This is a genomic window from Cytobacillus sp. FSL R7-0696 (genome assembly GCF_038006865.1).
Lineage (GTDB): Bacteria > Bacillota > Bacilli > Bacillales > Cytobacillaceae > Cytobacillus > Cytobacillus kochii.
On record NZ_JBBOWA010000001.1, the window covers coordinates 1 to 115,343 of the forward strand.

A 115,343-nucleotide genomic window follows, 5' to 3' on the forward strand; every position below is an offset into this window, starting at 1 on the left:
GTAGCGCTCTCCCAGCTGAGCTACGGAATCGTTTATGTATATATTTAAGACATTTATAAATATACTATTTACGCGTATTTCTGTCAATGATTTCACTGGTATTTACTCAATTTCATGAAGTTTTATAATTATAGAGCTCTTTACATATAATAGAAGTGGAAAATAAACTTACATACTTAATTGAGTGAATCTTTCTTCATTAAGGAAATGAAGACTTACTATATGAAGTTTCATACACTGTGTGATAATATAACCCCATATAGGATTATTATTTTAACAAAGGAGTTCTACTTTATGAATACAGCAAAAGGGACAATCACGGACTTTACTTTTAAAAGTGAGGTACTAGGGGAAGATTTAGAAATACTTGTATACTTACCGGGCAATTATTCACCGCTATATAAATATAATATTTTAATTGCTCAAGATGGCAAAGACTATTTTCAATTAGGGCGAATCGGCAGAACAGCGGATGAGTTGCTTGATGCAAAAGAAATGGAAAATACAATTATCATTGGTATTCCTTATAAAAATGTACAAGACCGCCGTCGTAAATATCATCCAGATGGTGAACAAAATGCTGCTTATATCAGATTCTTGGCTCATGAGCTTGTACCTTACCTTGACGAAAAATATCCAACGTACCAAATGGGAATGGGACGAGCATTGATCGGCGATTCTTTAGGAGCGACTGTATCTCTTTTAACTGCTCTACAATACCCTAATACTTTTGGGACAGTCATTTTACAATCGCCATTAGCGAATGAAAAAGTAATGGAAGAAGTCAAATCCTTTAAAGATACGCATCTGTTAAATATATATCATGTCATTGGTACGGGAGAGACAACAGTCAAAACAACTGACGGTAAAGAACAGGATTTCCTTACACCTAATCGTGAACTTTCACAATTAATAAAGGATAAAGGCTTTCCTTATTTTTATGATGAATTTGATGGCGATCATACATGGACATATTGGCAACCAGATTTAAAACGTGCTCTAAAGCAAATGCTTTAATGAAACAGCAGTTTGGCTTCTTCTTAGTCAAACTGTCTTTTTCTTCTAATTCCATTCGTTAGTATATGATGATTTTTGAAAATTTGTTATAATAGTAAAATAAGACAAGTTCTTTAAAATATTTTATTTTGGAGGTAGAACTATGAAATATGGAATCGTTATTTTTCCGTCAAAAAAAATTCAAGACTTGGCAAACTCTTATCGGAAAAGATATGACCCTCACTACGCATTGATTCCTCCACATGTAACATTAAAATCATTTGAAGCTACAGAAGAAGAAGTAAAACAAACAACTGATGCTTTGAATGCAATTGCAAAAGTTCAACAACCTTTTCACATGAACGTTAAAAAGGTGAGTTCATTTCAACCTGTTAATAACGTTATTTACTTAAAGATTAACCCAACAGATGAACTCGAACGACTACATGAAAAAATCAATGAGCAAACAGTTGGAGAAAAATCAGAATATGCTTTTGTCCCTCATATTACAATTGGACAAAAACTTTCCGATGATGAACATTCTGATGTTTATGGTTCATTGAAAATGCTTGATGTAGAGCACGAAGAAACGGTTGATCGATTCCACTTATTATATCAATTAGAAAACGGATCTTGGAGTGTACATGAAACATTCCGCCTCGGAAAGGGTTAATGAACAACATGAACGTTAAAATAGTAGAAAACGAGCAAGAGCTGCAAGAAGCTTATCAAGTAAGAAAAGAAGTATTTGTAGACGAACAAAATGTTCCATTAGAAGAAGAAATCGATCAATTTGAAGACGAAGCTACACACTTTGTCCTTTATAAAGCTGATGAACCTAGTGGTGCTGGGCGTTTTAGAATTGTAGATGGCTATGGGAAAGTAGAACGCATTTGTGTAAAAGAAAATGCAAGAAAAACAGGAGCCGGCAAAGAAATAATGCATGCCATTGAATCTTTTGCTAAAGAAAAAGGTGTACCGGCTTTAAAACTTCACGCACAAACACATGCGATTCCCTTTTATGAACGAATTGGGTACGAAGTCATCTCTGAAGAATTCCTTGATGCAGGAATACCCCACCGAACAATGAAGAAACAAATTTAAATGCAAAAAAAGAGGTGCATTCCGCATCTCTTTTTTTGTCTCCATTAACAAAGTAAAAGCTAAAATTTAATAAAAATCCGATCGTCGTTTTAATCATAAAAAATGGGGAAGAGCACACAATAACAAGGTCACAGTAAATTTGTTTAAGAGGTGTGTTTCCCATGCATGAATATATACATATAACTTTCGTTCTCTTTGTTGGATTTATTGCCCTTTTCATCATGACCAAGATTCTTGGAAAGTCGCAAATATCCCAAATCACTCCTTTTGACTTTATTTCTGCCATCGTTTTAGGAGAACTAGTAGGAAATGCACTTTATGATGAGAATACAGGGATAAGTCAAATGCTCTTCTCTGTTCTTCTTTGGACCATTTTGATTCTTACTACAGAAAAAATCACACAGAAATTCAGAAGAACAAGAAAATTATTAGAAGGCGGCCCTTCCATTGTGATTCGTAAAGGAAAAATTGAATATGGGCAATTGAAAAAGAATCATTTGGACCTCAACCAGCTGCAAGAATTACTGAGGGCAAAAGATATATTCTCTTTAAGACAATGCGAATATGCCTTCTTAGAGACAAATGGTACGATTACCGCCTTGAAAAAGCCTGAATATACAACGCCAACGATTGAGGACTTGCAATTAAAGTATCCGAAGATTAAGGTGCCAATTAATATCATTTTAGATGGTGAGATTGTTCATGAAAACCTAAACATTCTCGGTTGGGATGTCAAATTTCTAGATGAAAAATTAAAAAAGAAAGGGTATACGAATGTGAAGGAAATTCTATATGCTGACTGGGAAAAAGAAGACGGGTTACATATTCAAACCTACTGAATTATTATGCGTAATAATCAATGTATTTGCCTTTTATTCCTTGTTTACCATTTGTTTCTCTATCTTTCATAGAAGAGGATAAATGGTTTTTTCTATTGTCCTTATATAAATAATTGGTTTCTGTTTGTCCAAGGGACGGATCCACCCTTTCAATATTTCTATAAGTCATTGAGCGATTTCGATTCATAAACATTCGCTCCACATATTGCTGGTATGCCGTTTGAACGGTTGAGATTGGATAAATCATTACACTGCCCCCTTTCCATTACTACTAACCCTTTTCAATTACTAACAAACATATTTATTCTTTTTTAGCGCTAAAATCTTTGTTATGATTAATTTTATGCAGTAAATTTTTTAAGTTATGAGGCTAAATGATGAAAAGTGCACGATTAATGCAAGAACGAATTCAATTACATACACTGAAACGATCAGACTATCCATTTATACATGAAGAAGGAAAACGCGGGAACCTTTATTGTACCCATTGTGGTGAAAACGTTTTATTTTATTTAGGTATTCAGGATGAACCAAAATTTTATCATAGCAATGAAAAAGAGTGCGAATATGTAGACGAAGTCATTCCGAAAGCAACAGAAAAAACGAAAGAAAAAGAAGTCAATGGCTTTCGTTTACCTCAAGGTCGATCAATTCTCGAAGAAGTGGAAAAGCCTTTTAAAACCCCTGTACGTATTGAAAACATTCCACCATTTGCAGAAAATACAGTTTTACAAGCTAGTCCTACTGAGGGGTATCTTCGTTCACTTGAAGAGCACGGTATTTCTTTTGATCATGATCAGAAAAGAGCTGTTACGTATTGTCATGGTCCGTTACTTGTTCTCGCAGGAGCGGGAAGTGGAAAAACACGCGTATTAACAGGGAAAACGGCTTATTTATTCCATGAATATCAAGTTGATCCCCGTTCTGTTCTACTCGTTACATTTACAGCTAAGGCAGCTAACGAAATGAAACAACGGATAAAAACCTATCCATACGTTACAGCAAAGCATATTAATCAAATGGTTTGCGGAACTTTCCATAGCATTTTCTATCGTATTCTTTCTTTTCATGATCATAATAATCAAAAATGGGACCACCGTTACCTTTTAAAGAACTGGCAGAAGGAACAAATGATCAAACAATCAGCAAGGGCTCTACATATTGATGAAAAGGATTTCCCTTTTGATATGGCCTTACAGTTAATTAGCTTTTGGAAAAACTCGTTGCAATCCCCTACTGATGTAAGGGCGACTGATTCATGGGAGGAAAAGGTACAACAAATGTATCAAGCCTATGAAGAAGAGAAACAGCGATTGAATACTTTTGATTTTGATGATATGCTCAGTAGCTGTTATGAGCTATTTAAAAAAAATCCGCAAATCTTAGCACAGTATCAAAAACGATTTAAATATATCTTAATTGATGAATTCCAAGATGTAAATAAAGTTCAATTTGAATTACTTAGAATGTTAGTACCTGAAAGTGAGCATATTTGTGCAGTAGGTGATGATGATCAATCTATATATGCTTTTAGAGGTAGTGATCCATCTTATTTAACCGAGTTTGAACAGATGTTTGATGACAGTTTTCAAATTACATTACAACAAAATTATCGCTCTAGTCACGAAATCACTGCATTTGCAAGTCAAGTTATCAAAAAAAACAAAAGAAGAAAAGCAAAAAACATGGTCGCACAATTTAAAAACGAGGCATACCCTACACTCTTCTACCCTTACGATGAAGAAGAAGAAGCCTTAATGATTTTGACAGATATTCAAGAGAGAATAAGACAAGGGCACCAACCTAATGATTTTGCTATCCTTTATCGAACCCATTCAACAAGTCGTGCACTATTTGAACGATTTACCAGGTCTAATATTCCATTTAAGATAGAGCAAGATGCCGAATCATTTTATGATCGCTTTATTATCCGGACACTGCTTAGTTTTTTAAGACTTGCGATTAATGAGGAAGATGCTCAGGCTCTTAAGGATATCTTACCGGCTCTTTTTTTAACACAATCACATTTGCAAGATATGAAAGCGAATAGTATCTTACATGATTGCAGCTTACTTGAATGTTTATCTATGGTACAGAGCAAATATGCGTTTCAACAAAGCAAAGCAAAGAAAACGGTAACTACGATTAAAGCAATTAAACAACTATCACCTTTATTAGCACTTGAAAAAATCGAAAAAGAGCTACAAATACAAGATTTTATTAAGAAGCGTGGTAATGAAGGGAACAAAATGGATAAAGGTTCAGAGGATTTAAAAGAACTAAAATTAATTGCTAAAAAGTTTACTACATTACTTGAGTTTATTGAGTATGCGGATCATATGCGTGCAAAAATCAAAGAAATGAAGCAAATAAGTAAAACGATTGAGAACGCTGTAACCTTTAGTACTATTCATAAAGCCAAAGGGTTAGAGTATCCCTTTGTCTATATCCTAAGTGTAGTCGATGGCAGCCTTCCCCACGATTATGCCCTTGAAGAATATCGCACAGGAACAGAGCAGAGTTTAGAAGAAGAACGAAGACTATTATATGTAGCAATGACTAGAGCCAAGGAACAGTTACATTTATCACTTTTGCAACATAGAAAAGGAAAAAAAGCCTATCCATCACGCTTTCTTCCCCATATCAAAAATACAATATATAGTAAATAAAAAACAAACCTGCGTGTGTATCAACTCACGCAGGCTATCAATCGTTCGATAAAAAATTCTTGTTAGACTCTCATTATTTTTTATTAATCATTTTGTTTATTGTATTAAAGTCTAAAGACTTACCTTCTTTTACAATAGAATCGACAATTTTGTCTTCCATTTCTTGAGATACTGGTTTGTTGGCGATTTGCGACACTCTGCGAATGACGCCACGAACCGTGTCTTCATCTTTAAAATTCGCATTTTGTAACGAGCCCGCTAATTCAAATACATCCTTCATATTCACGCCTGTTTTTTTCTCGATATTCTTAAAAAAATGATTATCCATCCGCTACCTCACGCTCCTTCTTGAACTCCATTTATCTTATGTCGCCCAATTAAAAACGTGATAAAAATATCTTTCAGAGAGTTTATAAAAAAGAAGAGATGCTATTATTACGCATCTCCCCAAGAATATAAGACAATTAGCAGAAACTAGCACCGACAATGACTAATAAAATGAAGAGGACAACGATTAAAACGAAAGTACCTCCAGCATAGCCGCCACCGCCACCGCCGTAACCGTAGCCGCCGCCATAACCGCCACAACCACAATTGCCGCCATAGCCTCCAAAGCCCATATAGATCACCTCACTAATGTATTTGTCCTTATACATTATGTATGGTTAGGTGAGAATGTTTGGGCATGTACCCGCTTGGCCCTTAATTCATTGAAATCAGGCTTATCCTTTTGGTTTGAAAATAAGGGCGCCAATAAAAGCAAACAAGATAGCGGATGAAATACCTGAGCTCGTAACTTCAAACATCCCTGTTAGAACGCCAATTAATCCATGTTGCTCTGCTTCTTGTAAAGCTCCGTGCACAAGTGAGTTACCGAAACTCGTTATGGGTACAGATGCACCAGCACCAGCAAAATCCAATAATGGCTCGTAAAGTCCTACCCCATCCAATATCGCTCCTAACACGACAAGCGCACTTAAAGTATGACCTGGTGTCAGTTTAAATACATCAAAACAAATTTGGCCAATCACACAAAATAAGCCTCCAACAACAAAAGCCCAAAAAAACATTGGCAGCATATATTTATCCTCCTAACTTTATGGCATTTCAATCGCCACTGCATGTGCAATACATGGAATTGATTCATTTTGTTGTACTGTAAGTGGCGATAATAAGGCTCCTGTAGCGACCATTAAAATCTTTTTTAGCTCTCCTCTTTTCATTCTATTTAAGAGGTGACCATATAAAACGGATGCAGAACAACCTGCACCGCTTCCGCCTGATTGCACGGGCTGATCTTCTTTATAAATGAGTATGCCACAATCTTGGAACTGTTCATCTGGAATAATAAGCCCCTTATTCTTTAATAATTCCAATGCAGTTACACGACCAATTTTTCCTAAATCACCAGTAACAATTAAGTCATAATAAGAGGGTTCTATTTGCATGTCTTGAAAATGACTATAAATGGTATCTGCTGCTGCAGGAGCCATTGCCCCACCCATATTAAATGGATCAGTCACCCCCATGTCAACAACCTTCCCGATTGTTGCAGCTGTCGTAACCGGATCATTTCCTCCGTTATTTTGAACGAGAAGTGCTGCACCAGCACCTGTTACTGTCCATTGAGCAGTTGGTGGCTTTTGCCCTCCATACTCTGTAGGGTAGCGAAATTGCTTTTCAACAGCAGCATTATGACTCGCTGCTCCTGTTATAACTGCATTTGCTCCACCATAATTAATCATAAATGAACCAAGCGCTAATCCCTCCATTGATGTGGAACATGCACCAAACAAACCGAAGTAAGGTATTTCCAATGATCTTGCGCTGAGACTAGTCGGGGTGATCTGATTAATTAAGTCACCACCTAGAAAGAATTGCACATCTTTTTTTTCCATTTCTGCTTTTCTTAATGCCGTTCGACTAGCACCTTCCATTAGCACACGATGTGCTTTTTCATATGAATCTTCTCCCATCCATAAATCTTCATGGAGAAGATCAAAGTCATCAGCTAAGTTACCATTTGCCTCAAACGGCCCTCCAGTCACACCGGTAGCAATAATAGCTGGGCGTTGACTAAAAACCCATGATTGCTTCCCCTTTAGCATTAAATTACCCCCATATAAATTAGAATAGTCTTGATTAACGCAACCACAAAAGCTGAGAATACTCCAAACAGGAGAACCGAACCTGCAAGTTTAAACATATTTGATCCGACACCAAGGACAAACCCTTCTGTCCGATGTTCAATTGCTGCTGAAATAACCGCATTTCCAAAACCGGTTACTGGCACAGCACTACCTGCTCCTGCGAATTGACCAAGTCTGTCATAAACACCAAATCCAGTTAAAAGCATCGCAATAAATATCATAGTAGCTACAGTAGGATTACTTGCTGTTTGCTCTGTGAAATTAAAGAAATAGATATAAAAATATGAAATCGCTTGTCCTACTAAGCAGAATAATCCTCCAACCCAAAATGCCCGAAGACAATTTTTCAAAACTGGTCGCTTCGTTTCATATTTTTTTTCTAATTGATCATATTGCTCTTGGTCAGGCGTTTTTTTTGGTTTAGCACACATCCTACTCACCTTCCTATGTTAATTCTTTTTTCAACTTAACTATTTTCTCAAACTTTTTTTCGGCTTTTTTTGCACTAAAATTGGGATTCTTCATTTGTTCATGTAATTCGACCACTTCAAGAAAAATCTTAAAATCACTTGAAACAATAAATTTAACATCAGGGTATTTGTCTTCTAGTTTTCCTTTAACATCTTTCTCAATTTTTTTCATGTGAAATCTTTGTAAATGTCTTACTTTGTAAGCAACTAAAACGGTATCATCATTTTTTACAATTGCTGCATCATATAATTCTTTCTGTTTTTCGATATCTTTTTCTATACTTTGCAGCATATCTTCATCGGTTGACCGTGATTCACTATGTATCAATGACGGAGTAGGGTTTGTTGCTTTAACAAGTGATAACGGTGCTTCATTAGAATCATGTTTACTACATCCAGCAATTAAAAATAAACTTATAAGTAGTAGCAAGTATTTTGGCATTCTTGTCCCTTCCTTACCTTTATCATTATTTTTTTATTTTCTCTAAAAGTTAATTTCTTATCCAAAAAAAACAAAAGACGAACCTTTTATTAATGGCTCGTCTTTTTATATTAATTGCTTTTCTTCTTTTTCTTGCCACAACCACAACCGGAGGATTTTTTACTTCCTCCTGATTCCGCAATTCTCTTTTTAAAAGCTTCTTTATTTGTATATATTTTTTTGTTCACCTTCAAATGCCCTCCTTCATCAATATGCCTTTTACCTTTAACATATTCAAGTGAGGGAGAGCTCGTATAATCCAATAGCCCAATTTTTATTGAATAATCATTTTTTGAATGATCCCTTCAATAATTGCCGCCAATGCGCTTATTGACAAAATCACCACTAACAACACACCTATTGTAGGGAAATATGCATACATTAAATATATAATCATCGCACTCCATATCCCAGTGCACCAATAACAACTAAGAAGCTTACCAAAAAAACCAGCTATTCCTTTATTTTTTGGAATGATATATGTCTCTATTTTCCCATGTTCATCCTCTTCATCAACTTCTAGCATAAATGGTCTTCTTATAAATTCAGTGATTTGATCATAAACAATTAGTCTTGTTAGACGGAAAGAAGCAAAAGAGAGTAAAAGAAATTCAAAAAAGGTAAGATCCATTCCTATCTCCACTCTTCCTTAAAAAAATATGCCTATTTTTTTAAAAAATAAGGCGTTTGTCCGTAACCCATAGCCTGTTTCATCAATATGTTATTAATGTAGATCAAAGAATGAAATAAGGAGGAAAAGAATATGGGTTGTAACAAAAAGGATAATAAATACGGCAGCTGTGTAGCTGAAGTCGTACGTGCGATAAGAGATATCCAAGATCAAATTCGTGAAGATGAAGATTGTAATTGTGGCTCTAATTGTTTTTTAGAACCAATCGGTGCGATCTCTCCAAAGAGAGGTAAAAAGAAGAGAGTGAGACGCCCTAACACGCGCGTATTTACGTTAAGCACAGCTGATGGTTCACCATTCCACGCATTTTTAACAAATGTTGATGATTGCTCTTGTACGTCAATTTTCTTTAGAGTAGAAGAGATATTCGATAATTCATGTGCGACGCTAAGAGTTTTAGAACCAGTTACTGAAACAAGTCCTGGTTGCTATGAAACAGCTGACATTACAGAAGGTTGCTGCATTGATTTATCTAAAATTTGTAAAGTAGATGGTTTCCGTTCTAGTGAAAACTGTATCTCTGTAGATTTGGATTGCTTCTGTGCAGTTCAATGTATTGAAGATATTTATTTACCAGTAGACAATTGTGTTGAATATTTCGAAGACTAATTGTATATAAGCCAGTCGTTTACTCGACTGGCTTTTTATATACAGCACAGTATACTCACCTAAAACCGACCATTTTTATCGATTTTATACTATGAATATGAATGGTTTGCATACTGCCACTTAATGTTTTAATCATTAACTCATTGCCTTGTTTTAACTCAATAAATCCCCTAATATGCTTATCATCACTTATAAATAAGCAAGGTACAGGAGGTAATTGCTTAGGGAAATGAAGGAGATAATCAATCCTTTCCTGTACATTCATATCCTTAAAACTTTTCACACGTTTAAAGCCTTGCTCACTTTCTGACTGACTTTCCTCGTATTCCTCTAAAACTTGCTGTACATCTTCTTCTTTTTTTTCCACCTCACCTTGTTCATCTATTGTAGAATTTGTGATAACCTCTTTTTCTTCTTCCTCAACTTCATTTTTACTGGAATAAGTTGACTGCATTGATGTCGAAGGAGAAGGAAGATTAGATTGTTGTACATATAATAAAGGCTTCTTTTTTTTATTTTGTGTATCCATGTCTTTCACCTGTCCCTCTTCAATAAATTCGAAGCTCCAACATATTATATGTGAAATAAAAATGGGCGTTCATTTTAACTAACTGAAAGGAAAGAATTCGCCAGAAGACACGAAATGCTTTAATTTAGATTCCTACTACACTAAATTTATATTCATATCCCTGATTGTCTTATTTCTACTTATTTGTAAAGATTCTTTATCGATCAAAAAAAATAATGAAAAAAAATCTTATGGAAAAGTAATCAAATATCAGTACATGTTACTACGGTTTAAGGTTTCCAAAAGATCAGTAGAAAATGGTGAAGAAGTGTGTCATAAGTTAGATTAAGAATAATAGAAATAAGAAACTAAGCGTGAAGCCTTTCATAATGTAAATGGCTAAATGAGAGCTGAGTTTTGTACGGCACTCAAATGCAAAATCTCACTTGAGTGCCTCGCTGATGAGATTTGCACGGCTCTCAAATGTGAAACCTCACACGAGTGCCCCGCTAATGGGATTTGCACGGCTCTCAAATACGAAACCTCACACGAGTGCCTCGCTAATGGGATTTGCACGGCTCTCAAATACGAAACCTCACACGAGTGCCCCGCTATTGGGATTTGCACAGCTTTCAAATACGGCACCTCACACGAGTGCCTCGCTAATGGGATTTGCACGGCTCTCAAATACGAAACCTCACACGAGTGCCTCGCTAATGGGATTTGCACAGCTCTCAAATACGACACCTCACACGAGTGCCTCGCTAATGGGATTTGCATGGCTTTCAAATGCAAAACCTCACACGAGTGCCTCGCTAATGGGATTTGCACAGCTCTCTAATGCGAAATCTCACTTGAGTGCCCCGCTATTGGGATTTGCACAGCTCTCAAATACGACACCTCACACGAGTGTCCCGCTATTGGGATTTGCACGGCTCTCAAAGACGACACCTCACACGAGTGCCCCGCTATTGGGATTTGCACGGCTCTCAAATACGACACCTCACACGAGTGCCTCGCTAATGGGATTTGCACAGCTCTCAAATGCGAAATCTCACATGAGAGCACCGCTAATGGGATTTGCACGGCTCTCAAATGCGAAACCTCACTTGAGTGCCTCGCTAATGGGATTTGCACGGCTCTCAAATGCGAAACCTCACACGAGTGCCCCGCTAATGAGATTTGCACGGCTCTCAAATACGACACCTCACACGAGTGCCCCGCTATTGGGATTTGCACGGCTCTCAAATACGACACCTCACACGAGTGCCTCGCTAATGGGATTTGCACAGCTCTCAAGTGCGAAATCTCACTTGAGTGCCTCGCTAATAGGATTTGCACAGCTCTCTAATGCGAAATCTCACATGAGAGCACCGCAAATAGGATTGGCATGTCACTGAAATACAAAATCAAAGAAGTAAGCCGAGCTAAGAGCGTTTGCAAAATATGTGCAAACCGAAGATATACACACATTACCATGATTCTTTTTATGTATATTATTAGCTTGACATTTCTCGTCTCGTTTCCAATCCAACACACCGTGCTATGAAAATAGAAAATGCGCACACAACTTGTCTTATAGTTAACGAGTTGTGTGCGCATGAAATAAATTGTCCAATTTTTAAATGAATGCTAGCCATTCATTTATTAACAATAGTACTAAATTAGCGAATGTGATAACCAGAATCAACGTGAATATTTTCTCCAGTGATACCTCTTGACATGTCGCTAAACAAGAACACAGCTGTATCTCCTACTTCCTCAGGCGTTGTTGTTCGTTGTAATGGCGCATTCTCTTCGATTTCTTTTAAGATGGAATTGAATTCTCCAATACCTTTTGCTGACAAAGTTCGAATAGGACCAGCAGAGATAGAATTTACGCGAATATTCTCTTTTCCTAAATCAACTGCTAAATATTTAACACTTGCATCAAGTGAAGCTTTTGCTACACCCATTACATTATAGTTTTTAATTGCTCTTTCACCACCAAGGTAAGTCATGGTAACAATGCTACCGCCTTCAGCCATTAATGGTCTTGCTGCTTTAGCAACAGCTGTTAAAGAATACGAACTAATATTATGCGCTAACAAGAAGCCATCCCTAGATGTATTCATATACTCTCCTTGAAGCTCTTCTTTATTGGCAAATGCGATACAGTGTGCAATCCCATTAATTTCTCCAACTGCCTCTTTCATTTGTCTAAAACAATTCTCTACATCTTCATCATTCGTCACATCACAAGGTAATACAAGTGAGTTCTCCGCACCATCAAGGGTACTTACTAAATCTCGGACACTTTTCTCTAATCTTTCACCAGCATATGTAAAAATGAGGTTTGCACCTGCTGTATGTAGTGACCTTGCTATTCCCCAGGCAATACTACGTTTATTCGCTACGCCCATCACAACGTAAGTTTTCCCTTTTAATGAGATCGTCATATCATAATCCCCCTATAATCTATACAAGTTATTAGTACCTAGTACTAATATTACATGAAAAACATTCAACTTTCAATAGGAATGTGATGCGTGAGGTTATATAAAAAAATACGAATAGACTCTGTCATAGAATCTATTCGTACCTCGAAATAACTAACCCTTTTAGTGAAGCTCTAATTCCCACTTCAATTCTTCCACATATTCCCGAGAACCGGTGACGATTAAGCGATCGTTTAATAAAAGCTCTGTATCACCATGGGGTATAATGGTTTCTTGCCCCCTTAAGATACGAACAAATATAACATCACCGGCAAATGGAAATCGTCTAATTGTCATCCCATCAAATTTAGAATTTCGTAATTTGACGTCATATAAGGTCGTTTCTTGATTTTCAAATATTTCCACAACACTCGGAGAAGCGATCAACGCTCGTAATAAAGTTTTCGTTGACAACATACTTGAAAATGATTCAATACCAGCAGCTAGTGCCTTTTCCTCAAGAATGGGGTTTTCTAATCGACAAATGACACGATCAATTCCTGATTCATTCAGTGCTTCTGCCAGTTCAAGATTAATATCCTCATCTCCAGTGGTAATCACAACAACATCAGCTTGCAAAATTTCTGTTTCTTTTATTGCTTCCATTGAAAAAGCAGGAAGTTCATTCAACTCGAAGGCTGGTGTAATAAATGGTTCCTCTTTTTGCTGAACTGTATGATAAACACTTGTTTCGTACATATCTGAAGCTAATTCATTTGATAACGGCATTGTAATCTGGTTCGCACCAATGAAGGAAACTTTAATCTTCTTCTCTTTGACCGTTTCTTTTGGAAATAATTTCTTAAAGACAATAGGTGTAAATATGCTACTGATAACAGCTACCAATATTAGCATCCCCCCCATTTCTTCAGAGATCATACCCATTCTTTGACCAATGGTCGCAGCTGCAATGACTAATGAAAGCGTCGAAGTTAAAATAAATCCTGACGCGACAACAGTTTTCATATCATACCATTTCTTCATATAAAAAACCGGGATTAATTTAGATATGAGCAATGCCAATAATAATAATGGGATAAACACTAATAACATTGGCTCAGCGAAAAGTGACCAAATATCTAAATCAACACCTACCATTACAAAGAAAATGGGTATTAAAAAGCCGTATCCAAACGAATCTAATTTATGAACAAGTTCTTGGTTTGGTGCCAATAATGAGACAAGTACACCGGCTAAAAATGCTCCTAAGATATTCTCTGCTCCAACAGATTCTGAAACAGCTACTAAGAAAATAATGAGTGCAAAAACAGCCCTCGTGCCAATTTGTATTGTTCCAGTTGATAGCGACTGTATGAAGTTATTATTTTTATATCTTCTTCCTACAAAGTATAAGATCACGCCAACGACAAATAGTAGTAATAATAACCATGTATTCCCTTCTCCGCCATCATTTACTGAAACAAATACGGCAAGTAGAATCATCGTTGCTAAATCGGCAATGACCGCTACAAGCAAGATGATTTGCCCGATATTAGTATTCATGATGTTCCCTTCTTTTAAGGTAGGAACAACAACGCCAAGTGAGATTGTTGATATAATTAATGTCATTAGAAACACATTATCGATAAAGCCTACTAAAACAAATACATATGATAAAACTAATGACACGATAAAAATACCGGCGAAAATGATGCTCGCAGTGAGAAATGCATTTGGTTCAGGTTTGCCATTTTCCAATCGGTGCTTTTTCTTTTTCGATGAAAATGCGGAAAAATCTATCTCAAGCCCACTTAGAAACATTAAGAAGATAAATCCTAATGTCGATAAAGTTTCAAGCCACATATCCTCTTGTACTATATTAAATCCACTTTTCCCAATAATTAATCCTGCTAGTATTTCTGCTACTACAACTGGGATAAAGTTGATTTTTAGACGATGTAGTATAATCGGTACTAAGAAAGCGATCACGATAACAATCACAAGTGAGGCGACTGAATTTCCATGTTCCATTCTATCACTCCTTTTTAATAAAATTAGTCGAAATAAAATCTAAACATATGAAAAATAAAAATGCAAACGATAAGAATTGTATAACTTTCATATCTAAACGATTCAAACTACCTTAAAAGTGAGGGACTGTAAATGAAACTAGATATTATTGGGGATATTCATGGTTGTTATAAAGAATTTAAGGATCTCACCGTTCAGCTAGGCTATGACTGGCATTCAGGCATTCCTTTAAGACACGATAGGCAGCTCGCATTTATCGGTGATTTAACTGATCGTGGTCCACAATCATTAAAAGTCATTCAAACCGTATACCAATTAATAAAAAAAAATCGAGCCTATTATGTTCCTGGCAATCACTGCAATAAATTATACCGCTATGCACTGGGGAATCCTGTAAAGACTACTCACGGCTTAGAAACGACAGTAGAGGAATTACAAAGCTTAAATAAACAAGAAAGAAAAGATATACTTCGTAAGTTTATCGAGTTATACGAACAATCTCCTCTTTATTATTTACTAGACGAAGGCAGACTATTATTAGTACATGCAGGAATGAAGGAAGAGTGGATTGGTAAAAAAGATAAAAAAGTAAAAACATTTGCTCTTTATGGTGATATTACAGGAGAGAAACATCCAGATGGGTCTCCTATTAGAAGAGATTGGGCACAAAATTATGCTGGACAAACATTAATTGTTTACGGCCATACACCTGTGAGAGAAGTGCGTAAAATCAATCAAACATATAATATTGATACTGGCGCCGTTTTTGGCAATAAATTAACTGCTCTTAAGTACCCTGAATTACAGACTGTATCTGTTTCCTCTTCCCTTCCCTTCCAGGAGGGTAAATTTGCTCGCTTTGATTAACTTAATAATGCTTGCATATCTTCTGGATAAGGAATGGAAAAGGTCAGGATTTCCTTCGAAATAGGATGAGTAAAAGATAGGGAAAAACAATGCAAGGCTTGACGTCGCAACCATTTAGTCGAACCGCCATATAAATTATCTCCTATTAAAGGGAAACCAATATGAGAAAGATGCACTCGTATTTGATGGGTTCTGCCCGTTTTTAAAGACAATTCTAATTCAGTGAATTGTCTTTCTTTTTGCTGAGATAGTTGTTTAAAGTAAGTCGCTGCATGTTTGCCATTTGGGCTAACCATTCTTTCGATAATGCTATCAGGTTTTCTGCCAATTGGCTCCTCAATCCACCCATCCTTTGTTGCCATTAACCCACAAACAAAAGCTTTATATTTCCTTTGAACACCATTATTTTGCTGCTGACGACTTAAAAGATGGTGAACATGTCGATGCTTGGCAATTAACACTAAACCTGACGTCTCTCTGTCTAGTCTTGTAACAATATGAATAGTGGACTCTATTCCTTGCTTGTCATAATAACCTAATAAAGCATTCGCTAAACTTCCCTCTGGATGTTCTCGCGATGGAATGGTGCTCATACCTGCTTGCTTCACAACGATTAATACTGCATCGTCTTCGTAAAGAATGGAGAGCGGAATATCTTCAGGCTGCAAACCTTGACTTCTTTTCTCAAGTGGAAAGCCAACCTCTAATACATCGCCGTTATTAAGCATATACCGCACATTTTGTTCTACTCCATTCACTTTTATAAAACCTCCAGCAAACTTTATATCTGTTAAAGCGGTTTTAGAAATATATTGCTGTGATAGGAATGATTTAATATTAACTGGTGTATCAAGTGAATCAATTTGCCATTGTAAAGTAAACATTCTTTTATCTCCTTATAAACGAAGTAAATGCAAACAAAGACAGTTCTTTAAAAAGCATTGGGATACGAGTGAAATGAAGCTTATTTTTCCAGCCTACCTTAGAAAAATTGCTGTGGACAGCAGATCAAAGCGTCTACATCATGCTCCTTTAGAAAATATCAGAGTTAAGTGTGCAAACAATATGAATGATATTGCCATTATCTTTAGTCAAAAGCTTGGATGCTTGGTAATAGTAACTTTTTTTATTTTTGCTTATGGATACCTGGACTTATATATTTTTGCATTTACAGGAAAGAAAAATCCGAACATATTCAAACCCTTTGACAGAATTAGAATAAATTGTTCGGATTTCCATTCAACTAGCATCCATTTTACCCAAAGTCACGCAGTTAATCAGCAACAAATGAATCATGTACTCTTTTCCAAAATGGAAATGGTCTGAATCTAGCAAAGCGAATTTTTTCATCGGCTACACGGTATTGAATTGATTTTACATCTTTATGCAAAAGTGATAAATGATCGATTGTAATCTTAAAATCCGGTTCATTCACAGGTTTTAAAAGGCAAGCATGGTGTGCTGGTAAAACTAAAGGTGAACCGACTGTTCTAAACACTTTATTATTAATCGATGCCATTTCAGCTAATTGAATAGCGGGCAATGACGGATGTAATATCGCACCACCTAATGCCTTATTATAAGCCGTACTCCCTGAAGGCGTGGATAAACATAAACCGTCTCCTCTAAATCTTTCAAAATGCTGACCTCGAATCTCTACATCCATCACAAATGTACCATTCACAGCTTTAACTGTAGACTCGTTCAAAGCCAAATACCTTGTTTCTTTGCCACCATTCAAATAGCGGACAATGACTTCAAGAAGAGGGTATTCAACCACTTGGAAGGGAGTTTTTGCTATTGCGATTACAAGCTTTTCAATTTCATCAGGTACCCAATCAGCATAAAATCCTAAGTGCCCCGTATGAACACCAACGAATGCTGTTTTATCAAGGCGGCTGCTATATCTGTGAAATGCGTACAACAAAGTTCCATCGCCACCAACAGAAATGACTATATCTGGTTGTTCTTCATCATATACAAGATCAAAATCAAGTAAGTACGATCTCATCTTATGCATCAATGTATTCGATTTCGTATCACCTTTAGACGTAATCGCAAATCTCATTGTTTAGTAGCTCCTCTTATTTTTCATTCTATGACTTATTCTTTTGCTGCTTTTCTTTATTTTGTGAAAAAAATGCTTGTGCATCTTGAATTTCTCCTCGAATCGATGACATTTCTTCATCCAATCTAAAGGCTGCTTCAGCTGCTCTTTGTAATCTCATTTGAATATCAGATGGAAATTGGCCTTTATACTTATAATTTAATGAATGCTCAACCGTGGCCCAAAAATTCATCGCTAACGTTCTAATTTGAATTTCCGCTAATATCTTTTTCTCCCCATGGATAGTTTGTACAGGGTAAGCAATAACTACATGATAAGAGCGGTACCCACTTGCTTTTTCATGAGAAATATAATCTCTTTCTTCCACCACTTCAAAATCATTTCTCATACGTAACAATTCTACTACCTTCATGATATCATCAACAAATTGACACATCATTCTCATACCTGCTATGTCTTGCATTTCTACATCCAACCTGTTAAGTGGAATTCCTTTTTGGTTGGCTTTATCTAATATACTAGCTATAGGTTTTACTCTGCCGGTCACAAATTCTATAGGAGAGTGCTCTGGAACGAAATCAAACTGACTTCTCATCCCTTTTAGTTTCACTTTTAACTCTTCTACAGCTTGTTTATATGGCCCTAAAAATTGATCCCAATGCTTCATACATGCACCACCCTTATGTAAGTTCATTTCTCTAACTTGATTTAGTTAGAAATTTTTGCAATAAAGCGACGAAAGAAACTTAGGTACATGATTTACTCTTCATTAGTAGAGAAGTTATTCAAACATAGCCTCGACTTTCTCAACCATTTCATCTCCATAATTACTGTTACCCCGTATATTTTCAATAAGATATTGTAATTCCTCTTGAAATAAAGGTAATTTAAGCTTTTCTTTTCCATCATGCAAATACACTTCACCATTAAAAACCAATGCTTGCTTTAATTGTTGCCATAATGATTCATGTAACATGATATATGTATAATCATCATTTTTTTCTGTTATGTATATAAATGATAAATGGTCGGAATCTACTAGCATCTGTTCTCTTGGCTCGAATTCATTCACAGATAAAGTGGAGTCAATTTCTAATAATAATTCCTTTCCTTCATCATTCCATAACGCACTTTGTACTTCTACTTTTTTATTCATTTCATCTACCTCCAAACTCTTACATTTTACCATAGAAGGGGAAAAAATCTCAAAGAACATTGCAGATTATGAGATACAGCGCCATAATAATGATAAGTATTAAGAAATCAAGTATCTCTTATTTGATTATACATGTAGTCGAGAGAATAGGAAGGATTAATCATGTCACAAAATATAGAAATTGAATTTAAAAATATGCTTACAGAACTGGAATTTGTTCAATTAAAAAAGCAGCTTCATATAGAAGACAAAGATTTCTTCACTCAAATCAATTATTATTTTGATACGCCAACTTTCTTTTTAAAAAACGAAGGGTGTGCGCTTCGAATTAGAGAAAAATATAATCAATTCGAACTTACATTAAAGCAGCCTCACCCTGATGGCTTATTAGAAACAAACCATGATCTTCAACCGGAAGAAGCAAGGCATATCATCAAACAAGGGTACATCAATAAGCAATATTTAGCTTCACTTAAAAGTGACCTCCATTTCCCTGAGGAGACGTTTAAATTATTTGGTTCTTTATTAACAAGCCGTGCAGAAAAAAATAATGAGGACGGTTTAATCGTCCTAGATTATAGTGAATATTTAAATAAGGTGGACTATGAATTAGAATATGAGGTTTCGAATAGGGAAAATGGCTTAAATTCCTTTAAAAAACTATTAAAAGAGATGAATATACCGATAAGAAAAACAGAGAACAAAGTGAAAAGATTATTTCGGGAAGTTCAGAAAAGAAGAATAGATGATTAACAAGGACATATGAGGAGAGTCATAATGAATATTGATCAGCTTAAACTATTAATGCAAATGCAAAGCATACAAACCTTTCTTCCAAATACAACGCAAAACAGCAATACAACTGATTTTTCACAATTATTATCAAATTCAATTACAGCAAGAATGAATGATTCTTCTGCTGATTTCTCACAGGAAATAGGAGCAGTTCAAACGATAGCCGAAACAATGCTCACCTCTTCTCCTGTTTCTCTTCCTCCTGTACAGCTTACGAAGTTTAAAGGAGAGAATAGTGATCAATCAATTCAAGATATCATTCATCAAGCTGCATCCGCCTATAACGTACCAACTGAATTAATTACTGCTGTTATTCAACAAGAGTCCAACTTTAATCCGAATGCAGTTAGTTCAGCAGGTGCAGGTGGTTTGATGCAATTAATGCCCGAAACAGCTAAGTGGCTTGGTGTGAATGATAGATTTGATGCCACCCAAAATGTTATGGCAGGAACAAAATATTTAAGACAAATGCTTGATCGTTATGGGAATAATACCGAGCTTGCTTTAGCAGCATATAATGCTGGTCCTGGTAATGTTGATAAGTATAATGGCATTCCACCCTTTAAAGAAACACAAAACTATGTTCAAAAGGTGACAGAGAATTTACTAAACCAAAAACAATTTGTCTAAGTATCGTAGTGACTTCATTTTTGAGTCACTACTTTTTTGTTTTAGAAATCCAACCTCGAGAATCATCCTCCGTACTTGTTTTCCAAGAGATCTGCCCCATATAATAGAACTGAAAATACCTGCATACTTAATATTAATTCGTGGCACAAAGCTATTTGTTTGAGATATAGCCGTTACATTGATAAAATAATATCAAAACATGAAGGAATTATGTCTAGCTGATGAAATAATCATCGCTTTTATTAACATACTTTTGTTTAAAGGGGTTCTATCACAATGGTCGAGAATATCAATACTCCGTTCGACGCGTTAGGTGAGGAAAAACTTCACCTACTTGTTGAAGCATTTTATAAACGGGTTGGACAACATCCTGAGCTCGTCCCAATCTTTCCTGACGATCTAACTGAAACAATTAGAAAACAAAAGCAGTTTCTGACACAATTTTTAGGCGGCCCGCCATTATATACCTCAGAACACGGTCACCCGATGCTGAGAGCACGGCACCTACCTTTTGCCATCACAATGACACGTGCGAAGGCATGGCTCTCTTGTATGGAGGATGCAATGAATGAAGTCGAATTGGATACACGCTTGAAAGAAGGATTTCTCGAGAGACTGACTCTCACAGCACAACATATGGTAAATACACCTGAAAAAGATGAATTAGAGGGTGATGACAAATGAATCATGAAGAATTTGAAAGTAAATCTGTCTCACCACATTGTCATGGTAGTGAAAATAAGCCGTTAGAAATCTATATGTTTATTGATCCGCTATGCCCAGAATGTTGGAGTTTAGAGCCGATAATTAAAAAACTGTCTGTAGAATATGGTCGGTATTTTTCTCTCAAGCATGTAATAAGTGGGAAGCTCACTGCTTTAAATAGAGGCAAAAGACAAAACTACGACCAATTAGTTGAACAATGGGAGAAAACCGCTAGTCGATCAGGGATGTCATGTGACGGCTCTGTTTGGTACGAAAATCCGGTATTATCCCCTCAGTTAGCCTCCATTGCCATTAAGGCAGCCGAACTACAGGGCAGAAAAGCCGGCATTCGTTTTTTGAGAAAACTTCAAGAGAAGTTGTTTCTCGAAAAGAAAAACGTATCAGACTTTGATGTATTAAAAGAATGCGCCAGCCAAATTGGCTTAGACGTAGTTGAATTTGTAACCGATATACATTCGGAAAGTGCTGCAAAAGCATTTCAATGTGATGTAAAGATTACAGCTGAGATGGATGTAGAAGAAATTCCAACGATGGTGTTCTTCAATGAAAACATTGAAGATGAAGGCATAAAAGTTACAGGGCAGTACAGCTTTGATGTGTATGAGCAAATACTAAAGGAAATGGTTCCATATAGACTCGAACCTTCTCCATTACCTGACATAGAGCTGTTTATTAAACATTATAAACTTGTCGCAACTTCAGAAATAGCAGTCGTCTATAATATGACGGAGCAAGAAGTAAATAAAGAAATGAAAAAACTTCAACTGAAGCAAGTGGTTGAGCAAGTACCCGCAAAGCACGGATCTTTTTGGAAATCACTAGACTGATGATACTTATCATCAGTCTTTTTTATGCCGTGGTTAAAGGGCGGACTAAAAGGAAAAACCTCACCATTACAGTATGAAGCGTCTCCCCTATTCATGCTCACACTCCCTGTCAATCGCCTAACACGACAAAATTAGTTCTCTCTTCTATTGTTCACACCAATTGCTTTTCTTGTAGTGCAACGAAACTTCTATCTAATGCTTACTTAGTCAAAATGGCTTGTAAAATCCAATCAAGTGGGAATCAGTTTATGGACAGTGTGTCAGTTATTTTTATTAAAAACATAAATCAATCAACCTTCAATCCACATAGTAAAAAACCCTACACTCTCTCATGAGGCGTAGGGTTTTTCATGTAAATATATTTAACAAAGGGGATGGGAGAAATTTTTCACGATCAAACAAAGGGGTAAATTGTTTGTTTGTGATTAACTTCACAATACAAATATACCATGGCTTTTTTAAGCTCGCAATAGTTTGTGTACCATTTCACATTATTGTCAAATTCTCTACTACTCATAGTGAACTGCCATTATAATTAGTTATCATCAAGAATGGTGCTGGTTTTTTAAAACATTTAAAGGAACCCCATATTGGTTTGAAGTTCCAAGTTCCATTAAAGCTCCATAAGTTAAAAGATACCGGGTTAGTAATAATTTTTTAAAAACTCTACAATATCATTGTTAATGTTTATCAGATGCTCTTCAGATGGGAAATGTCCCATATCGTAAGTCTTAAATGCAATTAAATTTGGAATGATTTCTCTAGCTACTTTATTTAATCTACTTTCAGGAAAAAAGATATCTTTTTTCCCTGCTATAATTAAAGTGGGAGAACTATAATGTGTTAATTCTTCCTTCGTAGTTAATTTCGGCATTTCTTGTTCAAGTCTAATATATTTAAATACATCTCCAATAATTTTTTTATCAATTTCCCTCATACTATTATCTGACATAATATCAGTGATTTTATTGAGATATTTTTGCGATGAAGTACCATTATATAAGACTAAAGGAAGTAAAATATCTTTAATCATTCTCATCTTAGATCCTAATCTTATTCCTGCTGGTGATACCAAAACAGAACAGTCAATTTTGTCTGGCATAAACGTGGCTAATCTCAAAATAATACCTGCACCGTAGGACGGACCAACAAATGCACTACTATCTATATTAAAGTAATCCATTAGTTCCTTTATCCATTGGGCAAAACTATTGTCCTTCGCTGAAATTCTACTTTCACCACTGTATCCTGGATGACCAATTGTATCAGGTGCATAAACTCTGTATGTATCTACGAGTGGTAAAAACCAAGATAAAGTCATTGGATTTATACAATTACCACCCTGAAATATAAAAATAGGCTTTCCTTCTGGTGGTCCTGCTATAAGAATATGTGTTTCACCATAACTTGTATCAACATATATCTGCTCAACATCAAAATCAAACGACTCTAGATAATTATCGTAATGTTGAGTAATAAGCTGTTTCCCTTCACTTTTATAAATGGTCCTTTCTCCCAAAGAACATCTCTCCCTTATACCTATACAAATAAAGGTTTATAAGTTTAATAATCAATTAAAAAATTCTGAAAACACAAGCTTATTATAGGTCGCATCCGTTGATAAAGACAGCTTTCAACAATCATCTGGTTAACCGTTCTTTCGTCATTGCGGTCTCTGGCCTGGTCTAAAAAAATTTAAACCAACTTAAATAATGTTTGTGGTATTTTGTTGCCCAAACCATTAAAACGATATATTCAGCCTTCAAACGATTGGGGTAACTATTCATATTTTTTTATATGTACAACCTCTGAACCGTTCTAGCCCACTGATTTAACATGGATTGAGTATACTCAATTCCTTAAGTTAGCAGCCTAAATCATTTGATAAAGGCTGCTAGATAATAATATTAAATCGTTTCTAACAATTGTTCCATCTCATTTAACTTTTCTTCAAACACTTTACATGCTGCCTTAATCGGTTCTGAACTTGTCATATCCACACCCGCTTTTTTAAGCACTTCTATCGGGTAATCAGAACTACCTGCTTTAAGGAAACCAATAAAGCGATCAACTGCCGGTTTTCCTTCTGTTAAAATTTGCTCACTTAAAGCCGTTGCAGCACTATAACCGGTAGCATATTGGTATACATAATAATCGTAATAGAAGTGAGGGATTCTTGACCATTCTAATCCAATTTCCTCATCAATAATGATATCCTCACCACCAAAGTATTTCTTGTTCAGTTCATAATACTTTTCAGTAAGTGCATCTGCTGTTAAAGCTTCATTATTTTGAGCCATTTGGTGAATCTCATGCTCAAATTCTGCAAACATCGTTTGACGGAATACCGTTCCTCTAAACCCTTCTAAGAAATGATTGAGTAAGAATAAACGTTTTTTATCATCATCAATCGTTTTTAATAAATGATCATTTAATAACGCCTCATTACAAGTTGATGCTACTTCAGCGACAAAAATGGAATAATCACCATAAGCATATGGTTGCGACTTACGTGTGTAATAACTATGAACAGAATGACCAAATTCATGTGTTAATGTGAAGAGGTTATTGATATTATCTTGCCAATTAAGGAGGATATAAGGATTCGTACCATAAGCACCAGAAGAATAGGCACCACTTCTCTTCCCTTTATTCTCCCAAACATCCACCCAGCGATTCTGTAGACCCTCTTCCAAAATACTGCGATATTCCTCACCTAAAGGAGCTAAGCCTTCAATCATTAGCTTTTTCGCTTCATTATAAGTAATCGCCATTTTTACATCCTTTACTAAAGGTGTGTAGAGATCATACATGTGCAATTCATCTAATTGCAAAACTTTTTTCCTTAGTTTCACATAACGATGAAGCAAATGAAGATGATCATTAATCGTGCTTACTAATTGATCATAAACAGATTCTGGTATATTGTTCGCCGATAAAGCGGCATGTCGAGCTGATTGATAGTTACGTACCTTTGCATTGAAATTATTTCTTTTCACATTTCCACTTAACGTACTAGCGAATGTATTACGAAACTGTCCATAGGTTGTATACATCGCACGAAAAGCATCTCGACGTACACGCTGATCATCACTCTCTAGGAAGTTGATAAATCGACCGTGTGTCACTTCAACCTCTTCTCCCTCTTCATTTTTAATCGATGGGAATGTTAAATCAGCATTATTTAACATTCCAAAAGTATTACTTGAGGCATCCATTACTTCTGATGCTTGTGCAAGTAAGGCTTCTTTTTCTGCTGTAAGTACATGAGGACGTTGAAGATTGATTTCTTCAAGTGCATGTTCATAGATTTTTAATTCTTCTTTCTCGGCTATATACTGTGCTAATTGATCTTCATCTATGGCAAGAATTTCTGGCACTATGAAAGCAAGTTCACTTGCAACCACTGAATACAACCCTTTGATTTTATCATCTAAACTTTGATACGTTGCATTTGTTGTATCTTGATCATATCTCATTCTTGCATATGTAAAGAGCTTCACAATACGAGAAAGTAAGTGATCTTGATATTGTAAAACATCATAAAGAACCTCTGCACCTTCATGCAACATCCCTTTAAACTTGCCTGCTTCTTTAGATAACTCTTTTACTTCATTAAATTCTTTATTCCATTCATCGTCACTTGAAAAAATATCTTCAAGACGCCAAGTTTCTTCAACTGGTACCTCGTTTCTTGTTGGTAGTTTCTTAACTGTAGAATCGTTAGCCATATTGTTTTCCTCCTACATTCATTATGTTAAAAATTACTATCTGTTACTATCTTACATCAAATGAAAGTAATTGTTCAGTATTATGTTTCACCAATTTATTTAAAATACTTCCATATTATCTTAATGCCATTTTCATAATCATTTCCCCTTCTTCCTTACTTATTTTCTTATTTTTCATATCAGAAGACCTGATTTGAAATGTGGTACCATCGATTTTCTCAATTACTTTTATAATGTTTAAAAGATATAAATAAGCATCGATTACTTCTTTAAGATCTATGGGTATCTCTACGCGTATACGAATATCTTTTCTCTCCAGGCGGAATTGCATGGAATCATACGCATCTTCTAGAGAAAATAACTCTTCATGTCGTAATATATCTATAAAAATATATGTTTGCCACTGAATTGGTGAAGTACTTAGCTTAGCACTCCCCCTTACAGGGAGACCACAAAAATCTGGTAGATTTCCCATATGAAACCCGCAACGGTAGATTTCATCTTTAAACCGTTTAGAAAATGAGCTATATTTAAAGCTTCCATACCTTTTTATATTCTCCCTTTCCTGCAACCAAGAAGAAAAGCTCATTCTCATTCTATTATTTCTTAGATTTAATAATTCGTACAAATTATGCGAGCGAAGTGGTTTCAGATCTAGATGGGCAAAAGACTTTTTCGTAGAAATTGGTAGGAGATGTGAGAGTAAATACAAATTTTCTGTATCAACGTTTAAAATAGGGATGATAAATTTATTAGCGGAAGTTTGCTGAAGAAAAGAATAATGAAAAGCAGTGAAAGAAAATAAATGATTTCCTATAGTATGGAGCTGTTGGTGGGATAATATCCATAGTGGTTTTATTCCTGACTTTATATAGCCATTTGTACGTTTATGAACTATATTTGTGGGAATTATTGAACATTGAAACTCAATGGCATAAACACCTCCGTTATGTTCAAAACTGAGATCCGCCCTTTGATGGATGTTAGCGAAATATTTTTCAATCTCAACATTTCTATAGTATTTTTTTAATAAATCGTATAACAATAATTTCCCTTTCAAGTGGATTTCTGACTCTTTTTCATATGATTCAAAGCATTGACTATGCGGTTTATGAGCAAAGTGAGACTTTTTAAAGATGCCATTCTTTAAAATGACAACATCCTTGCACTCTGGGCAGTAAAAAGACTTTTCCTTCAATTTACCGTATTGCACATCTTGAGCAGTAATAAGTTTGCCATCATTCGTTATTGCCTTTAACATAGGGTTCACATCCTTTCTATACATTCTAACTTCTCCCCTCTCGTTCTTTATTCCTGCATAAAAAGAAAAGACCGACTTCTTAACGAAATCGGCTTTTTTATTAAAAGTATTTTTTTAGTTCAATTAAAGCATTTTCAGCGATAATTACCTTTCCATATTCAGAAATGACGTGAATGGTTGTATCTGTTTCATGCCCATATTCAAGTAGTATACTAAGAATATTATCAATTTCATCCTCTTCAAATTGTTCCTCGGGAAATTCAACGATTAAATAATAGTTATTCTTGTATGAACGCAGTTGCGTATGAACATTTCCTAGTTCCACTCGCTTGGCTAATGAAATGATATCCTCAAAGTCTCGAAAGGCAATAACGAAATCTAATTTTTCTTCCGCTTCCTCTTCTTCATTTTCCTGTAATTGATCAAGCATTGCTTCTACTCTTTCATCTACAGCAAAATCCTTCATTTTTTCATCAGAAACAGGGAGCTCTAACTTTTGACCGTCTTTAGATAACTGCGCCTTCGTTACTAAGATTTCTAATCCTTTATCAAGTGCTTGAACTTGAATCCACAATGGACCTTCCATCACAAAATCTTCTTCTGTGTGAACCTCATCCATCATATCCCAAAAAAGTTCTTCACTTCTCTCTCGGTTGTACCATATTTCATCACGATCAAAGCCTCTTTCCTCAATATCAATATACGAGATATAAAACTTCACCGTGTTTTCATTAATTCTCTCGATTTCCACTTAGCAACTCTCCCTTCTTGCTTTTTGTGAAGGGATTATAACCCCTAATTTGTACTACTTTACTACCATTTACCCTATTTCAAGAAAATTATTCTTTTAGTGATCATTCTAGCAAGAATAATGAGAAAATAACGTGTAAAAACAGATATACCTATTATGTTTTACCTTTTGTTATATTTTATGATAAATATGCTGTAAAGGGAATGCCCAAAAATACAATTGGCAAAAAACGAATGAATGCCTATATTCGTTTATACAATATATATTTATTGTGTTTGTATTTTATCAAAAAAACCTGTCCCCTACAAGAAACAAGCTTAGGCTGATGAAAAGCTTTTTTTCATTACTGATTTGTGATAAAACGCTGTTATGGCTTTTAGAAATAATCGGGTATGAATAACAGTAAAATAATTAGTACGAATATCATGGGGGAAAATGTAGTTCTTCCTCTATTATGTATCAGAAATGTCTAGTGAATAGATTAAAGAATTTGGTTCGGCTATCGTTGCTGGTTTCTCTGCAGATGAACGCGCAAATCTCCTAACCTACGCTTTTCTTATATCAAAAGATGTACAAAACCTCTTTTTATAGAAACTAAAAAACGAACAAATCCGTATAAAAAGGACTTGTTCGTTTTCATTTAAGCACACTTAAGTGAAGTACGAATGGTTTTAGTTAACCAACTTTTGAGCCTCACGTAGATGATACGTACGAACCTTCCTAGGAAGGAAGCGTCGAATTTCATCTTCATTATAACCTACTTGTAATCTTTTCTCATCTAAAATAATCGGTCTTCTTAATAAACCAGGATTATCTCTTATCAATTCAAATAAATCCTGTAAAGGCATCGTTTCAAGATTAACATCCAACTTTTGGAATGTTTTAGAACGTGTGGAAATAATCTCATCTGTTCCATCTTCTGTCATACGAAGGATTTCTTTAATTTCATCAATTGCTAAAGGTTCTGAGAAAATATTTCTTTCTTTGTATGCAATATCGTTTGCCTCTAACCATGCTTTTGCTTTTCTACATGATGTACAACTTGGTGAAGTGTATAATGTGACCATTTTACAATTTCACACTCCTTAGAAATTTAAAGTATATTTTATTCGCCGTAATTGTTTAATTATGCTATTCTTACTGATTGTTACACTTGTTTCCATTTTCAATGAACAGGCTTACTTTCTCATTGAGAATAATCCACTAGGCTGTAACTAATGTTGTAATTTATAATTAATTTAAATAAGCTGTTCCACTTCATTATACACCATCTGTGGAACAGATGATATATATTTTTCTATTCTTCATACACTTTAATGCCAATTAAACAATTAACTTCTGCCTTAGTGAATCTATAATATAAGACGTTTTCATTTAAAAAAGGTTTCATGAAATATTGATTTTTTTATTTGTTCACAAACTGTTCAATTATAGAATAATGAAATCTGTTACTATTTAACTTTATATAACTATGATAGACATTTACCCTTTTTTTTTAAGAATAAACATTTACTTTCTCAATAATCGACTTTAAATGAAAAAAACTTTATAAGAAAATGATGTTGAGCCATTCTTTCTATAAAGAAATCCCGAACATCGAGATTGTTCGGGATTTCTAGGGATTAAATATCTTTTAAAAGATCATTATTATTGTCATTCTCAGAAAAAGTAAGGACTTCATCTACTGGTTGATAAGATGCACCATAGAATTGAGTATCTTTGTAAGTATGAATCAATTCATATGTTTTAATCATTGCATCAAAAATCATTTCTTCCGTTTCGTTATTAGGTGCCCAGAATAAAATTTCCATTGCATTCACTTCATTTGTTGCAAGAGATCGACGACGGTAACCTATAGATTGAGCGTGCTCAAAGCCTTCTCTTTTATAAAATTTCAAGCGTTTCTCTGTATCAGTATCTTCATAATCAACAGGTTCAACTTCTAGTATAATCGGTTTGCCTTTTTCCTTTAATTGATCAATTAACTTATGTCCTAAACCTTGTCCTCTTGAATCTTTGGACACAAATAAGTAGTCGATAAAGACAAAAGTTTCAAGTTCAACATACATTAACACATGCATTGGACCCTCATCTTTATGATAAATATCAGGTCTCTCTTTCAAAAGTGTTTCCATATGCTCTTTTGACTTCATCTCTTCTACAGGAAAATACTGATTCAATTTTTCATACCAATGCATGGACCAAACCCCTTTGTTATTTAAATATTTCCAGTCGTGATAAACTTCCAGCTTTCTCTTCTTGTATAAGAAAATCGTATAAATAAGTCATCATTCACGTATAAATAAACTAAGTTGTTACGCTCTATCAAAGTATTTGTGATTTTCATTCTTTTCATTCTTTAATAAATGCTTTATTATTAGAAATAGAACATCATCAGAATAACTTGAATTTTCCGAAAAGAAAATTGGAGGTTTATCAATGATTGGTTACTTTTCAGACTTGATTATCGTTTCATTGCTCATACTCAGTTTAACTTCCCTTTTAGGTGTACTAATAAACAGCTTGGGAATAAAATTTTTTGGCGGCAAGAAAAAATCCGAATTCGTAGACCAATCTGCATTTATGCAAACCGGATGGAAAAACGTGGGCGGAAAGAAGAAATAATCCTCATCCTATATACTATGATAACGCATACACAATAAGTGTCAAATAATAAGCAGCTGATAAACATCATATCAGCTGCTTCTTTTTAATTTAATGGGGTATAATCAACATTTTCCGTATAATGATTGCCGGCATTCCATAATAAGAATTCGTCAATTCCTTCCTCATTCAGAGCCCTAATTTGATCCTCTATTTCTTGCTTACCATAAGGCTTGTAATTACCGGTACCTAAATAAGATGCAGTAAAATCCTGTAGCCAAGGTCTAGAAATAGGCGGAGAAGCTAGTTCCTCCCGTTTGGCATTCTCTACCTTTGCATACTCTTTAATAAGCTTGTAAGGTTCTAAATCTGGTTTTTGAATCCCAAAGTATGGCCCCCAGTGGCTTGGATAGATCATTGAAGATATGACATCCACATGTTCTGAGATTTTTGAGAAGTTCTGTCCAATCCCAGGTGCCTCTGGTAAAGTAGCCGTATAACCAAAAATATCAACAGATACTTTGACACCATAAGGCTCTAACTGTTCTTTCGCAAACTTAACGAAGTCTGTAACAGCATCTACTCTCAGCTGAACATCATCTTTACCGTTCGTATACTTTCCTTTACTATACTTCAATGAATCAGCCATATGCTCAAATCCTTCAGGGAATCGAACATAATCAAATTGAATTTCCTGGAATCCCATTTTAGCTGCTTCTTTGGCAATATCTACATTATATTGCCACACTTCTTCCATAAACGGATTAACAAAGGCTTCTCCTCTTCCGTTTGTCCATACTTTATTTCCTTCTTTATACGACCATTCAGGCTTTAACTTGGCTAGTGTTGAATCCTTAAAAACAACGACCCTCGCAATAGGGTAAATCTCTTTTTCTTCTAATGTCGTTAACATCTCTTTCGTATCTTTTATATAAGGTTCGACAATATCCTTATATTTACTATCATCTTCCGGTTGGTATGTAAGGTTTCCCCAATCATCTTTAATATCAATAACCATCGAATTTAATTCTGTCTTATCAACAAAATTAGATAACCGTTCAAAATTTGCTCCTCCTGCTGATGGACCAGTAACATAAATACCTCTAATAGCGTCTGGGTAGGTAAAGTCGTAGCCTGAATCGTATGTAAACCGTTTCATTTGTTCAGGTAATTCCATTAAAAAGCCAGCATATTCTTTCTGTGCATGAAGCTGATAACTTTGTTGTTCAGCATTCGCATGGTCTAATTGTGGAACTACACTTAATAAAAGTAAGAAAAAAGCCACTTTAATCGCCCTCACTATTTTTCCCTCCTCATCCATTTATTTTCTTTTTCTTATCTCCTATTCTACTAGAAGTTAAACACAATGCAAAAGAAAATAGTAATAATGAGAAATATTTTAATTTTTGCGATAGTAATTTCATACAAACTATTGTATACTATATTCATACATTTTAGCGATTGAAAGCACTAAACATATTCCTAATATTCATATTTTTCCTAACTGAATATTTGTTTCGAAAATAAATCTTTAGGATGGAGGCAGGTCTTTAGCAAATTTAATCAACGAAAAAACGACCTCAATAAGAGATCGCTTTTAAGTTAACTTTTATGTTCTTTTTGGTATTGTGCAAATTCTTTTTCAGAACAGAAAACAAAGTGATTAGGACGAACTTCACGCATTTCAACCTTCTCATCAGCACTATATTGATGAACAGCTGGGTCATATGTTTTTCGTTGACGTGTTCTTTCTGACTCTGGATCAGGTAAAGGAATAGCAGATAATAATGATTGTGTATAAGGGTGCATAGGATTGCTATACAACTCTTCCGCAGTGGCAAGTTCAACTAGCTTACCAAAGTACATTACACCAATTCTATCACTAATATACTTAACCATTGACAAATCATGAGCAATGAATAAGTAAGTTAACCCTTTTTCACGCTGAAGTTTTTTCATTAGGTTAACAACTTGTGCCTGAATAGATACGTCAAGAGCAGAAATTGGTTCATCAGCAATAATGAATTCAGGTTCAACAGCTAGCGCTCTAGCAATACCGATACGCTGTCTTTGTCCACCAGAGAACTCATGTGGATAACGGTTAGCATGCTCTTTATTTAAGCCTACTGTTTCAAGTAACTCATAGACGCGTTCCATACGCTCTTTTTTCGACTTTGCAAGCCCATGAATATCAATACCTTCAGCAATGATATCCGCAACTGTCATACGAGGATTTAAGGATGCATAAGGGTCTTGGAAAATCATCTGCATTTTACGGTTAAATGCTTTTAGTTGATTGGTTGACTTTTTACCATGAACATTCTCACCATTAAATAAAACTTGTCCATCAGTGGCATTATACAAGCGTATAATTGTTCTACCGGTCGTTGATTTCCCACAACCTGACTCACCAACTAGACCAAGGGTTTCACCTTTGTAAATATCAAAAGTAATGCCATCAACCGCTTTAACCATATTCGATTTACCAACATTAAAATGTTGTTTTAGATTTTTTATTTCAAGTAATTTCTCTGTCATAACTTAAATACCCTCCTTCACAATTACTGGTTTATCAAAATTGGAGGACATTTGACGTTGACGCAACTTCACCGCTGCAGGTGGTTCAACATGAGGTGCATCAGGGTGTAACAACCAAGTTTTCGCAAAATGTGTTTCAGAAATTTGAAACATTGGTGGTTCTTCCTCATAATCAATAGCTAATGCATATTTGTTCCTTGCAGCAAATGCATCACCAATTGGCGGATTTGTTAAGTCTGGTGGCGTACCAGGAATCGCAGCTAATTCATCTTTTGTATCATTATCGACACTTGGCATAGAAGCAAGTAGTCCCCAAGTATATGGGTGCTTCGGATCATAAAAGATTTCATCTACTGTGCCTATTTCAACGATCTGACCAGCATACATAACAGCTACACGGTCTGCCACATTGGCAACAACGCCTAGATCATGAGTGATAAAGATAATAGAAGTATCCATTTTCGCTTGTAACTCTTTCATTAACTCTAAAATTTGAGCTTGAATAGTTACATCAAGAGCGGTTGTAGGTTCATCAGCAATCAGTAATTTAGGGTTTGTAGCCAAAGCTATAGCTATCATTGCGCGCTGTCTCATACCACCTGAGAATTCATGCGGATATTGATTCACTCGTTTATCAGGCATTGGAATACCAACTAGCTCTAATAATTTTATTGCACGTTTTTTGGCATCTGCTTTAGATAAGCCTTGGTGCTTAATCAAACCTTCGATGATTTGATTACCAACTTTCATTGTTGGGTTTAATGAAGTCATTGGATCCTGGAAGATCATACTAATATCTTTACCGCGTATGTTTTCCATTTCTTTTTCTGATTTAGGTACAATATCATCACCATAGAAAAGAATTTCTCCACCAGTAATTTGTCCTGGAGGCATTGGAATTAGTTTCATAAGTGTTTGTGAAGTAACACTTTTACCTGAACCTGATTCACCAACAATAGCTAATGTCTCACCTTTATGAAGGTCAAAGCTAACACCACGAACAGCTTGTACCGTCCCTCCATAAGTTTGGAATGAGACTTTTAGATCTTTTACTTCGAGAATTTTTTCCATGTTCTCACTCCTTATTTACGGCTTCTTGGGTCGAGTGCGTCACGTAGACCATCACCGACTACATTGAATGCAAAAATGGTTAAACAAATAAAGATCGCAGGGAAGAATAATCGCCATGGGTAATATCTTAACGCTGGTAAACCATCATTGGCCATTGTACCCCAACTCGCTAGAGGCGGTGTTAAACCTAATCCTAGGAATCCAAGATAAGCTTCTGTAAAGATTGCAGAAGGAATTGTTAATGTCATTGTAACTAAAATTGGACCCATTGAGTTTGGAATTAAATGTTTACCCATAATTCTTGTTGTATTTGCACCTAAGGTTTTAGAAGCAAGGACAAATTCTTGATTCTTCAAGCTAAGTACTTGCCCTCGAACAATCCGGGACATATTTATCCATCCGGTTATTGTCATAGCGATAATCATCGTACTTAAACTTTGGCCAAGTACAACCATTAACAAGATAACTAATAACAAGTAAGGAATACCTGATAAAACATCGGCACCACGCATCATTATTTCATCGGTTCTACCACCTTTGTATCCGGCGATTCCGCCCCAGGCAACACCAATAAATAAATCGATTAACGCAGCTGCAACACCGATAAAGATGGAAATTCTAGCACCTTCCCACGTACGAGCAAACATATCTCGTCCAAGATCATCGGTACCGAACCAATGCTCAGCAGAAGGTGGCTGATTCTTATTTGTTAAATCATTTGACTTGTAGTCATATTCTGTCATATATGGTCCAAAGATTGCCATGAAGATGAGAATAATAAGTAGGACTATACCAAACATAGCAAGCTTATTTTTTCGGAATCTAATGAAGACATCTTTCCAAAATGAAAGACTTGGCTTCGAAATCTTTTCAGCATCATCTAATTGTGTGCCGACAACTTTGAATTTATCATTCGCACTTTGCATGATTTATTATTCTCCTTTCTTCCCAGCTAGTTTAATCCTTGGGTCGATGATTCCATACGCAATATCCACTAGGAGAATAGCTAATAGTAAAAGAATACTATAAAACACTGTCACACCCATTATTACTGTATAATCACGATTTGTAATACTTGTTACGAAGTGGAAACCTAACCCTGGAATACCGAAAATCTTCTCGATAACAAAGCTACCTGTTAATACACCCGCGGTTAATGGGCCTAAATAAGTAACTACCGGAAGAAGAGCATTTCTCATTGCGTGCTTAACTGTAATTACACCACCGCTCAAGCCTTTTGCTTTAGCAGTTTTAATATAATCATTTGCTAATACTTCAATCATACTAGATCGTGTGAGTCTTGCGATATATGCCATCGGTCCCGCTGCAAGTGCAATAGCAGGCAAAATGGTGTGCATAAATGATTCCCAACGAGCTACAGGGAATATTTGCAGTTTTATTGCTAAGAAATATTGTAAAAATGTTGCCATTATGAATGATGGCACTGATATCCCTAAAACAGCAACAGCCATTGTTGAATAATCTTGCCATTTATTTTGTCTTAAAGCAGCGATAACACCAAATAAAACACCAAAGGCAACGGCAATTAGTATTGCTTGAAAGCCTAATACAAAAGATACAGGGAATCCTTCTGTGATCAAATCATTAACTGTTTGACTTTTGTATTTAAAAGATGGGCCAAAATCCCATGTAACTACATTGATTAGATAATCAAAATATTGTTGATACCATGGCTGATCTAAGCCATAATGTGCTTGTAAATTCGCTTCAATTTCTGGTGGTAGTTTCTTTTCTGAAGCAAACGGGTTTCCAGGTGCAATGCGCATAAGGAAAAATGTTGCCGTTACAATTAGCCATAATGAAATTATCATATATAACAGACGTTTTCCTATATATTTCGTCATTGTCCAACACCTCCAATTGATTTTACTGAGGTCAGTATGTCTACAACTGCAATTCTCACAATAGATAAAATAATACAATTTTACCATTAGAAGGATAATACCTATTACAAGAACGAAGGTATATAGGAAGTTTCATCCCATATACCTTACATTTAAAAGATCAAATTATTCAAAGTGAGCCCATTTATATTGAACATCACCTAAACCAGATACAAATACATCTTTTAAGTTTTCATCTTTAACCCAGTTGTTTGTGTAGAAGTAAATTGGTGCTACTGGCATCGCATCCATAAAGATAGCTTCTGCATCTTTTAACATTTGTTGACGCTTTTCAGCATCTGTTTCAGTTTGTGATTGTTCAAGTAATTTTTGGAATTCAGGATCTTCCCAACCAGTGTTGTTATTTCCACCGTCAGCATCTTTGTACATTTCCAAGAAGTTCATGGCGTCATTGAAGTCACCTAACCAACCCATACGAGCAATTTGGAAGTCTCCACTATTTACACTATCAAGGAAAACATTCCACTCAGCATTATCTAGAGTTACATTAATTCCAAGATTTTCACTCCACATATCTTGAACGGCTTGAGCAATCTTTTGATGTGCTTCAGATGTGTTATAAGAAAGCTTGATTTCTGGTAATTCTGATGCATCGCTTAATCCTAATTCTTCAAGACCTTTATTTAAGAATTCTTTAGCAGTTTCAACATCATTATCAGGGAAGTACCCTTCTTCATTTTCTTGGAACATCGTAGGTGGAACGATTGCCATTGCTGGAAGTTGTTCCCCTTGTGTAATGTTATTAATAATTGATTCACGATTAATTGCGTGAGTTAAAGCTTTTCTAATGTTTGCATTATCTAATGGTTCAACAGTAGTATTGAATTTGTAGTTATAAACACCAGCAATTGCTTGTGTTTCTAATCTACCATCATCTTTAAGTGCTTGCATTGCATCTGTTGGAAGATCTCCTGTTGGAGAACCTGCCCAATCTAATTCACCATTATCAAACATAGATAATTCAGTATTTGGATCATTAATCATGTACATTTCAATTTTATCTAATTTTACAGTGTCTTTATCCCAATAAGTGTCGCTCTTTTCAAGAGTAATTTGGTCACTGTGAGACCATTCAGCTAAGTGGAAAGGTCCGTTTGTCGTATAATTTTCACCAGCATCTGTTGCCCAGTCTGGATTTTCTTTCGCGATTTTACTATTTACTGGTAAATAAGTATAGAAAGCTGTTAGTTCAAGAAAGTAAGGTGTTGGGTTTGCTAGTGTAACTTCTAAAGTTTTTTCATCAACAGCTTTAACGCCAACATCATCTAAGCTACCTTCTCCTGTGTTTGCAGCTTCTGCACCTTCAACATAATATAGTTGATATGCATATGTTGATTGATTAGCTGGGTCTAATGCCCATTTCCATGCATATTCGAAATCCTCTGCAGTTACAGGATCTCCATTTGACCATTGTGCATCTTCACGGATATTAAATGTGTATGTTTTTTGGTCCTCTGAGATTTCCCAATCTTCCGCCATAGCGGCCGCTGGTTTATCGTCTTGACCAATTCGAGTTAATCCTTCTAATACGTTACGAAGAACAGTACCAGAAGTAGAATCTTCAGCCAAACCTGGATTTAATGAAGGTGGTTCAGTATTAATATTTACTTTTAATTCTTGAGGTACATCACTACCTCCATCGCCACCATCTGCATTGTCATCGCCTCCGCCAGCGCAGGCTGCTAGAACCATGCTAGCTAAAAGTAGCATACTTAAAAAGATTGACCATCTTTTTTTCACGGTGAAACCCCCTATTTTTAATTCAAACGATTCTTCACAGGAATAACAATTGTTCACATAGAGTAGATTGATGAAAAAATCAAACAATTTTTATTATAAAAAAAGAGTTGATTCCTTAATGCATACTAAGGAAAGTAAGTTTATTTTGATAGAACAAATTCCCTCTATTCAGATAATTTAGCTTGAATATTAAAATTTGTATCTATTAGACTACGATAAACTCACCTTTTCATCATTCCATCTACCTGTAACCGAACAAAATGTAATATGTTTGTAAAGATGTCGTTTGGTAGGTTTTATTATAGTTTCTTTAAAAGTTTATTTCAAGCCCGTTTTAAATAATCTAAATTATCTATATTTTTTCAAAAAAATGTCGAAACATGTATTATTATTGTCATGTAAGGGTTTTCATAAGTTTTTATTGGTATATAACAAATAATTTTTTTTTTTGCTGTTATAACGCTCACTTGATTTACTTCTACATATATTATATTATGATTACAAATAAATAATACAAATTGCTGTGAGAAAAGAGTAGTACATTTAAGATGGTTTTAAGAGAGCTTATGGTAGGTGAGAATAAGCAACCTATTAAATCGAATGGACTTTTTGAGCATGAATATATCGATTCACGTTAGACTAACGTTATCTGTCTTTAAGAGATTCACATATGTGAATAATTAGGGTGGCACCGCGGACCATTCGTCCCTAGATTTTTTAGGGATGAGTGGTCTTTTTATATGTTCATTTCTCATAGCAAATAGGAGGATTATGATGAAAAAAACACTCTTTTCTGGTATTCAACCCAGTGGCACAATAACAATTGGTAACTATATCGGAGCATTAAGACAGTTTGTCGAGCTGCAAAATGAGTATGATTGCTACTTTTGTATCGTCGATCAACATGCTATCACTGTTCCACAGGATCGCTTACAACTAAGAAACAATATCCGTAGCCTAGCAGCACTTTATGTTGCTGTGGGCTTAGATCCCAATAAGGCAACTCTATTCGTTCAATCCGAAGTACCTGCACATGCACAAGCCGCATGGATGTTACAATGTATTTCTTATATCGGTGAGTTAGAAAGAATGACGCAGTTTAAAGATAAATCTGCTGGTAAAGAAGCTGTCTCAGCAGGCTTATTAACCTACCCACCACTAATGGCGGGAGATATTCTATTATATGGTACAGATATTGTCCCGGTTGGAGAAGATCAGAAACAGCATTTAGAATTAACAAGGGACTTAGCAGAAAGATTCAACAAGAAATACAATGACATCTTTACGATTCCAGAAGTAAGCATTCCAAAAGTGGGTGCACGAATCATGTCACTTCAAGATCCAACGAAAAAAATGAGTAAATCTGACCCTAATAAAAAAGGATTTATCTCAATTTTGGACGAACCGAAACAAATTGAGAAGAAAATTAAAAGCGCTGTAACAGATTCTGATGGCATCGTTGCTTTTGACAAAGAGAATAAACCTGGCGTTTCAAATTTATTAACGATTTACTCGATATTCTCAGGTGAATCAATTGAAAATATTGTGAATAAATATGAAGGAAAAGGGTACGGTGATTTCAAAGGGGATTTAGCTACAGTAATTATTAGCCACTTAAAACCTATTCAAGATAAATATCATCATCTCATGGAATCAGCAGAATTAGATGAGATATTAGATGCAGGAGCAGCAAATGCCAACAAAGTGGCAGGTAAAATGGTTAAAAAGATGGAAAACGCTATGGGATTAGGAAGAAAAAGGAAATAAAAAAAAAGGGACGTTCAAATTAAATTGAGCGTCCCTTTTTGATTTAATTTACCTTTGAACCATTTTCCATTTCCCATAACTTTTCAAAAAAAGGTTGTCCTTTAATGATATTCTCACAAAATCTTTCATGTTTCTTAGACCAACCTATCTTACTGTCTTCAAATAAATTCATCCATGCATCATGGAAACCCATTGATTGAATACTTTTATACTCTTCAGGCATCCATTCTGTAAACCAATAGCGAATTTCCGCTTCATTTTCTGAACTATGAAGTTGATCTAATGCCATAAACATTAATTGTTTGAGCTGCCTTTCCTTCCTTGTCAGGCCTTTCATTAATTCTGGATCTGGAGAAAGAATGTGAAAACTTTTTAGACTCGGCTTTTGTTCAAAAGTATATTCCATTTCATCGTGATTAGAAATCATTTCATATGTAAGTTGTTCTTGTCTTGGTATCAATCTACTCTTTCGAATTGGAATATGATACCCTATTGTATCAACGGCCATAATGCTTGTCCCATCAGTAATGACAAAACAATAATCCAATTGCACTCTTTCATGATTTTTTCTTAAATACGCTTTTTGATACACGTCATTCAATAGCTGTTGTGGTAATTCAGATAAATCATTTTCAATATAATGAAATAGTGCTGGTGTGATCCTTAGTAATGGTACTTGATCCAATAATTCAACTGCATCATCTTTTCGCCATTCATGAAATTGACAAACATTGTAACCATTCTCTTCCCCTTCAAACCAGTTCACCCAAACATCATGAAGATATAACATTTCCTAACCCCCACTCGCATGATTATTTGTCAATAAGTATGGGCAAACAACTCTGTTTTTATTCCTTTCTTTTACAATCTAATCCATTATTATTCTTTTTTCACCTTTGATTAGAAAGCAATTTGTACTTTATATTGAAATATACTTGCTATATATAGCGTATTTAATATGGAAGTAAATGTTATAATATTCATTTATTATTCACTAAAATAAATATTAATATAATTTAGAATAAATAGTAAATAATTAAATCCCCCACTCATTACAAAGCTTATAACCGTTTTCTCCCCAAAAAAAAGAATGCAATTACCTTAAAAGGTCAATTGCATTCTTTTTCAGACTTACCAGCTAGGCCTTTACCTTCTAGATTTAGGGTTAAGTGCGTCTTTTAAGCCTTCTCCGATGAAATTTATTGCTAGTATGGTGATTGTAATAGCTGCAGCGGGCGGTACCCACATCCACGTTTTATTTCTTAATACGTCAGAATCACGGGCTTCAAATAACATATTACCCCAACTAGGTATATTTGCTGGAACACCAGAACCTAAAAAGCTTAAACCTGCTTCAGCAACAATTGTTACTGCTAACATTAATGTAGCCTGGACAATAATTGTTGAGGCTATATTCGGTAATATATGTTTAATAATAATCTTTATCGGCCTCGTGCCAATCGATTTTGCTGCTAAAACATACTCATTCTCTTTTTCCGAAAGAAAACGGCTTCGGACAATTCTGGCAACTCCTCCCCAGCTAAGGAAACTGATGACCAAGATCAATGTCCATACTCCTGATACTTTCCCTACTAATATCGTATTTAATACAATAACAAATATTAAAAATGGAAAATTCAAAACAAAATCTGTAATACGCATGAATATTTGATCAATCTTTCCGCCATTATATCCAGCAATAGCTCCGACAATTGTACCAATAGATATAATTAGTACCATACAAGACAAGCCAATTAACAACGATGTCCTAGCTCCATAAACCATTCTGGTGAATACATCCCTACCATTTGTATCTGTGCCAAACCAGTGCTCTGCTGAAGGTTCCAGGTTCATTGACATAAAATTAATTCTAGAGATATCTTGTGTGGTGAATATTGGTCCAAAAATAGCGAGCAAGACAAACGCAGTAAATATAATTAAACTCGTCATTGCTATCTTGTTTTTGAGAAATTTATTGCGGGCAATTTTCCATGGAGATAGTTGTTTTTGGTTTGATTTTACTATTACTTGATTTGTATTTAAAGAAGCTTTCACCATAATTGCCCCCTATCCTAACCTAATCCTAGGATCAACTATACCGTAGAGTAAATCCGCAATTAAGTTACCTATTAATGTTAAAAATGAAAGCAGCATGGTAATTGTCATCAACACCGCATAATCTCTTCTATTAACAGACTCAAGGAACAATAGACCGATTCCAGGATAAGTAAAAATTGTTTCAGTAATAACCGCTCCACCTATTAATGTAGCTATATCAAACCCTAAAAATGTAATTAATGGAATCATTGAGTTTCTTAAAATATGTTTATTATAAATGGATGATTCACTGGTTCCCTTTGCTCTTGCTGTTCGGACATAATCTTTTCTACTGTTTTCTATAACATCATTTCTCAAGAATTGGGTATATGATGCTGTTCCCATTAAACCTAGGATTAATGCGGGTAATAGCACATGATGCATCCGACTCACATAGTATTCCCATGTGCCTGGTTGTAACCCTACCTCTACTGAACCGGCAAAAGGAAACCAACCTAATTGAAAAGAGAAAAAATAAATCGCTATTATTCCAGCAACGAAAGATGGAATCGCTAAACCTACATAGTTGTATCCTGCTATAAGATTGTCTCCTAAGGTGTATGGCTTTCTACCAGCATACATCCCCATAGCAAAGGCAAAGATATATGTAATTATCAGTGCAATAATTGCGAGAAAAATCGTATTTGGCATTCGGTCAATGATTAAATCGTATACAGGCATTTTATGCGCTGTTGAGTTACCAAAATCTCCTTGAACGAAATTAGTAATCCATCTCCAGTATTGAATATGTATAGGGTCATTATAGCCCAACTTTTCTCTCATATCTTCAATATATTCGGGATTCGTATTTGATGGATCAATTTCCCCCCCAAAAGGGTCCCCTGGCATAAACTTCGCCAGGGAGAAAACCACAACAGAGGTAAGGAATAGTAACGGTATCATACCTAATATTCTTCGAAGTGAATATTGCAGCATGTTCCATTTCCCCTTATCATTTAAAAGTTCGCTTGTCTAATTATTCAGTTACATACCATTCATGTGTATTGGTTTGGTAACCTACAGCATTAATATGAACCCCTTGTAGGCGCTTATTAATACCATAAAGGTCTAGGTTCTCCCATAATGGAATACCTGGAAGCTCTTCATTGAAAAGTTTTTGCCATTCAACATAGACTTCTTTACGATACTCTTTATCGAATGCTTTCTCGCTTAAACCTTCGTCTAATAATCTTTGATTATCTTCATTTACCCAACGTCCATAGTTCCACTCCGCATTATTTGCCCATAGACCAGATGGATCCGGATCAGAGCCAGTGCTCCATGAACCAAAGAATGCTTCTAAAGCTTCATCATCTTTATCTTTCATATCATTATATAAGTTAAATTCTACTAAAGACCCTGTCGCTAATTCTGTCTTCACACCAATATCATTCCAAGATTGGATAATCGCTTGAGAACGACCTTCAAATGTTGCATTTCCAGCATAATGACCAAATGAAATTGAGAATGGCTCGCCTTCAGGATCTTCTACAAAACCGTCACCATCAACGTCTTTATAGCCGGCCTCAGCTAATAGCTCTTTCGCTTTTTCTGGATCATACTCATATTGATTTAATTCTGACTCTTCTGCTGCAATCCAGAAAGTTGAAGGAATAACTGTGTTAGATACTGTACCTTTACCTGATAAAAACGCATCAATCATCGCTTGACGATCAAGAGCATGAATTAAGGCATGACGTAATTCTTTGCTTTTAAATTTGTCAAAATCATCAACATTTGTACGTGTTTCTTGATCACGGTGACCAAATCGTAAACCGATATATGAATACCCTACACCATTTGTTTCTTCAACTGTGATATGTTCCATCGTTTCAAGTTCTTCTACTTGTGCAGGAGCAACGCCCATAATATCAACTTCACCATTTTGCAGGGCACCATTTGCTACTGCCGGATCAATCACTTTAACTACTACTCCATCAAGTTTTGGTTCACCTTTATAGTAATCTGCAAACTTCTCTAACTCTACATATTCACCAGCTTTAACAGACTTCACTTTAAATGCTCCTAAACCTACTGGTGTTTGTCTTACTTGTTCTGATTCACCAAGCTCTGCAATAGCTACTCCTTCATAATGCTTTTTAGGCATTGGATAAGACCAAAGATTTTCAAGATTATTGATTTTTACAGATTCAAATGTAATTGCAATCGTATATTTGTCAACTAACTCAATTCCTTCAATTGTCTCCGCTTTTCCATCCTTTTTTTCTTTAGCCCCCTTAATACCTTCTACATAATTAAAACGTGGGCCAGTATATTCAGGATCAGCCATTGTTTCCAATGCAAATTGGTAGTCCTCTGCTGTTAGCTCCTCACCATTATGCCATTTTACGCCCTCTTTAAATTTGAACGTATAAGTGAGCTTATCATCACTAATTTCCCAAGTGGCAAGATCTGGTTCATATTCTAATTCGTCATTTACTGAATAAATACCATCAGTCATGAAATTCAAGATTTCGTCATCAATCGCACTGCCATAATAAGCTGGCTCTAATACACCCTCTGGAGCAGATGTCACGGCTACTGTCACATTCCCACCCTCAACCGGTTCACCAGTGTTGGCTTCTTCTTTATCTCCATCTTTTTCATTCCCACTCGTTTCGTTCCCGCTATTACAAGCTGCTAGAAACATAGAGAATACGAGTAATAACGAAATTAACCAAAAAGATTTCTTTTTCATTGTTCTCCCCCTAAATGATTTTTTAGTTATATAAATGACAAGCTACGTTATGACCAGCCTTCACCTCCTTTAAAGTCGGTTTTACTTCCATGCATTCTTTCATGGCATGTGAACAGCGTGGATGAAACGGGCAACCCGTTGGAGGATTGGCCGGACTTGGTACATCACCTTCTAATATAATTCTCTGTTTCTTCTTTCTCGGATCCGGCTCAGGTATGGCTGAAATCAAAGCTTGTGTGTAGGGGTGAAGTGGTTCTGCAAAAATACTATTCTTATCAGTTACTTCAACAATTCCACCTAAATACATCACAGCAATTCGATCACTCATATGTTTAACAACACTCAAATCATGTGCAATAAATAAAAATGTTAATTGAAATTCATTTTGCAGTTCCTTTAAGAGATTCAATACTTGGGACTGTACAGATACATCAAGTGCTGATACAGGTTCATCCGCAATAATTAGCTTTGGACGTAGTGCTAATGCTCGCGCAATACCAATCCTTTGCCTTTGACCACCAGAGAATTCATGAGCATATTTATAATAAGCATCTGACGGAAGTCCGACCTTATTAAGGAGATCCATGACTTCTTCTTTTAATTCTTTCACTGATTTCCCTCTAAAATTAACGAGCGGTTCTGAGACTATGTCCCCAACCATTTGCATTGGATTAAGTGAGGCGTATGGATCTTGGAAAACCATTTGAAAATCTTTGCGAATTGCTCTTAAAGTTTTTCCTTTCAAACTTGAAATATCTTGTCCATCAAAAATAATTTTTCCATCTGTTGGATTCATAAGTTTTAAAAGCGTTCGACCTGTCGTTGATTTGCCGCAACCCGATTCTCCAACAAGTCCAAACGTTTCGCCGTTATGTATTTGAAAACTAACTCCGTCTACAGCTTTGACATGTCCTACCGTTCTTTGAAAGAAACCTGCTTTAATCGGGAAATATGTTTTTAAATCTTCTACTTCTAATAACACTTCTCGCTTCTCAGCTGTGTTATTTGACATATGTATTCCTCCCATTAGTCTGATAGCTGTTCTCATATAAAAGACAAGCAGCCTCATGTCCATTTTCAACAAAACCTAATAAAGGTGTGATTTCAGTACATTCAGGCATTCTTTTTGGACAACGATCAGCAAATCTACAACCAACTTCTGGCATATCTTTAAGGGATGGTACTAAGCCGTCAATCGACCCTAATTCTTTCTCTTCTTCATCCAATTTAGGGATCGATTGTAATAATAACTGTGTATAAGGGTGCTTAGGGTTATGAAAAAGTGCATCTACATTTGTTCTTTCAACAATTTTCCCAGCATACATAACAATTACATCGTCACACATTTCAGCAACGACCCCAAGATCATGGGTAATGAGAATAATCGCCATATTATTGATTGATTGAATTTCCCTTAATAAATCTAGTATTTGGGCTTGTACTGTCACATCTAATGCAGTCGTTGGCTCATCAGCTATAAGTAACTTTGGTTGGCAGGCAATCGCAATAGCGATCATTACCCGTTGCCTCATTCCTCCTGAAAGTTGATGGGGATATTCGTCAACGATATTCTCTGGCCTTGATATGCCCACTTGTCTTAAAAGATGGATGCTTTTTTCTCGTGCGTCTTTTTTCGAAATCTTCTGATGATTAAAGAGAATCTCCTGTAATTGAAAACCAATTGTGAATACAGGGTTAAGTGCCGTCATTGGCTCTTGGAAAATCATTGAGATATCATTACCTCGTATGGTATTCATTTGATTAATGGAGTAATTCTCAATATTCTTACCTTCAAAAACAATTTCACCACCAGTGACTTTTCCTGTTTCCTTCGGTAATAACTGCATAATGGACATAGACATGACACTCTTTCCACAGCCTGATTCTCCCACGACACCAAGAATTTGTTTTTTCTTTACGTCAAAAGATACATTATCTACTGCGTGATAGACCTTTCCGTCTATATCAAAACCTGCTTTTAATTCATTTACTTGTAAAATTGTGTCCAAGCTAGGACTTTCTTCTTTCCCTACCATTTCAACACCTCAATCGTAATATCTTACAGTATTGTAAAATATTTAGTACTAGGATTAATTATCTGTATATTATTACAAATAGATTACGAATACAAGAAATTTTTTCAAAAATCTATCTTTTAATAATATTATAAATAGTATGGAGTGGTCGTGAAATAGTTCTTACATCCTGTTACTTGTATGTTAATATAAGGAAAAAATACTATTTTACTTACTTTGACAATTTCTTTATTTTCTTTACATGTTTTCTCCTCTACTCTATTCTTTTTCCCACTGAGGTACAAAAAACTTTGAAGGAATAACCATACTTTCTTTGAGCTTGATTCTTTTTTCATTGTCATACATTGAGACGATTTCATAGCCAATGGAGTAGCCAAGCATTTTTGGATATTTCCCCTCACCGAATAGAATTTGGTCATGTAATTCATTGTCTCTCTTTATGTCTATATTTTTTTTTACATATTTATGCCAATAGTATCGTATTCTTTCTCTATCATGTTCTGTGCACCACTTTGAACGATACGATTTTCCACAACTTTTCTCCACTGCCCATTCTGCTAATCCTTCTAATACAATGCTATCTAATAATGTATACTCAGCCATTTCTTTTTTTAATCTCTTCATTCGGCAGATATGATGGTATTCGTGGACAAATAATGCTTCTAACTCTTTCTCATCTTCTAATGGAGCGAGAAATAAAAACATCTTGTCAGGGAATGACAAGCCAGACTTCACATAAGATGTTCTAAAGAATAATCCGCCTTGTGCAATTGGAAATAAGTAAATGGGGACATCTGGTCCTTTCCAGTTTTTTCTATACTTGTTTAATAACAATTCAACTTTTTCCCATGTTTTATTTTCTTTTAACTGTTTGAACTGTTCTTTATTCCTTCTATTTGGTGAATACATGCCAAAGGAGGATAAGAATTGGTATAACCTTTGTGGCTCGTTTTCATGGAATGAATTTAACAATGGTTCAATCAACTTTTCTGGTTCAGTAAAATGCTGATCTAACCATTCATCTGTTCTAATTACCGGCATATGGTTCTCTCCCATCAAATGTTGTTGTTTATTTTATGGAAGAGACAAATAATCGGTTCAAAAGAAAACCATAAAAATATAAGGCTGTTTTCGTAAACTTTGTTGTTTTTGCTTATGATTATTTTTGATTAACAGGAACAATTGTTCTATAATAGAAATAAGTGAATATTGAGGTGTAGAATATGAGACCAAATCTAACAAAAGATATTAGTGTAGATAGTTTTAAAGATTTCTATTGGTTGAAGGAAGAATTACAATCTTTTTGCAGAGAAAATGGAATAAGTGCTTCTGGTTCAAAAATAGAGATTTCCGATAGAATTGAAACATTTCTTCGAACAGGAGAGATAAAAAAGCCAATTAGAAAATCAAAGGTGAATAGTAAGTCAGAACCACAGGTCGATTTAAGTCTTGATACAGTCATTTCGAAAAACCATCGTTGTAGTCAAAATGTAAGAGCCTTTTTCAAGACAGTTATCCCTAATTTTCATTTTTCTACCTATATCCAAAACTATTTTAAAACTAACATTGGAAAAACGTATCGAGATGTTGTAGATGCTTGGTATAAAGAAGAAGAACGAAAGAAAAACCCATTGTACAAGAAAAAAATCGCTCCTCAATTTGAATACAATCAATTTATTCGTGATTTTTTTGCCGACTCTAATAATCAAGGAAAAAGTCGTGAGGAAGCGATTGAAGCGTGGAACAACATCAAAAAACTCCCTGGAAGCAATAAATATACGTCTAATAATTAGTTAAGCACATCTCAACATTTCTATTGTGGTGTGACTTGATTTTCGACAGGCAGAAACAAGCATTTGTTTGACTCGTTCATCAAATGCTATTTGTTTGCCTATTTCAAGCCAACGAAACCAGTTGAGGTAATTATCTAAGTATTTGGTTGCCACCCCTTGAAAACGTTCCATCCAACCTTTCAAACGATTATGAGAGTTATTGACGTGTTGAATATGGTATATGCCTTTTTTCACCCGTTGTTTTTGGCTTTCATAAACTGTTTCGTGTTGTAATCCTTTTAGTTTGGCGAATTCCTTGTAGTTAGTTGCTGTATCTGTACATAACAAAGCAGACGGGTGAATATACTCACCTATCACAGTATCAATTTCTTCTGCCTTTACACGACCTGTTCCTGCTTTCCGAGCGATCATATTACCATTTCGGTCTTGTGCCACGACAACTGCTATTTTAAGATTAGAAATCCCTCTTTTCTTGTCCTTTTCTCCACGTTTCTTGGCTTTTCTATGGGTAATTTCACGACCCTTCATAGACTCTCGAAAGAAGGTCTCGTCACTTTCAACGATACCTTGCAGTTGATTAAAACCAAGACTTCCTAATGCGTTCAGGATTTTATGTCTCCAATAGAATGCAGTTGATATATGAATTTTTAAGCGTTCAGCGATTTTCGGTAGGGTGTAACCTTCGACCATTAGTTCAATGTATTTTATCCACTTTTCAGGGTAGCGAGAGCCTGAAAATGGTGTATTCGTCATATCGTTGAAGGACTTTCCGCAATCATTACACAGATAGCGTTGTCTTGAACGATATTTACCGTTTCTTTTTACAGATGTACTTCCACAATGAACGCACCCTAAACCAGAAGCAAATCGGGCTTCACGAATGCTTTTGAGTAGTTTATTAATCTTATCTGGTTCGTCTGGAAATAAATCCTGTTTCATAGCATTAAATAAAGCCATTTGCTCTGATTTGGTTAGTTCGCTGAACTCTTCATATACATCTTTCCGCATACTTGAACGCCTCCTTAAACCCCATTTATCAACCCTTTATAAGTATGGTCAAGAAAGCAACAATCTATACGAAAACAGCCAAATATAAAAAACACGGACAAATTCCGCCATGTAACAAAGCAGAATTTGTCCGTGTTTGATTTTATTATTGATATTTTTTGAAGACGATTGTTGCGTTATGACCACCAAAGCCTAATGAGTTACTCATAACAGCTCCAATAGTTTTTTCTCTTGATTCATTAGGTACATAATCTAAATCACAATCTGGATCTTTTGTATTGTAATTAATCGTTGGTGGCAACGTACTATCTCTTAACGCTAGGATAGAGAAAATCGCCTCAACGCCTCCGGCAGCACCTAGAAGGTGACCTGTCATAGATTTTGTTGAACTAATGGCTAAATGATAAGCATGTTCACCAAAAACACTTTTCACTGCAACCGTTTCATATTTATCGTTATAATCTGTGCTCGTACCATGAGCATTAATATAATCGATTTGTTCCGGAGTTAGACCCGCATCGTCAAGTGCCATTTTCATTGCACGCGCACCGCCTTCTCCCTCTGGTGCAGGTGCGGTTATATGATAGGCATCTCCAGTTGACCCATACCCAACAATTTCAGCATAAATATTGGCACCGCGAGCTAGTGCATGTTCTAATTCTTCAAGAATGAGAATACCTGCACCTTCTCCGATAACAAATCCATCTCTATCTTTATCAAATGGGCGACTTGCTGTAGCCGGATCTGGATTGGTAGATAGCGCTGTGTTAGCACAGAATCCTGCAACAGACATTCTCGTAATTGGTGCTTCTGCTCCTCCTGTTACCATGACATCAGCATCACCACGCTGAATGACTTTAAACGCATCACCGATTGAATTCGTTCCAGTTGCACAAGCGGTTACTGTACAGGAATTCACTCCCTTTGCACCTAATGTGATTGATACTTGCCCTGCAGCCATATCCGGTATCATCATTGGTACAAAGAATGGACTCACACGGCGGTAGCCTCTGTTTAAAAAGGTTTCAAATTGATTCTCGAATGTTTCCATTCCACCGATTCCTGATCCTACCCAAACACCAACACGATGCGCGTTTTCATCATTTATCGTCAAATTAGCATCTTTCACTGCCATGATTGAAGAAGCCACTGCATAATGAGTAAAACGATCCATCTTTCTTGCATCTTTCTTCTCTAAATACTCATGAATATCAAAATCTTTCACTTCCGCAGCTACTTTAGCAGGATATTCATCAGCATTTAATCTTGTTAGCGGTCCTACTCCAGATTTTCCAGCTTTAATATTACTCCACGACTGTTCTACATTATTTCCAACCGGTGTTACTGCTCCAAGTCCTGTTACAACGACACGTTTTTTTTCCACTATTATGTCACTCCTTTTATATCAATAAAGCCTATTATATTTATACTTATTTTCCCCATTTTAAAGCGATGGCTCCCCATGTTAATCCGCCACCAAATCCGACCATTACGATAATATCATCATCTTTAATTTTCCCAGCTTCTATCTCCTCAATCATAGCAATTGGTATAGAAGATGCTGATGTATTACCATATTTATCAATTGTTTTTGACATTTTTTCAATTGGTAACTCTAAACGTTGTCTAGAAGCTTCCATGATACGAATATTTGCTTGATGAGGGATAAGAAAATCTACATCCTCTTTTGTTAAACCTGCTTTTTCTAATACATTAATACAACTTTCACCCATTTGTCTAACAGCAAACTTATAAACTTCTCTACCATTCATCACAATGTACTTATCTTGATAAAGATGCTTCGCTCCACCACCATCTGCTCCTAGTTCAAATGATAGAATGCCTCTTCCTTCAGATACAGGAGCAATGACAGCGGCACCCGCACCATCTCCAAAAAGGACAGCTGTATTACGATCAGACCAATCGGTTACTTTAGACAGCTTTTCAACACCTACTACTAGTACATTCTGATACGTTTTTGTTTCAATAAATTGTTTCGCTGTAATCACACCGTACATGAAACCAGCACAAGCTGCACTTACATCCATAGCTGCTGCTTTCTTTGCCCCTAACTTTTCCTGCAGTAAACAAGCAACACTTGGAAATGGCTGATCTGGTGTGACAGTTGAGACAATAATTAAATCGATATCTTCAGGAGACAAATCTGCATCCTGTAATGCTTTTTTTGCAGCAGCGAATGCCATATCAGAAGTATCTGTATCGTCATCGGCAATCCGTCTTTGTTCGATACCTGTTCTCGTGCGGATCCATTCATCTGAAGTATCCATTATTTTTTCTAAATCAGCATTCGTTACTATTTTTTCAGGCAAGTATCTACCTAAGCCCACAATTCCAGCATTCATCTTTCCCACTCCCTTTTTCTCTTCCACTTTGTCGTTATAAGAAATTCAACTTTTTTATTTACGAGAAATAAAATTTAATATCAATTATTAGTACTTGGTACTAATTTTATCAAATAAGCAGGTAAAGTTTCAATATTTTTCTTCATAATTATTATTTTCGTCCAACCTTTTCTTTTATTCACCCATATATTATAAGGAATAACTTATACAATAGAAAATCAAAAGGAGGATTGCTTATATGAGTGAAGAACCGTTTTTTAATCAATTTATGTTTGGTAATAAAGATGCTCGTCAAAGTGAAGATTGGATTCTCGGAAGACAACATAAGCAGGAGGAGGAAAAATCACCTTCTATTTTAAATACAATCGAACAATTAGATCTGGTGGAATTAATGGCCAATATGTCTCAATTAATGGATTCTGCAGAGGAATTAAAACCACTTTTAAAACATGCTGCTCCAATCGTTGAAGTCTTTATGAATAAAAAAAGCTAACGGCAATCCCACGCCGCTAGCTTTTCTCTTATTCATGTTCTTTTTGTGCATCTGCTTTCCCTAATTCATATGCTTCATTCATCACTTGTGTAAACATCGTCATAAACGGTTGAATCATTTCCATTGATAAATTTACACCTGACTTTTCTAGTTCGGCTTTTGCTTCAGGTAGATATTTCATAGCGATTTGCATAAATTCCATTGTTTTATCATTTGACATTCTGTTATCCTCCTATGATGGTTCTGTCGGTAAATTACCTGTTTCTTTATATTTTTTTACTGCTGCATTTAATTGTTGAATAAAGGTTGGAGATAATTCTGGACTATACGCACCTAATGAAATGACATCTTCTTGAAAGTCAAAAGAAAGGTTTCCAGACTGAAGTTCTCCATTATGAAATTGTTCTGCTACTATTTCATACAAATGGTCAACATGTTGAATCGTACTTGTTAATACTGCTGATTTCCCTAGATGGGATTGGTCAGAAACATAACCAATGGCATATAAACCATGCTCTTTTACTTTTTCAATGACAGGGACATTATATCCATCACCTGCTGGATAAACGACATCTGCTTTTTCTATGACCAACTTGTCCATTAACCCTGCAGCCTTATGGGCATCATCCCAATTTTCAACATAATGTATTTTAACATCTGCTTCATCATTTTGAAAGTTCACACCATCAATAAAACCTTTTACTTCTGGTTGCCATTCAAATGCCGCAATAATACCAACAATATTAGTAGCTGTCATCTCACCAGCCACCATACCTCCGAAAAAGCCCATTGCATATCCTTCAAAATTTAAACTTGTCGTATTTTCATTTTGTGCGTCCCCGTTAAAGCTTACAAACTGAATATTTGGATATTGTGCTGATATTTGATTAAAGTACTCTGCATATTCATTTCCATGTCCGAAAATTAAATTGACCCCTTTTTTTGAAAATTCCTTTACCGCTCTTTCGACAACGAGTTGTGAGTTCATCCCTTCTTTATAATACACATCAATATCATAAGTAGACTGTATCTTGAGTAGGCCTTTATACCCTTTCGTACCCCACACTTGATCATTAATGGTATCCGGCACTAATAAGCCAGCCTTTTGCAGCTGACCCCCAGAAAATACCTGTCCACATGACGATAATAAGAGAAGGCATAGAACCAAACTCCCCCACCTAATTAAAGCTTTCTTCATTTCTATATCTTTCGCCCCTTTATGTTAGTTGATTTTTTCTTTCGAAAAGACCAACTAACATCATTCTAACCTTTTATCCTAGTGATTGAAAAGGTTTTTCCGATGAAAGTACTTTATATTTATGGGAGAATATCCACATGTCTTTTCTGTTGACTAAGCGCTTTTTCCACCGATAGATGGTTATGAATATGAATTGTTTGAGGTTCGTCTCTTAAACTGTTATCTTCTTTTACAGTATGATTTTCAAGATTAATTTGTAAATAATCTACACATTGCTGCCAATGGTTTTCAATTCCACTGCTAATTATTTTTTCTCCACTCTTATTGTTTGATAAAAAATCATGCAATAAACAGGTGATGGCTTCGTCAATATAAACAGCATCATTCCGCCATTCCTTTTCACTGACACTTTTATTGTGGTTAGTATGCATCAGCTTTTGTTGAAAAAGCATTTCTTCCGGTTGAAACGGTCCATATACTGTTGGTAAGTAATAGATATGAGCATGAGAAAAGGTCTTTTGCACCCATTTTTTTGAATGACCTGTATACAACCATTGAATGGGCAAAGTAATCACACATTTTCGCTTTTCAAAAGAGATTTTATCTAAGAAAGGAACTAAAAACCTCTCCATGTTTATATCTTTAATATATAAACTGTAACCATCAATAAAAACAGTAGCCTCTTCTTCAAGCAAAGTGTTTAAACTATCTATATCCACTTCGGTTAAGTTCGCATTTCTCCCAACGGATAATTGTTTTTCTAAAGCATCATCTGCCTTCAATGAATTGAGCAGTAAAACCTCGACCCCTTCTTCTAACAACCCTTTACAAGTGCCAAAACCTACAAAACTATAACCATCAATTACAACTGCTTGCTTCATACCCCAGCCTCCAGTCGTCTGTTTTATTGTATACTATGCGGAATTATCTTTATATATCATCGAAATCTCTCACTCAAATATGACTTATAACAAACTAGCAAGTTTTACATTTCAAAAAAAAATTGTCTGAGGGATTTTTTCCTCAGACTTATAATATCGACTCATTTTCGTTGAGAAATCGAATAATATGGTAGCTTAAACTATGCCTTTTCTCTGGTAATAAATAATTAATTGAGACTTGTTGATTGTTTTCTGACCATTTCACTGATAAGTCTTTTAAATGATGAGATTGTTTATATGCACGACTACTTGAGAGGATATGAATGATTTTTACTGGGAGGTCTACTTGAAGGAATTGTTCTTCATTTATTACGATGGATTCATCTATCTCTTTAATATTACTCACAAGTGCAGCTTCAACTTCTTTCTTTAATTTTTTATAGAAAAATTTATGTTCTTTTTCTTGTTCCAAATGTGTTTTTAATGAAAAGATGGGATTGATAAACGTAATCGACCGTATATTCTCATTCATTTCATTCATTAATGCTCCAGCGACAAGTGCGCCCATACCTTCAGCAATTATATGGATTCTTTCATTAATAATTTCATGTCTAATCGTATGGGCATACAATCTTTTTGCCATCTCAATGGCTTTACGACTTCCCCAATTTCGCCCATATAGATTCGAATAAAAGATAGTATAACCATCTCTTCTTAATGATGAAATGAGAGATGATTTCCCTTCATTTTGTGTCCAGAAGCTTTGTTTCTCATCAACAAAATGGCGTTCATCCCCAATGATAAGAATACCGAAACCACTTGGCTTTTCTGGGTAATGAATCATATTCCATTCTGTATGCAGTTGAAAGTTTCGGCTATCCATTTTATTAACCCCTTTACTGTTGTTCATACTAATGTATGATTGTACAGGTAATTTGAATAGGATATTTGCCTAGCTTTTAATGAATTAGTTCAAACGCTTGATTCCAACTGTTATTCACATTTTAGACATAATCCTATGAAAAAAAATCAGTGAATCACGTTTATAATCCAACCATTGTATGATACTATTAAATAGACTGACATACGTATGAGGTGAGTAAAAATGCAATACATTTGGACGTTCATTTGGACATTCTTACTTATGAATATGGTTACTTATGTAGTAAGCAACATGAATGGTGTAAGTTATGATTTACAAACGGCAACCGTCCTTTCGGTTGCAGTAAGTATTCTCCTTTACATTCTCGCTGCTGTCATTCCTGCAGCGCCAGAAGAGAAGGAAGGACTACACTAAGAATGGCAACAAAAGTCATCCCAATATGGATGACTTTTGTTTTTTTTACTTTCGTTAATATATCCAGTTTATGCTATTTTCCACTGGTTCATGATTGTTTTATGATAAGTTTTGTACTGTCACTAGAGATAACTACATGTGATTTCGCTTGGATATTTCCCGCGATCATTTCTTTTGCTAATGCTGTTTCAATTTCTCTTTGCATGTAACGCTTCAATGGTCTTGCACCGTATATGGGGTCAAAAGCCGTTTCGGCAATAAAAGCCTTTGCCTTATCATCTATCGTTAAGATAATTTGTTGATGAATTAACCTTTGTTGTAGTTCATGGATTAGTTTTTCAACAATTCCTTTCATCTCTTCTTTACCTAAAGGATGAAATAAAATAACCTCATCTACTCTATTTAAAAACTCTGGCCGGAAATGCGAACGTAACATTTCTAATACTTTATTCCGAGTTTCTTCTATTATATTACCCTTCTCTTTCGCTTCATCGCGTTCAAGCAAGATATGAGACCCTATATTTGATGTCATTATGATAACGGTATTTTTAAAATCAACTGTTCGACCTTGAGAATCAGTAACCCTTCCATCATCCAACATTTGTAAAAGAATATTGAACACTTCAGGATGTGCTTTCTCTATTTCGTCTAGTAATATGACTGCATACGGATTCCTACGAACCGCTTCTGTTAATTGTCCGCCTTCTTCATACCCAACATAACCTGGTGGTGCACCAACTAGTCTTGATACCGCATGTTTTTCCATATACTCCGACATATCAATTCTAATGATATGTTCCTCACTATCAAATAAAGATTCCGCTAACGCCTTTGCCAACTCTGTCTTTCCAACCCCTGTAGGACCTAAGAAAATAAAAGAACCAATCGGCCGTTTTGGGTCTTTTATGCCTGCTCTTGCTCTTAAGACTGCGTCGGAGACAAGTGTGATGGCTTCATTTTGACCGATGACTCTTTTTTGTAGAATCGACTCTAGTCGCAATAACTTTTCCCGTTCACTTTCAACTAATTTAGAGACAGGTATACCAGTCCATCTCGATACAATATCAGAAATTTCTTCTTCAGTGACCTCTTCACGTAATAAACGGTTATCATTTTCTTTATTATTCGCCTCTTCTTCTAATTGTTGTAACTCCTTTTCACATGCAGGGATTTTCCCATGTCTTAACTCCGCTGCCTTATTAAGGTCATACTTATTCTCAGCTTCCTCTAACTCTCTTTTCAAAATTTCTAACTGCTCTCGTTTTGATTGTATCGATTGTATCGCAGCCTTTTCTGTTAACCATTTCGCTCTCATTTCTTTCGCTTGTTCCTTAAAGTTAGTAAGTTCTTCTCTTAGTTTCTCTAACCTCCCTTGACTGATTTCATCAGACTCTTTTAGCAGAGCGGCCTCTTCAATTTCAAGCAGCATTACCTTTCTTGTTACTTCATCCAGCTCCGTAGGCATAGAGTCAATCTCTGTCCGGATCATTGCACATGCCTCATCAATTAAATCAATCGCTTTATCTGGTAAAAAACGATCTGTAATATAACGATCAGATAAAGTAGCTGCTGCAACAATAGCCCTGTCATGAATATTGACCCCATGATGAATTTCGAATCGCTCTTTTAAACCTCTTAAAATAGAGATAGAGTCTTCTACATCGGGTTCTTTTACTAATACTTGTTGAAACCTTCTCTCTAATGCCGGATCTTTTTCAATATACTTTCTATGTTCATCCAATGTTGTTGCGCCAATACAATGTAGCTCACCTCTGGCAAGCATTGGCTTCAACATATTACCAGCGTCCATCGCACCTTCTGTTTTACCAGCTCCAACGATTGTGTGTATCTCATCTATAAACAGAAGAATACGACCATCACTCTTTTTAATCTCTGCTAACACTGCTTTTAAACGTTCCTCAAATTCACCTCTAAATTTAGCACCTGCAATTAACGCACTCATATCTAATGAGAAAATCGTCTTATCTTTCAGTCCCTCTGGTACATCTTTTCTAACAATTCTCTGTGCTAATCCCTCAACAATTGCTGTTTTACCAACACCTGGCTCACCGATGAGGACAGGATTATTTTTCGTTTTCCTTGAAAGTATGCGAATCACATTACGGATTTCTTGATCTCTGCCAATGACAGGATCTAATTTCCCTGTTTTCACTTCTTCCACTAAATCTCTACCATATTTATGAAGTACTTCATAAGTACCTTCTGGGTTTTGTGATGTCACCTTTTGATTCCCCCTGATCTCTTCAATTGCTTGTTGGATATCTTTCTTTTTCATTAAAAAGAGGTCTGTAACATTCGTCTTTGCCACAATCACTGCCCATAAAACATGTTCAATGGATATATAATTGTCCTGCCATTGCAATCTTAATTCTTCTGCTTTTGACAAGGTTTTTCTTAAATCATTGGTAAGATAAAAAGAATTTAAATCCGCACCACTTCCACTAACCCTGGGTTTTCTTTCTAATAAATGTTGCAATGATTGTTTCACATTTTCAATTGTAAAATCACTTCGTCTTAAAATATTTGTAAATAGATGATCCTCCTGCAAGAAGGAAAGGAAAAGGTGCACCGTATCCACCTCTTGGTGACCTTTATTTGTCGCCATCCTTTTGGCAGTCATTAAACCTTCTTGCAAAGAGGTTGTCATTTGATTAATATCCAATCGCACGTCACACTCCTGACCTTTTTTGACCTTTGTTTTATTATAAAATTATTTCCTGCCATATGTAAAGCCATCCACATTTTGGGATGGCATCTGATTCGTTCTTTATTATGGTTTTCTTTGATAAGTCCATAATCGATTATGGTTTGAGTTTTCAGGAAATCGATCACCCGCACGAAGACTTACCACTTGTGGGTTATTCACATTACTGCCAGTTTCACCAATCTCAATATATTTACCATTATTTGGCGCTTTCTGCCCTGCTCTAAATTGTCGATTTTGTCCCAAAATGAGCACCTCCTTCAAACTTACACTTTTATTATTTCCGCGAGAAGGAGGAATCATAAAGGAAATTGTAGGTATTGTGTTTTCCTCAAATCAGATTGCAAGCCTGTCTCTGGCGCTTTTATTGTTGGGTGTACTTTTTAAATTACTCTTACCCCGCAGCTATCTTTGCGTTTTTTACTCATGATGTACGAACAAATCCTTTTTGATACGCTATTCCAACGCATTTTCTTCTTGGTGTACGAGCTCACTCACTTTGCTTCACTATCCCTGCGTTTTTTCCTCTCAATGTACGAGCAAACCCTTTTTTGCTCACCCTCAAACTTCCTAAATTCCCCTCAAATGATAAAAAGCACGAACCATTCTAGGAACAGAATAGTTCGTGCTTCAGCTTGTTACAACACTATAGTAATTCAGTTAATAAGGCTTTTTGTGCGTGAAGACGGTTGCCTGCTTGTTGGAAAACAGCGGAGTGATCACCGTCAATAACAGGCGCCGAGACTTCTTCCCCACGGTGTGCGGGCAAACAGTGAAGGAATAAATAATCTTCTTTTGCATAGGCTACAAGTGACTCGTTCACTTGATAATCATGAAAGACTTGTAAACGCATTTCATTTTCTTCTTCTTGACCCATACTCGTCCAGACGTCCGTATAGATGACATCAGCGCCATCAACCGCCTTTTTTACGTCGTTTTCGACGACAATTTTACTGCCCGTCACTTCAGCAAATCCTTGTGCTAAAGTGACCACTTTTTCATCTGGTTCGTAGTCTTTCGGACATGCAATCGTCATATGCATGCCAACTTTTGCTGCCGCAATCATTAATGAGTGAGCTACATTATTGCCATCTCCAACATAAACACAACGAATACCTGCTAATTTTCCTTTTACTTCTTTAATCGTTAACAAGTCTGCTAGTGCTTGACAAGGATGATAAAGGTCCGTTAACCCATTAATTACTGGAATAGTAGCATGTGTGGCAAGTTCTTCTATAATATCATGAGAAAATGTACGAATCATAATGCCATCAACATAATTAGATAATACTTTTGCGGTATCTGCAATCGTTTCTCCTCTACCGATTTGCATGTCATTACTATTTAAATAAAGGGCATGACCGCCAAGTTGTAACATACCCGCTTCAAAGGAAACCCTTGTACGTGTAGATGACTTTTCGAAAATCATTCCCAATATTTTGCCCTTCAATGGCTCTTCGGCTTGATGATCCGTTTGCTTCATTAAATATGCCTTTTCGACAAGTCCATTGATTTCTTCAGAAGAATAATCAGCTAATGTTAGCATATCCTGTCCTTTAATATCTAACTTTTTACCACATACAGTCGATGTTGTAATCATGATATCGTCACTTCCTTTACATTGTCGTTTTGCCAATCCTCAATTGCTACTGCTTGCCAATCCTTTTCTGTTAAAGCAAGTAAATAGGCTTCAAGTGACTCTAATTCACTAAAAGTGTGTAGTCGATTTTTAACCGCCCATTCCCGCATACGTTGATTTTCTTCACCAGTGAAAGGATTGTAAAGTGCAACAGTTGTTTCATCTAATTCGGCCCCTTGAGCATCTAGCAATTTGGTTTTTGACTCTTTTGCCAATGTCCTGATGCCATCTGTTAATTCGCCACTATACAAAACGGACCGTTCCTTATCTCCATGTAATTGAAACACTTTCTTTAAAGCTTGTGGTAAAGTCGCTGCTAACGCAATTCCTTCACCAGTTGACTTCATTTCTGGTCCTACTTTAGCATCAAGACCTTTTAGTGCATAGTTAGAGAAAACCGGATATTTGACAGTAACAAATGTTTGCTTCGTATCTTCTGGAAGTTGGTCTTTTTCGAAAAATTGCTTTCCTAATAATACTTTCGTTGCCTCCTGAACCAATGGAATAGCAGTCACTTTACTTACAATTGGCACCGTTCGACTTGCCCTCGGGTTTACTTCAAGTAAGTAAACTTTGTTATCATCAATAATATATTGGATGTTCATTAAACCTTTATATCCAAGCTTTTTAACCATCAATTGTCCATACTTAATCATAAGATTTTGTACTTCTTTTGATAAGCTTTGTGGCGGTAAGACTGACATACTATCACCAGAATGAACCCCGGTCCTTTCAATATGCTCCATAACTGCCGGGATGAGAACATGCTCTCCGTCTGCGGCTAAGTCAAGCTCCGCCTCTTTCGCCTGTAAAAATTGATCCACAAGTACAGGGAATGGAATATCCTTCTTTTTATAAACTTGAAACGCTTCATCATTATAAATGGTTTCCATCCCCATCCCACCGATAACATAAGATGGTCTAATCAATACTGGATAGCCGATTTGGTTTACATATTGTTCGAGTTCAACTTCATTTTCTGCAACGTACCCTTGAATATGAGGGATTTCAAGTTCATCTAATAATTGATAAAATAATTCTCTATCTTCAAGGGTATCAATGGTTTTCGAATCAGTACCGAGTAATTTTACCCCATAATCTTCTAGCTGATTAGCTAAGTTAAGCGCTGTTTGTCCACCTACTTGAACAATGACTTCATTCACTTGTTCCGCTTCAATTACATTCATCACGTCTTCAATGATTAATGGTTCAAAATAAAGACGATCTGCTGTCGTAAAATCCGTACTGACTGTTTCCGGATTATTATTAATCATAATCGTTTCAATACCTTCATCTTTTAAAGCAAAGACACTTTGTACAGAACAATAATCAAATTCAATTCCCTGGCCAATTCGTATCGGACCACTACCAATGATTAAAACTTTTCTTTTATCGCTTGGTATTTGTTCATTTTCTCCAAAATAGCAAGAGTAAAAATAATTGGAAGACGCAGCGAATTCGGCAGCACATGTATCAACCATTTTATAAGATGGGATTATCCCCATTTCTTTTCTTTTATGACGAACAGCTTTTTCATCGACTTGCCACACTGAAGCAAGGTAGGCATCACCAAAGCCCTTTTCTTTGATCAGTTGCATCATTTCTGGCTCAATATTTTCGAGTGAAGCTTGTGCAATCTCTTTTTCTAATGAGATTAAACGTTGGAAAGCTGACAGATAAAAATAATCAATTTTAGTGATGTTTTTTATCTCTTCAGCGCTTACCCCACGTCTCATTAACTCTAATATAATAAAGAATCTTTCATCTGTTTGGCCTGCTAGCTCCTTCAGTAACGTCTCTTTTGTATCTTTTTTAATCCGAGGATAGTGAAGATCAAGTCCTTTTCCTTCAAGGGAATGAACCGCTTTGATCAACGCTCTCTCCAAGTTTCTATCAATCCCCATTACTTCTCCTGTTGCTTTCATCTGCGTGCCTAATTTGCGATCAGCATCAGAGAACTTATCAAACGCCCATTTTGGAAATTTGACAATGCAATAGTCTAGTGCCGGTTCAAAACTAGCAAAAGTATCACCAGTTACTGGGTTAATAATTTCAGAAAGATGATAGCCTACAGCCAACTTTGCTGCCATTCTTGCAATCGGATATCCAGTTGCTTTAGAAGCAAGAGCAGAAGATCGGCTAACTCGAGGATTCACCTCAATCAGGTAGTAATTTTTACTTTCTGGGTCTAGAGCGAATTGAATATTGCATCCACCAATGATGCCTAACTCAGAAATAATTTTGACAGAAGCACTACGAAGCATTTGGTACTCTACATCGCTTAATGTCTGACTCGGGGCAACAACAATACTATCTCCTGTATGTACACCTACTGGATCAATGTTTTCCATATTACAAATGGTGATACAAGTATTGTTGCTGTCGCGCATCACTTCATATTCTACTTCTTTAAACCCAGCAATACTTCTTTCTACAAGTACTTGCGTAATCGTACTTTCTTTTAGGCCGCTCTTAACGAAATGCTTTAATTCATTCATATCTGTTGCAATACCACCCCCTGTTCCACCAAGGGTATAAGCAGGTCGGATAATGATAGGGAAACCAATCTTTTCAGCAAAAGCAACCGCTTCTTCCACATGATGAACGATTTCACTCTCTGGAACTGGTTCATTTAAGTCATTCATTAATTGGCGAAATGCTTCCCGATCTTCACCTTTTTTTATTGCTTCGATACTACTACCTAATAGTTTCACCTCATATTTATCTAATACGCCTGCTTCACTTAGTTGAAAGGTTAAATTTAGACCTGTTTGACCTCCTAAAGTTCCTAATAAGCCATCTGGTTTTTCTTTTTGAATGATTTTTTCAATACTATTTACTGTTAATGGTTCAAAGTAAATCTTATCTGCAAATGCGTGATCTGACATAATTGTTGCAGGGTTATTATTTACTAATATCACCTTGTAGCCTTCTTCTTTAAGCGCCGCGCATGCTTGCGTGCCTGCGTAGTCAAATTCTGCTGCTTGCCCAATCACGATTGGTCCCGATCCGATGACCAGGATTGATTGGATACTGTTGTCTTTAGGCATATGCGATAACGCTCCCTTTCTTCTCTTCAATCGTTTGAATAAATTCTAAAAATAAATAATGCGTATCGGTTGGTCCAGGGTTAGCTTCAGGGTGAAATTGTACCGTCTCAATCGGATAAATTTCATGAGTGAGACCCTCAACAGATTGATCATGCAAATTAATGAACCTTGTTTTAAATCCAGTTGTTTCTAAACTTACTGTATCAACAACATAGCTATGGTTTTGCGAAGACATCATGACACGTCCTGTTTTTAAATCACTAATAGGGTGATTCGCCCCTCTGTGTCCAAAAGATAACTTTGTTGTGTTACCCCCAAGTGCAAGTGCTGCCAACTGATGTCCTAAACAAATCCCTAAAGTAGGGTAGCTGGTAATTACTTTTTTAAGTTCGGGTAAGACGTGTTGAAGCGTTTTCGGATCTCCAGGACCATTGGACAGAAGGATACCATCAGGATTTAACTTAGCAACTTCATTGAATGTTGTAGAAAATGGCACAGTAGTTACTTTACAATTTTGCTGTAATAAGCTATTAAGTATTGATTTCTTATAGCCGAAATCATAAAGAACAATATGCTTATCACCTTCACCATATGTGTGCATCTGAGGATTAGAAACCATTTCAACCTTATGATCCTCTTGTTTACTCCATGTTGTATCTTTTACAGAATGAGCGGACATAGTTGCTGGCATGGAACCAACTGCCCGAATTTTTTTCACAATTGACCTTGTATCCATATGCCCTAGCACAGGAATATTCCATTTACGCAAATACTCCTTCAGTGTATAGGCAGATTGATAATGAGAAGGTTCATTTGTCCCCTCATAAACAATCACGCCAGCTACATGTGGCTTTTTACTCTCAAAGTCTGATTCATTCACACCGTAATTCCCAATTAAAGGATAAGTGAAAACGATAATCTGATCTTTGTAGGATGGATCTGTTAGCACTTCTTGATAACCTGTCATTCCTGTAAAGAAAACAATTTCTCCTGCAACCTCATTTTGTGGTGGCGTATTTAGCCATTCCCCTTTATAACAATGACCGCTTTTTAAATGTAAATACCCTTCCATCTTTAACACCTCGTGAACTTGTATATTCATTAAACAAAATTAATTTTTATGCATTTTTAGTTTTAAAAATGCAGCCATATTTCAGGCTGTCTGAACTGGAACTATATTCTTTTTCAGTATAGCTACTGCTTGATTTATCTCTTCTACTGTTGCTGTTAACGGTGGTAATAATCTCAAGACATTCTCACCCGCCGATAACGTAAGCAAGCCATCATTTCTTAAGAATTGCATTAAAGATGCCGTATTTGTATTCATCTCTATACCAATCATTAATCCTAATGAACGAATAGCGGTTACCTCTTCTATATTGTATAGTGATTCCTTCAACTGTTCAAGTAAATATTCTGCCTTTTCATTCACTTCTGACAAAAAATCCTCATTGAAGACTATCTCCATTGTAGCGATCGCTGAAGCAATACTTAATGGATTTCCTCCAAATGTGGAACCATGACTGCCTGGACCAAAGTATTCCTTTAGATTTTCTTTGCCTATGATAGCACCGATTGGTAGCCCACTTCCAAGCCCTTTTGCACAAGTAATAATGTCTGGTTGTAGGTCATAATGTTGAAAGGCAAATGGTTTACCTGTTCTACCAATGCCTGTTTGGATTTCATCAATAATGAGCAATGCTTGGTATTCTTGACATAATTGTTGCAATTCTTCCAAAAAGGCCGAATCCGCAAGGTGAATACCACCCTCACCTTGAACCACTTCCACCATCACGGCTGCTGTTTCATGATCTATTAATGATTTCACCGACTCGATATCATTAAAAGTAGCATGCGAAAATGTTGGCAGCATACTCCCAAACCCTTGTTTTACTTTATCCTGACCTGTTGCCCCCATCGTAGCAATTGTTCTACCGTGAAAAGATTTGTTAAATGTAAGGATTTTGTCTTTACCTGTAGCTTTTTTGGCTAATTTAATTGCCCCTTCATTTGCCTCTGCTCCGCTATTTGCAAAGAATGTATAAGCTAAACCAGATGCATGAGCTAACTTTTCTGCTGCCAATGCTTGTTGTTCTTGTGTAAATAGATTGGATACATGCCAAAACTTATTTAATTGCTTTGTGATCGCTGCTTGGACTGATTCGGGGCGATGACCTAAGTTAGTGACACCAATTCCGGATGTGAAATCTAAATATTCTTTCCCGTTTTTATCTATTAGTTTTGTGCCTTTTGCCTCTGCTGGTTCTACTTCCCAGCGAGCATATGTGGGGAATAAATGATTCATTATTGTACCACCTCTACTTGTTTTTTTGTCATTTTTGTCCCTGTCCATGCTTCTCCATTAAAAAAGTTGTGCTTCCCAGAAGCAATCATTACACTAGCAAGGCCTTGTTCTAACACCGCTACTGCAGAGTTTACCTTTGGTATCATCCCGCCCGATATCTCACCACTGTCAATATGCTGTTTTATTTCTTCTGTATCTAAATGCTCTACGAGTTGTTTATTAATTAATACTCCTTCAACATCGGTGACGAATATACACATTTCCGCTTCAATTGCTTTTGCTACAGAAGCAGCAGCAAAATCTGCATTGATGTTTAACTTCTTACCATCTTCTGTTGTAGCAATAGGCGTTACAACAGGTATATAGCCTTTATTAAGAATTACTTCTAATAACTCCGCTTTCACTTTGGTAATTTCTCCTACTAACCCAAGCTCTGCTTCATTAATAAAATCAGCTTGTAGAAAACCGTGGTCACTCCCATTCAAACCAACTGCTTCAAAACCATTACTATCAAGCAATGTTGCTAACTTCCTATTGGCTACACCTGATAACACCATTTCAACAATCTTCATCGTCTCTGGCGTTGTTTTTCTTAAACCATTGATAAATTGTGATTCTACCTTGTGTATTTGCAGCATTTTGTTTATTTCAGGACCACCACCGTGAACGAAAATAAGTTGGTAACCATTCTTCTGTAAATGATGTAAACTTTCAAAGAACGCAGGTGATAGCTGATCCATCACGCTTCCCCCACATTTGATTACAATACGCTTCATTGTCTATTCCTCCTTAGGAACGATAACTTGCATTTATTTTCACGTAATCATACGACAAATCGCATCCCCAAGCTTTTCCTAAGCATTCGCCAATATGTAGATCAACGTGAATTTCCACCATTTCACCAAGTAAATATGCCTTCGCTTCTTCTTCAGAAAAGGAAACGGGAGTACTCTCTTTTAACATCTGAATAGGGCCTATAGAAATATCTACATTATTCGGATCAACCTGTACTTGACTTTGCCCAAGCGCACCAATAATTCGCCCCCAATTAGCGTCTGCTCCGTGAATAGCTGTCTTCACTAAATTAGAACCAACAATTTGTTTAGCCGCTTTTTGTGCCTCTTCGTTTGTGATTGCACCTTTGACTATTACCTCAACAAGTTTTGTAGCACCTTCGCCGTCTCTAGCAATTGATTTTGCCAACTCTTCACATGTTTGTTTTAACAAAGCTATAAAAATCGGCCAATCTTTATGATCTGGACTCAATCTTTCCGTTTCGCTCATTCCATTTGCCATCACAAGGACCATATCATTTGTAGATGTATCTCCATCTACTGTAATCTGGTTAAATGTCTCGTTTGTGATTTCTTTAAGTGCCATCTGTAAATCACCGGGACTTACCTGCGCATCCGTTGTCACAAAACCAAGCATTGTTGCCATATTAGGGTGGATCATACCTGACCCTTTTGCTGCTCCTGCCATATGAATCGTCCCACCCGCTATTTCAGCTGAGTAGCAAGTCTGCTTATCAATTAAATCAGTTGTTAAAATTGCTGTAGCAAAACTATTAGCATGTTCTTTTGTTGCTTGTGGTTGGATGGATTTTATCCCTTGTTCGATTTTTTCCATATCTAAAAATTCGCCAATGACTCCAGTAGATGCTACTCCGACCAAGTGCTCAGTCAAATTTAATTGCTCTGCAGTCAGCTTTCTCATCTTATAAGCGTCTTCAAGCCCTCTCTTCCCTGTACAAGCATTTGCACAAGCACTATTTACGACAATCGCTTGAAGCTTACCTTTGGCGACAATACTTTCTTGGGTTACTAACAAAGGAGCCGCTTTAAAGGAACTTGTTGTATAAACACCTGCACTACTCGCTGGTTGTTCACTAACAATCATTCCAAGATCCTTTTCCCCTTTACTAAGCCCTGCATAAATACCATCAGCCTTAAAACCTTTTGGTGTTGTAATAGAGCCGTCTTGTATGTATGTAATAAGGCTGTTTTTAGTTGCTTCCATTGTTTGTCGTTCCTCCTTATGGGTATAACGGGGTCATCTCCAGCCCTGTCGTTTCTTCCATTCCAAACATTAAATTTGCATTTTGTACAGCCTGACCAGCTGCCCCTTTCATTAAATTATCAATTACAGAGATAATTGTCATTCGGCCTGTGCGCTCGTCAACATGTAAACCAATATCACAATAATTAGAACCGGCTACCTCTTTTACTGATGGATAATTACCGACTGGTCTGACACGTACAAACGGACTTTGCTGGTAAGTATGCTCGTATAATTCCACTAACTGTTTAGTCGAATAATTTTCTTTCAGTTTCACATAACTTGTAGCCATTATACCTCTGGTAATTGGTAGTAACTGTGTGGTAAAGGTGATTGCTTGCATTTCCTTATTCCACACTTTTAATTGTTGTTCAATTTCAGGTGTATGTTGATGTTGATTCACTTTATATGCCGAGAAGTTCTCATTTGCCTCAGCGTAACTTGACGACCTTGATAGAGAGCGACCTGCACCAGAGATGCCTGATTTGGCATCTATGATAATTTGATCTTTTTCTATTAAATGCTCAACAACTACAGGAGCTAAACCTAATAATGTAGTAGTCGGATAACAACCAGGATTCGAAATCAGGTGTGAAGTTTTCACTTGGTCTCGATTCCACTCAGTTAATCCATATACCGCTTGATTAATCACCTCATCAGAAGTAGGGTCTTTCTTATACCATTGTTTATATTCGGATGCTGGTAACCTTAAATCTCCCGATAAATCTACTATTTTAATATTTTTATTCACAAATTGTGCCGCTAATTCACCTGATACACCAGAGGGGGTTGCTAAAAACACAATATCTGAACTTTCACTAATTTTCTCAGGCTCTATCTTTTGTAATTGATTGTTCATGATTCCGATTAAATGTGGATATTCATCAGAAATGGCTAAATTATCTCTAGTGGAATGTATAGAAGAGATTTCAAATTCGGGGTGGTTTTTTAATATTCTCAATAGTTCTGCCCCACCATATCCTGTTGTACCAATAATTGAAGCTTTCATCACGTCACCCTTTAGTTTTGTATATTTATAAATTTTTATTTATATTTATTAAATATTTAACTACTATTATAGAAATTTCTGAAAAGAAATGCAACAGGTTTTTGTAAGTTTTTTTAACAAATTAAATAAAAATTTAGATTTAACTCATTTTTCGGACTTTTATTTAAACCCCTACCCGAAAATATACCAATTAAACCAAAAATGATTTATTTATTTAAAAAAATCTTTTGCTGTTCTTTTTAACTTTAAACTCCTTTCGTTCATCCCCATTTTTCTAAACAATTGAATGCATAATAAAATACTCCCCTACAAGTAGAGTAGGTTTATTTAAAACCTGTCTACCTTTAGGGGAGTATCTTATGTACTAATATCATGTAATGAACTACCGTATAAGTTTATTCACTATTTCTTTTATAACCACTTCGTTGTTATCATCTTTTGTCACTATATATTTGATGTTTGACAGTTGCTCAATAAGGCTTTGATCGGTTTCATCCCTCAGTAAAAGAACTTTAGGATAGTTTGCTTTTTTATGTCCTTCAATAATAATAACATCTGGATTCATATAAGTTAGTACCTGAATCTGCTCTTCAAGTGTCCAATTAAGCTTTTTTGCTTGCATTAATAGCATGCCTTCACCTTCGACAATGGTAGCAGTGGCTCCTGATGCGATATGTCTACTACTATCTTTATTTGATACTACATCAGGTTCTCCGTGGCCATGATGTTTAATCGTTGCGACATTCAAGTCTTTTTCTGCTAAAGCTTGTACAAGTTGAGTGACGAATGTCGTTTTACCACTATTTTGATAACCAACCACTTGCATAATTTTAGGTGTTACCACGGCCAATTGCTACCCACAAAATCTTCAAGCATGAAAACTTCAACAATATCTCCAACACCATAGCCTCTCGTTCCACCTGGCAATGCCATAAATGCATTTGCTCTTGCTAAACTCATGACAATATTTGATTTATCAACACCGCTAGGTCGCACCATCAATGAGCCATTTGTGACATACACATCGGCTCTAACGAATCTTGTAAATGGATTTGCTTTTGGAAAATCCTGTTGTAAGATCGCTGTTTCTTTTCTTAAATGAGGGGAGCGGCAACCTAACATATAACGAATGATTGGTCTTGCAAATAATTCGAAGCCAACATAACAAGCAGAAGGATTCCCAGAGAGGCCAAATAATAATTTTCCATTTATCTGTGCTACTGTCGTAACACTGCCTGGTCTCATTGCGACTTTATTAAACAGAACCTCCGCCTGTAGTTTCTCGTATATCGCAGGGAGATAATCAAAGTCTCCTACAGATACACCACCTGTTGTGATGAGAATGTCTACATCATCAATCGCAGTCGCAATCGCTTCGTAACATGTATCAAAATCATCTGGTAGTTTACCATAATATTTCACATCAGCACCAACGCGTTCAATTTGCGCTATGAGCATCGTACTATTACTATTTCTTATTTTTCCATCTTCTAGTTCTTCTTCCACTTCTAATAATTCCGTTCCGGTTGCAAATAACCCAATAACCGGTCCTTTAGCTACAGGTACTTCAGCATACCCAAATGTCGCTAGAATGGCTTGGATACCAGGATTGATTTTCGTTCCCTTTTCAACGAGTACCTCACCTTTTTTTGCATCTTCCCCTTGAAAAGAAACATTGTCACCAGCGTTGAAGCTACGCTTAATAGACATATACGATTGGTCCCCATCTTCAAACGATCTCGCTACCTCAAGCATAACGACGCAATCACATGAATCAGGGATTTTTGCCCCCGTCATAATACGTACTGCTTGCATTGGTCCTATTTTTTTTGAGGATACGTAGCCTGCTCCAATATGATCAACTACTTCAAAAACGACCTCATTTTGTAAAGAAGCTTCTTTCGTATCTATAGACCTCACTGCAAAGCCATCGTATGGGGAGCGATTAAAATGTGGTACATCACTTGTTGCAGTTAAATCTTTTCCTAAATATCTACCATGACTTTCCTTAATTGAGACAAATTCAACGGCGCTGCTTTGTTTATAACTCATTACTTTTTTAACTGCTTCAGCAACCTGAATCAGCTTCCTCTTTTCTAGCATCTGTTTCCATCCCCTAAATAATCTTTATCCGCCAATATAAGACATTTCAAGTTTTTTGCGATTTTTTCTCGTTTCGTCTGTTCTGACATCAGAGTAACGATCATTCCGATAGTTCCATATGTCAGTAACATATCCGACAATATCATCATCAGAGACATTTGAACGAATAAATGATTTAATATCATGTCCTTCACCATTAAATAAACATGTATATAACTGCCCATTAGCAGATAATCTTGAGCGGGTACAACTAGAACAAAAAGATTCAGATACTGAGGTAATGAATCCTACATCTATATCAGTACCAGTGTAGCGATACCTTTTAGCAACTTCGCCAAAGTAGTCAGGATCAACTGGCTCAAGATCATAATGTTCATTTAATTGCTGGAAAATTTCTTTCTTTGTCACCACATCATTCATTTTCCAACCGTTTGTATCACCAACATCCATATACTCAATGTATCTTAACTGTAGTGAATGTTCTTTACAAAACTTCGCCATTGGTAGGACTTCTTCATCGTTTAAGCCTTTTTTTACAACCATATTAATTTTGACACCGAGTCCCGCTTCTTTTGCTGCGTGTATTCCCTTTATCACCGGACCTGTCCCGACATTTCGTCCATTAATTTCACCGAACAATTCATCTTTCAGACTATCTAAGCTAATATTCACCCGTTTTAACCCAGCGGCTTTTAATTGAGTAGCAAACTTAGGTAATAATACGCCATTAGTTGTTAACCCGATATCCTCTAAGCCTTCAATTTGAGATAGTTTCTCCACTAATAAAGGCAATTCTCTCCGTAGTAAGGGTTCTCCACCGGTTAACCTAATTTTTTCTACACCTAAACCAACAAAAATCCGTGCTAATCTTTCAATTTCTTCGTAAGATAACAATTCATTCTTAGGTAGAAAAACAAAATCTGGTCCGAAAATTTCTGCTGGCATACAATATTGGCATCTAAAATTGCAACGGTCAATTACTGATATACGTAAATCTCGTAATGGCCGATTGAGTGAATCCTTAATATGAGTTTGTTTCATGTAAATCAACTCCGTCTTATCGATCACGTCGATAACTTTTTCTATAAATAAAATGTAAAATGATTTTATTCCAATATAACATGAAATCCTCTATTGGCATATGCCAATTAGAGTACTAAATCTCTACTTTAAGCTTTATCCCTGCACCTAAGGCAAGGAGCGCTATTTTATTTCAATATTCATTCATACAAAAAAACAGCAAGCAATGCTTTGCTGTTTTTTCTTACACCTTAATTAATCACGTACGCCTAATGCAATCTTTGCATATCTAGACATTTTATCTTTTGTCCATGGCGGACTCCATACAATATTGACTTCCGTGCTTTTTACTTCAGGGATATCAGCAAGCGCTGTTTTCACTTGATCAACAATTGTGCCAGCTAAAGGACAACCCATGGAAGTTAAAGTCATTTCAACTTCCGTATTTCCTTCATCATCCATAGTAACATCATAGACGAGTCCTAAATTAACGATATCTACTCCTAATTCAGGGTCAACAACAAGTTCAAGTGCGCCCATAATGCTTTCTTTTAAATCTTTGTCCATCGAACACAACTCCTCATTTCATATATTATAGCTATCATAACAAAAAAGTCATCAATGAAAAAGGAATAGCTGTTTAACTATCACTTTTTCTTATAAATATCGTTGAAACCATTCAACTGTTGCTAATAAACCTTCTCTGCTTACCTTATGTCCTGCATTTTCATCAACAATGAAATTCAACTTGTCTCGGTGGTCCTTATATAAAGGTTGTATCGTTTGAAAAAAGTCATAAGTTGGCGCAAATGGAACAGTCGTATCTTTTTTTCCGTGCCAAAATAGCAATGGACGTCCTGATAAAACTTCCTCTTGTTTACTTAAATCATACTTTTTAATTTCATCTAGAACAGCCTCAACTTGAGTGTCTGATAATGGGAAATCCTTTACTTTTTTCCGCATTGTTTCAATTTGCATCCCAGCAAACTTCTCATAATATGGCATGCCCATTAAACTGACTGCCACCTTCAACCATTTATATTGTGTTAAGGCACCAAGTGTAATAATTCCACCCATTGAAGTCCCTGCCACACCAATACGATTCTCATCAACTAACCCTTTAGCTACTAACTCTTCTTTTATTTCCGGTAATTCTTTAATTGTTTGAATAATCATATCCCAAAATTTTAATTGCAATTCAGGCTCTGGCAATCCATGACCTCTTTCACCATGTTCATTCACTTCTGGTAATATAACACGAAATCCTTTTTCAGCAAGCAGGTAAGCATAATGTAGGTTATGCTCTTTCGCACTAGTAAAACCATGAATGAAGAAAATGAGAGGCAGCGATTGGGATTTAAACTCATCTTTCACGATATGCAAAGCGGGAATACCTTTTAATTCCTGATGATCAATAATAACCACTATGTCTCCTCCTATGTTAAAAACTATAAGAAAATGTAAACATCTTATAAAAGAGGTTATTTCTTTTACAAATGACCGTATACATTGGTAATATAGTGTAAACTTAGATAATAAATACTACTTGAAAATATTAACTGCCTTTCAAGTTTAACATTTATTAGCGCCTTACCATACTTTAATGCTTATTATATGAATGATTTTTTCCTATAAAAAACTGAAGGAGATATTATGACACAAAAACATTTAATCGTTCTTGATTTAGATGGAACTTTATTAAAGGATAATAAAACCATCTCACAAAAAACAAAAGAAGTCCTATTTAAAGCCCGTGAAGCCGGACATGAGGTGATGATTGCTACAGGAAGACCTTATCGTTCAAGTGAAATGTATTATAAGGAGATGCAAATGACCACACCTATCGTTAATTTCAACGGTGCCTTTATTCATCATCCAACAAATCCAAAATGGGGAATACGCCATACGCCTCTTGATATGAAAGTAACAAGAGACATTATTGATGCTAGTCAAGATTTTAAGTTCAATAATATTATTGCGGAAGTGCTTGATGATGTATATTACCATTATCATGATGAAAAACTGATGAATATGTTTAATCTCGGTAACCCTAAAGTCACTACAGGGGATTTAAGAAACTTCCTGCCTGCTTCACCAACAAGTATGCTCATTCATACAGACCAAGAGCAAATAACACAAATTCAGCGCCATTTGAATGATGTGCATGCTGAAGTTATTCATCAACGTAGCTGGGGTGAACCTTTCCATATTATCGAAATCGTTAAGGCTGGTTTAAACAAGGCAATTGGCATTCAACAAGCTTGTGATTATTTAAATATTCCTAAAGAGCGAGTGATTGCTTTCGGTGATGAAGATAATGATTTAGAGATGCTTGATTTTGCTGGTATTGGTGTGGCTATGGGTAATGGTATTGACGCTGTTAAAACAGCGGCTAATGAAGTGACCTTAACAAATGAAGAAGATGGGATTGGTATCTTCTTAAATGATTATTTAAATTTAAAAACACACTAATCCAAAATCTACCCTTTTTAAAAAAAGTAAAAATGGTACAAAATAAAGGATGTCGTAGCAATTAGCTACTTCAATATTCTTCATTAAGGGGAGATAATAATGGGCAAACGTAATAAATCGAAGCGCTTTATTAAGCAAGGTGCCGATAGTGTCACTCAGCATGATGCACGTATACCCTACCATTCAACATACTCGGAGGCAGAAGCTGAAAAGTTAAAGAATGTAAATGACTCTTCCCTCGGTGGAATATAAAATTTCGCAGGAAAAAGAGCTAACTTTTCTCGAGTTAGCTCTTTTTCAATCTTAAAAACTTTGCAGTATAATCGGAGTTCCTTTACTTCCCTTTTCAGAAAGGTAAGCGATCAGAGAACCGTTTTTTGGTAAATCTTCTTCCTCCACTTTCACAGCAATATTAAAATCACCATCTTTATTCACTTGAACAGGCTGTTCTTTTATAAGTAAAAAATGGCCATCTTCTACAGAATAAATAACCGGCAACTGCCCCTTATAATGCCCCTTAATATGATAGATACCATCTTTGCCCTCAACTGTCATATTGTTAAAGGGCTGTGCTTTACCATACATAAAAGTGGTGTGTGAAGTGTGGTTTATTTCCATTCCCTCTGGCCTAATTACCTGTCCTAAAAATTTCGCCTGAACCTTATAACTGCCTGGGTTTAAGGTACCTTCATTTGCGGTTTGATAATCCCAAGTAGACTTCCACTCCTTTTTTTCTCCCGGAGAAAGGTTCTCTGTTTGAATCATTTGTAAAAAGGCTTTTCCATCCGAATACCTATATATTACTTTTCCATGTTCATCCAACACCTCATAATCATACTTTTGGGAAGAGTTAAATTGCAATTCGACTAATTCATTTGTTTGATTATGGACGGTAAAAGTAAGGACCAATTTTTCTTCCGAAACCGCTTGAACCTCAAATTGAATATCCATATGGTTGTTTGCTTCCATTTCAGACTGCTGAGGAAGAAAATTCGTCGCAAGTATGGCACTAAGCAGTAAATGTAGCATAACTGCCCCCTTTCATTAATCTCTTCTAAAAACACCATAGACATCGGCAGTATTTACAATATTAGTGAATGCGTTAGGATCTACTTCTTGAATGGTCCTTTGTAAGTCAAATAATTCATATCTTGATACTACAATCATTAGCATTTCCCGATGTTCATTGGAAAATGCTCCTCTTGCAGGAATCATTGTAATTCCTCTAACCAATTTATTATGAATGGCCTTTTTCATTTCATCTTGCTTATTAGTAATAATCATCGCTGTAAGCTTTTCATGCCTTGTATGAATCGCATCAATAACCCGTGTGGATGCATATAATGTCACTAATGTATAAAGTGCTTTTTCCCATCCGAAAAGGAAGCCAGCTGTAATAATAATAACAGCGTTTAGTGAAAAAAAGTATGTACCTACTGGTCGATCCTTAGCCTTCGAGAGATACATAGCGATAATATCCATACCGCCTGTTGAAGCACCCCATTTCAATGTGATACCGACACCGACGGCTGCAATGACTCCCCCAAACACAGCATTTAACAAAATATCTTTTGATACACTGATGACAGGGATAATCTCCATAGAAACAGTTGTGATCACAACACTTAAAAAGCTATATAAGGTAAAAAGTTTACCCACACGCTTCCAAGCAAAGATGGCTATTGGTACATTTAAAATAAATAAAAGTATGCCAGTAGAAACCGCACCATTTAATATACTCGAAAGAAGTTGGGCTACCCCAGTAAAGCCGCTCGCATATACATTTGCGGGTATGAGGAAAAAGTTCATCGCTATCGCATTTAATATTGCCCCCACAACAATAATGATGATTTTTCTTGTTTCAATCCAATTCATATTGACCTCCTTAATCATCTCTCTATCTTTTCTTTACCCAAGTTTAGGTTTTTCAATGCATTCCATTGTGTTTTTTCCTAAGTTTCTATAAACTAGTATCATCTAAGTTGAAAGCAGGTGAAATAATGTCAGTTAAAATTCTCGCTGACAGTGCATGTGACTTACCGTTAAGTTTTTTTGAAGAAAACGATGTCACACTTATTCCATTGAAGGTTCATTTAAATGGAGAGGAATACGATGACCTGTTGACGATCGATTCCAAGAATATTTATGAAGCCATTCGCGAAGGTAAGGTACCTAAGACCTCCCAAGCTTCTCCCCTTTTATTTGAAGAGATCTTTACGAATATGGCTAAAAACAAGGAAGATGGTATCTATATAGCCTTTTCTTCCGCACTTTCTGGAACATATTCCACTGCCGTTATGGTGTTAGATCAAGTAAAAGAAACCTACCCAGACTTTAACTTAACCATCATAGATAGTAAATGTGCTTCCTTAGGTCATGGATTAGTTGTACTGAATGCTGTAAAAGATGCAAAAGAGCAACTTGCCATAGATGAAATTGTTAGCAATGCAACATTCAATTGCGAACATATGGAACATTTATTTACAGTTAATGATTTAGAATATTTAGCAAAGGGCGGTAGAGTTTCTAAAGCATCTGCCTTTGTAGGTGGGCTACTCAATATTAAACCACTGTTAAATGTTGAAGATGGAAAACTTGTACCAATTGAAAAGCATCGCGGTCGTAAAAAGCTCTTTAAACGAATCATTGATATCATGAGGGAAAGAGGCGTTGCCTTGGATAGACAAATGGTGGCTATTAGTCATGGTGATGATGAAGCCACTGCCCTAGAAGTGAAAGAGATGATTCAAAAAGAATTTGGTGTTGAACAATTTTATATTTCTCCAATTGGTTCAGCAGTCGGATCCCATGCTGGTGCCGGCACAATTGCAATTTTCTTTTTAAATAAACTTAAAGGTTAATGCACTTATACATACTTCCTTCCATTCTTTCAAACACTAAGTGTGTACAGATGAAGAATGGAAGGGAGTTTATTTTATGTCTCATACAACTGATAATGACAAAAAAGCAAAAGATAACAACGCATTCAACCATGAAAAAAACATGGAAGAAACAAAAAATAAGCAAGAAGGTCGAAAAAGCTTTTCAAAGAAAACAGACCATCTTTGATTGAACAAAAATTTAAAAATGACAAAAGTGAAGTCCTAAGATACCTCAAGTATTTTAGGACTTATACAGTTCACAAAATTTTGTCTTGAAATGGGGATCAATGGACATTTTTCAAAGCTTATTTTTTGTATTTATCCTTAACCATATTGTTAGGATAAGCTATTTTCATCGGTGGGCGTCTTTTTAATCGCGGTTTTCCTATTTACGCTACTCATTTCTTTGTTTCTTCTACTATTAGTCGCGATTTCTACATTTGCCCTACTCATTTCTTTCTTCCTTCCACTTTTAGTCGCGATTTCTTCATTTGCCCTACCCATTTCTTTTTTCCTTCAAATATTAGTCGCGGTTTCTACATTTTCCCTACTCATTTCTTTCTTCCTTCAATTTTTAGTCGCGATTTCTTTATTTGCCCTACTCATTTCTTTAGATCACCATTTATTAGTCGCGGTTTCACTATTAACTCCTTTCTTTGTTTCTCTCTTTTACATTGCTTATATTTCTTTCTCGCTCTTTTTTAGCAACGACTTCTACCGAGACTAAATTGTAGTTCTACCTATACTATCAACTTATCAACTAATACAACTTAAGTCTTGCTCGACTTTCATAAGTATGATGAAACCCATACAAAAAAAGCGGGATGGCTCTCACACCTTCCCGCTTTGATTTATTTTGACTCATTCTCTTTTATATAAGTCCAACCTTCTTTTTGATACACCTTACCGTCCTTCATCAATCGACCAAGTGCACGTTTAAAAGAAGCTTTACTTAGTTGAAATCTATCCTTTATATCCTCTGGTGCGCTTTTGTCACTGTATGGCATAGCTCCATTACGTGATTGCAAGTAATGAAGAATGATTTCACTATCATCAAGTAATGCTTCTTGTTTTCTTGGATTGAGGGAGACATTAATCGAGCCATCTTCTTTGACATCAATGATTCTACCGTTCACTTTTTCCCCAAGTCTTGGCTCTTGACGTCTTTCCGTTTCATGGATGAAGCCTTTTAGGCCATCTGCTGTGTAAATCCAGCTTCCAACTTTGGCTGTACGATAAATAAATCCGTGGATATCTTTATTAAGTTCTTCCCTTCCAGCCTTATGTGAAATACTAGCTATCACTTGATCTGTAGCAAGCTTGACATATATTCTACCGTTTCGATTAACCCTTAATGTAACGTATACCGTATCATCAACAGTCGGCCATACTCGTTCGTGAACAGGTAAATCCTCTTTTCCCAGTAACATATCTTTACTAATACCAATATCAATAAATACCCCGAGCTCAGGATTAACATCTACTACTTTCGCCCAGCCATATACTCCAACAGTAATCTCAGGTAATGTCATTGTTGCTGTTTTTCTACCTTCAGAATCTACATAAATAAAGACAGAAATTTTTTGTCCTTCCGTAATTTCTTCTTTCACCTCATTCTTATGAAGCAGAACGTCCTCTTCTCCATCTGTTAAGAAATAACCAAAAGTCGCTTCTCTGGAAACTAATAACTCTGTAATTTTGCCGATCTCATCTATTAAAGCCATTTATATCCTCCTAAAGTTGTTCGCATTGCTATATTCTACTATAATAAGAACATAAAGTGAAACTCTTTTCATGAGGAGGACAATTATTTTATGGCTAAAGAAAGTTCATTTGATATCGTATCAAAAGTAGATTTTGCTGAAGTCACTAACGCAATTCAAATTGCAATGAAAGAAATACAGACACGCTATGATTTTAAAGGAAGCAAAAGTAAGGTTACTTTAGAGAAAGAAGAGCTCGTTCTTATTTCTGATGACGAATACAAACTAGAGCAACTGAAAGATGTGCTAATTAGTAAGATGATTAAACGAGGGATCCCGATTAAGAATTTAGATTATGGCAAAATTGAGCCTGCTTCAAGTGGCACAGTTAGACAAAGAGCAAGCTTAGTTCAAGGGATTGACAAAGATAACGCGAAGAAAATCAATACATTAATTAAAAATAGCGGTGTTAAAGTTAAGAGTCAAATGCAAGATGATCAAATCCGCGTCACAGGGAAAAATAGAGATGATCTTCAACAAATCATCTCACTAGTAAGAGATGCTGATTTAACAATCGATGTTCAATTTTCTAATTATCGATAATTACATACTAGCTAAGAGGCAGTGATTCCACTGCCTCTTTTTTGTACTTAAGTTTGTCCTCATAACAATGTAAGGTTTTCAACATAATAAAAAGGGAAAACAACAGCAAGGAGGGATTAGGATGGATAAAAAACAATTGCCCAAAAGCTTTATGGCACAACATCAAAATCATCAACCAGGAACGGAAGAGGAAATGATTCCTAAGCCAATCTATGTGAATGAAGATTATAAACCTGCTGGAAAACTAGAAGGTAAAGTAGCTATTATTACTGGCGGTGATAGCGGTATAGGTAAATCTACAGCTATATACTTTGCTAAGGAAGGGGCAGACGTCATTGTTCCTTATTTAAATGAGCATGAAGATGCAAAAGAAACCAAAACATTAGTCGAACAAGCTGGGAAGACATGTCTTTTAATTAGCGGAGACCTTTCATCAGAAACTTTTTGTCAGGAAGTCGTAAAGCAAGCGTTAAATCAATTTGGGAAAATAGATATTCTTGTTAATAACGCTGGTGAACAGCATCCACAAAAAAACATCGAGGACATAAGTGGTCAACAACTTGAAAAAACTTTCCAAACAAATATTTATGCTATGTTTCATTTAACAAAAGCCACCCTACCACATCTAGGAGCTGGCAGCACGATTATTAATACCGCTTCTGTCACCGCTTATGCAGGTAATGAACTATTAGTCGACTATTCTTCAACTAAAGGGGCCATTGTCTCTTTTACTAGGTCACTTTCATTGCAGTTAGCTTCCAAAGAGATTAGAGTGAATGGGGTGGCTCCTGGTCCAATTTGGACACCATTGATTCCGTCCACTTTCTCTGCTGAGGAAGTTGCATCATTTGGTAAAAATGTTCCAATGAAAAGAGCGGGACAGCCCTTTGAACTCGCTCCGGCTTATGTCTTCTTAGCAAGCGATGATTCAAGTTATATGAGCGGACAAATGTTGCATATTAACGGCGGGAAAATTGTAAATGGATAGGGAAAGTAAGAGGGGGACAAGACCAAAAAGAAATGCTACATATCTTTTTCTCTCTGCCCCACTATATCTAGTGTAATATAACCTTGAAATGCACCTAACCAATCAAATTACATTTACTATCAAAAAAAGATGCCGAGAGTGTTTCGGCATCTTTTGTTCTCTATTCTCCTGTCCGATTTCTACCTCTTCTTCGAGCCAAGAATAAAAAGGCAAAGAAGGCAAGTAACACTGATAACAATGTTGCTCCATAAACAAAGTTAAACCCTTGCTTTTCGGTAAGAACATAAATTTCAGCTTCTTCTCGGTCTAGGACGAGATGATATTCATTTTGATCATTGCTTCTTACTAACCCACCAGCTAATAATCCTCGTAACTCTTTATCATTCTCTATCTCTTCTCCAGTTAATACTAAATCTTTCGTACCACTTGTATTATTGATGGCTACTATTGATGTTTCTTCTTTAAATTGTCTCTTAAAAACCGTAAAACCTTCACTTTCATGTAAAAGAGTGAAATCTCCTTTTGCAATAGAAGGTAATTTTTCTCTTGCTTTTGTTAGCTGTCCGATGAACTCAATTAACTCAGGATCCGTACGAAAATCCATTTGTCTGCGGTTATCAGGTGTTTCATTCCCAATTAACGCAATTTCACTACCATAATATAACATTGGAATCCCAGGGGTTGTAAACAAATACGTTAACGCTGTTCTCCACCTTGGTCCTGGATGTTCATTTAATGCGACTGGCTGATTTGTAAAGCGAATCATATCTTTACTATCAATTAGTCTTGTAACCATATTTGGCTCTTCATATGTATCAATGTTATTTTCGATGTCACCAATAGTATCAGTCATTGACACATCCGGTTTAACAAATGCTTCCCTTATATTAGATGTTGAAGCATAGTCTGTTAAGCTATCTATTCCAGTCATTTCATATTTAGCAATTTCTTGTGGGTCTGTGGACCATACTTCACCTAAAACAAAAAACTCGTTATCGGTTTCTTTTACACTGTCTACAAAGCTTTCAAGAAAATCTTTATCCGTTAACTGGATGCCTTCTAAACGATAACCATCTACACCTGTTTCTGTTATCCACCATTTAGCCGCTTCGATGATATATTGTGCTGCTTCTTCATTCTCATAATTGATTTGTGGCAACCCAGCTAACCAATCTTTCGTGAACATATCTGGTGTTGAGATTTCCTCAGATTCCTTCAACCAATCTGATTTAGTAGGGTCGTCTACCCATGGGTGTGTAGCTGCAACATAATTTAGTGGGAAATCAATTATAACATTGATATCTCTTTTGTGTGCTTCTTCCACTAGTCGTTCAAATTCTTCCAACGTTCCGAAATGTTCTTCTGTTTCATAGAAGTCTTCCACCCAATATCCATGATAACCTTTATCGGCGTTTGCAAATATCGGATTCAAGGTAATCGTCGTCATACCTAAATCTTCAATATGATCAAGTCTTTCAATAATACCAACAAAATCACCACCATGAAACGCTTCAAGGTCCTTCACATCCACATGGTAATCATTCTTACTATCTACATTGCTAAAACGATCAATCATAACATAATAAATAAGTTCATCCTGTAAGCTTCGTTTTTCTTCTGCTAATACACTTGGCACCAATGACACTAGTAATAGCGGAATTAAGATGAGAGTGATGACCTTTTTCATCTTTCTCCTCCTTAATGATAGTTTGTCTCTATTTTACAAAAACGTTAACCATTATAGATTAGCGGTTTGTTGTTACTTCGTCAAACAGAAGTGAACAAAATATTTAAAATCGTAACATTTCTTTTATATCGTACTAATTAATTGGAGTGAGACCTCAATTTTTATCGTAGAAAAAAAGAGGTGCTCCCATAATAATTAAAAAGGAACACCTCTTTTTTTAATCAACAATATTAATATTATAATCTTTAAACCAATAATGGATTTGTGCTAAGTGAGCGAGAAGCTGCGGTCCAGTCATTAATTGCCCAAACCATGGAACTTGAAAAGCAGAGCCTTCAGTTGCCACGATTTCTCGTAAATTCTTTTCATCGAATAATTCAAAAAGAACGGAGGATGAATCTTCTAACACGTCATTCAACATTTTTGTCACGATGCTAATATAAGCAGGGTTATGTGTTTTCGGATAAGGGCTTTTTTTACGATATAATACCTCGTTTGGCAATACCCCTTCCAACGCCTTCCTTAAAATTCCTTTTTCTCGATTACCATGCATTTTCATATCCCATGGGATATTCCATACATATTCTACTAGGCGATGATCTGCGAAAGGAACACGAACTTCTAAACTAGCTCCCATACTCATTCTATCTTTACGATCTAATAACGTTGTCATAAAGCTGAGCATGTTTATATAGAATAATTGCCGTCTTCTTGCTTCTTCCGATGTTTCTCCTTCTAAAAGGGGGGTTTCAGCAATCGCTTGATTAAATTTATCCATACTGTAATCTTTTAAGTTTAATTTCTTTCTCCAATCTTCTTTCAGAAGGCGCTGTCTTTCATCGATTGATCGCATCCAAGGGTATCCAGTTCGACTGAGATCATCCGAACGATGAAACCATGGATAGCCTCCAAAAATCTCATCCGCACATTCCCCTGACAAACTAACCACATGCTCTTTTTTAATTTCACGACAGAACCAAAGTAGAGAAGAATCGATATCTGCCATACCTGGTAAATCTCTTACATGAACTGCTTCAACTAAATGAGCGGCAAGCTCCTCCTGTGAAATAATGCAATTCTGGTGAACGGTATGGAAAGTGTCTGACATTTTCTTAATATAAAAACCATCAGCATTTGGTTGGAAATCGTTTGCCTTAAAGAATTGATCATTGCCTTCGTAATCAATGCTATAGGTTTTTAATGGTGGCTTTCCCTCTTTTTGATATGCTGTGGCTGCAATGGCTGTAATCGCACTTGAATCCAATCCACCAGATAAGAGCGTACATAAAGGAACATCCGATACGAGTTGTCTTGTTACTGCATCTGTAACAAGATGACGTACTTTTTCAGCTGTCTCATCTAAAGAGTCTTCATGTTTTTTGCTTTCCACATTCCAATATCGCCAAATCTTTAACCCTTGTTGTGATAGTGTTAACGCATGAGCTGGTCGTAGCTCTTTCACCCCGCGAAAAACACCTGACCCTGGGGATCTTGATGGTCCAAGACCGAATACCTCTGCTAATCCCTCTCTATCTACTTCTGTTTTTACTTCTGGATGTGCTAAGATCGCTTTTATTTCTGAACCGAACAGTAACCCCTTTACTGTCTCTCTATAAAACAGCGGCTTAACTCCTAACCGATCTCTACCAATAAAAAGTTCTTGACCGTTTTCATCCCAAATCGCAAAGGCGAATATCCCATTTAAATATTGAAGGCAATTTTTTCCCCATTCAATGTAAGAAGTTAGTAGAACCTCTGTATCAGAATGACCCTTAAACGAATATCCTTTTATAAGGAGATCTTTTCTTAAATCTTCTGTATTATAAAGTTCGCCATTGTAACAAATTGTATAGCGATTTTGATTCTTATCAATGGTCATTGGTTGCTTCCCGCCAACGGGATCAACAACGACTAATCGCTTATGACCAAATCCGGCTGGCCCAGAAGAAAAAATATTCGTATCATCAGGACCCCTTTTAGATAAAGTATTCGTCATTTTTTCTAGTGTCGGACGTTCATTTTGCATATTTGTATTGAAGTCAACCCAGCCCGTGATTCCACACATGGCTTCTTCACCCTTTCTACGAGCATCATAGATGCAGCAATATTTAAGCGGATAATTTAATGATGTCAAACGAGTGGAATTGCCCGGAACATCATGCATGGATTTATTCTATGCGAGCTAAAATAAATGGTTAATTGTCCTAGATAAAGGTTATAAAACAATAGGAAATTGCCAAAAAATAGAGTGAAAGACTTTTACCTGGAGGTTTATGATGAACAGACAACAACGACTCAATTTAATAGAACAACAATCAAGAGCCTATATGGAGGGGAATGTTGAATTTATTAATAATCAGTGGGTATTTTTTGACCAGGAAACGGATGAAGCATCTTCATTAGAAGAATATCGCCAACAAGAAATTGAGGTATTTAGACTGAAACGGTGGCGAAAAGGTGTATTATCACTCAATGGCCAAATCCATTGCGGGAGTGATCTGCTCCATTTAAAAGATCAAGATCAAATAAGAATTAAAAAGCATCTCGTTTTCTCATTAGAATCATTATTAGAAGAAGTAAATGACGATGCCTTTGTACAATTCATCACTAGTTTAAACAGCATTGATTTCTCCATTTTCGATTGTATTTACTGCTATAATCAGTTAACATTTTTCGGTGATGAAACAAGAAAAAGCGGTGTTAATTTTATGATCTTTGATAATCAAGAACATATTTGTAGTGTACAGCATCATTTCTTTTATTATGAAAAAGAGACAGACCGTTTCGAATTTACTTTAAATAGTGGAAAAAGAATGGTCATTGAAAAAATCTCTTCTTCCGGATAAAATGGGCATACAAAAAAAGACTGTAGACACTCTTTCCTACAAGCTCGTCTACAGTCTTATTTCCATTGTTAGGGTCATTGTTGCTGCAACCCTTTTTCAAATTCCTGGTTAACTAATGGCTTTTGAAAAAAATACCCTTGAGCAAAGTGACAATCCAGTTTTTTCAGCACTTTCATTTGCTCTTCTGTTTCTACACCCTCTGCTAGCACTTTTAACTGCAACCCTTTCCCCATCGTAATGATCGCTTTCACAATCGCAGCATCAGATGTATTCATACGTAAATTATGTATAAAAGAACGATCAATTTTCAATGTATCAATTGGCAAATCCTTCAAATAACTTAATGAGGAATATCCTGTACCGAAATCATCAATCGATACTTGAATGCCCATTCTTTGCAACTCTTTCATAACTGCAATACTATGTTTTTTATTTTTCAGCATCGTACTTTCTGTTAATTCTAAAATTAAATACTTCGGTGGAAGGCCCGATTGTTGCAAGGCATCTTTAACAACCTTTAAAAAATGCTTTTGTTGAAATTGGCGTGCAGCTACATTAACCGATATTTGTAAATGGGTAAAACCTTGATCATGCCATAATTTATTCTGCTTACATGCCTCATTTAATACCCATCGACCAATATCGTTAATGAGTCCTGTTTCCTCTGCTAAAGGTATAAATTTTGCCGGAGAGATATTTCCAATTTTCGGATGGTACCATCTAATCAAAGCTTCACTACCAAAAAGCTCTCCACTTTCTAAACAAACGAGGGGCTGGTAATGAAGTGTGAACTGTTTATTTTTTAACGCTTTTCTTAAATAGCCTTCCATCTCGAACCGTTTTAACACTTCATCATTCATTTCTTCAGAAAAAAAAGTTACTTGATTGCCACCTTTCTGTTTAGAAAGATGCATCGCGATATCAGCATTTTTCATCAGTTGTTCGGAATCTATCCCATCATTTGGATATAAACTAATGCCGAAACTTGCTGTGACATGAATCTCTTGTTGTTGAATGACAATGGGACGATCGATGGTCTCAAGCAAAGTCTGTGTGATTCTCATTATTTCTTCTGTCTGTAAATTCTCAGGTAATAAGCATAAAAAGCGGTCCCCACCAAAGCTGCCTAAAAAGCTATCTGATGGTAATGTCTGATTAACACGGTTAGCCAGTTGCTGAATGATTTGATCGCCTATTAAATATCCAACACTTTCGTTAATCAATTTAAAACGATCGATATCAATAGATAGTAAAGCAAAAGATTGTCGATTTTTTTTCGCCCTTTTCATTGACGAGATTAATTGTTCAGTAAATCTATGTTTATTTGGGAGTCCAGTTAAATGATCATAGTACGATAATTCGGTTAATTTACTTTCGATCTTCTTTAGTTCTGTAACATTTTTAGCAATTCCATATATACAACTTACCTTTTCCTCTCGAATAACTGGGATGAGTTTAATATCATAAAAGTCTTTCTTACCAAGTTTCCCAATAATATCTGCTTGGAATTGCTGTGTTTCCCCCATTCTTGCACGGTCAAAAAAAGCTTTGATAATCGGAAGTTGGCGATGATCAAATAAACGAGTAAATGGCAGACCAATCAGCTCCTTTGCTGTATAGCCCGAATTTTCCTCTAAAGCTGAATTGACACTTGTAAAACGATCCTCACCATCAATAGTAAAGATAGATTCTGTGTTATTTTGGAACAAAACATGATAGCACTGCTTTAAGTTTTGGCACTCTATCATTAATTGTTTTGTTCGTTTACGATCATTGACAGGTAATTGAATAAACGAATCGACCATCATCGGCTCCTCCTTTGTTACTGAAATAAACGATGGCACCTGATTTTCAAGCTGCATTTGTTCATTTTGTCAATTCCTGATAGTATAGCTGCCATTTCGTGTATCCTCCTGCGAGTGTATGTCCACCTTTCATTCGTCAACATTTGATACTTTATAATCCAACCTCGATTTACCATTATAATGACGTTTATTATCTTTGACGATCATAAAAAGCTCTTTCCTCTAACACTCACAAATCTTTTATCGGTTCATTCTCATTTAATTCAATAACCGCCCACATCTTTTACTTCATAATCAATCATATGGAGGTTCTTAACCTTACAAGGTTAAACATACCCTCAAACAATAAAGCCTGTGTCAGATAGCGCAGCTTCGCCTTATATAGTAGTAAATACCCAAAAAAGAAAATAAATATAGTACTATCAGATTAAAAATACCATAAAATTCGAGATAAAGACATCAAAAAAAGAAAAAAGCTGCTAGTTTTAGCAGCTTTCAATAGAGTCTTTTCACCTACATAAATGGTGTAAATCCTAATGGCAAACTTAAGCCTAAATAAAGGACAAGTAAAAAAGCGACAACTAGTTGAACCCATAAAATGGTTGACTTTTCGCCCTTTTTATTACGAATTAAGATCATTTCCCACATAGAGATAATCCATAAGCCAACAAGCGCTTTCAATACATACAAAATATCAATATTACTAATTGAGAAAAGCATACCTACACCTGTGGCAATGATTAATAAGTAAAATAATCTTAGAATCATATGTACCACTTTATCTTTGCCATTTTTCTGCAATGATAAGGCAACAAAGAATAGAATAAAGGCAACGATCCATGTTGTTAAATGTGCATGTGTCACATTAGAACCCCCTTAAATTTCTTATTCTCTTATCCTTAGAGAATAATTCGTTTACATCATACCATAATCAAATAGATAAAGCCTAAGGATTACTATCAATCTTTACAATAATGATTAATTAATACTCATTATTGTATTAGATAACTGCCCTACACCTTCAACTGTGATTTCAATATGATCACCTGGCTTTAGAAAACGTGGTGGTTTAAAGCCATTACCAACGCCAGCAGGTGTACCTGTGGCAATAATATCTCCTGGTTCTAGCGTCATCCCTTTTGAAAGGATGTGAATAACCTTCTCGATAGGAAAGATAAATTTTGAAGTATGAGAATCTTGTCTTACTTCTCCATTGACCTTAGTCGTAATACGCAAATCATTAGGATTTGTTAACTCTTCTTTCCCAACAATCCACGGACCTATCGGACATGATTGATCCAGGCTTTTCCCTAAAAAGTATTGCTTATGTTTAGATTGTATATCTCTTGCTGTTATATCATTAATAATCGTATAACCAAACACATAATCTAACGCTTCCGCTTCTTCTATCTCTTTGCCTTTTTTACCGATAATAACCCCTACTTCTCCTTCATAATCTAACATTTCTGTTAGTTGTTGATAATGAGGGATTTCTTCGTCTGGAGCAGCTACTGTTGTAGGTGACTTCGTAAAGACAATCATTTCTTTAGGAATATCTGCTGCACTTCCCATTTCAATTGCATGTTCTGCATAGTTTTTCCCTACACAGAAAACATTCTTTTTCGGCCTTGGAATTGGTGCTTTTAATTGAATGTCTTCTAAGGCTATCAATTGGGCAGTTTCACTTTCATCGCTTATTAATTCCTGTATGAATGTGTCGCTCCATTTTTCATGTCCGATGGCATCCACTAAATCTTCTGGCAAAGGTACCCCTTTGTTTTGTGCAGCCTCCTGCAAAGGTAAGACCATTTTTTCATCTTTCACAAGTACGCCGTAAGCTTGTTTATTATTGTATTCATATGTAATGTACTTCACTCTCTACACCCCTTTTTAAATAAGTATAGCGTAAATTAACTGAAATGTTAGCAAATGATTGTGAATAATAGATGACTCTTACTTTTGGATTCTTTTAAATGTAGACGGCTTTTGCCAATAAGTGAACCATCTCCAACACCATTCGAATGGGCCATATACAAAATATTTCATCCATATCATGCTGAGTACAATTTGACATACGTATAATATAATGGCAATCATGGTTCCTGTCAGCAATGATACATTGCCATACAATCCAAATCCATAACTGTAAAATAAACATGTAGCTACAATGGATTGCATTAAATAATTCGTCATAGACAAGCGCCCGATTATTTGTAAAGGTTTTGTGATCATACCTATCTTGCTATTAACGAGCACAAGGATGAGTAGGCTATACCCAACCGCTACCAATGGGCCCCCAAAGATATCTTGTATATATTGCATTGCTAAATTAGTACTAATGAAATATGGTAATAGTTTAATAAGGTACCCAGTAGTAAGAAATACAATCATGAGAACGAACGCTGTCATCCGTCTTTGTTCAAGTTTTTCAACCACTTGAAGCTTTCGTAGCCCTGCTCCAATAAAAAACAATGGTAAAATACTAATCATTAAAATGGGCATTGTGGCCAAATTATTATTCATTAACCAGTCATCTATATTCTGGCGGACGATTTCTAGCCATGTGCCTGATTGATATACCTGAACAATGTCAGCAACAGATGTCGTCATCATTACCGAAAGATCTGGTTCTATGAATAACGTAAGAAATAATACCCCTACTAAGAGTAGATTAGGAATAATATAAATGAGTAGACCAAGTAAAATTAACAGTTTCCCTGACAGTTCTATGAATAAAATAAGAGCAAATCCTGCGATAGCATAGGTAACTAAAATATCTCCATGCCAAATGAATAATGCGTGACATAAACCGATGATTAATAAAAATAGAAATCTTCTTGCGAGTAATAATGGACTATGAACGCCTTTTAACTCTGCCCTTTCTTTTAGAATCATGACACCATAGCCAAATAATAAAGAAAATAACGGATAAAAACTCGCTTGAAAAAATACATCAATAATAGGGAAAACCGTACTATCCCCTGCTTTATCCCAATAATTAAACGGATCTATATGCGTATATGGTGAATGGAAAGATAAAAAATTGACTATTAAAATACCAAATAAAGCGAATCCCCTCATCGCATCGATGGAATGAATCCTTCTGTTTTCGTTAAGCGATTGCATAACTTCCTCCTAAGAAATTAATTTACAATTGAACTAAGTCGTTGCTTTTACCTCCTTCTCTTTTTCCCAGGCTATTCCAACTGCCGGACTGTAATTTGTTAACTGATCACTATTTCTATTAGAATCTAATTAGAGAATAAAAGGAGAGCCACCCGAAACAGTTAACCTATTTCTTCCTTTAATTCCAATATTCATCAACACACTACCTTAATATAGCATATTTTCTACTATCAATTTAATCATTTTCTCTTACTATTTTTTTGCAGTTTCTTAACGTACATTACCGAACATGAAAAAAAGCATATCTTTGTCTTAAAAGATATGCCCATACTTCTCATTATTAAAATAAATCCAAAAAACATGCGCTCTCGCTTAAAACAAATTGTTCAATTAACATATCTACCGTTTTTCCCGCTTGTAGCCCAATAATCGTTACGCAAATGAATTTTTTGGATTTTTCCTGAAGCTGTTTTTGGTAGTTCGTTTGTAAATGTTACGCTAGTTATCGCTTTAAAATGAGCCATATTTTCACGAGTAAAAGCAATAATATCTTTTTCGTTCACTCCGTCCATCCCTTCCTTTAAAACAATAAAGGCATGTGGGGTTTCGCCCCATTTCTCATGTGGTACGGCAATAACAGCTGCTTCCAAAATTGCAGGATGTTCGTATAATACACCTTCAATTTCAATGGAAGAAATATTCTCACCACCGGAAATAATAATATCTTTCTTACGATCCACAATGTCTATGTTGCCATATTGATCTACTGTCCCCATATCCCCCGTATATAGCCAGCCATCACGAATCGTTTCTGCTGTTGCTTTTTCATTTTTCCAGTAACCTTTCATTACCCCGTGACTACGTACAACCACTTCGCCAATATCTTTGCTATTATTTGCAACTTCTGCACCATATTCATCAACAACTTTCACTTGAGAACCAATCATTTGATAACCGGCTTTTGCCTTCATTCTATATGTTTCTTTTTCAATTATTTGGATATGAGATCTGATTTGTGATATCGTGCTTAGTGGTGAAGATTCGGTCATCCCATATACTTGGATAAAGTCCCAGCCCATCTCAGCTTCCACTTTAGAAACAAACGCAGGCGGCGGCGCAGAACCTGCAATCACTACGCGAATAGGATGTGAGAACTTCGTTTGATGCTGATCATAGTATTGCATTAAGCTATTCAATACAGTCGGTGCCATATGTACGATAGACACTTTATACTTCTCCATTGCTTGAAAGATGACTTCTGGTGTCGTTTTACGCAGACATAGTTGTTTTGCCCCATTCGCTGTATAATAAAATGGTGAACCCCAGCCGTTAACATGAAACATTGGCAGTACATGAATAAGTGTATCTTGATCACTCACTCGCAAATGATGCATCGTACTTAATGCATGTAAGTAGTTGTTACGATGAGTAAGCATCACACCTTTTGGGTCTCCTGTTGTTCCACTCGTATATAACAAAGAACATACATCCTCTTCGTCTATTTCTTCTCTACAAAAACTTTCTTCAGGAAAAGATGCTAACCAATTGTCATAACCAATTTCAGTTGTATCACTATCCATATCATGAACAATAATCGTTTCTACTGTTACTAACTGATCTTTAATTGGTTGTATCAATCTATACAGTTCTTGATCAACGAAAAGTACTTTTGATTCACTATGATTTAATATGAAAACGTAATCATTTGGTTGTAGCCGGATATTAAGAGGAACCATAATTGCATTTAATTGATATACTCCATAAAACCCTTCAAGCATTTCCACAGTATTTGGCGCTAAATAAGCGACGCGGTCTCCCTTTTGTACACCAATGCTTTGCAGACCATGTGATAATTGATTCACCCTTTTATTCAATTGATTATATGTAAGTGTGAGCGTATCACCATATATTGCTTCTTTATCTCCATATAACCTTACCGCACGATCTAGAAATTCAGTTAATATTAACGGTACCTTCACGGTAAATCACTCCTCGCTAAAATAATTAAAATTTTCTGATTATAATTATTTTAGCATTTCAACAGTCTGACATCTATATTTTTCACCCTTAATCATAAAGTTTCTTCACACTATTACACTAGGCACATAGGATAATGATAAATAGATAATTAGGGCATTCGCCCGTTTTCAAAACTTCAGTGTACGCAAAGGGTGTTGATATGCCAGCAATTGTTGGAGCTGTTCAAGTGATTTCTATAGGAAGTAGTTCCGTTTTTAACATTGGTGATATTTATAAGGTAATGCCCCTCTCTAATGCCAAAACGTTTTCTGGTGCCGGTTCTTTTAATACAGGGGATGGATTAGATGTCGTTAACTACAATAGCACAACCAACACATATGATAACGATAGCGTTGACCAAGGTAACTACTTTAATGCATAACTTTAAGGTGATGAGCGATGAATAATTATTATATTCAACAATCTATTTCTATTCAGCTAATTAAAATAGGCGGGGTCTCAAACTCTTCCGTATTTCAAATTGGCAGTGCAGGTATTATTAAACCAGCCTCCCACTTGTATAATACGGGAGGGTTTACCGAACCTGCACCTGAATATGAAGAAACGCCAATTGCCCCAGGAACAACAGTGGGGACACCACTCGTTCCCTTAACTGCTCCATCGAAACCATAATATGATTTGAGAGGCGGCGATTTTAGGATGAGTCAAGATCTTTACACGTATTTACAACAATTACAAGCTTATGTACAAATGCAAGAACAGCGGATTCAAAAGCTTGAATCTTCAATGAAAAAAATGAAGGAAGAAATGGCACAAAATGATCGCCAGCCTATTCATATCGACCGGATCGAATATAAATTTGACCAGTTAAAAGTAGAGACATTGGAAGGGACATTAAACATTGGCTTAAATCCATCAGATTTGCAAGATATTGATGATTTCTCTGTCGATCAAAAAGAATTACAAACACCTTATTCTCCCAAAAAATTGTTTAAAAGAAATATGGAAATAGAAACAGCATTATTAACTTTTATAGAAGGGGAGCTCCCACAAATTGTTGAAGAAGCAGAAGCAAACTTAAAAATGCCAAATGATAGCTCCTATGTAGAATTTATTAAAGAGGATATTAAAAAGCAGCTTTCTAGTCGTGTAGACTACTATTTGAAACAGCAGTCTAATCGTAATTTAGACAGCCAGGAAGAGAAAACAAAAGTGATTGAAACATTAAAAACGGAAATACGAAATGGTGTTTATGCCTTCCTTAGTCATTTACCGGAGAATATGAAGGAGATGAAAAAAGAATGAATTTCCAAGTATATAACCGCGAGCTCTGTGTGGGAGATGTGCGCATAATTGGTGTGTCGAGTTCATCCATATTTATTGTCGGGGATGCGGAAACGATACAGCTTGCCTCTACCTTTGATACACCACCTGAATCACTAATTATCGGTCCCTTTGTACCACTAACACCGGAGTAATTACATGTTTAAAAGAACATCAGTTGTAGACCAGATTAAGGTGGACACATTTGGCTTCTCCTCCATTTTCGAAATCGGTGATACTTCTTATATCCAAGGTTATTCCCGGGCATTGGCACTGCAGCGAGACGCTGAAATCTTTTATGGTAAAGAAGGTAATTACAACGTTTATGACATCTATAGAGAAGAATTAGTTATTCCGAAAATAACTGAAAATATCCAAACTCACTATATTCAACATAAACCCATTATTAAAGTTAAGAATATAGATATTTTAGGCGTTTCATCAAGCGCAGTCCTTCATATTGGCAATACGAAAGATATTAGTATGGAATCTCGTGTGAAACATTTTAGACAATTTGTGAAAAACGAAGAATAAAGGGTGTTTATTATGCCGGCAATTATCGGCCCTGTCCAGATAATCAATGTTTCAGGTGGTATTGTTCAATTCGGCGATTCACTTTATATATCACCAAAAAGTAACTCTAAATCTACTACTGGCTCTGGAACTTTGAACACTGGTGGATTTGTAATGACAAACAATGGGCTCAGTGCAAGTAATGTATTAGATGCAAACTTATTGGATCAACCAACTGTAGGCAACTTATAAGAATACACTAAAAAGAGGGCAACTGCCCTCTTTTTATATTTGCAAAAAATAACCGCCATCAAAGAAATAAAGGTACTTTTGTGCGACTTTCCTTTTTGTAATCTGTTCGACCGCTTTCGTATATAAATCAATTTGAACTCGGTATCTATCAATTAAAATCGGCGCTGCCTCATCCATTCCGCCTCTAAAACGATCGGTAATGCGATCTGATTTGTAATCCACGATAACAAGGCCCTTATGATCCTCAAACAAACAGTCAATAATTCCTTGTACTAATACCGTATCTTCTGCTTGATCCCAATGGGAGTAAACTTCACTAGCTGGCAAAGCAAGGTTAAACGGTACTTCTCTTTGCAAAGTCGTTGCTTTTCTCATACGCTCAGCTAGCTCACTTTCAAGGAAGTCAACAATCAAAGCTGGGTCAACGACCGTAGCTTGCTCAGCTGTTAACAGTTCTTTTTTCACTAAATGTTCTACTTTTTCCATTATATGCTTTTCATCTGCTGCATCATGTAAGTCCAAGTGTTGCATCACTGTATGCAAGGCCGTTCCTCTTTCAGCAGGTGTAATGGACTTTTCTTGCATGAATAACGGTCGATTTAAAATTGGCTTTTTAAACCCTTTAACTAATTCTTGTCCACTTTCTTCTTGAGAAAAGATTTCTTTTTGCCTTTTTATTTCAGAAACTGACTGTTTCGATCTTGATTTCATTGCTGATTGATAAGGATATGACCATTCTAGACGATGCTTAATCGTTTCATAATAACGAGATTCTTTATCGACTCTTTCTCCCTGCTGTACTTTTTCTAAGAGAAGGTCAGATTCAACTTGATTTTCATCAATCATCGCCTTTGCTTCTTCTTTTGCAACAATTTGAACTTCCCAACTAGATGGATGCTTATGAATTGCTGCTACTACCGGGTTCAAACTAGTATCTAAAGTTGCGCTATCTTGATGTCGGATGATAGCAGGTGCAATCCAGTCTAAATAGCTTGTACTTTGAGCACGAGTAAAAACATCAAGTAGCCAGTCTGACTTCCTCGACACCCTTTGCCAATCCTTCAACTTCTTAGCCATATTTTTCGGTGAAGCAATCAAGAAAAGCTTTTCCTTCGCTCTTGTCAAAGCAACATAGAGCACTCGCATTTCTTCAGCAAGCATCTCCATTTTTTTCTTACGTTTGAAGGCAAGCTGCGGTAACGAAGCAAGAGAAATCCGTTTATTTGCATTCACATATTTATATGCTAACCCCAGATCCTTATCTAGCAAGAAAGACTTCTTCAAATCCATCGTATTAAAGTTTCGTGCTAGCCCTGGCATAAAGACAAAAGGAAACTCTAACCCTTTACTTTTATGAATAGTCATGATACGTACTACATCTTCCTGTTCTCCTAAGGCACGGGCAGCCCCTAAATCGTCTCCTCTTTCTCTCATTCTTTCAATAAAGCGCAAAAATCTAAACAATCCTCTAAATGATGTAGCTTCATATTGTCTTGCCCGATCATATAAGGCGCGCAAATTAGCTTGGCGTTGTTTTCCACCAGGCATACCACCTGCAAAATCATAAAATCGTGTTTCTCTATATAATTGCCAAATCAAATCAGATAAAGCACCTTGTCTGGCTTTTTGTCGCCAATTTTCTAACTGCAATAAAAACGGCTTTAGCTTATCATAAATGGCAACCTTAGCCCCTGTTTGAACTTCAGAACAAAATTGTTGAACCGCTTCATAATAAGCACCAGTTTGATGAGGAACTCTTATGGTCGCCAATTGATTCTCTGTTAGACCAACAATTGGTGAACGTAATACAGCGGCTAATGGAATATCTTGATATGGATTATCTATCACTTTTAAGAGTGACATCATAATGGAAACTTCCGTTGCATCAAAATAGCCTTGTGAAAGATCAGCATAAACAGGAATCCCTTGCTGTCTTAATTCCTCTATCATTTGTGGTGCCCACGTCATTGAACGCAATAAAATCACAACATCCCGATACTTCATCGGTTGCTCTTGCTTAAGCTTTGCATTATACACTTGTTTATGGCTAGCCATTAATTCTTTTATTTTCTTTGCTATGAGTCTTGCTTCTAACTGTGATTGCGCGAGTTCTTCTTCCTCAAACGAATCAGGTTGTTCCGTATGATCTTCATCTTCAAGATCAATCATCGTTAACTCAATCGGATGCGTCACTTCTTCAGGATAAGCAGCTCCAGGAACAAGTTCAGCTGCTTCATCATAAACAATCTCCCCTACATTTTCTCCCATAATTTGCTTAAAGATAAAATTGGTACCATGTAGGACTTCTTTTCTACTGCGGAAATTCCGCGCCAGATCAATGCGCAAACCTGTTGATTCACCGTCAGTCGTGAACCGATTATATTTGTTTAAAAATAAGTTCGGTTCTGCTAAACGGAAACGATAAATCGATTGTTTTACATCTCCAACCATAAAGAGGTTTCCGTTTAACTCATTATCATTTGTGACTAGTTGAAGAATCGCCTCTTGTACCATATTCGTATCTTGATACTCATCGACTAGCACTTCTTTAAATTGTTTTTTATAGGCAAGGGCAGCGTCTGTAGGAATGAATTGATTAGATTGATCAACAACCCCAAGAATATCCAAACAATAATGCTCTAAATCAGCGAAGTCTACTAATCCTTTTTCTGTTTTAACTGCTGCAAACCTCTCTGCAAATGCTTTTACTAATTGTGCTAATCCTGCAATATGTGGCTTCATTTCTAACATATCACTTAGAAAAGATTCTGCTTTCCTGCTAAAAAGCTCTTCTTTCAGTTTCTTCAAGACATCTTTCGCTTGATCTCGCACTTTTTTCGACTCTTCTATTAGTTCTGGCTCAAACTCTTCCCCTTTACAAGCCTTTAATGTTTTAAATTTATAAGACTGCATTGCCTCATACAATGTCTCCCAAGATTGCTCAGCCGCCTGAATTAAGATATCGACTAGTTGGATATCTGCTACAAAGTTGTCCGCTCTTGGCGCTGGTCCCCCAGGTTGCTTTGTTAAATCAAGGCCGTGGACTAATAAACTTCTTACACCTTGTAATTGCAGGTGAACATCCGAGAGGAGATAACCAACAAATGGAATATCGTCCATATTTGCAGTAGGAGTCACATTGTACATCTCAATCATCTTGTCCAAATAATCATCCATTGACGGATTTGCTCGAGCAAAATCATAGATTTGTCTAATCATATCTTGAAGCGCCACATCACTACGATCGTTTGTGAACGTATCCACTAAGTGATAAAATACTTCGTTATCTTCTTTACCATAAGCTTCTTCAAATAAATCATCTAAAACTTCATCTCGTAATAATTGAGCCTCTGTTTCATCTGCAATTCTAAATCCTGGGTCTATATTGATTAAATAATAATATTTCTTTATTACCTCTAAGCAGAAAGAATGCAACGTTGAGATGGATGCTTTATTGAGCAAAGTTAATTGTTTACGTAAATGATAGGAATGTGGGTCCGCTTGAATTGCCTTCTCTAGCGCTTCTCCTATTCTATGACGCATTTCTGCTGCTGAAGCATTAGTAAATGTGACAACAAGAAGCTCATCGACATTCATGGGATTGTCAGTGTTTAATATTTTGGTAATGATTCTTTCAACTAGTACAGCGGTTTTCCCCGATCCTGCTGCTGCCGCTACGAGAATATCTTGATTTGTCGCATGGATCGCTTTCCACTGATCATCTGTCCAAGTAAGATTCTCAGGCTTTGGTGGAATGATAGATTTAGGCATCCTTTTCTGCCTCCTCTCTTATCCGAGTTAGCACTTCATCTCTCGGTTTTTCATCTAATAATCTAAATGTATTCGTTTCTAATGACTCATCAAATTGACAGATGGATTTAAAAGAACAAAATGTACATGGCGTCCGTTCTTTCAATTTATATGGTGATATCTCCACTTGACCACCTGTCATTTGGTTACCCGTTTTAATATATTTACTTCTCACGAATTGTCGCAAGTAATTAAATTCCGCTTTATCAGCAACCTTGGATCGCTTTGATAGCGTCCCATCTTTATTAAAGCCAGCAGAAATAATCGGCGAATCGCCTGTTGTTAATGACTTGTCCATCAAACGTACAACATTTTCTTCTCCTAATAATAATCCCTTCATTTTGAACTTTTTCAAGATCTCTTTTTCTATCTCGTCTAAACCAAGCATTTTGCTTGAGTTAATCATTGGATTGTGAACATGAAAATACAGAACACCCGCTGGATCAGCTTTCATACCGATGAGTTCCTCTGAATGGGCAATGACAATATCCAAATAGGTTAACATTTGTAACGATAATCCGTAATAGACCTCGTTAATATTCACATCTTTCTCACTTGACTTATAATCAATAATGCGCAAATACGATCCTGTCTTCTCACCTTTCGCTTGATCAACACGATCAATGCGTCCCACTAGTTCCATCATACTGCCATTTTTCAATGGAAAAGATAGAGATGGCCAATCACCAGAAGGTCCAAAGCTCATCTCTAAACCGACGGGTGTGAATCCACTGGATTTTGCATGTTCTCCCATAATAAAGGATGCACGGCTAATGATTTGCTCCAGTTTTCGCTTAATATAGAAGTATCGATTAGAGCTTAAGAGAATTTCATGCTGTAATTTAGGTGCAAGTAGTTCAACTGCTTCTTTTGCAAGTAATTCGCATTGTTCCCTTGTCATATCTGACCATTGCAAGTCCTTATGCATAACCGTTTCGGTTATGTATTTTAGGGCGGCGTGAAATAATTCACCAATATCAGGTGCCTCTAATCGAAAGACTTGCCGTTCTCTCAAACGCAAACCATATTGGGCATAATGTGAGAACGGACAGCTATGAAAGAGTTCCATTCTTGATACACTTGCACGAATCGTTTCACCATACAATGCTTTACTAATCTCTTCATCTAGTGGTTCTGTCCTATTCTCATAATGTAAACTTGCTAAAACCTTGTTTGTGATATCTTGCCAGCCTGATTTCTGTAAATAAATATTATACGTATCCCACCACATGTCATAAATGGCATAATTACGTTTCTGTAATTGTAATTGTGATGTTAAAAACGTTAATGCTGTATTAATATGACTGATATAGTCTATTTGTCCTTCTTCATTTAGTTCTGCTGGATCTGACATCAAATACTCTTCTTTTATTTGTACAAATTGATCTTGTATTCTCTTTATAAATGGAGAGGGAATGAGTGCCTTTCCTTCTTCGTTTGCCATTGGATAGCTAACAAATAAATAATCTGACGGTGTGACAAATGCCTTATACGCCAAAAACTCTTCATCTAACAATCTCGTTTTCGTTGAAGGAGCTACTTTCATTCCTAGTGACAATAACTGCTCGCGATCATCATCTGCTAATACACCTTCTTCTGGAAACTTTGCTGGTAGAACCCCTTCATTTAAGCCAATAATAAAGGCAGCTTTCATATCAGCCACTCGTGATCTTTCCATATCAGCAGCAATTACCTGGTCCATTGCAGGTGGCACAATACTAAATTGTAGTGCTTCAATACCTGCATCTAATATGGTCGCAAAGCGCTCTGTCGTCATCTGCTCACTACCAAGCATTTCTACATATTCATCCAATAGCTCAACCACTGCATTCCATGCTTGGTTATGCTCTCTAGATCTAACAAGCTCTCCTCTTTCTTCCGTCTCTATTTGAAGTTTTTCTATTTTGGCTGGGATATCTGTTTCTTCTAAATATAAATAAAGGGCTTCTGCGTATTCCCTGCCCGTTTCCGCTTTCTTCATTCGCCTTGAAAGTCTCAATAGTGGTGCAGTTACGATATCTCTTAATTGATTGACTTCTTCTTCTATGTCTCTTTCTGCATCTGTTTGCCCTGTATTTGTCATCTCAAGACCACGAATTCTCCGATATGTCCAGCGCTCTTTCTTTGTCCATTTACTACCTTGTATGCCATAAGATAAAACATAATTTTCTAACCGGTCCATCTTCTCACGTAATAATGGAGACGAATAGTTAAGTGGAAAAAGCATTTCAGTTTTTATCGTACGGAAAACAGGTTCATATCGCCAATTACTCATTAACACCTCTAAACTGGAACGAATAAACTCGACAACAGGATGATGTAACATGGACTTCTTTCTATCAATAAATAAAGGAATCTCATAATCATTAAACACGGTTGTAATTAAATCATGATATTCATGACCGTTTCTCATAAGTACGGTTATATCTTTATACCTTAACCCTTCATCACGAACAAGGGCACGAACCTTCCGGGCAATCCCCTCAATTTCTGCTCTGCGATTCATTGCATGGGCAATCATGACCCGTGCCTCCCCACTAAATGGGATAGTCGGACGCACTTCAAAATTGGCTTCAAAATGTCTCAATGATTCATGCTTGTTTGTCGAAACTTGAGAAAGTAACTCATATTCGACTTGTTGATTTTGTTGCTTAGCTATCTCTAGAATTGTTTGATACGTCTCACCTGTTTGCCTAAATAAATGGAGGGCATCTGGTGGTTCGTTATCAAACGGCTGATCTAGCGTTAGGGCAATTGTCATATTTGGACAATGACGGATAAGTGCTTCAATAACGCGGTATTCCTGTGGTGTAAAGCTATGGAAACCGTCGATATAAACTGTTGCCTTTTGCAAATAAACCGATTCATTTGCTTTTTCAGCAAGTAATTGCAAATAGTCTTCCGAGTCTAAGTATTTATCCAATATACCGGCTTCAAACTTCGAATAAATCAATTCTAAATCATGCAGTTTCTCTGCTAATACTTTTTTCTCATGATCATTCTGTTGTAATTGCGCTATTCGCATTTCTAATTCAGTAGGGTTCACACAATAGCGTTTAAACTCTGTTAACATGCTTTCCATCTGCTGGATAAACCCATTTTTATCAGCTGCATTTTGAAAAATTTTCAGCTCATCCTTCTGTTCCTCAATAATCTTGCGAATGAGCATGTTTGTACCAATACTACTTAAATGATAACGGCTTATTCCACCGGTCTCTTGCAGAACTCGCCATGCTAATCTCGTGATAGAAAAAACTTGTGTTCTTATCATTCCTCCTAAACCTTTAGAACTAGCTAATTTATATTCAGATTGAAACGTCATCTGTTCTGGAACAATATAAATAATTGGTGAGCCTTCAGGATTTTCTTTCATAAGTTGCTTTATCTCACCGACCATCTTCTCGGTTTTTCCTGTCTGAGACCGACCAATTAACATCTTTACTGTCATGTATTTTCACCTTCACTTTCAATGTGAATCGACCTATAGAATCTTTGTTCCTATTTTAGCACATCTCTCACATTTTTCTCCTTTTTGAGTTTAAAGTAAATACAGGGAATTCTACTTGGTCCTTAACTTTGTTGAATGATCGATGCATGTGCTCTATTATTTTTCTGTTCTTATTCAAAAATAAAAAAACCCAGCAAACATCTGCCGGGCTTTCCTCTAACCTATCTATTTTTTCGGTTTTTCTACACTTGTATTTAATTTAATTTCTATTCTTTTACCTACATACCAAAGAATAGCAATGATGAGGATGACGATGGCCGTTCTCGTCGGTTTTGTAATCAGTGATGCAATATCATGCCCGACGAAACTCATTGTAAAAATCATTACCATTTTTCCTGCTATGACTGCCAATGCGTATTGGGCAATACTTATTCTCGATAAGCCAGCCACAATATTTACAATAGCAGATGGTGTAAAAGGGAAGCATAGTAATAAAAATAACGGTGCAAAACCATGCTTTTCAACCCATGCCATTAATTTTTTTACTTTATCATGGTTTTTAATTACACTTAAGAATCGCGCTTGGCCATATTTTCTAATGATAAAAAAAACGAGCAAAGCTCCTGCAACTGAGCCAATCCAAGAATATAAAAATCCGCCCCATAATCCGAACGCATTCGCATTAGCCATCACGAATAAAAAAAGCGGGAGAAAAGGTAAAAATGCCTCTATTAAAGGTAGTAGAATTCCTGGAAGAGGGCCAAATGAACGATATTCTTCAATTAGAGCTAATATATTTTCTAGTGTAAGCCACTGTCTGATACTCTCTAAATCCATCCATACTCTCCTTCTCTCGCTCGAAAAAACATAGATATTCTTCTTTTAGTTAGTTAAAAATTGTTGTAACTCTTGTTTGTTTGCTTCTAAATCAACCTGTAAAACAGCCATTCCACTAATTCTAACATTTTGGTAAGTGCCATCTGCTGGAATTCTTAATGACTCTACTTGCGGGCTTCCATTCATTAAAACATCTTTTCCCATATATAAGATGTCACTTGTTTTCATATTGGTATTGACGTAAGGTGTAACAACTCCTACTAGTTTAGGTAGTTTAGCTATCGTATTTAAACTAGTAAATTGATTCATTACTGCTTTAATCGCGTTTTGTTGTCTTTCAACTCGACCGAAATCGCCAACCGCGTCATTTCTGAATCTGACATATCCTAAAAGGTGTTCGCCATCCAATTTCTGTAATCCCGGCTTTAATGTTACACCGATTTTCTGAGACATCTCTTTCTCCACATTGATTTCTACACCGTTTGGAAAAGCCACATCAATGACCTTTTCAAACCCCTCAAAATCAAGAATCGCATAATATTGCGAGTCGATGTTAAAGTTCTCTTTAATCGTTTGCCTTAATAATTCTGGTCCTCCATAAGCAAGTGCAGCATTAATACGATTTTGACCATGTCCTGGAATATCGACATACATATCGCGCATAAAAGAAATCATTTTATAAGTGCCTGAATCAGGTTGATAATGTGCAACCATAATTGTATCTGCACGTGCATTTTCTTCTCCTCTTGAGTCACTACCTAAGAGTAAAATATTCGTTCCACCGTATTGATCTTTTTCACCATTAAATTCGTATACTTGCTCTGGTACACTTGAATCATTATCTGCTTTAGAAGTTTGTAGACCTTGTTTAAATTGGTAGTAAGAATATCCTACTACTGCAACAACAACAAGCAAGAATATGATAAATAAATTTCTTATTATTTTGCCAAATTTCCGCTTTTTCTTCTTTCCTTGATGTCTTTCAGCTCTCATTTTAAATGTATCCTTTCATCCTATTATTCTTTTCTTTCTTTTTGTAAATTATATCAGATTATCCCGATACTGTTACTTTTGGAATAAACAGAACAGTAACTCTTTTAAAAGATATACTAGAATTATACACGTTGCAGCCTTTTTTCTAAATCATTTCTTCATTATCTTTACATCTTTTTAAAGATATTTTCGTCCCTTTATATATGACTGATACAGCATGAAAAAAGTTTCACTTACGAAATATTACCAAATACCCCGAAAGTGATCACACTTCCGGGGTAAGCATCTTTAAACATATTCATTAAACCAATTTTTTATATAATGAAGTCTCTTCATTCTTAAGTTGGGGTGCCCACTTCTAGAGAGTTCGTGATTAGCTTGTGGAAAACGAATAAACTTCGCTTGTTTGTTATGGTGTTTTAATGCAATGTAAAATTGCTCTGCTTGTTCAATCGGGCATCTTAAATCATTTTCACTATGTAAAATTAATAGTGGGGTTTCTACTTGCTCCACAAATGCTAATGGTGAATGTTTCCATAATTTTTCTATATCCTTTAACTGGCTTTTTATTTGCCAGTCAGTGAAATAATAGCCGATATCACTTACACCATAAAAGCTAATCCAATTAGATATGGAGCGCTGAGTAACAGCTGCCTTAAAACGATTTGTATGTCCGACAATCCAATTTGTCATAAAGCCACCGTAGCTACCGCCTGTTACCCCTAACCTCTCACGGTCAATTCCCTCATCATATTCGAGAACATAATCGACAGCAGTCATGATATCTTCATAATCTTTGCCACCATAATCTCCTCTTACAGCATCTACAAAAGCTTGTCCATATCCATGACTGCCCCGTGGATTTGTATATAACACCGCATATCCCTCTGCGGCTAACACTTGAAACTCATGGACATATGTATTGGCATACATCATGTGTGGACCACCATGAATCTCTACAATAAGAGGATACTTCTCTCCTGTCTCGTGATTTATCGGCTTTATTAACCAACCTTGTAATTCCCATCCATCTATCGATTGATATTGAAGGACCTCTGCATCAGCAACAGCTGTTTCCTCAAAGAAAGCTTGATTAATATTTGTCAGTCTTGTTTTTTCTCCACTAGTCACGTTTAACAAGTATAAATCTCCCGGATTAGTAGGTGTGCTAATCGCTACTATCGCTTTATCTATCGTACCTCCTGTAGAAACACCATAAATATGATGCCTTTCTTCTAATAATGCCGGATACATCGCTCCTTCAACTGTGCCAAAATACAGTACTGTATTGCCATGGTCAGATGCTAGAAAATAGAAGCTCGAGCTATCCTCAGCCCATAAAATCTGTGAAGCATTTGCAGACTGATGGAAGTCAGCAACAACATAATCACCGACTTGTACATCCCATTCTTCTGTTAAACAAGTCAATTCTCCCGTGGATACATCTAATGTCCATATCCTAGACAAAGAAGCATTCCTATAGGTCGACTTCGACCCAATTAGCCCCAAGCATTTGCCATCAGGGGACCATGATAAATGAGAGAAGCTGGCAACTCCTTTTGTCATATTCTCCATCTGCTTACTTTCAACATCTAATATGTATACATCATTATTGAAAGAATGATCTTTATCTGTTGCCAAATCGGCTAATAATGCAATAGATTGATTGTCCGGAGACCAGCATTGGAGATAATAATCCTGCTCTCCTGATGTAAGCCATTCACGCTCTCCTGAAGCAATATCAATTACTCCAATATGTTGATAATCACCAGACCATAAACCTTTGGCGTCAGACTTATATTTCATCCTTTCTATTTCAACCGGCTCTGGTTTATCCTTGTTTTTTTCTGGAAGGTTCTCTTTCTCTACAGTTGATTGAAAAGCGATTCTTTTACCATCCGGTGACCATATAGGATTGGTCGCACCATTCGGTTCATTTGTCAGTTGTTTTGCTTCACCTCCGTTCATTGATAACATAAATATTTGATTCACCTCATGATTACGATTAGAAACAAATGCGATTTGTGACCCATCTGGTGACCATCTTGGTGCCAAGTTTCTCCCTTTTCCGTATGTTAATTGTTGCGTTTCTGCAGGTTGATTTGTATTTATGTAAAACAAATGAGAGCTATATGTATTTTCTTCTTCACACATGGTCGTTTCTATATAAACACAATCATAGCCATTCTTACTTAATTGTGGATCAGATACCGACTTTAGTTGATATTGATCCTCCGGCTTGATTCGTTTTTTTGCATTCATCCTCTTCACTCCTCTATAGGTTCTTCTCACTTTTATTCGTGACGTAAGTAATATTCCCCTTTATTTATCCACTTTTATTGTGAGCAATTCATACCGCTCTTTCAAGCTAAAAATCAAATAACAAAAAATGGATACAGTTGCATGAATATTTTAATGAGAGTAGAATATAATAAGAACAAGTGTTCTACACTAAAAAAAGGAGAAGTATTTACGATGACAAGAATTCCTGAGCGAGACCGGAATATTATGGAACAAGCGATTTATTTGCCAATGGTGCTTACGATACTTAATAGGGATTTAAAAGTGATTGATGCAAGTCCGTTTAAGTTGAAGCAACCTTATGTGAATTTAGTTGATGAAACAATGAGGGTAATCCAGAAGGAATTAAGAAGCGTGAAGCACTATATGAATAAAGAAAAGTTGAGTGTACAAGAAATTAAGCGCGATGAAGCATTTACAATGTTCATGTTTCTTTATAAAGGATATGAAGAGCAACATAATTATTTTAACCCTCGTATACGAAATAAAGTCCATGAATTACTGGAGTTTTATTTATTCAAACGTTATACTTCATCGCCAATTAGCAAATAATATCCATCATAATCTGCGAAGGAAGTTAATGTTTTCTGAAACTTTCTCTGCTTTTTTTCTTTTTAGAAAGTAAAGCGATTTTCGTTCCGTTTCTTCAATTCTGCTCGATAACGTATCTTTTAACAGAACGGTTCTTAGAATTTGATTTTGAAATATGTTATGTGAAACAGGGATAATATGCGTACGCCTATTTCTAAAAGTTACTTCTGTTTGTCCTCCCTCATGCGGACGATAATGGAGTACATGCTCATTAGATATCCATATACAGTTGGGGTTTGTAGCAGAAGCTGTTGGAAAAAAATAAATGAGATTAGTGGGATCAATTGTAATAGGTGCTTTATGTGTAATACCTGTCAGTTGTCTTGTCCCCTCTTTTCTACCTTCATAGCTAGCACCAAAGAAGCGACAACTTTTCTTAATAATTTCAAGCGGTTTAAAAGGCGAAACCGCTTCACCTTCGATTTCATAAATATGAGAATAAATCTTACTACCATATTCAATTGGCAAAATCATCATTGTTTCTGTATTAATTTCATACTCTTCAATCATCGTTTCCTTCTCAGCCATAAAACGGTACACCCCTTTACTTTTTTTGAAAAATAAACTAAATATTTTTAAAATTAGCTCTATTTTACCAGAAAGGGAAGATGATAACCAGTCTTTTTTCCTATTAAATTGACAATTTATTTGAAAATAATATATTTAATTTTTTAAAAATTCAAAAATAAGTTGAATAAATACAATTCTTTACATATACTAATAAAAAGCCATTGGGGTGATTTTTATGAAAGAAAAATCATACACCGAATTAATGAAAGCAAGCGCCATGAAACGCAAAAGAAAAAAAGAAGCATTTGTTTTAGACTTATATGTCGACATGGTCATTAGCGACGCTATCCTAAACAGAAAACTGCAAGCTGTAAAAGTGAAATTAGATGAAGCATTAGACTGCAAAAATAAAAAAATGTTCATTACACTATCAAATGAATATATTCAACTGCAAAAAGAATATGGCTCGTAACCTATTATCCTCCACCACCAATGGGGGATTTTTTATTTTTGAAATTATAACTACGAGGTAAAAAAGGGGGGAAAAGGAAAAAATATACACACCCCCTGTTGCAAATGCAAAAGGCTGTGTGCATAAAATGGTACCTCTTTTTATCTATTCATCGTCTCGATGTTTTATTTGATATTCTTCTAATTCAATGATTCGATCCAACATTGTCGGATGTCCATAGCGAAATACCTTCACAAGTAATGGTGGATTCACTTGACTAAGACCAGCTTTGGTAAGCTCTTGAAAAGTTTCAATCCCCGCTTCTGGATCTTTTGTTAATTCAACTGCATAATGATCCGCTCTTGTTTCTTGATAACGTGAAACCAAATTGGACAACGGACTAGAAATGAACAAAAGCATGGAAATAATCATAAGAAATAATGGGAAGGAACGGATATCATTTACTGCTGGAATCTTCAAAGCATCTCCATACTTCGTTACCGCCCACTCCATTATGCGATAAGTTAAATACAATCCAACTAAAGATAATAATAAATATCCGCCTATGCCAATATATATATGCTTCTCAACATAGTGCGCCATTTCATGTGCCATAATAAATAAAATACCGTCATCATCTAATCTATTTAAAGTTGTATCCCAGAGAACAATCCGGGAATTTGATCCAATACCAGTCACATAAGCGTTCAAAGCATTCGTTTTCTCCGCCATATCGACTTCAAACACATGGTCAGCTGGGATGTTTGCTTCATGAGCAAGCGTCAATATTTTACTCTCTAATTCCTTATTCTTTAAAGGATAGAAATCATTATATAACGGATCAATGACCACTGGTTGAAGGAACATTAAAAACAATGAAAAAGGAACGGTTAACATCCAAGCATATAGCCACCACCGCTTCCTGCTTTTATTAATAAGCAGATATAATACATAAACGATAAGCACCATCATGCCAAAGTTCACCCAAAAGTCTATAAGTTCATCTTTCATCCAGCTAGCAAAACTTTGCGTAGAAATATTGTACTGCTTTGAAAAATGATAACTGATATAGCTGAGTGGTGTCGTAGCGATAAAAGCGAATAGTGACAACCAAGCAACATAAATAGACGTTTGCACAAATTTGAATTTAGAAGATTGCTCAGCCCATTTTTTAAAGGCACCAGATAAGCCCAATAAAAGAATTGATAAATAAAATATCCATTCAAATGGTGTAGACAAGAAAAATAGTAAATTACGTATTTTCGAATATTCCTCAGTTAATACAAGTTCTCTACCATTTAAAAAAGTGGCAGGATCAGCAACTGTACCTTGATACTCGAACGGTAAATCTGTATTTGCAAAATGGAATAAATACCAATAAAAGAATAAACCATATAAAAAGTAGCCAAGAATGCCATAAAGACCAATTTTTCTTGCCAATTTGTTCCCTCCTTTAATCTCAATGAAAAAAAGTACAACCCTTCATACTTAGTTTAGTATACTTTTCCATATTTAGAACTGCAAAAAGGAGGAAAGAAATAACTAACTGATGAATAAGGAGTAACCTGACAAAACAATAATAGCACTAAGGACAACAAAGACTACATTCGCGCCAATATAAGCAACGATAAACGCAATCGCCGCACCAAGTAAGCCGTACCAGATGCTTTCTCCAATAAGCAAAACCCCAGGAAAAATAAGAGCACCTAGTGTCGCATAAGGAACATTTTTTAGAACAGATTGCACAAATATAGGCAGTTCCTTTCCTTTAAAAAGTAAAAATGGCGCAACCCTTGGAAGATATGTAACAAGACCCATGCCAATAATTAACCAAAGTACTTCATTGCTCATTTTGCCGATCCCCTCTCTTCATTCCTTCTATAACCTCAACAAGAACGGAAGAAATTAAAGTTGCTATAACAATTGACCATCCTGTTGAAAGTGCACCTGTAAAGGTAAAAATAGTGTTTAATCCGGCAGCAATAGCAGCAAGGTAAACAACCTTAGCACTCCCTTTCATCGAAGGAACAAGTAGACCAATAAACATCGCATATAACGCAACTGTCATGCTTTCTTGTAACACTTGTGGCAAGTTTGCACCAACGACGTATCCAAGGGCCGTAAAAGTAACCCAGCTCATATACCCAATGATATTCACACCTAAAATAAAGCCAGTTTTTTGCACACCGTCTTTTGTAGCAATAACTGAAAAAGATTCATCTGTAATGCCGAATGAATAGAGGGCCTTTTTCATTAGTTTGTCATCTTCTGCTTTTTCATTAAGCGCTGTACTCATCAGAAAATGGCGAATATTAACAATAAAAGTTGTAAAAATAATTTCAAAAGTACTCGTTCCTAAACTAATTAAGCTAAGTGCCATATATTGTGATGCACCTGCAAAAACAACCATACTCATAAGTACGGTCTCTATAAAAGATAAACCTGCTGTCTTTGCTAATAAGCCAAAAGTAAGTGCAACGGGGGCATAACCAATCGCAATACTTACACCAGCCTGCAACCCTTTTCGAAATGGTACTTCTCTTGTTTGTAACAATAGCTCCGCCAAGATTTCTCCCTACCCTTCATCCCCAAAAATAGTATAATATTGAATAAATAAACTGATTAGTTATTTGTACAGTATATTATACATTTGTACGTTATATTAAACAATCATTTTCGGAGGAATTATGGATAATATTCAAAAAAATATCGGCGTTAACTTAAAAAATCTACGTAAAGCACGAGGTTTAAGTCTAGATACTACAGCCAACTTAACTAATGTAAGTAAAGCGATGCTTGGACAAATAGAACGTGGTGAATCCAACCCAACTGTGACAACATTATGGAAGATTGCCACAGGATTACAAGTTTCCTTCTCATCTTTAATTCAGGAACAGCAGTCTCCTATTCATGTGGTTAATCGCCATGATATCAGTCCCATTATGGAGTATAGTGGGAAATATCGCGTATATCCGGTCTTCCCATTTGACCCAAGGAAAAAGTTTGAAATTTTTACTGTCGAGATTGAGACAGGTTATGAACATCTATCAGAAAAACATAATGAAGGTGTTGAAGAGTATGTAACGGTGATTACTGGTACACTACAACTTGAAATTAATGAACAACAATATACCATTCAACCAGGTAATTCCATCCGTTTCTCCGCCAACAAGGCTCATACGTATCGCAATATTGGGGAAGATATGATTATTTATCAAACAGTTTTGTATTACCCTTAAGTTTAAGGGTTGCAATCCTGTTTCTTTTTTTGTAGAATCATTTCATAGCTAATGATTCTGAAAATAATAGAGGAGTGATCCTATTCATCAATTAGACGAAGATGGCTATTTGCATCCTGAAGAGTCAACGGTCATTCAAAAGATAAGTAAAAAAACAACGATAGAGCCAAATGCAATAGCCGTAGTCACTAGCCTATATCGCATTGGCCAAGGCATTAAAAATAAGCTAGAGCAAGAAGTGTTAGCCAAGCATAAAATCTCTTGGACTTCCTTTTCGATTCTTTATGATTTATGGATATATGGAAAAATGGAAACAAAAGAGCTTGCCCTTTCTGCAGGTGTATCAAAAGCAACAATCAGTAATATTATGCGTACATTAGAGAATAAGTCATTTTGCAGAAGGGAAACCGACCCAAGAGATCGCCGAAATACCTTTGTTGTGATTACCCCTAAGGGTAAAGAAGTCATTGAAGAGCTTTATCCCGAATTTCATGAGGGAGAAATCTCCATTGTTAAAGGGTTAAAAACGGACGATCAAAAGCAATTAGCTGCAACCCTTTACCGGCTCATTAAAGACAATAAATTTTAATAAAGAAAAAGTGATGATAGAAGTCTTAGTAGCAACCTCCTCCCTATCACAGAGAGCCGACAAATGACTGAGAGTCGGTATAAAGGATGAAGCGAATTACAACTTCTTGAACTTTCATTGCTACTTGCAATGAACGGCTACGTTCGTTAAATGTTGAGGTGGAGAAGTATTATACTTCTCAATTAGGGTGGTAACGCGTGAAATCCACGTCCCTTTTATTAGGGATGTGGATTTTTATTATTTATTAAGGATGTGAATAATTGTGAAAGAAAAATTATCAGAACAGCAATTAAAAGAGTTACAGAGACAATTAAAGTTATACAAACAAGGTGTGCAAGAAATAATACCCACTGAAGAATTAGAAGAAAAGTTAGCAAAATCTATTTTATTAAATAAACCTTTAAAGATAAAACTTGGCTTAGACCCTTCAGCTCCTGACGTTCATTTAGGTCATACGGTTGTTTTAAAGAAGTTAAAGCAATTCCAAGATAATGGTCATACGATTCAATTATTAATTGGGGATTTTACTGGTAAGATTGGTGATCCAACAGGTAAGTCCATCGCTAGAAAGCCGTTAACCGATGAAGAAGTGAAGCATAACGCCCAAACTTATTTTGAGCAATTTGGTAAAGTACTCGATATGGAAAAAGTTGAATTACATTATAATTCAACATGGCTCTCTCAACTTAAGTTTGATGATGTCATTCAATTAGCAGGTAAAATTACCATTGCCCGTTTAATGGAACGTGATGACTTTGAAGAAAGAATTGCCTTCGGGAAGCCGATTTCTTTACACGAATTCTTCTACCCAGTCATGCAAGGATACGATTCTGTTGTGCTTGAATGTGATATTGAGTTAGGGGGCACCGATCAGCACTTTAATATCCTTATGGGTAGGCACTTTCAAGAGAAATTTGGAAAACCTAAGCAAATTGCACTGCTGATGCCACTACTTGAAGGATTAGATGGCGTTGAGAAAATGTCAAAATCGAAGAATAATTATATCGGTATTAATGAACCAGCAAACGAAATGTACGGGAAAGCAATGTCCATTCCGGATGAACTCATGGAGAAGTATTTTACACTTATTACACCTCTTACACCTGAAGAAATAACTGAGATAGAAGAAGGGCTAGATAAGCAAACCCTCCATCCACGTGATGTAAAAATGCAATTAGCAAAGCTAATTGTACAAATGAACCATGATGAAGAAGCAGCTGAAAAAGCAGAACAACAATTTATTACGATTTTCCAAAAAGGAGAATTACCTGAAGATCTGCCGACAATGATATGGTCTGGCCCAACTTCTATCACCATTGTGCAATTGTTAGTGAATACAGGCTTACTACCTTCAAAATCCGAGGCAAAAAGAATGATTGCTGGTGGCGCAATTAAAATAAATGGTAAAAAAATCACCACTGAAATGGAAACGACTACGATTAGCCATAATATGATTGTTTCAGTAGGTAAAAGAAAATTCATGAAATTATTGGTAAAGAATTAGGTTGTGAGGTAATTTGCATAGTCACCTTTTATCAGGTGGCTATTTCTATGTTTACGCTTCTCCTACTAGTCATTCGCCAACTAGAAAGTCCACTTGCACCAATAAGTTGTGACAGTATCACCGTTTATGAATATTGTCCATTAGAAGATCAAGGGTGTACGGTTTTATGAAGAAATTGCTATTTTAGATTATGCTTCATTACAAGATTTGATCAACCATTTCTTCACCAAGTCAAAATCATTAAATAGAAGCCACCCTGGTATCGTATTTATTAACATTCTATTGAAGAAACATAAAAATCAACTCCCGCACCACAAAAAAAGAGCCCATTAACGGACTCTTTCTCACACTAAAATCTTCATTTATGCAAGTATTGCACGGTCACTGTTCATTTTTTCACCACGAATTTGTTGAAACTCATTTAATAATTTTTCAACCGTAAGCTGCGATTTTTGCTTCTCATCCGCAGAGAAAATAATCTGGCCTTTATCCATCATAATTAACCGGTTTCCTAGGTCAATTGCTTGCTGCATATTATGAGTTACCATTAATGTCGTTAATTGGAATTTATCAACAATTTCTTTCGTTAAATTCGTAATCAATTCTGCCCGGGATGGATCTAATGCAGCCGTATGCTCATCCAATAAAAGGATTTTAGGTTCAGTGAAGGTTGCCATTAAAAGAGACAATGCCTGCCTCTCACCACCTGATAATAAACCTACTTTTGCTTGCAGTCTGTTTTCCAAACCTAAATGAAGCATCTCTAATTTTTCTTGAAAAAACGCTTTTCTTTTTTTCGAAACGCCTATATGCAAGCCGCGTGATCTCGTTCTTGTGTAGGCAATAGCTAAGTTCTCTTCAATCGTCATTGCAGGTGCAGTCCCTGCCATTGGATCTTGGAATACGCGCCCTATTAGACGTGCCCGTTTATTTTCCTTTACATTCGATACATTTTTTCTATCAATAATTACTTGACCGACATCCGGTATTAACTTCCCTGAGATAATGTTCATTAAAGTCGATTTTCCTGCCCCATTACTACCAATGACCGTCATAAAATCGCCTTGATGAAGATCGAGATTCATCTGTGTTAGTGCAATCTTCTCATCTGGTGTGCCTTCATTGAAGATTTTATGAATCTGATTTAATTCAAGCATGTCGTCACCCCTCTCTTCTACTTATTCCATTCCTGCTTGAAGCATTCGTTTTTTCTTTCGTTGTCTCTCTTTTTGCTTCTCAAGAATCTTCGGTAGGACAAGCGCGAAGACGACAATCAATGCCGTAATTAATTTCATATCTCCCGTTTCTAAGAACTCCACGCGTAGCGCTAATGTAACAATAATACGATACAGAATCGCCCCACCGATAACAGCTAACGTTGCTCGAAAAATTGTTTTTGCACCAAAAATCGCTTCGCCGATAATAACAGAAGCTAGCCCAATAACAATCATGCCTATACCCATGCCGACATCACTGAAACCATTGTATTGTGCCACTAAGCCACCTGATAAAGCTACCAAACCGTTAGATAGCCCTAGACCTAATATTTTTAATGTATCTGTATTCGCTGAAAAGCTACGAATCATCGTTTCATTATTACCTGTTGCTCGAATGGCCAGACCAATATCAGTTTTCAAGAACCAATCAATCATTACTTTGACAAAAAGAGCCAATATAAGCATAAGAATTAAGATTGCCCATGTTTTTGGCACAAAGCCAATGAAAGCTAAGGCATTATCTAAACCTAATCCTTGCCAAAAATCAGTTAGTTTTGTAATGACGGTTTCCTCTGATAATAGTGGGATATTCGACTTACCCATAATGCGTAGATTAATAGAGTACAAAGCAATCATCATGATAATCCCTGATAATAAAGGATTGATCTTTCCTTTTGTATGAAGTAACCCTGTCACGCTACCAGCTAGAAAACCGGCAACGAAAGCTAAAATTGTTGCTAAAAATGGATTCGTTCCTCCTACAATTAAAACGGCAGCAACTGCTCCACCAGTCACAAAACTACCATCAACAGTTAAATCAGGAAAATCTAATACTCTAAAAGATAAATATACACCTAACGCCATTAATGCATAAATTGCACCTGCTTCAATGGAGCCAAATATTGCTGAAGGCATTATGCTCTCTCCCTTTCATCTGTCGTGCTGAATAAGATACCTGTCAATTATTCAATAAATTCCGCAGATTCTTCCCATTCAGGATTTAGTTCAACACCCATTGCTTCAGCCGCTTCTTTATTTATAACAAGCTTTAGATTTTGTGGATATTGTACATCCATTTCGCCTGCTTCTTTCTCACCTTTTAATATTTCTGCTGCCATCACACCTGCTTCATAACCGATATCATTATAATCAAACCCGTATGCAGCAAATCCGCCACGAGCGACAGAATCTAATTCACCAACAAAAAGTGGAATTTTCTTATCTGTTGCCACTTGAACGACTGACTCTAGAGCTGTAACTACTGTATTATCTGTAATGATATAAAGGACATCTGCTTTACCGACTAATGATTCTGTGGCTTGTTTAACTTCAGCTGATGTTGAAACAGTTGCTTCAGCTAATTTCAATCCCGTTCCTTCTACTACTTCTTTCACTGTCTCAATTTGCGATACAGAGTTGGCTTCACCGGAATTATAAACAACGCCAATTGTGTCAATATCAAAATATTTGTCTATGAATTCTACTGTATTCGGTATGGCATCTGGGTGATTATCTAATGTGCCTGTAATATTTCCGCCAGGTGCTTCCATAGAATCAACAAGTCCGCCACCAACAGCATCTGTTACAGAAGTAAACACAATCGGAATATCCTTTGTAGCATTTAATGCACCTAGTGCACTTGGTGTAGAGTTAGCAAAGATTAAATCCACCTGATCACTTACAAAGTTGTTCGCAATCGATTGATTATTATTTTGATCCCCTTGTGCAACTTGTGTATCAAATTCTACTTCTAATCCCTCATCCTTCAATGCTTGTTGAAAGCCAACAGATGCTGCATCTAAACTTGGATGTTCAGCGATTTGCGTGATACCGACTTGATAGCTTTTCTCACCGCTTTCTCCACTTGCCTCCTTCGTTGTTTCTTCAGAGTTTCCGCACCCTGCCAATATTAATGCACTTAATAATCCAGCTGTCGATAATGTTTTCCACATATTTTTCTTTTTCACTATTCATTCATCCCCTTTACTTTATCGCTTTTACGCTTTTGTGCTTTGGTTCATTAAATTATATACATATAATACTAAGGAGACAAGAACTTTTTATTATTTTCCAAAAATTTATGTTATCTGACACTAAAAAATAGAATGAATTCCATGAAATTGGAACTACAACTAATATATAATTAATTATTATAAATTTTCAATTAATTCAGAGTATATTACTACCACTATTGGATAAAAATAATCAGCTAATGAATACCCTTTTCCCAACATACAATTCTACATCGTTTGCATTGAGTCCTGCAGTTGTGTTCGCTTTTAAGCAAAATTGTACTTTTTCTGTAGTAATCATCTAAGTTAATAAGGGTTTGGAATCTTAGGAATCTTAGGAATCTTGTTGGATAGTAGCTTGTCCTTTATTAGACGCCGTAACCGTTGTATATGAATTCATAGCACTAATCCAATATCGCTAGTCATTGCTTAAGGCACACCTGGGTTTTCGCTATGTGGTAACCTT

The 115,343-nt window shown here is 36.1% G+C and carries 113 protein-coding genes and 2 other annotated features; of the genes, 35 read left to right on the plus strand and 78 right to left on the minus strand.

From position 1 onward, the window contains the following. Positions 1-294 precede the first annotated feature (294 nt). The 4 genes from MKX29_RS00005 (at position 295) to MKX29_RS00020 (ending at position 2,939) form a co-directional block, all read left to right on the plus strand. A complete protein-coding gene (locus tag MKX29_RS00005; RefSeq protein ID WP_224937771.1) occupies positions 295-1,017 on the plus strand; it encodes an alpha/beta hydrolase in 723 nt (240 codons plus the stop codon). Between the two features lie 142 nt (positions 1,018-1,159). Beyond that, positions 1,160-1,669: a YjcG family protein gene (locus MKX29_RS00010; RefSeq protein WP_095369768.1), complete on the plus strand. Its 510-nt coding sequence runs from the start codon at positions 1,160-1,162 to the stop codon at positions 1,667-1,669. An 8-nt stretch (positions 1,670-1,677) separates the two neighbouring features. Then, complete coding sequence (locus tag MKX29_RS00015; protein ID WP_341103146.1) at positions 1,678-2,100, plus strand: GNAT family N-acetyltransferase; 423 nt, start codon at positions 1,678-1,680, stop codon at positions 2,098-2,100. Positions 2,101-2,261: 161 nt separating this feature from the next. Continuing rightward, a complete protein-coding gene (locus MKX29_RS00020; RefSeq protein WP_281202647.1) occupies positions 2,262-2,939 on the plus strand; it encodes a DUF421 domain-containing protein in 678 nt (225 codons plus the stop codon). A gap of 4 nt (positions 2,940-2,943) precedes the next feature. Here MKX29_RS00020 and MKX29_RS00025 read toward each other — a convergent pair whose 3' ends face one another. Further along, complete coding sequence (locus MKX29_RS00025; protein WP_281202646.1) at positions 2,944-3,186, minus strand: hypothetical protein; 243 nt, start codon at positions 3,184-3,186, stop codon at positions 2,944-2,946. Positions 3,187-3,316: 130 nt separating this feature from the next. On the opposite strand from MKX29_RS00025, the gene MKX29_RS00030 reads away from it, so the two are divergent. After that, positions 3,317-5,608, plus strand: coding sequence for an ATP-dependent helicase (locus MKX29_RS00030; RefSeq protein ID WP_289433364.1), 2,292 nt, complete (start codon positions 3,317-3,319; stop codon positions 5,606-5,608). A gap of 73 nt (positions 5,609-5,681) precedes the next feature. Here the strand turns inward: MKX29_RS00030 and MKX29_RS00035 are convergent, their stop codons facing one another. From MKX29_RS00035 to MKX29_RS00065, 7 genes are all read right to left on the minus strand, one after another. Next, on the minus strand, positions 5,682-5,936 hold the full coding sequence (locus tag MKX29_RS00035) for a stage VI sporulation protein F (protein ID WP_095369772.1): 255 nt from the start codon (positions 5,934-5,936) through the stop codon (positions 5,682-5,684). Positions 5,937-6,072: 136 nt separating this feature from the next. Further along, a complete protein-coding gene (locus tag MKX29_RS00040; protein WP_224937766.1) occupies positions 6,073-6,228 on the minus strand; it encodes a YjcZ family sporulation protein in 156 nt (51 codons plus the stop codon). Positions 6,229-6,330: 102 nt separating this feature from the next. Beyond that, complete coding sequence (spoVAE, locus tag MKX29_RS00045; RefSeq protein ID WP_095369774.1) at positions 6,331-6,687, minus strand: stage V sporulation protein AE; 357 nt, start codon at positions 6,685-6,687, stop codon at positions 6,331-6,333. Positions 6,688-6,705: 18 nt separating this feature from the next. Beyond that, a complete protein-coding gene (gene spoVAD, locus MKX29_RS00050) occupies positions 6,706-7,716 on the minus strand; it encodes a stage V sporulation protein AD (RefSeq protein ID WP_341103155.1) in 1,011 nt (336 codons plus the stop codon). Next, the gene (spoVAC, locus tag MKX29_RS00055; protein WP_191814953.1) at positions 7,716-8,189 is read right to left on the minus strand and encodes a stage V sporulation protein AC; all 474 of its coding nucleotides are present in this window, start codon (positions 8,187-8,189) and stop codon (positions 7,716-7,718) included. The genes spoVAD and spoVAC overlap by 1 nt, the downstream gene beginning before the upstream one ends. Before the next feature lie 13 nt (positions 8,190-8,202). After that, positions 8,203-8,670: a YhcN/YlaJ family sporulation lipoprotein gene (locus MKX29_RS00060; protein ID WP_341103158.1), complete on the minus strand. Its 468-nt coding sequence runs from the start codon at positions 8,668-8,670 to the stop codon at positions 8,203-8,205. 313 nt (positions 8,671-8,983) lie between these two features. Beyond that, a complete protein-coding gene (locus MKX29_RS00065; protein ID WP_289433359.1) occupies positions 8,984-9,340 on the minus strand; it encodes a DUF1360 domain-containing protein in 357 nt (118 codons plus the stop codon). A 132-nt stretch (positions 9,341-9,472) separates the two neighbouring features. On the opposite strand from MKX29_RS00065, the gene MKX29_RS00070 reads away from it, so the two are divergent. Further along, the gene (locus tag MKX29_RS00070; RefSeq protein WP_289433358.1) at positions 9,473-10,009 is read left to right on the plus strand and encodes a CotY/CotZ family spore coat protein; all 537 of its coding nucleotides are present in this window, start codon (positions 9,473-9,475) and stop codon (positions 10,007-10,009) included. A 55-nt stretch (positions 10,010-10,064) separates the two neighbouring features. On the opposite strand, the gene MKX29_RS00075 is transcribed toward MKX29_RS00070, so the two are convergent. The 3 genes from MKX29_RS00075 to MKX29_RS00085 all read right to left on the minus strand — a co-directional run bounded on the left by MKX29_RS00075 (position 10,065) and on the right by MKX29_RS00085 (position 14,965). Continuing rightward, a complete protein-coding gene (locus MKX29_RS00075; protein ID WP_289433357.1) occupies positions 10,065-10,538 on the minus strand; it encodes a CotO family spore coat protein in 474 nt (157 codons plus the stop codon). Positions 10,539-12,181: 1,643 nt separating this feature from the next. Then, on the minus strand, positions 12,182-12,955 hold the full coding sequence (gene fabI, locus MKX29_RS00080) for an enoyl-ACP reductase FabI (RefSeq protein WP_224937760.1): 774 nt from the start codon (positions 12,953-12,955) through the stop codon (positions 12,182-12,184). A 162-nt stretch (positions 12,956-13,117) separates the two neighbouring features. Beyond that, positions 13,118-14,965, minus strand: coding sequence for a monovalent cation:proton antiporter family protein (locus tag MKX29_RS00085; RefSeq protein ID WP_224937759.1), 1,848 nt, complete (start codon positions 14,963-14,965; stop codon positions 13,118-13,120). 132 nt (positions 14,966-15,097) lie between these two features. Here MKX29_RS00085 and prpE point away from each other — a divergent pair, with 132 nt between their 5' ends. Continuing rightward, positions 15,098-15,832 (plus strand): bis(5'-nucleosyl)-tetraphosphatase PrpE, encoded by a 735-nt coding sequence (gene prpE / locus MKX29_RS00090; RefSeq protein ID WP_251161356.1) that lies wholly within the window; start codon positions 15,098-15,100, stop codon positions 15,830-15,832. Here prpE and MKX29_RS00095 read toward each other — a convergent pair. From MKX29_RS00095 to MKX29_RS00110, 4 genes are all read right to left on the minus strand, one after another. Continuing rightward, positions 15,829-16,716 (minus strand): RluA family pseudouridine synthase, encoded by an 888-nt coding sequence (locus MKX29_RS00095; RefSeq protein ID WP_341103176.1) that lies wholly within the window; start codon positions 16,714-16,716, stop codon positions 15,829-15,831. The genes prpE and MKX29_RS00095 overlap by 4 nt on opposite strands. 389 nt (positions 16,717-17,105) lie before the next feature. After that, positions 17,106-17,900 (minus strand): NAD kinase, encoded by a 795-nt coding sequence (locus tag MKX29_RS00100; protein ID WP_095369785.1) that lies wholly within the window; start codon positions 17,898-17,900, stop codon positions 17,106-17,108. Between the two features lie 28 nt (positions 17,901-17,928). After that, positions 17,929-18,567, minus strand: coding sequence for a GTP pyrophosphokinase (locus tag MKX29_RS00105; protein ID WP_095369786.1), 639 nt, complete (start codon positions 18,565-18,567; stop codon positions 17,929-17,931). Between the two features lie 114 nt (positions 18,568-18,681). Further along, complete coding sequence (locus MKX29_RS00110) at positions 18,682-19,056, minus strand: UPF0738 family protein (protein WP_341103179.1); 375 nt, start codon at positions 19,054-19,056, stop codon at positions 18,682-18,684. A gap of 162 nt (positions 19,057-19,218) precedes the next feature. Here MKX29_RS00110 and MKX29_RS00115 point away from each other — a divergent pair, with 162 nt between their 5' ends. The 4 genes from MKX29_RS00115 to MKX29_RS00130 all read left to right on the plus strand — a co-directional run bounded on the left by MKX29_RS00115 (position 19,219) and on the right by MKX29_RS00130 (position 22,034). Next, complete coding sequence (locus tag MKX29_RS00115) at positions 19,219-19,809, plus strand: CYTH domain-containing protein (protein ID WP_341103182.1); 591 nt, start codon at positions 19,219-19,221, stop codon at positions 19,807-19,809. A 24-nt stretch (positions 19,810-19,833) separates the two neighbouring features. Beyond that, positions 19,834-20,481 carry a lytic transglycosylase domain-containing protein gene (locus MKX29_RS00120; protein ID WP_281202636.1) on the plus strand — a complete coding sequence of 216 codons (648 nt, stop codon included), beginning with the start codon at positions 19,834-19,836 and terminating at the stop codon, positions 20,479-20,481. A gap of 276 nt (positions 20,482-20,757) precedes the next feature. After that, positions 20,758-21,165 (plus strand): globin domain-containing protein, encoded by a 408-nt coding sequence (locus MKX29_RS00125; protein WP_095369790.1) that lies wholly within the window; start codon positions 20,758-20,760, stop codon positions 21,163-21,165. Continuing rightward, positions 21,162-22,034, plus strand: coding sequence for a ClpXP adapter SpxH family protein (locus tag MKX29_RS00130; protein WP_289433351.1), 873 nt, complete (start codon positions 21,162-21,164; stop codon positions 22,032-22,034). The genes MKX29_RS00125 and MKX29_RS00130 overlap by 4 nt, the downstream gene beginning before the upstream one ends. 643 nt (positions 22,035-22,677) lie before the next feature. On the opposite strand, the gene MKX29_RS00135 is transcribed toward MKX29_RS00130, so the two are convergent. From MKX29_RS00135 to MKX29_RS00160, 6 genes are all read right to left on the minus strand, one after another. Beyond that, entirely contained in the window at positions 22,678-23,553 is an 876-nt protein-coding gene (locus MKX29_RS00135; RefSeq protein ID WP_251161350.1) for an alpha/beta fold hydrolase, read from the minus strand. A gap of 388 nt (positions 23,554-23,941) precedes the next feature. Further along, the gene (gene pepF / locus MKX29_RS00140) at positions 23,942-25,765 is read right to left on the minus strand and encodes an oligoendopeptidase F (RefSeq protein WP_341103191.1); all 1,824 of its coding nucleotides are present in this window, start codon (positions 25,763-25,765) and stop codon (positions 23,942-23,944) included. 115 nt (positions 25,766-25,880) lie between these two features. Further along, positions 25,881-27,050 carry a competence protein CoiA gene (locus MKX29_RS00145; RefSeq protein ID WP_341103194.1) on the minus strand — a complete coding sequence of 390 codons (1,170 nt, stop codon included), beginning with the start codon at positions 27,048-27,050 and terminating at the stop codon, positions 25,881-25,883. A 76-nt stretch (positions 27,051-27,126) separates the two neighbouring features. Next, entirely contained in the window at positions 27,127-27,777 is a 651-nt protein-coding gene (mecA, locus tag MKX29_RS00150; RefSeq protein ID WP_224937750.1) for an adaptor protein MecA, read from the minus strand. 671 nt (positions 27,778-28,448) lie between these two features. Continuing rightward, on the minus strand, positions 28,449-28,844 hold the full coding sequence (spxA, locus tag MKX29_RS00155) for a transcriptional regulator SpxA (RefSeq protein WP_095369795.1): 396 nt from the start codon (positions 28,842-28,844) through the stop codon (positions 28,449-28,451). A gap of 555 nt (positions 28,845-29,399) precedes the next feature. Beyond that, complete coding sequence (locus tag MKX29_RS00160; RefSeq protein WP_095369796.1) at positions 29,400-29,975, minus strand: GNAT family N-acetyltransferase; 576 nt, start codon at positions 29,973-29,975, stop codon at positions 29,400-29,402. A gap of 241 nt (positions 29,976-30,216) precedes the next feature. Between MKX29_RS00160 and MKX29_RS00165 the strand changes: the two genes are divergently transcribed. Next, the gene (locus MKX29_RS00165) at positions 30,217-30,402 is read left to right on the plus strand and encodes a hypothetical protein (RefSeq protein ID WP_224937749.1); all 186 of its coding nucleotides are present in this window, start codon (positions 30,217-30,219) and stop codon (positions 30,400-30,402) included. A gap of 85 nt (positions 30,403-30,487) precedes the next feature. Here the strand turns inward: MKX29_RS00165 and MKX29_RS00170 are convergent, their stop codons facing one another. From MKX29_RS00170 to MKX29_RS00195, 6 genes are all read right to left on the minus strand, one after another. Beyond that, positions 30,488-31,702, minus strand: coding sequence for a putative glycoside hydrolase (locus MKX29_RS00170; protein WP_445662684.1), 1,215 nt, complete (start codon positions 31,700-31,702; stop codon positions 30,488-30,490). 281 nt (positions 31,703-31,983) lie between these two features. After that, positions 31,984-32,919: an ABC transporter ATP-binding protein gene (locus MKX29_RS00175; protein ID WP_224937747.1), complete on the minus strand. Its 936-nt coding sequence runs from the start codon at positions 32,917-32,919 to the stop codon at positions 31,984-31,986. Positions 32,920-32,922: 3 nt separating this feature from the next. Continuing rightward, entirely contained in the window at positions 32,923-33,990 is a 1,068-nt protein-coding gene (locus MKX29_RS00180) for an ABC transporter ATP-binding protein (protein WP_224937746.1), read from the minus strand. A gap of 11 nt (positions 33,991-34,001) precedes the next feature. After that, positions 34,002-34,916 (minus strand): ABC transporter permease, encoded by a 915-nt coding sequence (locus MKX29_RS00185; RefSeq protein ID WP_095369801.1) that lies wholly within the window; start codon positions 34,914-34,916, stop codon positions 34,002-34,004. 6 nt (positions 34,917-34,922) lie between these two features. Next, on the minus strand, positions 34,923-35,855 hold the full coding sequence (locus MKX29_RS00190) for an ABC transporter permease (RefSeq protein ID WP_224937745.1): 933 nt from the start codon (positions 35,853-35,855) through the stop codon (positions 34,923-34,925). Positions 35,856-36,020: 165 nt separating this feature from the next. After that, complete coding sequence (locus tag MKX29_RS00195; RefSeq protein ID WP_341103211.1) at positions 36,021-37,655, minus strand: peptide ABC transporter substrate-binding protein; 1,635 nt, start codon at positions 37,653-37,655, stop codon at positions 36,021-36,023. Between the two features lie 514 nt (positions 37,656-38,169). Then, positions 38,170-38,368, plus strand: a binding site (T-box leader). Positions 38,369-38,429: 61 nt separating this feature from the next. Here MKX29_RS00195 and trpS point away from each other — a divergent pair. After that, positions 38,430-39,422 carry a tryptophan--tRNA ligase gene (trpS, locus tag MKX29_RS00200; RefSeq protein ID WP_341103214.1) on the plus strand — a complete coding sequence of 331 codons (993 nt, stop codon included), beginning with the start codon at positions 38,430-38,432 and terminating at the stop codon, positions 39,420-39,422. A 43-nt stretch (positions 39,423-39,465) separates the two neighbouring features. Here trpS and MKX29_RS00205 read toward each other — a convergent pair whose 3' ends face one another. The 7 genes from MKX29_RS00205 to MKX29_RS00235 form a co-directional block, all read right to left on the minus strand. Then, positions 39,466-40,212, minus strand: a complete 747-nt coding sequence (locus tag MKX29_RS00205; protein ID WP_341103217.1) for a YjbA family protein — start codon at positions 40,210-40,212, stop codon at positions 39,466-39,468. A 356-nt stretch (positions 40,213-40,568) separates the two neighbouring features. Further along, positions 40,569-41,480 carry an oligopeptide ABC transporter permease gene (gene opp4C / locus MKX29_RS00210; protein ID WP_095369806.1) on the minus strand — a complete coding sequence of 304 codons (912 nt, stop codon included), beginning with the start codon at positions 41,478-41,480 and terminating at the stop codon, positions 40,569-40,571. Between the two features lie 9 nt (positions 41,481-41,489). Next, positions 41,490-42,455 (minus strand): oligopeptide ABC transporter permease, encoded by a 966-nt coding sequence (gene opp4B, locus MKX29_RS00215; protein WP_095369807.1) that lies wholly within the window; start codon positions 42,453-42,455, stop codon positions 41,490-41,492. Positions 42,456-42,495: 40 nt separating this feature from the next. Further along, positions 42,496-44,217, minus strand: coding sequence for an oligopeptide ABC transporter substrate-binding protein (gene opp4A / locus MKX29_RS00220; RefSeq protein ID WP_341103221.1), 1,722 nt, complete (start codon positions 44,215-44,217; stop codon positions 42,496-42,498). 22 nt (positions 44,218-44,239) lie between these two features. Next, the gene (locus MKX29_RS00225) at positions 44,240-45,229 is read right to left on the minus strand and encodes an ABC transporter ATP-binding protein (RefSeq protein WP_095369809.1); all 990 of its coding nucleotides are present in this window, start codon (positions 45,227-45,229) and stop codon (positions 44,240-44,242) included. Next, the gene (locus MKX29_RS00230) at positions 45,219-46,253 is read right to left on the minus strand and encodes an ABC transporter ATP-binding protein (RefSeq protein WP_224937739.1); all 1,035 of its coding nucleotides are present in this window, start codon (positions 46,251-46,253) and stop codon (positions 45,219-45,221) included. The genes MKX29_RS00225 and MKX29_RS00230 overlap by 11 nt, the downstream gene beginning before the upstream one ends. A gap of 258 nt (positions 46,254-46,511) precedes the next feature. After that, a complete protein-coding gene (locus MKX29_RS00235) occupies positions 46,512-47,294 on the minus strand; it encodes a DUF2268 domain-containing protein (protein ID WP_251161340.1) in 783 nt (260 codons plus the stop codon). Positions 47,295-47,476: 182 nt separating this feature from the next. On the opposite strand from MKX29_RS00235, the gene MKX29_RS00240 reads away from it, so the two are divergent. Then, entirely contained in the window at positions 47,477-48,046 is a 570-nt protein-coding gene (locus MKX29_RS00240; RefSeq protein ID WP_224939361.1) for a DUF6434 domain-containing protein, read from the plus strand. Here the strand turns inward: MKX29_RS00240 and MKX29_RS00245 are convergent, their stop codons facing one another. The 3 genes from MKX29_RS00245 to MKX29_RS00255 form a co-directional block, all read right to left on the minus strand. Then, the gene (locus tag MKX29_RS00245) at positions 48,047-49,054 is read right to left on the minus strand and encodes an IS1595 family transposase (protein WP_341103225.1); all 1,008 of its coding nucleotides are present in this window, start codon (positions 49,052-49,054) and stop codon (positions 48,047-48,049) included. A 145-nt stretch (positions 49,055-49,199) separates the two neighbouring features. Then, a complete protein-coding gene (fabF, locus tag MKX29_RS00250) occupies positions 49,200-50,438 on the minus strand; it encodes a beta-ketoacyl-ACP synthase II (protein WP_224937737.1) in 1,239 nt (412 codons plus the stop codon). A 46-nt stretch (positions 50,439-50,484) separates the two neighbouring features. Next, the gene (locus MKX29_RS00255) at positions 50,485-51,417 is read right to left on the minus strand and encodes a beta-ketoacyl-ACP synthase III (protein ID WP_224937736.1); all 933 of its coding nucleotides are present in this window, start codon (positions 51,415-51,417) and stop codon (positions 50,485-50,487) included. 238 nt (positions 51,418-51,655) lie between these two features. Here MKX29_RS00255 and MKX29_RS00260 point away from each other — a divergent pair, with 238 nt between their 5' ends. After that, positions 51,656-51,910, plus strand: a complete 255-nt coding sequence (locus tag MKX29_RS00260; protein ID WP_289433341.1) for a hypothetical protein — start codon at positions 51,656-51,658, stop codon at positions 51,908-51,910. A 28-nt stretch (positions 51,911-51,938) separates the two neighbouring features. On the opposite strand, the gene MKX29_RS00265 is transcribed toward MKX29_RS00260, so the two are convergent. From MKX29_RS00265 to MKX29_RS00280, 4 genes are all read right to left on the minus strand, one after another. Further along, positions 51,939-52,130, minus strand: coding sequence for a ComZ family protein (locus MKX29_RS00265; RefSeq protein ID WP_191814887.1), 192 nt, complete (start codon positions 52,128-52,130; stop codon positions 51,939-51,941). A 12-nt stretch (positions 52,131-52,142) separates the two neighbouring features. Continuing rightward, positions 52,143-53,108 carry a BMP family ABC transporter substrate-binding protein gene (locus MKX29_RS00270; RefSeq protein WP_341103230.1) on the minus strand — a complete coding sequence of 322 codons (966 nt, stop codon included), beginning with the start codon at positions 53,106-53,108 and terminating at the stop codon, positions 52,143-52,145. A gap of 119 nt (positions 53,109-53,227) precedes the next feature. Beyond that, positions 53,228-53,989, minus strand: a complete 762-nt coding sequence (locus tag MKX29_RS00275) for a hypothetical protein (RefSeq protein ID WP_251161339.1) — start codon at positions 53,987-53,989, stop codon at positions 53,228-53,230. Between the two features lie 148 nt (positions 53,990-54,137). Next, positions 54,138-54,872 (minus strand): hydrolase, encoded by a 735-nt coding sequence (locus MKX29_RS00280; protein ID WP_251161338.1) that lies wholly within the window; start codon positions 54,870-54,872, stop codon positions 54,138-54,140. 222 nt (positions 54,873-55,094) lie between these two features. Here MKX29_RS00280 and MKX29_RS00285 point away from each other — a divergent pair, with 222 nt between their 5' ends. After that, positions 55,095-55,286 carry a YjzD family protein gene (locus MKX29_RS00285; protein ID WP_224937731.1) on the plus strand — a complete coding sequence of 64 codons (192 nt, stop codon included), beginning with the start codon at positions 55,095-55,097 and terminating at the stop codon, positions 55,284-55,286. An 88-nt stretch (positions 55,287-55,374) separates the two neighbouring features. Here MKX29_RS00285 and clpB read toward each other — a convergent pair whose 3' ends face one another. From clpB to yjfP, 14 genes are all read right to left on the minus strand, one after another. Further along, a complete protein-coding gene (gene clpB / locus MKX29_RS00290) occupies positions 55,375-57,969 on the minus strand; it encodes an ATP-dependent chaperone ClpB (protein WP_341103233.1) in 2,595 nt (864 codons plus the stop codon). 108 nt (positions 57,970-58,077) lie between these two features. After that, on the minus strand, positions 58,078-58,257 hold the full coding sequence (locus tag MKX29_RS00295) for a YjzC family protein (RefSeq protein WP_095369821.1): 180 nt from the start codon (positions 58,255-58,257) through the stop codon (positions 58,078-58,080). 400 nt (positions 58,258-58,657) lie between these two features. Next, entirely contained in the window at positions 58,658-59,611 is a 954-nt protein-coding gene (argF, locus tag MKX29_RS00300) for an ornithine carbamoyltransferase (RefSeq protein WP_341103236.1), read from the minus strand. Beyond that, positions 59,608-62,700 (minus strand): carbamoyl phosphate synthase large subunit, encoded by a 3,093-nt coding sequence (locus tag MKX29_RS00305; RefSeq protein WP_341103237.1) that lies wholly within the window; start codon positions 62,698-62,700, stop codon positions 59,608-59,610. The genes argF and MKX29_RS00305 overlap by 4 nt, the downstream gene beginning before the upstream one ends. Continuing rightward, positions 62,693-63,772 (minus strand): carbamoyl phosphate synthase small subunit, encoded by a 1,080-nt coding sequence (locus tag MKX29_RS00310; protein ID WP_341103239.1) that lies wholly within the window; start codon positions 63,770-63,772, stop codon positions 62,693-62,695. The genes MKX29_RS00305 and MKX29_RS00310 overlap by 8 nt, the downstream gene beginning before the upstream one ends. An 81-nt stretch (positions 63,773-63,853) precedes the next feature. Further along, positions 63,854-65,005 (minus strand): acetylornithine transaminase, encoded by a 1,152-nt coding sequence (locus MKX29_RS00315; protein WP_341103242.1) that lies wholly within the window; start codon positions 65,003-65,005, stop codon positions 63,854-63,856. Continuing rightward, positions 65,005-65,781 carry an acetylglutamate kinase gene (gene argB, locus MKX29_RS00320; RefSeq protein ID WP_224937726.1) on the minus strand — a complete coding sequence of 259 codons (777 nt, stop codon included), beginning with the start codon at positions 65,779-65,781 and terminating at the stop codon, positions 65,005-65,007. The genes MKX29_RS00315 and argB overlap by 1 nt, the downstream gene beginning before the upstream one ends. 13 nt (positions 65,782-65,794) lie before the next feature. Then, positions 65,795-67,024, minus strand: a complete 1,230-nt coding sequence (gene argJ / locus MKX29_RS00325) for a bifunctional ornithine acetyltransferase/N-acetylglutamate synthase (protein WP_341103244.1) — start codon at positions 67,022-67,024, stop codon at positions 65,795-65,797. A 16-nt stretch (positions 67,025-67,040) separates the two neighbouring features. Continuing rightward, positions 67,041-68,072 (minus strand): N-acetyl-gamma-glutamyl-phosphate reductase, encoded by a 1,032-nt coding sequence (gene argC, locus MKX29_RS00330; RefSeq protein WP_341103249.1) that lies wholly within the window; start codon positions 68,070-68,072, stop codon positions 67,041-67,043. A gap of 382 nt (positions 68,073-68,454) precedes the next feature. After that, entirely contained in the window at positions 68,455-68,916 is a 462-nt protein-coding gene (mobB, locus tag MKX29_RS00335) for a molybdopterin-guanine dinucleotide biosynthesis protein B (RefSeq protein WP_224937904.1), read from the minus strand. Continuing rightward, positions 68,910-70,175, minus strand: a complete 1,266-nt coding sequence (locus tag MKX29_RS00340; RefSeq protein ID WP_341103252.1) for a molybdopterin molybdotransferase MoeA — start codon at positions 70,173-70,175, stop codon at positions 68,910-68,912. The genes mobB and MKX29_RS00340 overlap by 7 nt, the downstream gene beginning before the upstream one ends. A 24-nt stretch (positions 70,176-70,199) precedes the next feature. Next, positions 70,200-71,216 (minus strand): GTP 3',8-cyclase MoaA, encoded by a 1,017-nt coding sequence (gene moaA, locus MKX29_RS00345; RefSeq protein WP_341103255.1) that lies wholly within the window; start codon positions 71,214-71,216, stop codon positions 70,200-70,202. A gap of 234 nt (positions 71,217-71,450) precedes the next feature. Continuing rightward, positions 71,451-71,762: a metal-sulfur cluster assembly factor gene (locus MKX29_RS00350; RefSeq protein ID WP_095369832.1), complete on the minus strand. Its 312-nt coding sequence runs from the start codon at positions 71,760-71,762 to the stop codon at positions 71,451-71,453. A gap of 90 nt (positions 71,763-71,852) precedes the next feature. Further along, positions 71,853-72,620: an esterase gene (gene yjfP, locus MKX29_RS00355; protein WP_341103258.1), complete on the minus strand. Its 768-nt coding sequence runs from the start codon at positions 72,618-72,620 to the stop codon at positions 71,853-71,855. 228 nt (positions 72,621-72,848) lie between these two features. On the opposite strand from yjfP, the gene MKX29_RS00360 reads away from it, so the two are divergent. Next, complete coding sequence (locus tag MKX29_RS00360) at positions 72,849-73,667, plus strand: Cof-type HAD-IIB family hydrolase (RefSeq protein ID WP_095369834.1); 819 nt, start codon at positions 72,849-72,851, stop codon at positions 73,665-73,667. Between the two features lie 99 nt (positions 73,668-73,766). Then, positions 73,767-73,919, plus strand: a complete 153-nt coding sequence (locus MKX29_RS00365) for a hypothetical protein (RefSeq protein ID WP_191814850.1) — start codon at positions 73,767-73,769, stop codon at positions 73,917-73,919. Between the two features lie 51 nt (positions 73,920-73,970). On the opposite strand, the gene MKX29_RS00370 is transcribed toward MKX29_RS00365, so the two are convergent. Both MKX29_RS00370 and MKX29_RS00375 read right to left on the minus strand, forming a co-directional pair. Next, positions 73,971-74,696: a BsuPI-related putative proteinase inhibitor gene (locus MKX29_RS00370; RefSeq protein ID WP_341103261.1), complete on the minus strand. Its 726-nt coding sequence runs from the start codon at positions 74,694-74,696 to the stop codon at positions 73,971-73,973. 15 nt (positions 74,697-74,711) lie between these two features. Beyond that, the gene (locus MKX29_RS00375; RefSeq protein WP_224937719.1) at positions 74,712-75,542 is read right to left on the minus strand and encodes a YitT family protein; all 831 of its coding nucleotides are present in this window, start codon (positions 75,540-75,542) and stop codon (positions 74,712-74,714) included. 125 nt (positions 75,543-75,667) lie between these two features. Here MKX29_RS00375 and MKX29_RS00380 point away from each other — a divergent pair, with 125 nt between their 5' ends. Beyond that, on the plus strand, positions 75,668-76,528 hold the full coding sequence (locus tag MKX29_RS00380; RefSeq protein WP_224937718.1) for a DegV family protein: 861 nt from the start codon (positions 75,668-75,670) through the stop codon (positions 76,526-76,528). 76 nt (positions 76,529-76,604) lie between these two features. Further along, positions 76,605-76,736, plus strand: coding sequence for a DUF3941 domain-containing protein (locus MKX29_RS00385; protein WP_095369838.1), 132 nt, complete (start codon positions 76,605-76,607; stop codon positions 76,734-76,736). Between the two features lie 149 nt (positions 76,737-76,885). On the opposite strand, the gene MKX29_RS00390 is transcribed toward MKX29_RS00385, so the two are convergent. Further along, positions 76,886-77,053 carry a hypothetical protein gene (locus tag MKX29_RS00390; protein WP_341103268.1) on the minus strand — a complete coding sequence of 56 codons (168 nt, stop codon included), beginning with the start codon at positions 77,051-77,053 and terminating at the stop codon, positions 76,886-76,888. A 347-nt stretch (positions 77,054-77,400) separates the two neighbouring features. Further along, positions 77,401-78,273, minus strand: coding sequence for a CvfB family protein (locus MKX29_RS00395; protein WP_341103271.1), 873 nt, complete (start codon positions 78,271-78,273; stop codon positions 77,401-77,403). 90 nt (positions 78,274-78,363) lie between these two features. Between MKX29_RS00395 and MKX29_RS00400 the strand changes: the two genes are divergently transcribed. Both MKX29_RS00400 and MKX29_RS00405 read left to right on the plus strand, forming a co-directional pair. Next, the gene (locus tag MKX29_RS00400) at positions 78,364-78,855 is read left to right on the plus strand and encodes a YajQ family cyclic di-GMP-binding protein (protein ID WP_224937714.1); all 492 of its coding nucleotides are present in this window, start codon (positions 78,364-78,366) and stop codon (positions 78,853-78,855) included. 121 nt (positions 78,856-78,976) lie between these two features. Continuing rightward, positions 78,977-79,843, plus strand: coding sequence for an SDR family oxidoreductase (locus tag MKX29_RS00405; protein ID WP_289433327.1), 867 nt, complete (start codon positions 78,977-78,979; stop codon positions 79,841-79,843). Between the two features lie 160 nt (positions 79,844-80,003). Here MKX29_RS00405 and MKX29_RS00410 read toward each other — a convergent pair whose 3' ends face one another. Together MKX29_RS00410 and asnB are read right to left on the minus strand one after the other, a co-directional pair. Continuing rightward, positions 80,004-81,530, minus strand: a complete 1,527-nt coding sequence (locus MKX29_RS00410) for an alpha-amylase family glycosyl hydrolase (protein WP_341103280.1) — start codon at positions 81,528-81,530, stop codon at positions 80,004-80,006. Positions 81,531-81,747: 217 nt separating this feature from the next. Continuing rightward, complete coding sequence (asnB, locus tag MKX29_RS00415) at positions 81,748-83,595, minus strand: asparagine synthase (glutamine-hydrolyzing) (protein ID WP_224937711.1); 1,848 nt, start codon at positions 83,593-83,595, stop codon at positions 81,748-81,750. 211 nt (positions 83,596-83,806) lie between these two features. On the opposite strand from asnB, the gene MKX29_RS00420 reads away from it, so the two are divergent. After that, on the plus strand, positions 83,807-84,376 hold the full coding sequence (locus MKX29_RS00420; protein ID WP_095369844.1) for a DUF2777 domain-containing protein: 570 nt from the start codon (positions 83,807-83,809) through the stop codon (positions 84,374-84,376). A 74-nt stretch (positions 84,377-84,450) separates the two neighbouring features. Here the strand turns inward: MKX29_RS00420 and MKX29_RS00425 are convergent, their stop codons facing one another. From MKX29_RS00425 to MKX29_RS00445, 5 genes are all read right to left on the minus strand, one after another. Continuing rightward, positions 84,451-86,181, minus strand: coding sequence for a putative bifunctional diguanylate cyclase/phosphodiesterase (locus MKX29_RS00425; protein ID WP_341103284.1), 1,731 nt, complete (start codon positions 86,179-86,181; stop codon positions 84,451-84,453). A 513-nt stretch (positions 86,182-86,694) separates the two neighbouring features. Further along, positions 86,695-87,045, minus strand: coding sequence for a YisL family protein (locus MKX29_RS00430; RefSeq protein ID WP_095369846.1), 351 nt, complete (start codon positions 87,043-87,045; stop codon positions 86,695-86,697). A gap of 114 nt (positions 87,046-87,159) precedes the next feature. Continuing rightward, complete coding sequence (locus tag MKX29_RS00435) at positions 87,160-88,056, minus strand: fumarylacetoacetate hydrolase family protein (RefSeq protein WP_341055095.1); 897 nt, start codon at positions 88,054-88,056, stop codon at positions 87,160-87,162. A 78-nt stretch (positions 88,057-88,134) separates the two neighbouring features. Continuing rightward, positions 88,135-89,307 (minus strand): DUF418 domain-containing protein, encoded by a 1,173-nt coding sequence (locus tag MKX29_RS00440; RefSeq protein ID WP_341103287.1) that lies wholly within the window; start codon positions 89,305-89,307, stop codon positions 88,135-88,137. Positions 89,308-89,693: 386 nt separating this feature from the next. Further along, a complete protein-coding gene (locus tag MKX29_RS00445; RefSeq protein WP_341103290.1) occupies positions 89,694-91,286 on the minus strand; it encodes a long-chain-fatty-acid--CoA ligase in 1,593 nt (530 codons plus the stop codon). Between the two features lie 200 nt (positions 91,287-91,486). Here MKX29_RS00445 and MKX29_RS00450 point away from each other — a divergent pair, with 200 nt between their 5' ends. From MKX29_RS00450 to MKX29_RS00475, 6 genes are read left to right on the plus strand one after another with little or no spacing between them, the layout of a single operon-like run. Beyond that, the gene (locus MKX29_RS00450; protein ID WP_095369849.1) at positions 91,487-91,708 is read left to right on the plus strand and encodes a spore germination protein; all 222 of its coding nucleotides are present in this window, start codon (positions 91,487-91,489) and stop codon (positions 91,706-91,708) included. 17 nt (positions 91,709-91,725) lie between these two features. Continuing rightward, positions 91,726-91,959, plus strand: a complete 234-nt coding sequence (locus MKX29_RS00455) for a spore germination protein GerPB (RefSeq protein WP_224937705.1) — start codon at positions 91,726-91,728, stop codon at positions 91,957-91,959. Between the two features lie 27 nt (positions 91,960-91,986). Continuing rightward, on the plus strand, positions 91,987-92,592 hold the full coding sequence (gerPC, locus tag MKX29_RS00460; protein ID WP_224937704.1) for a spore germination protein GerPC: 606 nt from the start codon (positions 91,987-91,989) through the stop codon (positions 92,590-92,592). Next, positions 92,589-92,765 (plus strand): spore gernimation protein GerPD, encoded by a 177-nt coding sequence (locus MKX29_RS00465; RefSeq protein WP_191814817.1) that lies wholly within the window; start codon positions 92,589-92,591, stop codon positions 92,763-92,765. Before gerPC ends, MKX29_RS00465 begins: the two co-directional genes overlap by 4 nt. Positions 92,766-92,769: 4 nt before the next feature. Further along, positions 92,770-93,144, plus strand: coding sequence for a spore germination protein GerPE (locus MKX29_RS00470; RefSeq protein WP_224937703.1), 375 nt, complete (start codon positions 92,770-92,772; stop codon positions 93,142-93,144). 12 nt (positions 93,145-93,156) lie between these two features. Continuing rightward, complete coding sequence (locus MKX29_RS00475; protein WP_341103297.1) at positions 93,157-93,375, plus strand: spore germination protein; 219 nt, start codon at positions 93,157-93,159, stop codon at positions 93,373-93,375. 33 nt (positions 93,376-93,408) lie between these two features. On the opposite strand, the gene addA is transcribed toward MKX29_RS00475, so the two are convergent. The 5 genes from addA to MKX29_RS00500 all read right to left on the minus strand — a co-directional run bounded on the left by addA (position 93,409) and on the right by MKX29_RS00500 (position 104,725). Further along, entirely contained in the window at positions 93,409-97,146 is a 3,738-nt protein-coding gene (gene addA / locus MKX29_RS00480; RefSeq protein ID WP_341103299.1) for a helicase-exonuclease AddAB subunit AddA, read from the minus strand. Beyond that, on the minus strand, positions 97,139-100,633 hold the full coding sequence (gene addB / locus MKX29_RS00485; RefSeq protein ID WP_341103300.1) for a helicase-exonuclease AddAB subunit AddB: 3,495 nt from the start codon (positions 100,631-100,633) through the stop codon (positions 97,139-97,141). Before addB ends, addA begins: the two co-directional genes overlap by 8 nt. Before the next feature lie 225 nt (positions 100,634-100,858). Further along, positions 100,859-101,470 carry a TVP38/TMEM64 family protein gene (locus tag MKX29_RS00490; RefSeq protein WP_224937700.1) on the minus strand — a complete coding sequence of 204 codons (612 nt, stop codon included), beginning with the start codon at positions 101,468-101,470 and terminating at the stop codon, positions 100,859-100,861. Positions 101,471-101,515: 45 nt separating this feature from the next. Beyond that, positions 101,516-102,463, minus strand: a complete 948-nt coding sequence (locus MKX29_RS00495) for an LCP family protein (RefSeq protein WP_224937699.1) — start codon at positions 102,461-102,463, stop codon at positions 101,516-101,518. Positions 102,464-102,751: 288 nt separating this feature from the next. Further along, a complete protein-coding gene (locus MKX29_RS00500; RefSeq protein ID WP_341103306.1) occupies positions 102,752-104,725 on the minus strand; it encodes a S9 family peptidase in 1,974 nt (657 codons plus the stop codon). A 213-nt stretch (positions 104,726-104,938) separates the two neighbouring features. Here MKX29_RS00500 and MKX29_RS00505 point away from each other — a divergent pair, with 213 nt between their 5' ends. Then, positions 104,939-105,316 (plus strand): hypothetical protein, encoded by a 378-nt coding sequence (locus MKX29_RS00505; protein ID WP_224937697.1) that lies wholly within the window; start codon positions 104,939-104,941, stop codon positions 105,314-105,316. A 6-nt stretch (positions 105,317-105,322) separates the two neighbouring features. Here MKX29_RS00505 and MKX29_RS00510 read toward each other — a convergent pair whose 3' ends face one another. After that, positions 105,323-105,883: a competence protein ComK gene (locus tag MKX29_RS00510; RefSeq protein ID WP_095369861.1), complete on the minus strand. Its 561-nt coding sequence runs from the start codon at positions 105,881-105,883 to the stop codon at positions 105,323-105,325. 217 nt (positions 105,884-106,100) lie between these two features. Here MKX29_RS00510 and MKX29_RS00515 point away from each other — a divergent pair, with 217 nt between their 5' ends. Continuing rightward, entirely contained in the window at positions 106,101-106,337 is a 237-nt protein-coding gene (locus MKX29_RS00515; protein ID WP_224937696.1) for an IDEAL domain-containing protein, read from the plus strand. A 144-nt stretch (positions 106,338-106,481) separates the two neighbouring features. Here MKX29_RS00515 and MKX29_RS00520 read toward each other — a convergent pair whose 3' ends face one another. The 3 genes from MKX29_RS00520 to MKX29_RS00530 form a co-directional block, all read right to left on the minus strand. Next, positions 106,482-107,756 carry a M48 family metallopeptidase gene (locus MKX29_RS00520; RefSeq protein WP_251161310.1) on the minus strand — a complete coding sequence of 425 codons (1,275 nt, stop codon included), beginning with the start codon at positions 107,754-107,756 and terminating at the stop codon, positions 106,482-106,484. A gap of 102 nt (positions 107,757-107,858) precedes the next feature. Further along, complete coding sequence (locus tag MKX29_RS00525; protein WP_095369864.1) at positions 107,859-108,167, minus strand: AzlD domain-containing protein; 309 nt, start codon at positions 108,165-108,167, stop codon at positions 107,859-107,861. Further along, positions 108,157-108,882 carry an AzlC family ABC transporter permease gene (locus MKX29_RS00530; protein ID WP_224937694.1) on the minus strand — a complete coding sequence of 242 codons (726 nt, stop codon included), beginning with the start codon at positions 108,880-108,882 and terminating at the stop codon, positions 108,157-108,159. The genes MKX29_RS00525 and MKX29_RS00530 overlap by 11 nt, the downstream gene beginning before the upstream one ends. Positions 108,883-109,003: 121 nt before the next feature. Between MKX29_RS00530 and MKX29_RS00535 the strand changes: the two genes are divergently transcribed. The 4 genes from MKX29_RS00535 to MKX29_RS00550 all read left to right on the plus strand — a co-directional run bounded on the left by MKX29_RS00535 (position 109,004) and on the right by MKX29_RS00550 (position 111,818). Then, positions 109,004-109,555 (plus strand): helix-turn-helix domain-containing protein, encoded by a 552-nt coding sequence (locus tag MKX29_RS00535; RefSeq protein ID WP_224937693.1) that lies wholly within the window; start codon positions 109,004-109,006, stop codon positions 109,553-109,555. Positions 109,556-109,664: 109 nt separating this feature from the next. Next, positions 109,665-110,144 (plus strand): MarR family winged helix-turn-helix transcriptional regulator, encoded by a 480-nt coding sequence (locus tag MKX29_RS00540; protein WP_341103319.1) that lies wholly within the window; start codon positions 109,665-109,667, stop codon positions 110,142-110,144. A gap of 4 nt (positions 110,145-110,148) precedes the next feature. Next, positions 110,149-110,361, plus strand: a binding site (T-box leader). Positions 110,362-110,406: 45 nt separating this feature from the next. After that, complete coding sequence (tyrS, locus tag MKX29_RS00545) at positions 110,407-111,648, plus strand: tyrosine--tRNA ligase (protein WP_445662685.1); 1,242 nt, start codon at positions 110,407-110,409, stop codon at positions 111,646-111,648. 47 nt (positions 111,649-111,695) lie between these two features. After that, positions 111,696-111,818: a hypothetical protein gene (locus MKX29_RS00550; RefSeq protein WP_263624268.1), complete on the plus strand. Its 123-nt coding sequence runs from the start codon at positions 111,696-111,698 to the stop codon at positions 111,816-111,818. 192 nt (positions 111,819-112,010) lie between these two features. On the opposite strand, the gene MKX29_RS00555 is transcribed toward MKX29_RS00550, so the two are convergent. From MKX29_RS00555 to MKX29_RS00565, 3 genes are read right to left on the minus strand one after another with little or no spacing between them, the layout of a single operon-like run. Continuing rightward, a complete protein-coding gene (locus tag MKX29_RS00555) occupies positions 112,011-112,805 on the minus strand; it encodes an ABC transporter ATP-binding protein (protein WP_341103325.1) in 795 nt (264 codons plus the stop codon). Between the two features lie 21 nt (positions 112,806-112,826). Further along, positions 112,827-113,780, minus strand: a complete 954-nt coding sequence (locus MKX29_RS00560; protein ID WP_289433302.1) for an ABC transporter permease — start codon at positions 113,778-113,780, stop codon at positions 112,827-112,829. A 47-nt stretch (positions 113,781-113,827) separates the two neighbouring features. Continuing rightward, a complete protein-coding gene (locus tag MKX29_RS00565; RefSeq protein WP_341108164.1) occupies positions 113,828-114,817 on the minus strand; it encodes an ABC transporter substrate-binding protein in 990 nt (329 codons plus the stop codon). Positions 114,818-115,343: the final 526 nt, after the last annotated feature.

What these genes read in the sequence shown, in the direction of transcription:
- MKX29_RS00035 (WP_095369772.1), bottom strand. Translation starts at nt 5,936, where the DNA reads ATGGATAATCATTTTTTTAAGAATATCGAGAAAAAAACAGGCGTGAAT.
- MKX29_RS00410 (WP_341103280.1), bottom strand. Translation starts at nt 81,530, where the DNA reads ATGAAAAAGGTCATCACTCTCATCTTAATTCCGCTATTACTAGTGTCA.
- opp4C (WP_095369806.1), bottom strand. Translation starts at nt 41,480, where the DNA reads ATGGTGAAAGCTTCTTTAAATACAAATCAAGTAATAGTAAAATCAAAC.
- fabI (WP_224937760.1), bottom strand. Translation starts at nt 12,955, where the DNA reads ATGACGATCTCATTAAAAGGGAAAACTTACGTTGTGATGGGCGTAGCG.
- MKX29_RS00020 (WP_281202647.1), top strand. Translation starts at nt 2,262, where the DNA reads ATGCATGAATATATACATATAACTTTCGTTCTCTTTGTTGGATTTATT.
- spoVAD (WP_341103155.1), bottom strand. Translation starts at nt 7,716, where the DNA reads ATGCTAAAGGGGAAGCAATCATGGGTTTTTAGTCAACGCCCAGCTATT.
- MKX29_RS00505 (WP_224937697.1), top strand. Translation starts at nt 104,939, where the DNA reads ATGACAAGAATTCCTGAGCGAGACCGGAATATTATGGAACAAGCGATT.
- MKX29_RS00425 (WP_341103284.1), bottom strand. Translation starts at nt 86,181, where the DNA reads ATGGTCGATTCGTTTATTCAATTACCTGTCAATGATCGTAAACGAACA.
- spoVAE (WP_095369774.1), bottom strand. Translation starts at nt 6,687, where the DNA reads ATGCTGCCAATGTTTTTTTGGGCTTTTGTTGTTGGAGGCTTATTTTGT.
- MKX29_RS00190 (WP_224937745.1), bottom strand. Translation starts at nt 35,855, where the DNA reads ATGACGAAATATATAGGAAAACGTCTGTTATATATGATAATTTCATTA.
- MKX29_RS00095 (WP_341103176.1), bottom strand. Translation starts at nt 16,716, where the DNA reads ATGTTTACTTTACAATGGCAAATTGATTCACTTGATACACCAGTTAAT.
- MKX29_RS00145 (WP_341103194.1), bottom strand. Translation starts at nt 27,050, where the DNA reads ATGTATAGAAAGGATGTGAACCCTATGTTAAAGGCAATAACGAATGAT.
- MKX29_RS00380 (WP_224937718.1), top strand. Translation starts at nt 75,668, where the DNA reads ATGTCAGTTAAAATTCTCGCTGACAGTGCATGTGACTTACCGTTAAGT.
- MKX29_RS00015 (WP_341103146.1), top strand. Translation starts at nt 1,678, where the DNA reads ATGAACGTTAAAATAGTAGAAAACGAGCAAGAGCTGCAAGAAGCTTAT.
- opp4B (WP_095369807.1), bottom strand. Translation starts at nt 42,455, where the DNA reads ATGCTGCAATATTCACTTCGAAGAATATTAGGTATGATACCGTTACTA.
- addB (WP_341103300.1), bottom strand. Translation starts at nt 100,633, where the DNA reads ATGACAGTAAAGATGTTAATTGGTCGGTCTCAGACAGGAAAAACCGAG.
- argJ (WP_341103244.1), bottom strand. Translation starts at nt 67,024, where the DNA reads ATGGAAGCAACTAAAAACAGCCTTATTACATACATACAAGACGGCTCT.
- MKX29_RS00025 (WP_281202646.1), bottom strand. Translation starts at nt 3,186, where the DNA reads ATGATTTATCCAATCTCAACCGTTCAAACGGCATACCAGCAATATGTG.
- MKX29_RS00395 (WP_341103271.1), bottom strand. Translation starts at nt 78,273, where the DNA reads ATGGCTTTAATAGATGAGATCGGCAAAATTACAGAGTTATTAGTTTCC.
- moaA (WP_341103255.1), bottom strand. Translation starts at nt 71,216, where the DNA reads ATGAAACAAACTCATATTAAGGATTCACTCAATCGGCCATTACGAGAT.
- MKX29_RS00060 (WP_341103158.1), bottom strand. Translation starts at nt 8,670, where the DNA reads ATGCCAAAATACTTGCTACTACTTATAAGTTTATTTTTAATTGCTGGA.
- spoVAC (WP_191814953.1), bottom strand. Translation starts at nt 8,189, where the DNA reads ATGTGTGCTAAACCAAAAAAAACGCCTGACCAAGAGCAATATGATCAA.
- MKX29_RS00365 (WP_191814850.1), top strand. Translation starts at nt 73,767, where the DNA reads ATGGGCAAACGTAATAAATCGAAGCGCTTTATTAAGCAAGGTGCCGAT.
- MKX29_RS00560 (WP_289433302.1), bottom strand. Translation starts at nt 113,780, where the DNA reads ATGCCTTCAGCAATATTTGGCTCCATTGAAGCAGGTGCAATTTATGCA.
- MKX29_RS00165 (WP_224937749.1), top strand. Translation starts at nt 30,217, where the DNA reads ATGATTGGTTACTTTTCAGACTTGATTATCGTTTCATTGCTCATACTC.
- MKX29_RS00310 (WP_341103239.1), bottom strand. Translation starts at nt 63,772, where the DNA reads ATGGAAGGGTATTTACATTTAAAAAGCGGTCATTGTTATAAAGGGGAA.
- MKX29_RS00205 (WP_341103217.1), bottom strand. Translation starts at nt 40,212, where the DNA reads ATGTTATATCTTCATGATGTTTGGGTGAACTGGTTTGAAGGGGAAGAG.
- MKX29_RS00120 (WP_281202636.1), top strand. Translation starts at nt 19,834, where the DNA reads ATGAATATTGATCAGCTTAAACTATTAATGCAAATGCAAAGCATACAA.
- MKX29_RS00255 (WP_224937736.1), bottom strand. Translation starts at nt 51,417, where the DNA reads ATGAATGCTGGAATTGTGGGCTTAGGTAGATACTTGCCTGAAAAAATA.
- argC (WP_341103249.1), bottom strand. Translation starts at nt 68,072, where the DNA reads ATGAAAGCTTCAATTATTGGTACAACAGGATATGGTGGGGCAGAACTA.
- MKX29_RS00100 (WP_095369785.1), bottom strand. Translation starts at nt 17,900, where the DNA reads ATGAGATTTGCGATTACGTCTAAAGGTGATACGAAATCGAATACATTG.
- MKX29_RS00315 (WP_341103242.1), bottom strand. Translation starts at nt 65,005, where the DNA reads ATGAATCATTTATTCCCCACATATGCTCGCTGGGAAGTAGAACCAGCA.
- pepF (WP_341103191.1), bottom strand. Translation starts at nt 25,765, where the DNA reads ATGGCTAACGATTCTACAGTTAAGAAACTACCAACAAGAAACGAGGTA.
- MKX29_RS00265 (WP_191814887.1), bottom strand. Translation starts at nt 52,130, where the DNA reads ATGTCAAATGATAAAACAATGGAATTTATGCAAATCGCTATGAAATAT.
- prpE (WP_251161356.1), top strand. Translation starts at nt 15,098, where the DNA reads ATGAAACTAGATATTATTGGGGATATTCATGGTTGTTATAAAGAATTT.
- MKX29_RS00040 (WP_224937766.1), bottom strand. Translation starts at nt 6,228, where the DNA reads ATGGGCTTTGGAGGCTATGGCGGCAATTGTGGTTGTGGCGGTTATGGC.
- MKX29_RS00160 (WP_095369796.1), bottom strand. Translation starts at nt 29,975, where the DNA reads ATGCATTGGTATGAAAAATTGAATCAGTATTTTCCTGTAGAAGAGATG.
- argB (WP_224937726.1), bottom strand. Translation starts at nt 65,781, where the DNA reads ATGAAGCGTATTGTAATCAAATGTGGGGGAAGCGTGATGGATCAGCTA.
- MKX29_RS00510 (WP_095369861.1), bottom strand. Translation starts at nt 105,883, where the DNA reads ATGGCTGAGAAGGAAACGATGATTGAAGAGTATGAAATTAATACAGAA.
- MKX29_RS00455 (WP_224937705.1), top strand. Translation starts at nt 91,726, where the DNA reads ATGAATAATTATTATATTCAACAATCTATTTCTATTCAGCTAATTAAA.
- opp4A (WP_341103221.1), bottom strand. Translation starts at nt 44,217, where the DNA reads ATGAAAAAGAAATCTTTTTGGTTAATTTCGTTATTACTCGTATTCTCT.
- MKX29_RS00275 (WP_251161339.1), bottom strand. Translation starts at nt 53,989, where the DNA reads ATGAAGCAAGCAGTTGTAATTGATGGTTATAGTTTTGTAGGTTTTGGC.
- MKX29_RS00385 (WP_095369838.1), top strand. Translation starts at nt 76,605, where the DNA reads ATGTCTCATACAACTGATAATGACAAAAAAGCAAAAGATAACAACGCA.
- MKX29_RS00240 (WP_224939361.1), top strand. Translation starts at nt 47,477, where the DNA reads ATGAGACCAAATCTAACAAAAGATATTAGTGTAGATAGTTTTAAAGAT.
- MKX29_RS00230 (WP_224937739.1), bottom strand. Translation starts at nt 46,253, where the DNA reads ATGGTAGGGAAAGAAGAAAGTCCTAGCTTGGACACAATTTTACAAGTA.
- MKX29_RS00070 (WP_289433358.1), top strand. Translation starts at nt 9,473, where the DNA reads ATGGGTTGTAACAAAAAGGATAATAAATACGGCAGCTGTGTAGCTGAA.
- MKX29_RS00515 (WP_224937696.1), top strand. Translation starts at nt 106,101, where the DNA reads ATGAAAGAAAAATCATACACCGAATTAATGAAAGCAAGCGCCATGAAA.
- MKX29_RS00400 (WP_224937714.1), top strand. Translation starts at nt 78,364, where the DNA reads ATGGCTAAAGAAAGTTCATTTGATATCGTATCAAAAGTAGATTTTGCT.
- MKX29_RS00225 (WP_095369809.1), bottom strand. Translation starts at nt 45,229, where the DNA reads ATGTCAAATAACACAGCTGAGAAGCGAGAAGTGTTATTAGAAGTAGAA.
- MKX29_RS00010 (WP_095369768.1), top strand. Translation starts at nt 1,160, where the DNA reads ATGAAATATGGAATCGTTATTTTTCCGTCAAAAAAAATTCAAGACTTG.
- MKX29_RS00125 (WP_095369790.1), top strand. Translation starts at nt 20,758, where the DNA reads ATGGTCGAGAATATCAATACTCCGTTCGACGCGTTAGGTGAGGAAAAA.
- asnB (WP_224937711.1), bottom strand. Translation starts at nt 83,595, where the DNA reads ATGTGTGGAATCACGGGCTGGGTTGACTTCAATACAAATATGCAAAAT.
- addA (WP_341103299.1), bottom strand. Translation starts at nt 97,146, where the DNA reads ATGCCTAAATCTATCATTCCACCAAAGCCTGAGAATCTTACTTGGACA.
- MKX29_RS00565 (WP_341108164.1), bottom strand. Translation starts at nt 114,817, where the DNA reads ATGTGGAAAACATTATCGACAGCTGGATTATTAAGTGCATTAATATTG.
- MKX29_RS00475 (WP_341103297.1), top strand. Translation starts at nt 93,157, where the DNA reads ATGCCGGCAATTATCGGCCCTGTCCAGATAATCAATGTTTCAGGTGGT.
- MKX29_RS00085 (WP_224937759.1), bottom strand. Translation starts at nt 14,965, where the DNA reads ATGGAACATGGAAATTCAGTCGCCTCACTTGTGATTGTTATCGTGATC.
- MKX29_RS00360 (WP_095369834.1), top strand. Translation starts at nt 72,849, where the DNA reads ATGACACAAAAACATTTAATCGTTCTTGATTTAGATGGAACTTTATTA.
- MKX29_RS00030 (WP_289433364.1), top strand. Translation starts at nt 3,317, where the DNA reads ATGAAAAGTGCACGATTAATGCAAGAACGAATTCAATTACATACACTG.
- MKX29_RS00470 (WP_224937703.1), top strand. Translation starts at nt 92,770, where the DNA reads ATGTTTAAAAGAACATCAGTTGTAGACCAGATTAAGGTGGACACATTT.
- MKX29_RS00490 (WP_224937700.1), bottom strand. Translation starts at nt 101,470, where the DNA reads ATGGATTTAGAGAGTATCAGACAGTGGCTTACACTAGAAAATATATTA.
- MKX29_RS00465 (WP_191814817.1), top strand. Translation starts at nt 92,589, where the DNA reads ATGAATTTCCAAGTATATAACCGCGAGCTCTGTGTGGGAGATGTGCGC.
- MKX29_RS00175 (WP_224937747.1), bottom strand. Translation starts at nt 32,919, where the DNA reads ATGACAGAGAAATTACTTGAAATAAAAAATCTAAAACAACATTTTAAT.
- trpS (WP_341103214.1), top strand. Translation starts at nt 38,430, where the DNA reads ATGAAAAAAACACTCTTTTCTGGTATTCAACCCAGTGGCACAATAACA.
- MKX29_RS00110 (WP_341103179.1), bottom strand. Translation starts at nt 19,056, where the DNA reads ATGAATAAAAAAGTAGAAGTACAAAGTGCGTTATGGAATGATGAAGGA.
- MKX29_RS00350 (WP_095369832.1), bottom strand. Translation starts at nt 71,762, where the DNA reads ATGGACAAAGATTTAAAAGAAAGCATTATGGGCGCACTTGAACTTGTT.
- MKX29_RS00420 (WP_095369844.1), top strand. Translation starts at nt 83,807, where the DNA reads ATGAACAGACAACAACGACTCAATTTAATAGAACAACAATCAAGAGCC.
- MKX29_RS00285 (WP_224937731.1), top strand. Translation starts at nt 55,095, where the DNA reads ATGCAATACATTTGGACGTTCATTTGGACATTCTTACTTATGAATATG.
- MKX29_RS00180 (WP_224937746.1), bottom strand. Translation starts at nt 33,990, where the DNA reads ATGGAAAAAATTCTCGAAGTAAAAGATCTAAAAGTCTCATTCCAAACT.
- MKX29_RS00270 (WP_341103230.1), bottom strand. Translation starts at nt 53,108, where the DNA reads ATGAAGAAAGCTTTAATTAGGTGGGGGAGTTTGGTTCTATGCCTTCTC.
- MKX29_RS00280 (WP_251161338.1), bottom strand. Translation starts at nt 54,872, where the DNA reads ATGGATAGCCGAAACTTTCAACTGCATACAGAATGGAATATGATTCAT.
- MKX29_RS00305 (WP_341103237.1), bottom strand. Translation starts at nt 62,700, where the DNA reads ATGCCTAAAGACAACAGTATCCAATCAATCCTGGTCATCGGATCGGGA.
- MKX29_RS00245 (WP_341103225.1), bottom strand. Translation starts at nt 49,054, where the DNA reads ATGCGGAAAGATGTATATGAAGAGTTCAGCGAACTAACCAAATCAGAG.
- gerPC (WP_224937704.1), top strand. Translation starts at nt 91,987, where the DNA reads ATGAGTCAAGATCTTTACACGTATTTACAACAATTACAAGCTTATGTA.
- MKX29_RS00495 (WP_224937699.1), bottom strand. Translation starts at nt 102,463, where the DNA reads ATGAGAGCTGAAAGACATCAAGGAAAGAAGAAAAAGCGGAAATTTGGC.
- MKX29_RS00450 (WP_095369849.1), top strand. Translation starts at nt 91,487, where the DNA reads ATGCCAGCAATTGTTGGAGCTGTTCAAGTGATTTCTATAGGAAGTAGT.
- MKX29_RS00130 (WP_289433351.1), top strand. Translation starts at nt 21,162, where the DNA reads ATGAATCATGAAGAATTTGAAAGTAAATCTGTCTCACCACATTGTCAT.
- MKX29_RS00375 (WP_224937719.1), bottom strand. Translation starts at nt 75,542, where the DNA reads ATGAATTGGATTGAAACAAGAAAAATCATCATTATTGTTGTGGGGGCA.
- MKX29_RS00340 (WP_341103252.1), bottom strand. Translation starts at nt 70,175, where the DNA reads ATGCTAGAAAAGAGGAAGCTGATTCAGGTTGCTGAAGCAGTTAAAAAA.
- MKX29_RS00065 (WP_289433359.1), bottom strand. Translation starts at nt 9,340, where the DNA reads ATGGATCTTACCTTTTTTGAATTTCTTTTACTCTCTTTTGCTTCTTTC.
- MKX29_RS00105 (WP_095369786.1), bottom strand. Translation starts at nt 18,567, where the DNA reads ATGAAGCATTGGGATCAATTTTTAGGGCCATATAAACAAGCTGTAGAA.
- MKX29_RS00440 (WP_341103287.1), bottom strand. Translation starts at nt 89,307, where the DNA reads ATGCAATCGCTTAACGAAAACAGAAGGATTCATTCCATCGATGCGATG.
- MKX29_RS00370 (WP_341103261.1), bottom strand. Translation starts at nt 74,696, where the DNA reads ATGCTACATTTACTGCTTAGTGCCATACTTGCGACGAATTTTCTTCCT.
- MKX29_RS00170 (WP_445662684.1), bottom strand. Translation starts at nt 31,702, where the DNA reads ATGGATGAGGAGGGAAAAATAGTGAGGGCGATTAAAGTGGCTTTTTTC.
- MKX29_RS00260 (WP_289433341.1), top strand. Translation starts at nt 51,656, where the DNA reads ATGAGTGAAGAACCGTTTTTTAATCAATTTATGTTTGGTAATAAAGAT.
- MKX29_RS00235 (WP_251161340.1), bottom strand. Translation starts at nt 47,294, where the DNA reads ATGCCGGTAATTAGAACAGATGAATGGTTAGATCAGCATTTTACTGAA.
- MKX29_RS00555 (WP_341103325.1), bottom strand. Translation starts at nt 112,805, where the DNA reads ATGCTTGAATTAAATCAGATTCATAAAATCTTCAATGAAGGCACACCA.
- MKX29_RS00525 (WP_095369864.1), bottom strand. Translation starts at nt 108,167, where the DNA reads ATGAGCAATGAAGTACTTTGGTTAATTATTGGCATGGGTCTTGTTACA.
- MKX29_RS00390 (WP_341103268.1), bottom strand. Translation starts at nt 77,053, where the DNA reads ATGGGTAGGGCAAATGAAGAAATCGCGACTAAAAGTGGAAGGAAGAAA.
- MKX29_RS00550 (WP_263624268.1), top strand. Translation starts at nt 111,696, where the DNA reads ATGTTTACGCTTCTCCTACTAGTCATTCGCCAACTAGAAAGTCCACTT.
- MKX29_RS00405 (WP_289433327.1), top strand. Translation starts at nt 78,977, where the DNA reads ATGGATAAAAAACAATTGCCCAAAAGCTTTATGGCACAACATCAAAAT.
- MKX29_RS00185 (WP_095369801.1), bottom strand. Translation starts at nt 34,916, where the DNA reads ATGCAAAGTGCGAATGATAAATTCAAAGTTGTCGGCACACAATTAGAT.
- MKX29_RS00005 (WP_224937771.1), top strand. Translation starts at nt 295, where the DNA reads ATGAATACAGCAAAAGGGACAATCACGGACTTTACTTTTAAAAGTGAG.
- argF (WP_341103236.1), bottom strand. Translation starts at nt 59,611, where the DNA reads ATGATTACAACATCGACTGTATGTGGTAAAAAGTTAGATATTAAAGGA.
- spxA (WP_095369795.1), bottom strand. Translation starts at nt 28,844, where the DNA reads ATGGTCACATTATACACTTCACCAAGTTGTACATCATGTAGAAAAGCA.
- MKX29_RS00115 (WP_341103182.1), top strand. Translation starts at nt 19,219, where the DNA reads ATGTCACAAAATATAGAAATTGAATTTAAAAATATGCTTACAGAACTG.
- MKX29_RS00500 (WP_341103306.1), bottom strand. Translation starts at nt 104,725, where the DNA reads ATGAATGCAAAAAAACGAATCAAGCCGGAGGATCAATATCAACTAAAG.
- MKX29_RS00535 (WP_224937693.1), top strand. Translation starts at nt 109,004, where the DNA reads ATGGATAATATTCAAAAAAATATCGGCGTTAACTTAAAAAATCTACGT.
- MKX29_RS00075 (WP_289433357.1), bottom strand. Translation starts at nt 10,538, where the DNA reads ATGGATACACAAAATAAAAAAAAGAAGCCTTTATTATATGTACAACAA.